Origin of the sequence: Pseudomonas sp. 2822-17 (genome assembly GCF_002742485.1) — a bacterium.
GTDB classification, from domain to species: domain Bacteria; phylum Pseudomonadota; class Gammaproteobacteria; order Pseudomonadales; family Pseudomonadaceae; genus Aquipseudomonas; species Aquipseudomonas cyclaminis.
In genome coordinates, this window is sequence record NZ_LJRZ01000247.1 from 173,015 (window position 1) to 286,504 (window position 113,490).

The window sequence follows — 113,490 nt, forward strand, 5'->3', positions numbered from 1 at the left end:
TGCACAAGTGCGGGTGGGGTTTGTTGTTCATTCCGACAAAGGCTGGGGCAACAGCTGTACGCCCAGGTACAGGGCAAGCATGCCATCCAGGGTCAGTGGGTCGACGCCGCTGAGTTCGGCGATGCGCTCCATGCGGTAGCGCAGACTGTTGCGGTGGATGCCCAACGCATCGGCGCAGGCCTGGCTTTGCCCATCGTGGTCGCACCAACTGCGCAGGGTGGCCAGCAGTTGGCCGTTGTTGTCCTTGGCCAGCACCTTGCGCAGGGGGTCGAGCAGTTCGTCGAGCGCGTCGTCGTTGCGATGGCGCCAGAGCATCACCGGCAAGCGATAACGGTTGAGGGTCAGCAACCGCGAATGCGGCAGAACATCGCGGCCGTAGGCCAGCAAGTCACCGACGCGCCGGTAGCAACGGCGCAACCCGGCCAGCCCCTCTGCCTGCCCGCCGACGGCCACCCGCAGGACATTCCAGCCTTGGCCTGCGAGTTTTTCGAGCAACCGTGGATTATCCACCTGCACCGCCGCAGGCCGGCACCATAACAGCGAGAACTGCGCCGAGCTGACGCACCAACTGTCCGGATAGCGCGACGTCAGCCAGGCACTCAACGCCTCCGCCGACTGGCCGTCACCCAGTTCGAACAGGTACGGCGTGCGCGCCAGTTGGGGCTTGAGTCCCAACTGTTGAGCTTCATCGACCAGACGCGGCGAGTCTCCGGTTTCGGCCAGAAGTAAGGCCAACAGATCATCGCAACGCTGGCGTCGCCATTGTTGCTCGGCTTGCTGATGACGGTGGCTGACCAGCATTTCAGCGGTCATGCGTACCAGTTCGGCGTAGGTGCGCAGCAGCTCAGGTTCGCCGGTGATGCCCAGCACACCGATCAAGCGCTGATCGTGCAGCAGCGGCAGGTTGATACCGGGTTGCACGCCCTTGAGGTGCTTGGCGGTCTGGCCGTCGATTTCCACCACGCGACCATTGGCCAGCACCAGTTGCGCGCCTTCGTGGCGAGTGTTGATCCGCTCGGACTCGCCACTGCCCAGAATCAGGCCCTGGCTGTCCATGACATTGACGTTGTAGGGCAAAATCGCCATGGTCCGATCGACGATGTCCTGCGCCAAGTCATGATCCAACTCGAACATGAGTCTAAATTCCTGAAAAAACATGATTGTTCATCGGCACAGCGCAAAGTATCCGTCACTGTGCGCGAGCACAAAGACAGCACCCCGCTCCGTGGCCGAGACTCGTTGGGCGATCAACGTTACCCTCGCATCGCGAAAAATCATAATAAAGAGAGAACGCCATGTCACAGAGCGCCGCTGCCACACTGGCCACCGATGACGATAAAAACGCCATCTACAAGCGCATTACCCTGCGCCTGATCCCCTTCATTTTCATCTGCTATCTGTTCAACTACCTCGACCGGGTCAACGTTGGCTTTGCCAAGTTGCAGATGCTTGATGCGCTGAAATTCAGTGAAACCGTGTACGGCCTGGGTGCCGGGATTTTCTTCATCGGCTACGTGCTGTGCGGCGTACCGAGCAATCTGGCGCTGACCAGGTTCGGTCCACGGCGCTGGATTGCGTTGATGATGATCGTGTGGGGCACCTTGTCCACGTGCCTGTTGTTTGTCACCACGCCGACGCATTTCTACACCCTGCGCCTGTTCACGGGCGCTGCCGAAGCCGGCTTCTTCCCTGGCGTGGTGCTTTACCTGTCGCAGTGGTTCCCGACCTTCCGCCGTGGCCGGATCATGGCGCTGTTCATGTCGGCGATCCCGGTGTCCGGCTTGCTCGGCAGCCCGTTCTCTGGCTGGATTCTCAACCACTTCGCCGCCGGCCAAGGCGGCTTGGCGGGCTGGCAGTGGATGTTCCTGCTGCAAGGCATCCCCACCGTGATTCTCGGCGCCCTCGCCTTCTTCCTGCTCAGTGACACGTTTGCCCACGCCAAGTGGCTCAAACCCCACGAGCGCGCAGTGCTGGAAGCCGATCAGGCGACGGACCTGGCCAACAAGCCGAAGACCACCACCGACTCCCTCGCCGAAGTGTTCAAGAACCCGGCGATCTGGGCGTTCGGCCTGATCTACTTCTGTATCCAGAGCGGTGTGTACGCGATCAACTTCTGGCTGCCGTCGATCATCAAGAACCTGGGGTTCAGCGATAACCTGGTGATCGGCTGGCTCAGTGCGATTCCGTATTTGCTGGCGGCGGTGTTTATGCTGCTGGTGGGCCGCTCTGCGGACTTGCGCAAGGAGCGTCGCTGGCACTTGGTGGTGCCGATGCTGATGGGTGCGATTGGCCTGCTGATTGCTGTGAATTTCGCCACCACGCCGGCGATTGCCATCCTTGGCTTGACCATCGCCACCATGGGCGCCCTCACCGGCCTGCCGATGTTCTGGCCAGTGCCGACGGCGATGCTCAGCGCGGGCGCGGCGGCGGGTGGCTTGGCGTTAATCAATTCCATGGGGCAGATGGCGGGGTTTCTCAGCCCGTATATCGTTGGCTTTGTGAAGGACGCTACAGGCTCGACCGATATTGCGCTGTACCTGCTGGCGGCGGTGATTGTGGCGGGTAGCTTTCTGGCTCTGCGGATGACACGCACCTTGAAGGCATAACGCTGCGCTTGTGGGAGGGGTCAAGCCCCTCCCACATTGAGTCCTCTGGGTTCTCGCGGTTTTTGTCTACAGCAATCCGCCGCCGTCGATGTCGATCACGCTGCCGGTCATATAGCCATTTTCCATGGCCAGTACATACCCCGCCGCCACCTCCTCGGCCTGCCCTACCCGCCCAACCGGCAACGCACCGCCCGCCTTGGCGAACATCGCCAACCGCTGCTCTTCAGCCAACCCGGCATACGCCGGTGTATCAATCACCCCAGGGCTGACCACGTTGACCCGACGCGGTGCCAACTCTTTGGCCAATTGCTTGCCCAGTGCCTCGGTCGCGGCATTGATGCCGACCTTGATAAATTGCCCCGGCACCCACTTACGCCCCAGTTGCCCCGAGGTCAGGCTGATGCTGCCGCGCTCGTCGAGAAACGGCAGCGCCAGTTGGATCGCGCGCAACGCGCCCCAGAGTTTCACGTTGAAATTATCCTGGGCCTCGTCCAGATCGGTGTCGATCAAGAGCTTGGCGCGCACCGAGGGGCCTGAGGTATAGACCAGATGGTCAAAGCGCCCGACGCCTTCGAACAGACGTTGCAGGGATGTCGCGTCCGTCACGTCGACCGGTTCGCTGCGCACGCCGTTGTCGCTGCCGGCGGACAAGCGCCGGCCCGCCAGCACCACGTGGGCGCCCCGCGCAACCGCCGCCTTGGCCACCGCCGCGCCAATGCCGCTGCTGCCGCCGATCACGATGACGGTTTTACCGCTGAGGGGAGAAGTCATGGGGAGATATCCTGGGTGAGAAAGTGAGCGTTCATCTTCCCAGCTTGGCAATCGACGAAAAATCCCGGTAAAACGACAAGATCTTTAAAGGATTTTTACAAATGAGCTCAATCCTCGACCTTGAAGTCTTTGTGCGCACCGCCGATACGGGCAGCCTGTCCGCGGCCGCACGCGGCCTGGGTTTGACGCCAGCGGCGGCCAGCATCGCCCTCAAACGCCTGGAAACCCGGCTGGGCATTCGCCTGCTGGCACGCTCCACCCGCAGCATGCGCCTGACCGAGGAAGGCAAGCGCTACCTCGACAGCGTGCGCGAAGCGTTGGCCGCACTGGCCGACGGTGAACAGGCGCTGAGGCAGCACAGCCAAGGGCTGACGGGATTACTGCAATTAGCCGCACCCTCGGATTTCGGGCGCAATGTGGTGCTGGGCTGGCTGGACGCATTCAAGGTGGAGCACCCGAACATCCGCCTGCAACTGCTGCTCAACGACAGCAATGCCGACCTGTTCCGCGACACCGTCGACATCGCCCTGCGCTTCGGCGTACCTCGCGATTCCAGCCTGGTGGCGCTGCCGGTGGTGCCCGATCACCAGCGTATTGCCTGCGCCAGCCCCGCGTATCTCGCGCGCCATGGCACCCCCACGACACCCACGCAATTGGCGCAACACAGCACGCTGCGGTACATGCGACAGGGGCGCGCCAACAGTACGTGGTTCTTTCGCCAGGGCAGCGAGCTGCAGGAAGTCGACGTGACCGGCGATTACCTGAGCGACGACGGTGAAATTGTGCGGCGCTGGGCCTTGGCTGGCCACGGCATCGCCTATAAAGCCAACCTGGATATCGCCCGGGATCTCAAGGCAGGTCGCCTGGTGCACCTGTTGCCGGATTGGCAAGGCGAACCCACCCCGTTCAACTTGATGTGCCCCCACCGTCTGCAAGTGTCGGAGCGGGTGAAAGTGCTGCATCGGTTTCTCCAAGTGCGTTGTCAGGCGTTGCTGAGCGAATGAAGAAACATGCCCAGGGCTTGTTCCAGAGCCTCTGAGTCTGGTATTGCATGGGCACCGTCTCACAGCCGCAAGGAGCTATGCATGATTTACCGCACATTGGGCCAGTCCGGTTTGAAGGTCAGCGCGTTGACCCTGGGCACCATGATGTTTGGCGAGCAGACCCCTACCGAGGACTCGCTGCGCATCATCGACAAGGCCTGGGACCAGGGCATCAACTTTATCGACACGGCGGACGTGTACACCGGCGGACGCTCCGAAGAACTGGTCGGCGAAGCCATTGCCCGGCATCGCCAGGATTGGGTGGTGGCGACCAAAGTCGGTTTCGGCCCGCCGGACGGCTTGCCTAACCGCAGTGGCTTGAGCCGCAAACGCATCTTCAATGCGCTCGACGCCAGCCTGACCCGACTCGACACCGATTACCTCGACATCTACTACTTGCACCGCGAAGACCACGACACCCCGTTGGACGTGACGATCTCTGCGATCGGCGACTTGATCCGCCAGGGCAAGGTCCGCTACTGGGGCTTATCCAACTATCGCGGCTGGCGCATTGCCGAGGTGATCCGCGTGGCCGAACGTCTGGGCGTCGACAAACCGGTGATCAGCCAGCCGCTGTACAACATCGTCAACCGGCAGGCCGAGGTCGAGCAGATCACCGCCGCTGCTGCCTATGGCCTGGGCGTAGTGCCGTACAGCCCGCTGGCACGCGGCGTGCTCAGCGGTAAATACGCGCCGGACGTCACGCCAGAACCGGGCAGCCGGGCGGCACGCCAGGACAAGCGCATCCTGGAAACCGAATGGCGCGTGGAGTCGCTGCGCATTGCCCAGCAGATTCAGCAATACACCCAAGGGCGTGGCGTGGGGATTGTGGAGTTTGCCATCGCCTGGGTACTGAACAACTCAGCGGTGAGTTCGGCGATTGTCGGGCCACGTACCGAGGCGCAGTGGGACGCCTACACCGGCGCACTGGACGTGAAAATCACCGCAGAGGATGAGGCTTTTATCGATTCGTTGGTGACACCGGGGCACTCGTCTACGCCAGGCTTCAACGATGTGAGCCACTTTGTCTCGGGGCGCATTGCCCGATCGTAGGTGGTGGATGGCCTCAGGAGTCAAGGCCGATTCCGTGGTGTGAGAAAATTTCCCAGCATTTGCCCCAAAACAGAGCAGCCGTTTCACGCCGTAAGCACCATAATGCACGCCTCTCTTGTACAAATCGGCTTTCGCGAGGACAGCGTGTCTAAAGGTGTTGTGTTATCGGTCTCGGCCTCGGTGTTGTTTGCCGTGATGTATTACTTCACATCATTGCTCACACCGTTGAGCGGCCTGGAGATTTTCGGCTGGCGCATGCTGCTGACCGTGCCGTGCATGACGGTGTTCATGCTCGTCAGCGGCGAATGGCGGCGCGTATTGGAATTGCTGCGGGTACTGGCGGCCAAGCCACGATTGATCGCGGGCGTCGTGCTGTCTTCGGCACTGCTGGGCGTTCAGCTGTGGTTGTTCATGTGGGCACCGCTGAACGGGCGCAGCCTGGATGTGTCGGTGGGTTACTTCCTGCTGCCACTGACCATGGTGCTGACCGGGCGCCTGGTCTGGGGTGAGCAGCTCTCCTACCTGCAAAAAATCGCGGTGTTTTTTGCCGGCCTCGGGGTGCTCAACGAGCTATACCAGGCCGGTGGTTTTTCCTGGGCGACGCTGGTGGTGATCATTGGTTACCCGCTGTACTTCATCGTACGCAAGTACCTCAAGACCGATAACCTGGGCGGGCTCTGGCTGGATATGGCGCTGATGCTGCCGGTGGCCTGGTGGTTCGTGCAAAGCGGCGAGCAGGGGTTTGCGGTGATGGATGTGCACCCGAAACTGTACGCATTGATCCCAATATTGGGCCTGATCAGCGCGTCGGCATTGGTGAGCTACATCATCGCCAGCCGCTTGCTGGCGTTCAGCCTGTTCGGGCTGCTCAGTTATGTCGAGCCGGTGCTGTTGCTGGTGGTGGCACTGCTGTTGGGTGAAGGGATCAAGCCGGGTGAATGGCTGACCTACATTCCGATCTGGATTGCAGTGATGGTGCTCGTGTTCGAAGGCTTCAAACATCTGGTGCGTCAGCGCCGCGCCTGATTCACAGGCGATAAAAAGCCCGGCCGGGGAAACCTCGGCCGGGCTTTTTTACGCTTAATCGGTGGTCAATACACCACGACGCACCTGGTCACGCTCGATGGACTCGAACAGCGCCTTGAAATTACCTTCGCCAAATCCATCATCACCTTTGCGCTGGATGAACTCGAAGAACACCGGGCCCATCAGGGTTTCCGAGAAGATCTGCAGCAGCAGGCGCTTGTCGCCTTCGATGGATGAGCCGTCGAGCAGGATCCCGCGTGCTTGCAACTGGTCCACCGGCTCGCCGTGGTTCGGCAGGCGACCTTCGAGCATTTCGTAGTAGGTGTCCGGCGGCGCGGTCATGAAGCGCATGCCGATCTTCTTCAACGCGTCCCAGGTCTTGACCAGGTCGTCGGTGAGGAATGCCACGTGCTGGATGCCTTCGCCGTTGAACTGCATCAGGAACTCTTCAATCTGACCGGCACCCTTGGACGATTCCTCGTTGAGCGGGATGCGGATCATACCGTCCGGTGCGCTCATGGCCTTGGAAGTCAGCCCGGTGTATTCGCCCTTGATATCGAAGTAGCGCGCCTCGCGGAAGTTGAACAACTTCTCGTAGAAGTTGGCCCAGTAGGCCATGCGCCCGCGATAGACGTTATGGGTCAGGTGGTCGATGACCTTGAGGCCTGCGCCTTGTGGATTGCGTTCCACACCTTCCAGGTAGACGAAATCGATGTCGTAGATCGAGCTGCCTTCACCAAAGCGGTCGATCAGGTACAACGGCGCGCCGCCAATGCCTTTGATTGCCGGCAGGTTCAGCTCCATCGGCCCGGTTTCAATGTGGATTGGCTGGGCGCCCAGCTCCAGTGCGCGGGTATAGGCTTGTTGCGAATCCTTGACCCGGAACGCCATGCCGCACACCGACGGGCCATGCTCCGCCGCGAAATACGAGGCGATGCTGTTGGGTTCGTTGTTGAGGATCAGGTTGATCTCGCCCTGGCGGTACAGGTGCACATTCTTGGAACGGTGGGTCGCGACTTTGCTGAAGCCCATGATCTCGAAGATCGGCTCCAGAGTGCCTGGGGTCGGCGATGCGAATTCGATAAATTCAAAGCCCATCAGGCCCATTGGGTTTTCGTATTGGTCGGCCATGTTCGGCGCCTCATTCTTGTGATTAACGAAGGTCAATTAGCAGCAAGGATGAGGCAGCAAGGTGGCGCACAGGAAAGGCCTCGCACGCTGCGGGCGAGGAAGTCACCAAAGATGAGGGGGGAGCCGAGTCGCTTCATGGTTACATCAGTCTCTGACGGCTGAGGCTTGCGTGAGCGCAAGTCCTTATTCTTGTATGCGTAAATCGATTCTACACAGCGTAACAGTGTTTGTCCGTAGTCTTCATCAAATCCCTATTGCCCCGACCCGTGCAAGGGGTTTGTTGCACAGGTAAATGCCGGACAGAATCACGGCGCCACCGATCAGCATGGGCAAGGTCAACTGCTCACCGAGCAATAGGGCGCCGCACAGCACGGCTGTCAGTGGGTTGAGGGCGATAAATACGCCGGAACGCGTCGGGCCGATCCGGCGGATGCCGTCGTAATAACCGATATAGGCCAGCGCCGAGCCGAGCACGCCCAGGTACAGCAGGCTCAACAACTGTGACAGCCCCAGGCTGGTGAGTGCTTCAACCGTGAAGCTTCCTGATACCGCGGTAGTCGCGGTCAACATCACCGTCCCCAGCAACACCGACCAGGTAACGGTCTGCAGCGGTCCCAGGCTTGCGTTCAGGCCACGGGAAGCCAATGAATATATGCCCCACGCCGCTACACATCCAAGGATCAGCAAGTCACCCCGCCAACTGTCGACGCCTGCCTGCATCAGCCCAGGGTTGCGACTGACAATCACAGCGGCCGCGCCTGCCAGGCACAACGCGATCCCAGCAACCTTGGTGCAACTCAGGTGCTCTTTGAACAGCAACCACGACGCGAGGCCAATCACCGCCGGATTCAAGGCCACGATCAACGACGCCCGTGACGCATTGATGTACTGCAGCCCATAAAAGAAACACAGGTTGTAGAAAAAAATTCCGAAGAAGCCCAGCACCGTCAATTGCGCAAATTGCCGTGGGCTCGGGCGAGCCAGGCGGACGCGCGCGAAGGCCATGAACAGCAGCAATGCCAGGCTCGCCAGGATAAACCGCAGGCTGGCGGCCAGCAGCGGATTGACCTGATCGGCCAGGTAACGCCCGGCGACAAAGGTGCCACCCCAGATCATGGTGACGGCGGCGAGTTTGCAATAGGTCAGGCGATCCGAAGTAGGGCTCATTGGGTGGGCTCAAGTGGCAGGCGATCTGGGGTATTCTTCTGCTAATGATCAATCATCGTAAAATGAGTGTTCGCTCATGACCCTGACCCAACTTGAAATCTTTTCGCTGGTAGCCGAGCTGCAAGGCTTCACCAGCGCCGCACACCGGCTGGGCATCAGCCAGTCGGCGGTGTCCCACGCCATCAAGGCCTTGGAGCAAGAGCTGGGCGTCGAGCTGTTACGGCGCCATCAAAGCCTGGTGGAACCGAGCGAGATCGGCCTGCAATTGCTCGGCCGCGCCCGCGCCATGCTGGGTCTGGCCAATACATTGCAACAGGAAGCTGCCGATGCCCGAGGCATGAAGCGCGGCACCCTGCGCATCGGCTCGTTCGGGCCCACGGCGTCGATTCGCCTGCTGCCCGGCATCCTCAGCCAGTTTCGTGCTGCCCATCCGGGGATTGAGGTTCATGTGGACGAAGGCCCCGACCGCCAGGTGCTGCAGTGGCTGGATGAGCGGCGGATCGATGTGGGCTTTGTGGTGCTGGAGCAGGAACGCTTTGACACCTTCGCGTTGTTCGAGGACCAGATGGTTGCGTTGCTGCCCGCCGAGCATCCATTGGCCGCACGCAACGCCCTGACCTTGCAGGACCTGTGCGACGATCCGTTCATTCTCACCGAAGCAGGCTCCTCGGAGCTGGTCTCCAGACTCTTCGGTGCGGCCCAATTACGGCCCAGGGTGCGCTATCGCTGCGCCCAACTGCTGAGCACCCTGGAAGCCGTCAGTCGCGGCGACGGGCTGAGCATCGTGGCCGAGGCATCGTTGCCGCAACGGGACGACCCGCGCTATGTAAAACGGCCGTTATCTCCCCGAGTACCGCGCCAGATTGGCCTGGCGGTGCTTGACCGTCGCCAGTCGTCACCCGCCGCCCTGGCGTTTATCGAGATTGCTCAACGCGCTGGCAAGACAAGCAATTGTCCACCGAGCCATCTATTATCGAAATAATACTGACCGGCCTGCCGGCGCACTTCCTACTCCGCAACAGGCTGCAGAACTCATGCCTCTCACCGTCAAAGGCCCGCGAAAGCCATTCGTCCGCTACTCGATCAGCGCCTTGTGTGGGCTCGCGCCGATCCTGCTCGGCGTGGTCATCCTGTATTGGCAAGCCGAACGCACCCTTGAGCAGAGCACGGCGCAAACGGCTGAAGAAGCCGTGCGCCAATTCGACCTGATGCTCGACAACACCGCCCTCGCCGCCCAGGCCTTGCTGCCGTTGGCCGGCCAGCCCTGTGACAACGGCGCGCAATTGGCCCTGCGTGAGCAGGTCACACGGCGGCCGTTTGTACGGGCCACGACGTTGTCCTGGCAGAAGAACATCTATTGCAGCTCACTGTTCGGCAGCGACTACGAATCCCCCGTGAACCCCGACGACTATGTGGAGGGTCGACTCTGGCTGATGAATGGCAACCCGGTGACGCCGGATACGGCTTTACTGGTGTACCGACTGGTCGACGGTGACCAAGGTGCGTTTGCGTCGGTTGACGGCTACCACCTGACTAACGCTTTGCGCCTGATCAGCCGCTATGCGCAGCTGGTCCTGCAAGTGGGGCCCAACTGGCTGGATGCCGAGGGCAAGGTTCATTCCTCTGCAGTCCCGCCATTTGCCGTGGCCCATCATCACCTGGCCTCCCAGCGCTATGGCTACAGTGTCGACGCCGGCATGCCGGACGGCGAGGTCTGGCGGTACATGCAGGTGCGTTATCGTGCGATTTTCAGCTTAGTGGTGTTCTTTGGCGTGTTGGCAGGCGTGCTCGCCCATTGGCTGCAAAAACGCGCTTCGGCGCCGACCCATGAACTGCGAAGAGCCTTGGGTGCCAATGAGTTCATCCCATACTTTCAGCCAGTGGTACGCGGCGACAGCCGCGAATGGGCCGGCTGTGAAGTGCTCATGCGCTGGCAGCACCCCAAGGAAGGTTTGGTGCGCCCCGATCTGTTTATCCCACTGGCCGAACATTCCGGCCTGATCGTGCCGATGACCCGCGCCCTGCTGCGCCAGACGGCGGCCCAGTTGGCGCCCCATGCGGCGCGGTTAAGCCCGGGTTTCCATATCGGCGTGAACATCACGGCGCGCCATTGCCTCGACCTCACACTGGTGGACGACTGCCGTGAGTTTCTCGCCGCCTTCGCACCGGGCCAGGTAACCCTGGTGCTGGAGCTGACCGAGCGCGAATTGATTGAGCCCACCGATATCACCCGCCGCCTGTTCGACGCCTTGCACCAACTGGGCGTGATGATTGCCATCGATGACTTCGGCACCGGCCACTCCAGCCTGGGTTACTTGCGCAACTTCAATGTGGACTACTTGAAAATCGACCAGAGTTTTGTCGCCATGATTGGCGCAGATGCACTGTCGAGGCATATCTTGGACAGCATCATAGAATTGTCCGGCAAACTGGATCTGGGCATCGTCGCAGAAGGCGTGGAAACGGCCGAACAATGCGAGTACTTGGCCGCTCATGGCGTAGATTTCCTACAGGGCTATCTGTTTGGCAAGCCATTACCCAGCGATGAATTCATTAAAAACCTGGCCAGCCATTGAATAGCCATGCACTAGCGGCGTTGAAATAATGTTAATAAGACAAAAGACATGATTTACTCGCGGCAGATTAACTACTACAATTTTTCTTGCCTGTGCAGAACTCGCAGGACGACGTCCTCTTTGAGTCGCCTTAACGCTATTGGCTAGTAGCTTTGTCTTCAGTTGATATCAGCCAACTACACTATTGGAGTACAGATTTTGTCCAGACTCGCCGAATTTCGCGCAGCAGAAAAAGCCCTTCAAGAGCAGCTTGCCCAGCTGGAATCCCTGAAGAACGATGCTGGCCTGAAGAAAGAAATCGAATTCGAAGAAAAACTTCAAGGGCTGATGAAAACCTACGGCAAGGGCCTGCGCGACATCATCCTGATCCTTGATCCAAACCCAGGGAAGGCCAGTGCTGCTGCCGCCAATGCACCAAAACAACGCCGTGCACGTGTGGTCAAGGTTTACCACAACCCGCACACCGGCGAACTGATCGAAACCAAGGGCGGCAACCACCGCGGCCTCAAGGCCTGGAAAGAACAGTATGGCGCCGCCACTGTAGATTCCTGGCTTCGCGGCTGATTACAGCGCACTAACAAAGAGCCCCGCATCAGCGGGGCTTTTTTATTCCAGGGTTCGAAACCGAACTTAAATAACATTTCATTTTGTTCAAATTCGACGTGCTAAACGCACTTAAAGTTTGAGGCTATCACGTACGGAACGGACTTCATCCTTGCTCGCTTCGTAAGCATCGGCTTGACCGGCGTATGAAAAAACATAGGCTTTATCGGTATCAACAGCCCCCACCAATGTTTGTGAAAGCAGGTGCCGTCCATTCTCGGTAATCACACAGGTAGTTTCCACCGCGTCAAGACGGCTCAATGTTGTCGGGTGCATTTTGCTGCAGACACTTTGGTAGCCGCTCTGGGCAAAATCCTTCTGAATGGACTTGCGCATTTCCAGCAACACGCCCTGAAGATTAACGTTATGGCCAGCCTCGGTCGGCGTGGCCGTCAACTCCATGACCATCAGTGTGTTGCCGTTTTCATCGTTCTTGATTGCACGCTGACGCGAAACCGGCTGCGGCGTTGGTGGCGTTTCACCGTCAGGCACCACCTCCTCGACTTGCCAGCCGCTGGGCCAGTGAATTTCCGGATCTGCCGCCAAGACGAAAGGACTGGCCAACAGCAACCACACAGCGCTCAACAGCGGTCTACGACATTCGATCATGCGAAAAACACCCAAGGTTCAAGGGCCAAAGTGTGAGCCTCGCTGCCCGCCGGTCGCAAGGCCCCCGTGACCTTTTTCATTTGGCGCCGCAGGCGGGCCTTGCGTATCATGGCTCGGCTGCACGGATGCCAGCCGCAAGCCAAGGGAACGCTCCTCTCAACGGGAGCCGCGTTTGCCCCATTTTTTTCTGGAGGGCCCATGAGCCTGCACGAACTGAGCACTTTCCCGGGCGTCACCGCCCAGCCAGACACCGCCACCACAAATTTTGTGTTCAACCACACCATGCTGCGGGTCAAGGACATCACCAAGTCCCTGGACTTCTACACCCGCGTGCTGGGTTTCTCGCTGGTTGAAAAACGTGACTTCCCCGAAGCCGAATTCAGCCTGTATTTCCTGGCCCTGGTGGACAAATCCCAGATCCCGGCCGACGCCGCTGCGCGCACCCAGTGGATGAAGTCGATCCCAGGCATCCTGGAACTGACCCACAACCACGGCACCGAAAACGATGCCGATTTTGCCTACCACAACGGCAACACTGACCCGCGTGGCTTTGGTCATATCTGCATCGCGGTGCCGGATATCGTCGCCGCGTGCGAACGTTTCGAAGCGCTGGGTTGCGACTTCCAGAAGCGCCTGACCGATGGCCGCATGAAAAGCCTGGCTTTCATCAAAGACCCGGATGCGTACTGGGTCGAGATTATCCAGCCCACGCCGCTATAACAAAAAAAACCCATGATCACTCATGGGGTTTTTCATGTGCGCCTGCTTATTTACGCGGGTGCGGAGGTGCGGATCAGGTGATCAAAAGCACTCAGGGAAGCCTTGGCGCCCTCGCCTACCGCAATCACGATCTGCTTGTACGGCACGGTGGTCACGTCACCGGCGGCAAACACGCCTGGCAGTGAAGTTTCACCACGGGCATCAACGATGATTTCGCCACGCGGGGTCAACTCGACGGTGCCTTTGAGCCAGTCGGTGTTGGGCAGCAAACCGATCTGTACAAAGATCCCTTCCAGGTCGATGGTCTTGAACTCGCCGCTGTCGCGATCCTTGTATGCCAAGCCGGTGACTTTCTGGCCATCGCCTTTGACTTCACTGGTCAACGCACTGGTGATGACGTCAACGTTTGGCAGGCTGTACAGCTTGCGTTGCAGCACCGCATCAGCACGCAGTTTGCTGTCGAATTCCAGCAAGGTGACGTGACTGACGATACCGGCCAGATCGATGGCCGCTTCCACGCCGGAGTTACCGCCACCGATCACTGCCACGCGCTTGCCCTTGAACAGCGGACCGTCGCAGTGCGGGCAGAAGCACACGCCCTTCGCCTTGTATTCCTGCTCGCCCGGCACACCCATTTCACGCCAGCGGGCGCCGGTGGCCAGGATCACGGTCTTGGACTTGAGCGTCGCACCGCTTTCAAAACGAATTTCGTGCAGATCACCGGGGTTCTTTGCCGGGACCAGGCTGCTGGCGCGCTGCAAATTCATGATATCCACGTCGTACTGACGCACATGGGCTTCCAGCGCACTGGCCAGTTTCGGCCCTTCGGTTTCCTGTACCGAGATGAAGTTCTCGATGGACATAGTGTCCAGCACCTGACCACCAAAACGCTCAGCGGCAACACCGGTGCGAATGCCTTTACGCGCTGCGTAAATGGCGGCTGCGGATCCGGCAGGGCCACCACCGACCACGAGTACATCAAAGGCATCTTTGGCGCTGATTTTTTCGGCGGCCTTTTCAATGCCGCTGGTGTCGAGCTTGGCGAGGATTTCTTCCAGGCCCATGCGGCCCTGGCCGAAGTTCACGCCATTCAAGTAGACGCTCGGCACCGCCATGACCTGGCGTTCATCGACTTCAGCCTGGAACAGCGCGCCGTCGATGGCGACGTGACGAATGTTCGGGTTGAGCACAGCCATCAAGTTCAGGGCCTGGACCACATCCGGGCAGTTCTGGCATGACAGTGAGAAGTAAGTCTCGAAGCTGAACTCGCCTTTAAGGGCGCGGATCTGTTCAATCACTTCGACACTGGCCTTCGACGGGTGGCCACCGACTTGCAGCAGGGCCAGCACCAGCGAAGTGAATTCATGGCCCATGGGGATACCGGCGAAACGCAGGCTGATATCGGCACCCGGGCGGTTGATGGAGAACGACGGCTTGCGCGCGTCATCACCATCGCTTTTCAGGGTAATCAGCGTGGTGAGGCTGGTAACGTCCTGCAAAAGGGCAAGCATTTCCTGGGATTTCGCGCCGTCATCGAGGGAGGCGACGATCTCGATCGGCTGGGTGACCCGTTCCAGGTATGACTTCAACTGAGCTTTAAGATTGGCGTCCAACATACGGGCGATTTCCTTTAATTCTGGGTATAAAAAAACGCCCGAGCGAATCTCGCCCGGGCGTTTTTGAGGGCGGTTGCAGCTTACTGGGTAGGTGCGGAGTCCCGCCCTTGATGCTTCACAGACTTAGATCTTGCCGACCAGGTCCAGGGACGGAGCCAGGGTAGCCTCGCCTTCTTTCCACTTGGCTGGGCACACTTCGCCTGGGTGGGCAGCGACGTACTGGGCTGCCTTGATTTTGCGCAGCAGCTCGGAAGCGTCACGGCCAACACCGCCGTCGTTCAGCTCAACGATCTTGATCTGACCTTCCGGGTTGATCACGAAAGTACCGCGATCCGCCAGGCCAGCTTCTTCGATCAGCACGTCGAAGTTACGGGAGATGGTCAGGGTTGGGTCGCCGATCATGGTGTATTGGATCTTGCCGATGGCTGGCGAGGTGTTGTGCCAGGCAGCGTGGGCAAAGTGGGTGTCGGTGGAAACGCTGTAGATTTCGACGCCCAGCTTCTGGAATTCGGCGTAGTTGTCAGCCAGGTCTTCCAGTTCGGTTGGGCAAACGAAGGTGAAGTCGGCTGGGTAGAAGAACACAACGGACCACTTGCCTTTCAGGTCAGCGTCAGACACATCTACGAAGTTGCCGTTTTTGTATGCGGTAGCTTTGAACGGTTTTACTTGGCTGTTGATGATAGGCATCGTTGACTCTCCGTCAGGGGTTAAGAAGTTGATGAGATGAATCCTACCCATTCTTTCTGGCGATGGCTCATTGGCAAACCTGATGCTGACGATTGGTTTTCCCTATCAGGTGACTGTATTAATAGAAGAAATCTTAAAGCAGCGGTTGAGTGGCCAAGGTCATGCCAAGAAAGGGCGTCGCTTCAACATAGCGCATGGCGGATTTCATGTCGCTCCAGCCGACGTAACTCATCAACGACTTCAAATCCCAGCCACTGCGATGGGCCCAGGTAGCAAAGCCTCGACGCAAGGAGTGGCTGGTGTACTGCTCGGCGGGGATGCCCGCCCGCTCCAGCGCCTGGCGCAATAACGGGATCACGCTGTTGGGGTGCAAGCCCTCCTCGCCCAGGTTGCCCCAACGGTCAATGCTGCGGAACACCGGGCCGCGCACCAGGGCCGATGCGCTGAGCCACTCGCTGTAGGCCTGCACCGGACACAGGCGCAACAGCGCCGGCGTGTGATAAGTCTTGCCAAGGTTGTCGCGGTCATTTTTGCTGCGCGCCAGATACAGACTGATGCCGGCTCCGGGCGTTGCCTGAACGTGTTCGATACTCAGTCGACACAACTCATCGCTGCGAAAGCCACGCCAGAAGCCGAGCAGGATTAACGCGATGTCGCGCTTGGCTCGCAGCAGGTGCGGTTGATCGCACGCGAGGGTCGCCTCCTGAGCTTCAGCTTCAAGCGAAGCGACCACCTGCTCCAGATGCTTGAGCTGCAACGGCTCGGCCTGCTTCTCCTGTGCCGGATGCACGGCGCGAATCCCCTTGAGCACTTTGCGCACCACCGGCGCCTTGGTCGGGTCGGGAAAGCCCTGGCTGGTGTGCCATTGCGCCAGCGCTGAGAGCCGCAGTTTCAGGGTGTTGATCGCAAGCACGCCCGCATGGGCCACCAGGTAGCGCGCCACGCTGTCGCTGGTGGCCGGCAGAAACCCGCCCCAGCTGACTTCGAAGTGCTCGATCGCGGCGCGGTAGCTGCGGCGCGTGTTATCGCGGGTGGCGGCGTTGAGATAACGATCCAGATCGCTCATAGGGTGCCTATTCGTACTGCTGAGGGGTGTTTCAGCGCGTCAAATGCGCATGACACGGGATAATACGCCAATATCCCATCTGTTAAATCATGATTTTTAACAAGATTATATTCGTGTTACAGTACGTAAATACATACCACGTACCACAGTACTAAATCGACGGAGACCCCATGGCTCGCGGCGGCATTAACAAAGCAGTAGTTCAAACGGCACGCCTGGCGATCCTTGCCCGCGGCGAAAACCCCAGCATCGACGCCGTGCGCATCGAAATGGGCAATACCGGCTCGAAAACCACGATCCACCGCTATCTGAAGGAGCTGGACGACAGCGAAACCCGCGTCACCATCACCGAAGCGCCCATTGACGACGAGCTGGGTGAACTGGTTTCGCGACTGGCGCAGCGCTTGAAAGAGAAGGCCCAAGAGCCGATTGATCTGGCCCAGGCGCGGTTTGAACAACAGAAGTCCGCCCTGCTCGCCCAGGTCGAAGCCCTTGAAGAGGCCCACGGCCAACTCACGCAGCAATTCGCTATCCAGGCGGCCGCGCTGGCAGAAGAAAGCGCCGCGCTGCAAACGGCCAGCACCAGTTTGCAGACCGAGCAGACCCGTAATGCCGGACTAAGCCAGGCGTGCAGTGATTACGAACTGAGGATCAACGACAAGGACGAACAGATTCGCTCCCTGGAAGAAAAGCACCTGCACGCCCGCGACGCGCTGGAGCATTACCGTAATGCGATCAAGGAGCAGCGCGAGCAGGAACAGCGTCGCCATGAAGGCCAACTGCAGCAGGTCCAGGCAGAACTGCGCCAAGCTCAGCAAAGCGCCATGGTGCGCCAGGATGAGATCACTCAACTGCATCGCGACAACGAGCGTTTACTGATCGAGCATCGGGTGACGGCGAAGGAATTGACGGCGCTGCAGGAACAAAACCGCAAGGACCAGGCCCAGCAACTGAAGCTGAGCGAACAGCTGATTCAAATCGACAACGAGCGCACCCTGCTTCAGGAGCGTCTGCGGGTGGCGGTGCTGGAGAGCCAATCACGCCAGAAAGCGTTGACCGAACACCAGAACACCAACAAAACCCTGGAACTGGACCTGATGAAGGCCCAGGCCAATATCGAGACATTGCGCCTGGCCGCCGCCGTTGCAGCGGCGCCAGAGGCAACGCCAGAGGACTGATCAGTCCGCCACAGGCGTGCGCATGGTGACGAACTCTTCCGCCGCCGTAGGGTGTACACCGATGGTTTCATCGAAGTGACGCTTGGTGGCGCCCGCCTTGAGCGCGATCGCGAGGCCCTGGACGATTTCACCCGCGTCCGGGCCGACCATATGGCAACCCAGCACCTTGTCGGTGTCGGCATCAACCACCAACTTCATCAGGGTTTTCTCCTGGCAATCTGTCAGGGTCAACTTCATCGGCCGGAAACGGCTTTCGAAGATCTGCACGTTATGGCCGCCCTTCTTCGCCTCTTCTTCCGTCAAGCCGACAGTGCCGATATTCGGCAAGCTGAATACCGCTGTCGGGATCATTGCGTAATCCACCGGGCGATACTGCTCAGGCTTGAACAGGCGACGCGCCACAGCCATGCCTTCGGCCAGCGCCACGGGCGTCAACTGCACGCGACCGATCACATCACCAATGGCCAGGATCGACGCTTCGCTGGTTTCGTAAAGGTCATTGACCTGCACAAAACCGCGCTCATCGAGCGTGACGCCGGTGTTTTCCAACCCCAGGTTATCCAGCATCGGGCGGCGGCCCGTGGCATAGAACACACAATCGGTTTCCAGCACACGACCGTCTTTCAGGGTGGCCTTGAGGCTGCCGTCGGCTTGTTTTTCAATACGTTCGATATCGGCGTTGAATTGCAGGTCCAGGCCGCGCTTGGTCAGTTCTTCCTGCAAGTGCTTGCGCACCGCACCGTCAAAACCGCGCAGGAACAGATCGCCGCGATACAGCAGCGAGGTCTGGGCGCCCAAGCCATGGAAAATGCCGGCGAACTCGACGGCGATATAACCGCCACCGACCACCAGTACACGCTTGGGCAGTTCTTTAAGGAAGAAGGCCTCATTGGAGCCAATAGCGTGTTCGCGCCCTGGAATCTCCGGAATCTGCGGCCAGCCGCCCGTAGCGATCAGAATATGCTTGGCAGTGAAACGCTCGCCATTGATTTCCACCTGATGCGGATCAACCAGGCGCGCATGCCCCTCATGCAGGGTCACGCCGCTGTTGACCAGCAAGTTACGGTAGATGCCATTGAGGCGATTGATCTCGCGATCTTTGTTGGCGATCAGCGTCGCCCAATCAAAATTCGCCTCCCCAAGGGACCAGCCAAAGCCACTGGCCTGCTCGAAATCTTCGGCAAAGTGCGCGCCGTACACCAACAGCTTTTTCGGCACGCACCCCACGTTAACGCAGGTGCCGCCCAGGTAGCGGCTTTCCGCCACCGCCACCTTGGCGCCAAAGCCCGCAGCAAAGCGCGCCGCACGAACACCGCCGGAACCGGCGCCAATTACATACAGATCAAAATCGTAGGCCATTTCACTCTCCTCGGCAGGACATCAGCATACCGACTTACATGGGACCGAAAAACGAAAAAGCCACCCGAAGGTGGCTTTTCAGCAGCGGCAAGCGTGAATCAGTAAGCCTTGCCAGTCTTGTAGAAGTGCTCGTAGCAGAAGTTGGTTGCTTCGATGTAGCCTTCGGCGCCACCGCAGTCAAAACGACGACCCTTGAACTTGTACGCGATCACGCAGCCGTCTTTGGCCTGCTTCAGCAGGGCGTCGGTGATCTGGATTTCGCCACCCTTGCCTGGCTCGGTTTCTTCGATCAGCTTGAAGATATCCGGAGTCAGGATGTAACGACCGATGATCGCCAGGTTCGACGGTGCATCTTCAGGCGCTGGTTTTTCAACCATGTCGCGTACGCGGATCAGGCCATCACCAATGTCGTCGCCGGCGATCACGCCGTACTTGTTGGTTTCTTGAGGGTCTACTTCTTGAACCGCAACGATGGTGCAACGGTATTTCTGGTACAGCTTGACCATCTGGGTCAATACGCCGTCGCCTTCCAGGTTCACACACAGGTCGTCCGCGAGGACCACGGCGAACGGTTCGTCACCGATCAGTGGGCGGCCGGTCAGGATGGCGTGGCCGAGGCCTTTCATCTGGGTCTGACGGGTGTAGGAGAAGGAGCACTCGTCCAGCAGCTTGCGGATACCGACCAGGTATTTTTCCTTGTCGGTGCCCTTGATTTGGTTTTCCAGCTCGTAGCTGATGTCGAAGTGGTCTTCCAGTGCGCGCTTACCACGACCGGTGACGATGGAGATTTCGTTCAGACCGGCATCCAATGCCTCTTCGACGCCGTACTGAATCAGTGGCTTGTTTACCACCGGCAGCATCTCTTTAGGCATGGCCTTGGTCGCTGGCAAGAAGCGAGTGCCGTAACCGGCTGCTGGGAACAAGCATTTCTTGATCATATAAGTCCTTACAAAGGGCTGTGCGTACGGAATTCGGCGCAGTCTAATCACGCCGCAGTCACCTTACAATGGGTCCTGCTGGCGTTGCGATGTCAACATAGAGAAAAAATGTCGGCGTAAGTTCCACTTATCTTACGAAGAACCTGTGCACCGACACGACAAAAAACAACCTTGCCCCTATGTTTAAAAGGGCTGAAACCCTTTTAGCACGCTTTTCGGCCAGGCACACTCACTTGGAATTACTTGCGCGGGGCCGCGACATTTGGCGCTATCATGGTGCCCTTGAACCAGACCACGAGATTGTTAATAGATGTCAGAACCCAAAGGCGTGAACGGCTACCTGATCACCAAGCGAGCAGACGGCTGGCACTTGATCAACTTCCACGGGGACAGCGTCGCGGGTGTTTTCGAGACCGAAAGCATGGCGATTGCCGTAGCCGAAGTGTTTGTGGATGAAGCGGGCCACGCGTCGAGCAAACGGCCGAAGACCAAGTAAGCCTGCAGGCACTGCGCAAAAAGCCCCGATTGACGGGGCTTTTTTGTGTTTGTCTGTACCTAGATGGCAGTTCGCTATAATCTGCCGAAAACGCCCCACGACAGTGTCAGCGCCCCTCCCACACCCTCGATGACGAACACTATGAACAAACTTCTGGCACTGACTGCGGTACTGGCACTTGCCGGCTGCACCACTACTTCTGATGTCTACCTCAAGAACGGCGAGCAGGGCTTGACCATCGACTGCTCAGGCGAAGCCAACTCCTGGGCCAGTTGCTACGAAAAAGCCGATGCCTCCTGCGCCGGCACCGGCTATCGCATCGTTGGCACAGAGGGCACTCCATCGCTGAAAGAAAGCGACAAGACCTTGGGCCAGGACGTCGGCAATTTCAAAAACCGTAGTGTGGTGGTGGTCTGCAAGTAACTACAGACTACAAGTGGATCTCGGCAAACTTGATGCCTAGCTCCCGAAGGATCTCGGTCAGTTCATCCAGCCGTGCGAAGGATTCAACCTCGTCCTGATCGTCGACCAGGAAAAAGCTGCGTCCGCCGCTTTTCTTGAAAAAGACGATCCACTCGCCCAGGTCGGCAGGATTCTGGATGATATGGGTCGCCGAGATTTGCCCCTCGGCATGCCGGGCTTTGACGTGTTCACGCTTCATATCTGGTTTTCCACAAGGGCATCAGCCGGAAATGCAATCTTCCCCGGCCTTTTTGACATCCCCCGGACGGATCGGCACGTTGGACATGCTCTCGTAGAGCTTGATGCTGCTTCCGCTGGAGCGCTCATCAATTTCGAAAATCGCCGAAGGATCGGCCGAGAACTTCTGCGGCACAATCACTTGTACACCACCGTCCTTATGCGGTTCGATTTGCGGCGGGCGGCGGGTAGCCGACAGTTTATGCACCACACACGCCGCGTATTCCTGGGGCTTTTTACCAGAAATGACCGCCAGCGTCGGTGGGGTCTGCTTGATATCTGCAACCGAAGCACACCCACCTATCGCCAAGGCCAGAACCAACACACTCCACTTCATACAAAATCTCCACTTAAAGATCCTACGACAGTCGGGATGGTAATTTTCTCCCGCCCACGTAGGATTTATCCCTGATAACTCGGTAAATAACTGTTTTAAATTGTCGACGCCGTTGAAGACGGGCCGATAATAAACGCGCTGGGGCTGATAAACTCCATCTTAACCTACGTATCGTTCTGATTTTTCAGAAAAAGCCCTTCTGGAGACACCTCATGAAATTCATTCACCAGCGCGAGCACCTCAATGAGGGAGATATCGTCGTCATCGAATGCTCGCAGACTTGCAATATCCGCCTGATGAGCGATGCGAATTTTCGCAGCTTTAAAAATGGCGGCCGCCACACTTACCATGGTGGCGCGTTTGACAAGTTTCCGGCCAAAATCACTGCCCCCAGCACCGGGTTCTGGAACATCACCCTGGATGTAGTGACCCGCCGCGCCATCAGCGTTACGCGCAAACCCGCGTTGTCCCACAAGATTCGCATCGTACGTCGTACCAGCACCAAGCTGAGCTGATCCGAACACGCCACAGGAAATCGCCGTGACCACCACCAAATACGTAATCAAATACAAGCTAAACGGTGAACGCCGCTTCGAGTTCGCCCAGTTGACGACCAACAGTGAGGAAGAGGCCCGCAAAGCCTTGGACAAAATCCATGATGCCGATGATGTGATCACCGACATCAACGTGAGCAAGGCGCTGTAAGCTCATGCCCGGCCCCACTGTCGACCTGTTCGCCGATGACGCCCTGCAACAACCTGCTCGGCGTGAGCAAATTGGTGAACAGTCCTACGTGTTAAGGGGCTTCGCCCTGCCCTGGATTGAGCGGCTTCTGCCAGAACTGCGGCGCGTGTTGGCTCAATCCCCGTTTCGGCAAATGGTCACCCCAGGCGGCTTCACGATGTCGGCGGCGTTGAGCAGTTGCGGCGCACTGGGCTGGACCACCGACACCCGTGGGTACCGCTACAGCCCACTGGACCCGCGCAGTCAGGAACCCTGGCCAGCATTGCCCGATGCGTTGCGCCAACTTGCCGTGCTGGCCGCTGCCGATGCCGGCTTTATCGACTTCGCCCCCGATGCCTGCCTGATCAACCGCTATGTACCGGGCGCCAAAATGTCCCTGCATCAAGACAAGAATGAACGCCAGTACAGCGCGCCCGTGGTCTCGGTTTCGCTCGGGTTGCCGGCGGTTTTCCTGTTCGGCGGTCACCAGCGCAGTGACAAAACCCAAAAGGTCTCGCTGTTCCATGGCGACGTGGCTGTCTGGGGCGGCGTTGATCGCCTGCGTTTCCATGGTGTGTTGCCGATCAAGGAGGGTGTGCACCCGGTCATGGGGCCACAACGCATCAACCTGACATTTCGTACCGCCGGCTAATTCGAGCGCAAGCTTCGGAGTGCCTGGCCGGTGAGGCGCGGCTAATCTGACCAGGATCCGTCAAGAGTGCCGAACATGACTACTGAACAAGATCCGCGCTGGGCGGCGATTCTCGCCCGCGATTCCAAAGCTGACACACTGTTCGTTTACGGTGTGAAAACCACCGGCGTGTATTGCCGTCCCAGCAGCGCTTCGCGCTTGCCGCGCCCGGAAAATATCGAGTTCTTCGACACGCCGGCGCAGGCCGAAGCCGCCGGTTATCGTCCCAGCAAACGTGCCGCCGGCGACCAGACACAACGCGCCGCGCAGGACGCCCAACGGGTGGCTGACGCCTGCCGGCATATCGAGCAGGCGGCTACCCCGCCCAGCCTCAACACCCTCGCCACACTCGCCGGGCTGAGCCCTTTCCATTTCCACCGGATCTTCAAAGCCGTCACCGGCCTGACGCCCAAAGGCTACGCAAGCGCCCATCGCTCGCAAAAAATGCGCGCCGGGCTCAAGGGTACGCAGACGGTGACGGATGCCCTGTACGACGCCGGCTTCAACTCCAACAGCCGTTTCTATGAGTCGGCCAACCAGTTGCTGGGGATGAAACCCACTGACTACAAGGCCGGTGGCACCAACAGCGCAATCCTGTTTGCCGTCGGCGAATGCTCTTTGGGGGCGATCCTGGTGGCCCAGAGCACGCGCGGCGTGTGCGCGATCCTGCTGGGGGATGAGCCGGAGCAACTGGTGCGTGACCTGCAGGATCAGTTTCCCAAGGCTGACCTGGTGGGCGCCGATCACGACTTCGAGCAATTGGTCGCCCATGTCGTGGGATTCATCGAGGCACCCGCTCTGGGGCTGGATTTGCCGCTGGACTTGCGCGGCACCGCGTTCCAGCAACGGGTCTGGCAGGCTTTGCGCGACATTCCGGTGGGCGACACCGCCAGCTATGGGCAGATTGCCGAGCGCATTGGCGCGCCCAAGTCGTTCCGGGCCGTCGCCCAGGCCTGCGGCGCCAACAGCCTGGCGGTGGCGATTCCCTGTCACCGTGTGGTGCGCAGCAATGGTGATTTGTCGGGCTATCGCTGGGGCGTTGAGCGCAAGCGGCAATTGCTTGACCGCGAACGCGACCACTAAACGCGCACGAAACCCCAGCGTCGTCCAGTGAATAAAACAGACTGGCCCGATGGCGGACGCCCTGCTAAAACAGCGAAAAGTCCGACGACCGCTGGAGACGCATCCCATGAGCACCTGGCCAGACACGCGCATTCTCGACCTATTGGGCATCGACCTGCCCATCATCCAAGCGCCTATGGCCGGCGCCACTTCCGCCGCTATGGTCATCGCGGCCTGCGAAGCTGGAGCACTCGGTTCGATGCCTGCTGCGACACTGAACATCGAACAACTGCGCGAGGCCCTTGCGACCATTCGCCAGGCCAGCACGCGCCCCATCAACGTCAACTTCTTCTGCCACCAACCGCCTGAAGTGGACGTAGCACGGGATCGCCGCTGGAAGGCTTTGCTGGAGCCTTACTACCACGAGCTGGGCGCAGACTTTGATGCACCCACCCCGGTCAGTGACCGCGCACCGTTCAATGACGCCGCCTGCCAGGTGGTGGAAGAATTCCGGCCCGAAGTCGTCAGCTTTCACTTCGGCCTGCCGGAAAAAACCTTACTGGATCGGGTAAAAGCCACTGGCGCCAAGGTGCTGTCGTCGGCCACCACCGTGGAAGAAGCCGTCTGGCTGGAACAGCACGGCTGCGACGCGATCATCGCCATGGGCAGTGAAGCTGGCGGTCATCGGGGCTTGTTCCTCAGCGACGACCTCAACACGCAGATCGGCCTGTTCGCCCTGCTACCCCAGATTGTCGACGCCGTGAACGTGCCAGTGATTGCCGCCGGAGGCATTGGCGATGCACGGGGTATTGTCGCGGCATTTGCCCTGGGCGCTAGCGCGGTACAGATTGGCACCGCGTATCTATTCACCCCTGAAGCTACGGTCAGCGCGTCCCATCACCATGCACTGCGCCATGCCCAGGCCAGCGAAACCGCGCTGACCAACCTGTTCACCGGCCGCCCGGCGCGGGGCATCGTCAACCGTGTGATGCGTGAACTGGGTGCAATCAACCCGACAGCTCCCGCGTTTCCGCGTGCTGGCGGTGCATTGATGCCGCTCAAGGCCAGGGACGAAGCCGGGTTCAGTAATCTCTGGTCGGGCCAGGCATTGCGCCTTGGCAAAGACGCAACCACCTATGACCTGACCCGCGAGCTGGCGGAACACGCGCTGGCCATACTCAAATAGTCCAGCCGTCTGGAGCAACTTTGCGCTGTACCGGCGATGGCTAACCGCTATATATTCCCATACATAGCGGTTAGCCCTTCTACCTATAACACGCCGTACATCTCCAAGGAGCTGCTCCATGATGATTCACGCCTCACGCCTGGCCGTGTTGGTCGCTGCGTTCGCTTTCGGCTCGGCCCAGGCCGATGAAGTGCAGGTGGCCGTCGCCGCCAACTTCACCGCACCGATCCAGGCGATTGCCGCCGATTTTGAAAAAGACACCGGTCACAAACTGGTCGCGGCCTACGGCGCCACGGGCCAGTTCTACACCCAGATCAAGAACGGCGCGCCGTTCGAAGTGTTCCTGAGCGCCGACGACACCACTCCGCAAAAACTCGAAAGCGAAGGTGATACCGTCAAAGGCTCGCGCTTCACCTACGCCGTGGGCACCCTCGCGCTGTGGTCGGCCAAAGAAGGCTATGTAGACGCCAAAGGCGACGTCTTGAAGAACAACGACTTCAAGCACCTGTCCATCGCCAACCCGAAAGCCGCGCCCTACGGCCTGGCCGCCACCCAAGTACTGGCGAAAGAAGGCCTGAGCGAGAAGGTCAAGGACAAGCTCGTCGAAGGCCAGAACATCACCCAGGCCTTCCAGTTTGTATCCACCGGCAACGCCGAGTTGGGTTTTGTCGCCTTGTCGCAGATCTATAAAGACGGCAAAGTCACCAGCGGTTCGGCGTGGATCGTTCCGGCGTCCATGCACGATCCGATCAAACAGGACGCGGTAATCCTGAACAAAGGCAAAGACAGCGCTGCTGCCAAAGCGCTGGTCGAGTACCTCAAAGGACCAAAAGCCGCTGCCGTTATCAAGTCCTACGGTTACGAGCTGGCCAAGTAAATGCCCCTATCGAGTGCCGATTTTTCCGCTATCTGGTTGACCATCAAGCTCGCGTCGCTGACCACCGTGATCCTGCTGGTCATCGGCACGCCGATTGCGTTGTGGCTGTCGCGCACCCAATCGTGGTGGCGCGGCCCGATTGGCGCCATTGTGGCCCTGCCGTTGGTGTTGCCTCCGACGGTGATCGGTTTCTACCTGCTGTTGACCATGGGGCCAAATGGCTACTTCGGCCAGTTCACCCAATGGCTGGGCCTGGGCACCCTCACCTTCAGCTTTGCCGGGCTGGTGATTGGTTCGGTGATCTATTCCATGCCGTTTGTGGTGCAGCCGTTGCAAAACGCGTTTTCCGCCATCGGCACTCGCCCACTGGAAGTGGCCGCGACCCTGCGCGCCAATCCCTGGGACACTTTTTTTACTGTGATCCTGCCCCTGGCGCGACCAGGCTTTATCACGGCCTCGATCCTCGGATTTGCCCACACCGTCGGTGAGTTCGGCGTGGTGCTGATGATCGGCGGCAATATCCCGGACAAGACCCGCGTGGTCTCGGTGCAGATCTACGACCATGTCGAAGCCATGGAATACGCCCAGGCCCATTGGCTGGCCGGCGCCATGGTGGTATTTGCGTTCCTCGTGTTGCTGGCGCTGTATTCCAGCCGTAAAACCAGGATGGGCTGGAGCTGATGTCGATGATTGATGTACGCCTGCAACTCCGTTATTCCGGGTTTGCGCTGGACGTGGACCTGCATCTGCCAGGCCGTGGCGTGACCGCGCTGTACGGGCATTCCGGCTCCGGCAAGACTACCTGCCTGCGCTGCATCGCCGGGCTTGAACGCGCCGAAAATGGTTTCATCCAGGTCAACGATGACGTGTGGCAAGACAGCCGCAGCGGGTTGTTCGTACCGCCCCATAAACGTGCGCTGGGTTACGTCTTCCAGGAGGCCAGCCTGTTCGCGCATTTGTCGGTGCGGGCCAACCTGGAGTTCGGCCTCAAGCGCATTCCCCGCCTACAGCGCCGGGTGGATATGGCCCAGGCCACGGCGCTATTGGGGATTGGTCACCTGTTGGAGCGCAACCCGCTGCACTTGTCCGGCGGTGAACGCCAGCGCATCGGCATCGCCCGTGCCTTGCTCACCAGCCCGAAACTGCTGTTGATGGATGAACCGCTGGCCGCCCTCGACAGCCAGCGCAAAAACGAAATCCTGCCGTACCTGGAACGCCTGCACGATGAGCTGGATATTCCGGTGCTGTACGTCAGCCACGCCCAGGATGAGGTCGCACGCCTGGCCGACCATATCGTCCTGCTCAGTGACGGCAAGGCCCTGGCCAGCGGACCGATTGGCGAAACCCTGGCGCGGCTCGACCTGCCGCTGGCACGGGGCGACGATGCCGGTGTGGTGATCAACGGCACGGTCACTGCCTACGACGCGCATTACCAGTTGCTGACCCTGCATCTGCCGGGCAGCGCCTTGTCCATGCGCGTGGCCCATGCACCGATGGCCGTGGGCCACGCGCTGCGGGTCAAGGTGCAGGCACGGGACGTGAGCCTCAGCCTGCAAGGGTCGGAACCGAGCAGCATCCTCAATCGCCTGCCGGTAACGGTGATCCAGGAAACGCCCGCAGACAACAGCGCCCATGTATTGGTGCGCCTGGAAGCCGAGGGCACGCCATTGCTGGCGCGCATCACGCGCTTCTCCCGCGACCAGTTGCAACTGCATCCGGGCCAGACGCTGTGGGCACAGATCAAGGCAGTCGCGGTGCTGGCGTAAGCATTTGGCACGACCGCACAGCGCTGCGGTCAATCAGACATACCGGCCTGATTTGTTGCCAAGGAACCCGCCATGCCCGACTCCGCGATCCCCGCCGACCTGCCCCGCGACCTGCATTATGTTGACGACACCCAACCCGGCATTCGCCGCAAGCGGGTGCGCGGCAAGTTCCAGTACTTCAATGCCAAGGGTGAGCGCCTTGACGACGACGAGGAAATCAAGCGTATCAACGCCCTCGCCGTCCCGCCCGCCTATACCGACGTGTGGATCTGCGCCGACCCGCGTGGCCATCTGCAAGCCACCGGGCGCGACGCCCGTGGACGCAAGCAGTATCGCTACCACCCGCGCTGGCGCGAAGTCCGTGACACCGACAAATACTCACGCCTGCAAGCGTTCGGTAGCGCACTGCCCAAGTTGCGCAAGCAGTTGGAGGCCCAACTGGCCGAGCCTGGCTTTACCCGTGAAAAAGTCCTGGCCACCGTGGTGATGCTGCTGGACGCTACCTTGATCCGCGTCGGCAATACCCAATACGCCCGCGACAACAAATCCTACGGTTTAACCACCCTGCGCAACCGCCATGTGGACATCAATGGCAGCGAGATACAGTTCCAGTTTCGCGGCAAAAGTGGCGTGGAGCATCAGGTCAGCGTCAAGGACCGGCGCCTGGCCAACGTGGTCAAGCGCTGCATGGAATTGCCCGGTCAGGACTTGTTCCAGTACCTGGACGCAGACGGCGAACGACACACCGTCAGTTCCCATGATGTAAACGCCTACTTGCACAGCCTCACCGGCGCCGATTTCACCGCCAAGGACTATCGCACCTGGGCCGGCACCGCCCTGGCGCTGGCGGTGTTGCGCGAGTTGGAATGGCAGCCGGAATCCGACGCCAAACGGCATGTGGTGGCGATGGTCAAGGACGTTGCCCGGCAGTTGGGGAATACACCGGCGGTGTGCCGAAAATGCTACATACACCCGGCGGTATTGGAGCATTTCAGCCTGGGCGAGCTGTCCAGATTGCCCAAGCCGCGGGTGCGCAAAGGGCTCAAGGCAGAGGAAGTCGCGCTGGCCATGTTCCTTGAACAGCTCGCCGAGGCGAGTTAGGCTTTACCTCCTTTCTGCCCCACGGGATGACCGCCGACGTGAACCACTAAGCCTTCCAGAATGTACCTGCAACGAGCCGCCTGGCGTGCTTGTTGGCCTGTTCGACATTGCTTTGGAGGTGCTGATGACTCACGTCAACCGGCTGCCCGCTTTGGTTTCCCTGCAACACCTGTACTTCCAGTTCGCCAATGGCGAAACCCTGCTGGAAGACCTCACCCTGTCCATCGACCCTACGCCCACCGGCATCGTGGGGCGCAATGGCTGTGGCAAAAGTATCCTCGCGAGGTTGATCGCCGGCGAGTTGTCACCCTCCTGCGGCACGCTGGATCGCCGGGCGAGCGTGGCGTTTGTGCCTCAGACCGTGGTGGTCGAGCCGGGCGATACGGTCGCCAGCCTCACAGGAACCGCTGACACCTTGGCGGCACTGGATCGTATGGCCAGAGGCACCGCCAGTGTGGATGACCTGGCGACGATCGATGAACGCTGGGACCTCGCGGACCGTTTGCGCAGCGCTTTGGATACAGCGGGATTGTCGCATCTGAGTGTCGACACGCCTGCCGAGCAACTCAGCGGCGGACAACTGGCCCGGGTTGCGATCATCGGTGCGCTGCTGTCTGCGCCGCAGTTGCTGGTGCTTGATGAGCCTAGCAACCACCTCGACAGCGCGGGCCGCACCTGGCTGCTGCGGGTTCTGGCTGATTGGCCTGGCGGCCTGGTGGTAGTAAGTCATGATCGACAGTTGCTCAACCGCATGGGGCGCATCATTGAGCTGTCGCCCCTTGGCGTGCGTGTGTATGGCGGCAATTACGACGCCTATCGCGTGCAGCGTGACGCCCAACAGCAGGCCTCTGTCGCCGCATTGGAGCACGCACGCCTGGAGCGCAGTCGCGAACGCAAGCGCCTGCAAAAGGACCACGACAGCCTGCAACGCAATGCTGCCCACTCTCGCAAACAGGCGCAAGCCGCCAACGTCGACCGTTTCACCAAGGCGCGCTGGAAAAGCGCCGCTACCCACATCGTCAGCACCGTGCGCAGCGCTCACCAGCACAGCAAGGAGCATCTGGACAGCCAGGTGCGCCTGGCCTACGAGCGGGTGCAGGATGAGTCGACGATTTTGTTGACGTTACCTGCGTCGGTCGTGCCCAGCGGGCGCACCGTCGCGACCTTAGTCGATGCTCAACTGCCGTGGCTGCCCGCGAGTTGCGTCAACCTCCACCTCACGGGCCCGGTACGTGTCGCCGTGCATGGGCCGAACGGTTGCGGCAAGTCCACGCTGCTCAAAGTCTTGGCTGGCCAACGGCAAGCGGTCGCAGGGGAATGCAGCGTGCATGTGCCCAGTGCCTATATCGATCAGCATCTCGGCTTGCTGGACAATCATCGCTCGATCATCGAGCAGCTCAACCTGCTGGGTACGCCGCTGACCGAAGCCGAGCTGCGCACGCGCTTGGCCTTGCTGCAACTGGACGCGCTGCGCGTGATCCAACCGGTCGCGCAACTCAGCGGCGGCGAACGCCTGAAAGCCGCCATGGCAATCGCCCTGTGGCGCCATGTGCCGGCGCAACTGTTGCTGCTCGACGAACCCAGCAATCACCTGGACCTGGAATCAGTGACGGCTTTCGAGCAGGCGCTGCAAGGGTTTGGCGGAGCGATGGTGGTGGTGTCCCATGATGCGGCGTTTGTGCAGGCGATCCGGCCGACCCACCGGTTGCGCTGGACGCCGGATGGCTGGCGACTGGACGCTGCCTGAGGTCATTGCGTGTGGGCGCAAAGCGTCCTACCGTAGTGGCCGGATAATCTCACCGAGGAACCCGGCCCTATGCTGCCTTCGTCCCGCAAGCCTTACGCCAATGCTGCACTCGCCCATCGACAGCGTTGGCGCGGCCGAGTCGGCTTGATGCTGGTGGCCAGTCTTTCGGTGTTGGCCGGTATGACTGATGCCATCGGCTTTATGGCCAGCGGCGATTTTGTTTCGTTTATGAGCGGCAACACCACGCGCCTGGCCGTGGCGATCAGCGCAGGCGATCTGGGGCTGACGGGGCGCTTGTTATTGCTGGTCGCCACCTTCGTGGTCGGCAACGCATTGGGCGTGGTGGTCAGTCGCTTTGGCCGGCGGCATACGCTGCCTTTGCTGTTATGTATCGCGGCTTTTTTGTGCGCCGGTGCGCTGTGGCCATCAGACGATACCTTACCCGCGCTGCTGGCGGCGATCATCGCAATGGGCATGCTCAATGCGGCCGTCGAAGAGGTCAACGGTTTGCCCGTGGGCCTTACCTATGTCACCGGGGCGCTGTCACGCTTTGGTCGTGGCCTGGGGCGCTGGATGCTGGGTGAAAGGCGTAACGGCTGGCGGGTGCAGTTGATCCCGTGGGGCGGCATGTTTGTGGGTGCAGTCATTGGCGCGTTGCTGGAGCAGCACATGGGCCTGAAGGCGTTGCTGGTCAGCAGTGGGTTGGCTGGGGTGTTGGGGCTGGTATCGCTGAAGATTCCGCGTCGCTGGCACTTGGGGTTTATGCCGCGATAAGGGCTAAAGATGCTCGCCCGACGGTATGGCCTCGACGTCCGTGTACCGGTAAAGAGCCATCACGCCGGGCAAGCGGTGGGAATAATAAGCCAATGTCCGGCGGCTGTCCCGCCGGGCGTTTCCTAAAAACACTAAGGCAACGGATTACAGACAAGTCGCCAGCGCGGCCAATCGACGTTTGGCGGGCATCGTGTCTTCGCCGGCGTAGTACTTGATGGACGATCCTGCACCGGCACTTTGCACATCGGCGAAGTAATCCCCGCCCCTGGTATAGACGGTGAAACCACCGGCGCCATTCGGCTCCTTGAAGCCACTGGCATCGACGCCGTAGACGCTTTCATCCTGCCAGCCAAATTGAATGCACTCGGCAACCACCACCGTGGCCTTGTCCGATGCCAGGGTCTTGTAGGGCGCTCCCGAGCGCGCTTCGTTCATCTTCGAACCTGCGCAGCCGGCCAGTGCTGCCACGACCAATGCGCCTATAACCACCTTGTGCATGCCATCGCCTCCTTGAAAAAAAACGCGACTGTAGCATTGCCGCGCAACTGACTGGCGCCTGGATGAATTTTGTTTCACGGTGACGCAGGCGAACGCCACCTATAGTGGCCTGGCTCATTTTTGAAGACTCCCTTCTGCCCGCCCTCCCGCGGGCTTTTTTTCGTCTGCGCGTCAGAGCCACCAACGGAACAGATAAAACAGCGCCATGCTCAGCACGACCGTGAGCAGCACATTGCGTGTCCAGAACATCAACGCGACCGCACTGATACCCGCCAGCAAATACGGGTTGGCCGGGCTGAGGTTGAGCTGGTGGTCGGCAAGAAAAATAATCGGCCCGCAAATCGCTGTCAGCATCCCCGGCACCGCAAACCCGAGAAACTCCCGCGCGCCACGGTTGAGGCGCACCGGCAGGCGAGGTTCGATGAACAGGTAGCGGTTGAGAAACACCACCAGGCCCATGGCCACAATCATCAGGTAAATCATGGCTGCCCTACTCCCAGTCGCTTGCAGATAAAGCCTGCGCTCATGCCCAGCACACCGGACACCACCACGGCCGACTCCCAGTGCAGGAAGCTCAGCCACACTGAACAGAGCAATGACACCGCTACGCAGACCACGGTCGGCACATCCCGCACCACGGGGGTGATCAAGGCAATGAAGGTCGCGGCAATGGAAAACTCCAGGCCCAGTTGATCGAGACCGGGAATGCTTTTGCCCAGCACAATGCCAGCCAGGGTGAACAGGTTCCAGATGATATAAAACGTCAGGCCGACGCCCAAGGCATACCAGCGATTGAAGGTCTGGCGGTCATAGTGGCTGACCAAGGCGAAGAACTCGTCGGTGAGCAGGAACCCCAGGCTCATGCGCCAGCGGCTATCCAGTGCCGACAACGTTGGACGCATATGCATGCCGTACAGCAAATGCTGGGACGTCAGCAGCAACGTGGTCAGCACGATGGAAATCAGGCTGGCACCGCTCTTGACCATGCCAATGGCCACCAGTTGTGCGGCACCGGCAAACACAATGGCGGAGAGGCCTTGGGCCTGCAGCGGGGTGAATTGTGCATCGATGGCCATGGAACCGGCCAACAACCCCCAGGGTGCACAGGCCAACGACAAGGGAATCACTGCAATTGCGCCGCGGGAAAACGCGTGGAGAGGCAAGGCATTGGGCATCTGAAACAGGCTCGTCGGCTGGGGGGCTCCAAGCATGCCTGCCGGTATCAAGATTGTCTTGAACGATATTGCGCACATCCGCTGTACGCGGAACTGCCCGTTGGGGGGCTATAGCGTCGGCATTGAAGACTGCATCACAGCAGGCGATAGACCAGCCTGTTGCGCGGTGGGTGTGGATGGCAGATGGGAAAACGCGATGGGAGGTAGCATGTCAATACCTATCGGGTTCAGGAATGTCCTCATCCGATTGGCGCTGTCACCGGCACTGGTTCCTATGAATAGTTAACCGAATATGGACGACTGCACTGGCCCATCACGCCAGTTTGACCGACACCCATTCGACCGAATCGCGCGCCTCACGCAGCTCGTGAGCATCCTGATTAAGCCGGTGAATGGTATTGAGCAGGCGCTGGCGTAGCACTTCATCGCCGAGTTTCTCGACGGCGCGCATCAGGTCGAACGCCGCGGTTTCGTTATTTTCCGCGACGGAATCCAAGGTCTTGCGCAGGTTACGAGTGGCACGGGGCACGCGGGGGCTTCCTTCTTCAGCAATGGGCGGGCACTTTAGGACATTCGTGTTTCATTTTAATTTCAATCACTTGTGGCTGAGTTGCCGGTGTTTGATCCAGGTCAATTTGAAACAAAGTTTGGCTGAAATATGGGGAAATACGTATATTCCCTAACCGCCATACAACTCCCCATGGTTGCAGACCACTACGGGCCAGCATCGCTGCTGAGCTGCCGGAGCGTTAATTCATGCTTGTCGCCGTTGCCATTTTCATCGTCACCATCATCCTGGTCATCTGGCAGCCCAAGGGCCTCGGCGTTGGCTGGAGCGCAACCCTCGGCGCGATCCTGGCCCTGGCCTGCGGCGCGGTCAGCCTGGGCGATATCCCGGTGGTGTGGCACATCATCTGGAACGCCACCGGTACGTTTGTCGCGCTGATCATCATCAGCCTGTTGCTGGATGAAGCCGGGTTCTTTGCCTGGACCGCCCTGCATGTGGCGCGCTGGGGCCGTGGGCGTGGTCGGCGGTTGTTTGCCTATATGGTGCTGCTCGGTGCGCTGGTATCGGCGCTGTTTGCCAACGACGGCGCGGCGCTGATCCTTACCCCCATTGTCATGTCGATGCTGCTGGCCCTGCGTTTTTCACCGGCGGCCACCCTGGCGTTTGTCATGGGCGCAGGGTTTATCGCCGATACGGCAAGCCTGCCGCTGGTGGTGTCGAACCTGGTGAATATCGTATCGGCGGACTACTTCAAGATCGGCTTCAACGAATACGCGGCAGTGATGGTGCCGGTCAACCTCGTCAGCGTCGCGGCCACCCTCGCCATATTGCTGTGGTTCTTCCGCCGCGACATCCCGCACACCTACGACCCCGCCGACCTTGCAGACCCCGCCAGCGCCATCCATGACCGCGCCACTTTCCGTGCCGGCTGGTGGGTGCTGGGGATCCTGTTGATCGGCTGCTTTGCACTGGAACCGCTGGGCATTCCGATCAGCGCGATTTCCGCAGTGTGCGCTGTGCTCCTGCTGGTGATCGCCGCCAAGGGCCACAAGATCTCCACGCGCAAAGTGCTGAAGGAAGCTCCGTGGCAGATCGTGATTTTCTCCCTGGGCATGTACCTGGTGGTCTACGGTTTGCGTAACGCTGGCCTCACCACCTACCTGGCGACCTGGCTTGATACTTTTGCCACTTACGGTGTCTGGGGCGCGGCCATGGGCACCGGGGTACTGACGGCCTTGCTGTCCTCGGCGATGAACAACCTCCCGACGGTCTTGATCGGCGCGCTGTCCATCGAGTCCAGCCATGCCGTGGGCGTGGTCAAGGACGCGATGATCTACGCCAACGTGATCGGCAGCGACCTGGGCCCGAAAATCACCCCCATCGGCAGCCTGGCCACCCTGCTATGGCTGCATATCCTTGCACGCAAAGGCATCACCATCACCTGGGGCTACTACTTCAAGGTCGGGATTGTGCTGACCTTGCCGGTGCTGCTGATCACCCTCGCCGCCCTCGCGTTGCGCCTGAGTGTCTGACGGAGAGACTGCAATGAAAGTCCTGTTCATGTGCACCGCCAACAGCTGCCGCAGCATCTTGTCCGAAGCAGTGTTCAACCACCTCGCACCGCAAGGTTTCGAGGCCATCAGCTCAGGCAGTTTTCCCAAGGGCGAGGTGCTGCCGCGCAGCCTGAGCACGCTGCAGGCAGCGGGCATCAGTACCGAAGGGTTGTACAGCAAGGGCAACGACGCCTTTGAAGGCAGCCCACCGGATTTGGTTATCACCGTCTGCGACAAGGCCGCCGGCGAAGCCTGCCCGGTGTATTTCGGGCCGGCGCTCAAGGCGCACTGGGGGTTAGAGGACCCGTCGGATGTCCACGGCGATGAAGCTTGCGTGGACGCAGCGTTCAAGGCCACGCTCACGATCATCGAACGTCGCTGCCAGGCGTTTTTCGCCCTGCCGTTTACCTGTCTCGATCCTGCCCGACTAAAGGTCGAGTTATCCCGTATCGCCGCGTTGTAACGGGAGAACGCAATGACTCACACGGGTCAATCAATAGTCGATCTGGCCCGTGCTGCCAGCGTATGCTCATGCCCACTTCCTGACTGAGCTTGCGCAATGAGCACGATGCAACACGCCTGGCTGGGCCACTACGAAGTCAGCAGCACCGTCTGCACCGGCCTGACCTTCGCCCGCCACAGCCATGACGAATGTGTGATCGGCGTAAACCTGGTCGGCGAGGAAAAAGTCTGGCTGGACCGCCGGGAGTTCGACGCCGGGCCGGGCAGCATTACCCTGTACAACCCTGGGCAGATTCAAGGCGGTGGTGCGGCGGATGGCGCACCGTGGCAGTTCGTCAGCCTTTATGTCACTGCGGATCAATTAGCAGCGGACCTGGGCCTGGCGCATCTGGAGTTTGATCGCTCGTTATGTGTTCAACCACTGCTCGCGCAACGCCTGGCAGCGGCGGTGAAAGGCGCGTTGTGCGCTGATGCGCTGGTCCGTGACCTGAATGAAGACGCCATGGTCGTGCTGCTCGGTGAGGTGGTTGCCATGAGTGGCGTACGCCTGCCCGGCAGTACGGCGACAGGTAAAGCCATGGTCCTGCGTGCCCAGGAGTTGCTGGCCGAGCACCTGCATCACTCGCTGCCCTTGGACCACCTCGGCGACGAGTTGGGGCTGTCCAAATTCCACCTGCTACGGGCCTTCCAAAAAGAGACCGGACTCAGCCCTCGCCAGTGGGCCATGCAACTGCGCACCCGTCGTGCGAAGGGGTTGTTGCGTAACGGCGCTGCCGCGTCGGACGTCGCCCAGGACCTGGGGTTCGCCGACCAGAGCCACCTCAATCGGCATTTTCGCGCGGCGTACGGCATGACTCCGGGTCGTTACCAGAGCGCAGTGAAACGCTGAGCAGCGCAATCTGGTTCAAGACAACCTTCGCCCCGCGCTTCACACTGCCCTCCTCATTGGAAGGATCGCGGGCATGCTGACAATCTTTTTCTACGCGCTGGTATTCGGTTTTGTGTTTTGCCTGTCCCCTGGCGCCGTGTTGGCGGAGACCTTGCGACGAGGCTTGCTGCACGGCTTTACCCCTGCGCTGATGGTGCAGATCGGCTCGCTGGCCGGTGATGCTGTCTGGGCCGTTATCGGCCTGACCGGCATTGCCCTGCTTATCCAGCATGACGCCGTGCGTGTGCCGCTGACCGTTGTCTGTGCGCTGTACCTGGCGTGGCTCGGCGTACGCAGCCTGATCGATGCGTGGCAGTTACCAGAAGCCGGCAACGCACCGGCCAGTTCCGGACAGAATGCCTTGGCGGTGGGCGCGGCGATTTCCCTGGCTAATCCGAAAAACATTGTTTACTGGGGCGCGCTGGGCAGTGCGTTGTCCGGCATCGTCGGCGCCACGCCCAGCCATGGGCAAACCCTGATGTTTTTTGCCGGCTTCATGCTGGCATCGGTGTTGTCCTGTTTTCTGATCGCAGCGCTGGTGAACCTGTTGCGCAAGAATGCTTCGCCCCTGTGGCAACGTATTAGTTATGGCACCTGCGGGTTGGTATTGATCTATCTGGCGATTCTCGCGGCACAAGGTATATGAAGTTATATATCGCGTAACTTCCAGCGCCTCTCGCCTGAATAAACTCTGAACACTGGGTAATTTAATTAATCATGCGTTGACATTTTGTAAGCGCCTGAGTAGATTGCCCCTGCCCGCAACTGGGGCCTTTTTTAAACCTCACAAAAGAAGCCAATGGACACAGTATCTAGTCGCTGTCCGAGCACCGCGTTTGCGGGCGTCGGGCGCCAAACCCAGAATATGACAGGACTCGCCTCCCCGGTCCGGTAAGCTGCGCTAGAGCTTGATGCTCCACCGTAACTGCCTCGCCGGATGCCCGTCCGGTCCCGAGGTGTGTTATGACCTTCCAACTCCTTGTTTTGCCTGATGTACGCACGCTAGCCGCAGCCCTGCGCGCCAAGCTGTGCCGGGCGCCCGCAGGCTTTGCCCCGGCCCGCCCGACCTTTGTTGCACCCTCCCCTCAAGTGTATCCAGCGCGCCCGCTGGCGCACTGGCGTATCTGCCCGCAAAGCGGCCAATTGGTGCAGCAGTGGGACCACGCCGACCCTCAAGACCCGCAGAGACCGAAGGTTTCCAGCCTGGAGCAAGCCAGCTTGATGCTCGTTCTGTATGTGAGCGCTCGCGCCGCCTGAGCTGGCTGGAAACAGCAACTTTCTTATTAATACCCTGGAGTTCTTTATGGACTTATCCAGTCGTAGCCCGCTGCGTGTTAGTTAACTAACACGCTGTTGGCGGGCACTGTAAAAGTGATGTGAATACTTTATTTAAACCGATCGCCAAGTTGGCGGCCCGGCATGCTGTTGCTCGCCTGTAATCAGGTAAGTACCGGTATGTTTTGTCGAGGGCTGGCGACAGGAGTACAAACCATGAGCGCCGTAAAAAACACGCCACTGAACAAGAAAAAAGGCATCGACGAAGGCACCAGACTGTCGATGCGTGCCGCCCGCGAAGCCCACAACGGCCTGCAAGCCACCCTCGCCAACGTCCGTGCCACCCAGGATGGCCTGACCGAACTGGACGCCTCTGCCCGCCTGCAACGGGAAGGCTATAACGAAGTTGCCCACGACAAGCCGCCCCATGCACTCATCCAGTTCCTGCACGCACTGAACAACCCGTTCATCTACGTACTACTGACCCTGGGCGCCATCAGCTTCTTTACCGATTGCTGGCTGCCGATGCAGGCAGGTGAAGACGCTGACCCGACCAAAGTCATCATTATCATGACCATGGTCCTGCTCAGCAGCCTGCTGCGCTTCTGGCAGGAGCACCGCTCGGCCAAATCCGCCGAGGCCTTGAAAGCCATGGTCCGCACCACCGCTACCGTGCTGCGCCGTGAGCAGGTGGGCAGCCAACCGACCCTGCGCGAAGTGCCGATGCGCGACCTGGTGGCCGGCGATATCGTGCAGCTTTCGGCCGGTGACATGATCCCCGCCGACATCCGCCTGATCGAATCCCGCGATCTGTTTATCAGCCAGGCCGTGCTCACCGGCGAAGCCTTGCCGGTGGAGAAGTACGACACCCTGGGCGACGTCACGCAAAAATCCGCCGGCCCGGTGAGCGCCGATCAAGGCAACCTGCTGGACCTGCCAAACATTTGTTTCATGGGCACCAACGTGGTCAGCGGCCGGGCCAGGGCCGTGGTGGTGGCCACCGGAGCGCGTACGTATTTCGGCTCCCTGGCCAAGGCGATTGTTGGCTCACGGGTGCAGACCGCGTTCGACCGTGGAGTGAACAGCGTCAGCTGGTTGTTGATCCGGTTCATGCTGGTGATGGTGCCGATCGTGTTCTTCCTCAACGGTTTCTCCAAAGGTGACTGGGGCGACGCCTTCCTGTTTGCCCTGGCGGTGGCCGTGGGCCTCACCCCGGAAATGCTGCCGATGATCGTCAGCGCCAACCTGGCCAAGGGCGCCACGGCCATGGCCAAGCGCAAAGTGGTGGTCAAGCGCTTGAATGCGATACAGAACTTCGGCTCCATGGATGTGTTGTGCACCGACAAGACCGGCACCCTGACCCAGGACAAAATCATCCTCGAACATCACGTCAACGCCTTTGGCCAACGCGATGATGCCGTGCTGTCCCTGGCCTGGCTCAACAGCTATCACCAGAGCGGCATGAAGAACCTGATGGACCAGGCAGTGGTGCAGTTTTCAGAGCAGAATCCGAAATTCCAGGTGCCGTTTGCCTACAGCAAGGTCGATGAATTGCCCTTCGACTTCGTCCGCCGTCGCCTGTCCATCGTGGTCAAGGACGCGGCCGACGACCATCTGCTGGTGTGCAAAGGCGCGGTGGAAGAGATGCTCGGCATTGCCACCCATGTGCTGGACGCCGGCGCCGCCGTGCCATTGGATGAACGCCGCCGCGAGGAACTGCTGGCGATTGCCAACGATTACAACGAAGACGGCTTTCGGGTGCTGGTGGTGGCGACTCGCACGATCCCCAAGGCGCTGGCACGCCAGCAGTACACCACCGGCGATGAACGCAACCTGGTGATCCAGGGGTTCCTGACCTTCCTCGATCCACCCAAGGAAACCGCCGGCCCGGCGATTGCTGCACTGCAACAGATCGGCGTAGCGGTCAAAGTGCTGACCGGCGACAACGCGGTGGTCACCAGCAAGATCTGCCGTCAGGTCGGCCTTGAGCCCGGCCGGCCGCTGCTGGGGGTGGAGATCGAATTGATGGACGACGCCAGCCTGGCACGTCACGTTGAAGAACGTACGGTGTTCGCCAAGCTCACGCCGCTACAGAAGTCCCGCGTGCTCAAGGCCCTGCAAGCCAACGGCCACACCGTGGGTTTTCTCGGTGACGGCATCAACGATGCCCCGGCCCTGCGCGATGCCGACGTCGGCATCTCGGTGGACAGCGGCACCGACATCGCCAAGGAATCGGCCGACATCATCCTGCTCGAAAAGAGCCTGATGGTGCTGGAAGAAGGCGTGCTCAAGGGCCGCGAAACCTTCGGCAATATCATGAAGTACCTGAACATGACCGCCAGCTCCAACTTCGGCAATGTGTTCTCGGTGCTGGTGGCCAGTGCCTTCATCCCCTTCATGCCGATGCTGGCAATCCACTTGCTGCTGCAAAACCTGATGTACGACATCTCCCAGTTGGCGTTGCCGTGGGACAAGATGGACAAGGAATACCTGGCTCAGCCACGCAAGTGGGATGCGAAAAACATCGGTCGTTTCATGCTGTGGATCGGGCCGACCTCGTCGATCTTCGACATCACCACCTTTGCGCTGATGTGGTACGTGTTCGCCGCCAACAGCGTCGAGATGCAGACTCTGTTCCAGTCCGGCTGGTTTATCGAAGGCCTGCTTTCGCAAACCCTCGTGGTGCATATGTTGCGCACCCGCAAGATCCCGTTCTTCCAGAGCACAGCCGCCTGGCCGGTGTTGATGATGACCTGCGTGGTGATCGTGCTGGGGATCTACGTGCCGTTCTCGCCTCTGGGTACCCTGGTGGGCTTGCAACCGCTGCCGCTGGCGTACTTCCCATGGCTGGTGGGCACCTTGGTCAGCTACTGCTGCGTGGCCCAACTGATGAAAACGATCTACATCCGCCGCTTCAAGCAGTGGTACTGATCACCCCTGCCGTTTAAACGGCGGCGGTCGCCGGGCCGCCGCCGTGCCTCACAAGGAACCGGACTATGCGCATCTTGATCTGTGCAGGTCGTCATTACGCCGACACCAAGAAGTCCCGCCACGTGCTGGACGCTTACCACCGCCTGCACCCGGTGCAGGTATTGATCCACGGCGGCAACCAGTTCCTCGGCAGTGACATCGAGGAATGGGCCCGGGAAATCGGGATCGACGTGGTGCGTTACCCGCCCAACTGGCAACGCCATGGCAAGCAGGCTGAACGCCAGCGCAATCACTTCATGCTGACCGACAGCCGCCCGGATGTGGTCATCGCCCTGCCGGGTGGTGAGGACACATCGGAGCTGGTCTGCCAGGCCAAAGCCAGCGGCATTTCGGTGCTGACTGTAGAAAGCTGAACTCAAGCGAGGTGCATCATGCACACCCCACACACTCCAAAACGCCCTGACGGGTTTGCCAAATACCGTGCGCGTCACGGCCGTAATGTGCGCCACAGCCTGCTGCTGTTGCCGCCGGCTAAACGCCGTGCATTGCGGCATAACTTAATGTTTATCGGCCTGACGCTGGGCTTTATTTTGCTCATCGCCGTGATATCCAAGGCCAATGCGGCTGGCGGCGCCTATGTGGTCGATGACGGTGCTATCAACGCGCCAGGCGAATGCAACGTAGACGCCTGGTACAGCGCTTATCGCCACGACGGCAGCAGCCACAGCGAAACACTGTCGCCGGCCTGTACGTTCAGTGCAATGCCTGCGGTGCAATGGGGCGCAGCACTGTCACGTGCCAGCGGCGAAAGCCAGCTCAGCCCGCAACTCAAGGCCCAGGTGCTGTCACGGGATGATCTTGGGCTGCAGCTGGCGATTGCCGGCGGCGCGCACTTTGCCCAGGACCGCAGGCATGCGTATGACGGCGCGGATTTCAACGTCCCCCTGACGTGGCAGCCGCTGGCGCCGCTGCGCCTGAATCTGAATGCCGGCTGGACCCATGCCTATAACGACGGCGATGAAAAACACCGCCTGACCTGGGGCACCGGTTTTGAGTATCAGCCGGTGCCGATGCTGACGCTGATCGCCGAGCGTTATGGTCAGGCCGGCGGCGACCAGGCATGGCAGGCTGGGCCACGCTTGCATCTCGGGACATACGTCGATGTGGACGTTGTGGTTGGGCGCAGCCTGATCGGCGAGCGTGAACAATGGTTGACGACCGGCGCTACGTTGCGGTTCTAGGCCTTGGCCTGGTGCTCCAGACGCAGCTGGCAATCAAGGCGCGCAACACTGCATGGCTGTGGGCCTCGGCTTCGGGGCCATCAAACTGGTCGACTGTCTGGAAGGACGCGTTGGCGTAGTATTGGCGTTCAACAACCATCGCCCGCCGCTGCCGGAACACCATGACCGCCGAGCGGGCGCGCAGCCAACCAGGGAACACCCGTGAACCGAATCGAGCAGATCGCACTGATGGCGACCTATAACCAGTGGATGAACCGCAAGGTCTATGAGGCCGCCGCCAAGCTTTCAGATGCGCAGTTACGCGCGGATCGCCAGGCTTTTTTCGGCTCGATCCTGGGCACACTCAACCACCTGGTGCTGGGTGATACGGTCTGGCTCAAGCGCTTCGCCCAACACCCTGCAGGCTCTACCGCGCTGGCCCCCTTGGCGGCCATTGCCATGCCTGTCGATCTCAAGCACCTGGCCTTCGCCGACCTGAGCGCACTGGCGGCGCGCCGCACCTGGCTGGACCAACTGATCATCGACTGGGCCAACCTGTTGCGCGAGCCCGACCTCGACCTACGCCTGCACTACCACAACATGCGTGGCGTTGCCGCCGACAAGCCGTTTGCCAGCCTGCTGCTGCACTTCTTCAACCATCAGACCCACCATCGGGGCCAGGCGACGACCCTGCTGACTCAAGCCGGGGTGGATGTCGGCGACACGGACCTGCTGGCATTGATCGATTGACGTCAACGGGCACTGAACACGGCGTAGGCCTGCATCAAACGCGGGAAGTCCTGGGGTTCAGGCAGTTGCGCAAAGCTTTCGACCGCAGGGGTCGTGGCCCACGGCAGTTTTTCGCTGGTCCAGGTTTCCATAAACGGCACATACCCGCTGGCGTTATCCAGCAAGGTCGCACGCACATTGACGAACTCATCAATGCCATGGGGGCGAGTAAACAGCCAGCTCATGCAATGTGGGCACATATAATGACGGTTCGCCCCGTGCAGGCCACCGGTCATCGGGCAGCCCTGGGTCACGGTGAAGGCGCTGGCCGGGAACAACGCACTGAGGGAGAACGCGCTGGAGGTCATTTTCTGACACCCCGTGCAATGGCAGGCCATGGTGATCACAGGCGCCTCACTCACACTGAAACGCACACGACTACAGCGGCAACTGCCTTCCTGGGGCAGAGTCTGGACACTCATCACTCATTCCTTTTTATGATTAGGGGAGTGGCAGGGTAGCGTCCAGGTTTGGGCTTGAACAGGTTGGCGCCATAAACGAACGTTTGCGGATACGGCGCGTCAACCGATGCATTGACGGGCGGCCAAGGTGGCATATCGCTACGGCTGTTTGGTATGAGTCTTGTTCCCAAGCCGTGGGAATCCTCTGAATTTTCTCTTAAAGCCTCCGTAGATCACTGATCTTTCGAGCTTTTTCACCCTGGCCCGCGCACAACAAAGCTGCTGTGCGGCCTTGCGCATACGCGCCTGGATCTATATATTCCCAACCCTGCTGCATCGCGCTACCGCCCGAATGGCGAAACTGGTAGACGCATGGGACTTAAAATCCCCCGCTCGTAAGGGCGTCCCGGTTCGATTCCGGGTTCGGGCACCAAGGATATCAAGGGCTTGCCGGGGAAACCTGGGCAGGCCCTTATCTTTTCTGTTCCGCAATTCCCTTCCCCCGGCGTCCTGCCGACGAACACCACTCCCAAACCTTTCACGTCTCGACTGCTCTATGTGCATATAGCGTTTGAGTTTTCCCACTCCGCCGCCCGGGCATGGCCCGGCAAGGAATGCCGTATGACTAATGAACACCTGATGGGCCGACCAATAGTGCGGTAGCTCAGACAGGCTTTAGGCTGCTTTCAGTCGTCGAGATCCGTGAGCTCGCACATTCGCTCTCCTACCATTCCGCGCAACCACGCCCCATGAAACTCAATATTTTCGAGAGAAGTACCGTCCCCTAGACGATACCCAAAAACCTTGCCCTTCGCTCCGCGATACGCGACGTGAAAATGTCCATCATGAGCAAACGAATTCATCACATAAGGGCAAATGTAGATGATTTCGCTAAACGGGACGCGTACTTCGATGGGGCTTCGACAACGGCGGGTTATGGTGAGGGTCAGCAGTTGCTGATTTCCGTCGAACGTGAAGGCCTGCACTTGAGGCTCAGAGACAACCCAAGCAAAGAACGCACCAATGAGCACTGCACTGGCCAGCATTAACAGAATGAAGGATGACGCTGTGAGGCCTTCACCATGGTTAGGCTGCACACCATGAATGACGTCCGGCCCTGTGAAAAGGAACGTCGCAAGACCGTAGCCCGGCAAAAGCAGAAGCAGCGCAAGAGAGAATCCAAAAACACCCATACCATTGCTTCCGATAATTGGTATTTCGGGGCCGTAATACCAAATAGGCGGGTGGGCAGTACTTACCTTGCCAGCATTTGTTGCTGTGGCGTTAGCTGGACTTTGATGATTCATTTGGCCGTCTCCAAGGATGACAGCGCAGACGTTACCACTACTGCTGGACAGTCTGGAAACGGATCACGGGCCCTTCTCGTCGCGCTCCGCACTTCGATTACTCGCGTCACCACGCAATAACCTTCCCCTTCAAAGTCATCCACATCATCAAGACAGCGCGACCCACTGCGCGCGGCGGAAGGTAGGTATGGATATTCATTTTCTGTCGCACGAGGAGGTTTGCACACTCACAGGCGCAAAAACGAAAACCGGCCAGGTGCAAGTGCTAAAGCGGAACGGGATTCGCCACCCCATCAAGCGCAGCGGTTGGCCTTGCGTTATCGCCAACGCCTTAACCCAGACTGAATTTTTTCAACCGGCGCTGTGTCGGCAACCACATGACCTTTGCGGCAATATCCTTAAGGTTCCCAATTTTGGGTCGATAGCCTGTCGAACGTATCAACCACAGTTGGAAAACAGGAATCCCGAATGCGCCTTAGAAACCTCAACGTAGCACCACGCGCCGCTCTGTTTTTCGCGCTAATTATTGCGTTGGTATTTGTGCTCGGCGCATTTGCAGTTGTGCAAATGGGCAAGCTGAGGGACTCCGAAAAAGATGTCGAACTCAACTGGATGGCTAGCATCCGACAAACGGCGTTGATGGATAAAGCGACACTTCGTCTGAGGCTCGAAACACAGCGAGGCCTTGCTGACCCTCAGTCTCTTCAAAAGAATATTGAAAGCTTCCCTGGCTACCGCAAAGCGTTCATCGATGCAGTGGCGAATTATGAGCCTCTGATCGCGAGTGATAAGGAGCGTTCGTTTTATACACCGGTAAAAAACAGCGCCGATGCCTATTCCAAACAACTGGATATTCTCGAACCGTTGATGAGAAAGGGGGACATAGCGGCCGCGGTCAGTCAGGTGAGTAACAACATCCGTCCCCTGACGAATACCATGGAGCAGCAGATCAAGGAGTTGACCACCTTTAACGATGAAGGTGCGGCGAGGGCTGGGCAAAACGCGACCGACTTCTATAACAATGGCTTTTGGCTTGTTGTCGGCCTTATAACGGGCGTGGTCATCTTGACGGTTGGATTGGCATTATTACTGACAAAAAGTATCACCTCTCCGATTAACGATGCCCTGTCTGTGGCAGAGCGTATCGCGGCCAGCGACCTCTCCAAGGAAGTTTTGGTCAGCGGGACGGATGAGGTCGGGCGACTGTTGAAGGCGCTCGCGCAGATGCAGACAAACCTGCGCACTACAATTATGCAGATTTCCGATTCATCCACCCAACTGGCCTCTGCGTCAGAAGAGATGACAGCCGTAACTGAGGAGTCGAGTCGGGGTCTTGTCGCCCAAAATGACGAGGTCAATCAGGCTGCCACAGCTGTCACAGAAATGAGCGCTGCTGTTGATGAAGTCGCTCGTAACGCGGAGTCAGCTTCAGAAGAGTCAAAGCGCACCCAAGGCTATACCGAGGTAGGTTTGGCCCGAGTGGCGCAGACATTGAGCTCCATTCAAAAGCTGAACGTTAACGTTGAAAACACAAGCGAACAAATTCAAGGTTTGTCAGATCGTGCACAGAGCATCACTAAAGTTGTCGAGGTGATTCGGGCGATTGCAGAACAAACCAACCTTTTGGCTTTGAACGCTGCTATCGAGGCAGCACGCGCAGGCGAGCAAGGCCGTGGGTTTGCGGTAGTTGCTGACGAAGTAAGGGCTTTGGCCCATCGCACCCAGATATCGACTCAAGAAATCGAGCAGATGATCGCTGCCATCCAGAACGACTCTGACCTGGCTGTAAAGGCGATGAACACGAGCAAGGACCTGGCGACCGAATCACTTGGCGTTGCTCAAGAGGCCAGCACCTCGCTGGATCAAATAGCCACGGCCATCGTTCAGATCAATGAGCGTAATCTCCTGATTGCCACGGCCTCTGAAGAGCAGTCGCATGTTGCTCGTGAGGTTGACCGCAATCTGGTCAGTATTCGCGAGCTGGCAACTCAGAGTGCTGCGGGTGCCAGCCAGACAGCCAGTGCGTGTGGCGAAATGTCCAAACTGGCGGTTAACCTGAATCATTTGGTTAACAAATTCGTGGTGTGAAAAAGGGCGATTACTGAAAATCCAAGACTCAAAAGCGCTCTAGGGATGGTCAGAAAATGATCTATCGACTATCCGGCCCCAGGACCAATCAGTGAGCTTTCGATCTGGACGCCCGGCATCATTTGCTGCAACCCTTCGATGAGTTTGTCACCCGCCTCCGTCAAGGCTTCAAGCGGCATCGCCGGCAGACTCTCCAGAATGAACCACATGCTCTTCGCGTCAGCACCGAGACGGGTCCTGACGCCTTGCCGCCAATTCCAGCGACGGCAGGTCACGCCTTTGTCATCGCGCCAGACAACCTCGCCGGCATCCGGATACTCGAAAGCAGGAGCACCCTCTTTCATCGTGTCAAAAGGCTCAGTGCCATCTGCGACTACGAGCCGTGGGGAGCCCACGTAGGCCTCAATGTTTTCCCCTCCAACCGGGATGGCGTACTCGATGCTGATTGCGTTGTAGAGATCGACGATGGGATCCAGACTAGGCAAGCTGCCGTCACGTAAAACTCGTTTACGCAGCGCTTCAGCTGAACAAGGCGTGCGTTGCGGCTTGGCCCCAAACTTTCGGTATGTCTCAGCCCATGCGGCCAAATGGGCTTCTCCCCAGCTTGGCCCACCTTCCTGCACGGCCTTGCAAGCACGGTCCAGCGCGACCTGAGCCACCTCAGGATGAGCCAGTGGCGCAGCTTCCACCACGATGCTCAGAGCCCTGAACTCCGGCACCAACTGGGCAACGGCTGGATCGATTAACGGCAGTACGGACAGCATCAAAAACCTCCAGGAACCTGAATGTCATTTCATGCTAGTCATTGACGACCAGCAAAGTCAATATAATGACCAATATCCTCTACTATAACGGATGATCCGGTTGACGGAGCTGCTGATAAAGGCCGAGAATCCCAGCACATTTTTTCCTCATGACCCTCATCAATGACCACCAATACCAGCCTGTCGACTACCCCTGGCGCTGATGCTCAAGCCGTCAGCCTGGCCGTTGCGCGCACTCTCAAACAGGCGCGCAAAGCGCAGAAGATCACGCTGGATGAGCTTTCCCGCCGCGCTGGCGTGAGCAAAGGAATGGTTGTCGAAATAGAGAAATGTACGGCGAACCCCAGTATCGGCATCCTGTGCAAAATCGCCGCCGCGTTGGGCCTGTCCGTTGCAGACATCGTCAATGTGACCGAAGCCCCATCCGCCCATATCATCAACAGTCAAGACATCCCCACGCTCTGGACTGGGGATCAGGGAGGAACGGCGCGCCTTCTGGCGGGAACCTCCGGCCCGAATATGATCGAGCTGTGGCGTTGGGAAATGCACCCAGGCGAGTCTTTCGCTTCACAGGGGCATCCTCAGGGCACGCTTGAACTGTTTCATGTGGAAAAAGGCACGCTGAAATGTGTGGTAGGGGAAACAGAATTGGTCATTCCTGCGGGGAGTTCGGCAGTCGCCAAAACCGACGTCCCCCATTCCTATTCCAACGCTGGCAGATCCAAGCTGGTATTCACTATGTCTGTGACGGAGATGCACCAGTAGGTACCGGAAGTCCCAGGCAGGTTCACCGAGGCGGGCCAACGTCAATCGTTGGTCGCCCCCCCTCCCCCCATGCCATGTAGTCACTTCAGTTAAGCCCTTAGCTCACTTCATTCAGCGCGGCGATCAGTTCGCTCTTACGCATAGTCGAACGCCCGGCTATTCGGTGTTTACGAGCTTGTTCCATAAGCTCGTTTTTGCTCATATCCTCTAATCGCTGATCAGTTCGCGGGGCACCCTGTCGCGTTGCTGCGGCTCGCCGGGCTGATGATTCTCGGGCTTTAGCCTTTTTTGCTTCGGAGGTCTTCTGCCCTGAGCCCCCCTTCCTTTCGCCGCCACCTGACTGTTTATTAACGGTTCCCCAAGCACGACTCGCGGCTTCATCTTTGGGAACCCCTTTAGCCTCGTAGCTATCTTCGATATGTTTTGCTTTCCGTTTTTGGTTATCGGTGTACTTATCTTTATTCCCGCGCGGCATGATCGCGTCCTCTCAGTTGCTGAGCACATTGCGTACATTTTTGGAGCATCCAAACCCAATATTTTTATTGTCGTAAAAGGGTTTTGGCCCAACGGTTCACAACGGCCGGGCCATCAATTATTGGCTACGCTCGTCGGCCTTTCCTTCCTGCATCTGTACAGAGGACTTGGTACCGCTGGAGTTGTCTTTGGTTGCATTATCGGCGCTGTCAAAGCATCCATGAAGCATGAATACACTGCAAAAGCCCAAGCACATACTCAACTTTTTCATGATCGTTTACCTATTGGCGAGTGAGTCAATACGGCGCGAAATCTCAAAACCGATCGTCGCACCGCGCTAAACCTATTTGATTAATCTGGCCGAGAGAGCAAATCGTATGTTCAAGAAATTCGAGCCATGTCTGACGAGCGGTACCTTCCAGAAAGGAACGTCGCGCAACGCCATTATCTTGCTAGCATTTACGCCGTGGCATTCTGATCTAGGCTTGTCGTGTTTACGCATTTAATCCGGTGAACCCATGGACACGCTTACCAAAGTTGAGATTGAAACAGCCCTTTGCGCTCGCCTTCCTAACTGCGCAGTCAACTGTGCGTTCAATCCCGACGGCAGCCTTTCGGTGACCGTAACGGCGCACGACGCTGATCAGTTCACCATCGCAAATATCAATCGCGCCCACTATCACGGGGAATCGGGAATCAATAGGCTCATACGGGAAATACTGGAAGAAATGGTCATGTCGAGACAGTCTTCCAGGCGTTCATCTGTAGGGTAATAAACAGGAATTCATATGCCGGCCCCTACTGAAGCTCTTTCCCCAATCAGCTTGAGAGAAGGCAAGAGGATGGAACCCACGACAATGACTACCACGACAGCCAGAATGGCCAAATCGTTTTCCTTGGCGGCAACCTTTACCCTGCTAAGCGCCTGCGCTGGCAATGATTCCCCCTCGAATGTGGGGGCGCCAGGTAAACCGACTACGCCATCAACCCGAACCCTGGAAGCCGGTGCAGCCCTGCTCCAATCTCGTCCGCCTGTTGATGCATTGAACGCCTATCTGGACGGTTTTCACTTCTATAACGGCCATCCCGATGTGCAGATGGAAGCGCATCACTACTGCGCGGTTCTCAACGAAGAAGTGATTCAATGCGTGATCTACGACGGCAATCGCAAGGATGCAAAGTTGATGGGCGTGGAATACATCATCAGCGAGCAGTTATTCAGCACACTGCCTGCCCCTGAAAAGGCGCTTTGGCACAGCCACGTGCACGAAGTGAAATCAGGACAATTGGTCGCGCCGGGAATCCCCGAAGTGGCCGAGCACGCCTTGATGGAAAAACTGGTACATACCTACGGTAAGACCTGGCATACCTGGCATACCGATCTCCACAAACGCCTGCCGCTGGGTGCGCCGCAATTAATGATGGGGTTTACCACCGATGGCCAGGCCGACCCTCGGATGGTCGCCGAGCGAGATCAGCGAATGGGTATCGACAGCACCGAAAAGAAGAAGACTCGCGTCGATATAGTTGCCCCGCCCATCGCACCCGGTGCGGACGCATGGCAACAGGGTACCGTTATCCAGATCACCGATCCGACTGTAACGGCCCATCAGCACTGAACGCGCCACTCAGCCATTTGGATTGAACGATCATCTGCCGGCCCTTCTCTATCGCAAGACCAGCGATAGGAGGATGTCATGATGATTGATTCAGCAACCGGAATGAGTCCTGGCATCCGGCTGGCTCACCCGCACCGCCCTGCAACGGCCTCCCATTCGGCGACTTCGTCGGGCTACCTGTTTAGGCCCGCCAGCGGTGAGCGCCGAGTTGAAGCCGCATAACTGAATCGGGGGCAGCCGCCCCGTCTAATTGAGGTAAATCAGCATGTCTTACGAGTTCCAAGGTATTGCCACTGTGATTACTGCTTCGCGCCATTTGGGGACACCCTCGGATGAACGCTTTAACAACGGCGTAAACATCCTAATGAGTAGCAGCGGAAAGCCGACGATTGCGCGTTTGGACTTCGACAAGCCACTGGATTGGCCGGGTAATTCGAACTTCGTCGCGGTCAATTTGCCCGATGGCTCCACCGTGAGTGGTGTCATCGTCGATATCGAGCGGCCCACGAATGCGCCCGGGTGGGTCACGTTTACAGTAGACGACTGAGGTCGTGATGAGCGCCCAGGCTCATCCATCGAGTTGTCGGACAATTTTTTGAATCTTATTTGACGTCAAATATCTGTAATTCATGAGCATAGGGAGGTCTCATGAAACAGAACAATCTATTTACCATCGAGTATCAGCTTCACGGTGAACCGAAGTCCTTCATCGTGCGCGCAGCGCAAATGAACAATGCCGAGGCTTGGCATTGGGCCAGTTGCGATGCAGGTGTCGCCGTCATACCCAGATTTGGCCAGCACACCCTCAAGCGAGTCTCTAAACCGATGGCGGAAAAATACGGCATTACCGATGTACGTTGGAGCGGCGCGACACAGGTTCAGTGGTCGGAGGGCCTTACATGATGAACAGCCAGGCACTTGGTTATACGGAAAAACAAGCACGGGAAGATGAGGTCGCGCGAAATAACGAGATGTTTTTCGAAGCCGATCGACTGGACGCGCAAGCGTATAAAATCATTGAGTGCTACAGCGGCGATGCGCAGACGTGGGCGCGCTTCATCGAAGCGAAGAAAGTCGCAGATGCGCAACGCACCGCCGCTTACCAAGAGTGGATGCGCATTCACCGCGCCAAGCGAAAGTAGCTGACAGCCCTGTCGAAAACAGGGCCGACGCCCGGCCAAGTATCACAGCCCCTGGCTGTGGTTACTTTTGCGAGGGCGGGCCGGAAGGGTAAGTTCAGATGGATTTTGAAAAAACCGGACAACCCTTCAGGTGCGGCAGAACCATTGGTCAGTCTGAATAAACCTTCTGAAGGTGGCTGCCTCAACCGCAAGGTAAGGTTTATAGGGTTAGCGATTCGAGGCATTCTTTTGCACGCAGGTTTTCCGCTATATTTCACTTTCGGTTCAGCCCTCGCCCTCGCTTAATTTTTCCCCTCCACGCTCTTCGCGTGCGCAGTTAACCAAGGTTGGTATTTATGAAGTCTGCCCCCCTGCGGTCCCCTAACGTTCCGCAACGCAAGGATCTGATCCCCAGTGACTTGGATTTTCCGGTGGTTGGGATTGGCGCGTCTGCGGGCGGGCTGCAAGCAGTAAAAACGTTTTTCGAGCATATGCCCAAAGATTGCGGCATGGCGTTCGTGGTGATTCTGCACCTGTCTCCTGATCATCAAAGCGTGGCGGACAAGATTATCCAGGAGTCGACCCGCTTACCGGTATCACAGGTCAACGACACGACGCCCATCGAAAAGAATCAGGTGTATGTCATCTCGCCGGCTCACCATTTGAAGATGAATGATGGCTATTTAGCGGTAACCCCATCAACCCGCGAGGGCGGCTCGCACATAGCCATCGACCTGTTTTTTCGCGACTTGGCAGATGCGCATAAAGAGCGGGCGTTTTGCGTGGTCCTTTCAGGGACCGGAGCGGACGGCGCGGTGGGCCTTTCTCGAATCAAGGAGCAAGGCGGGATCACCCTGGTACAGGCCCCGGAAGATGCTGAGTTCGATGGTATGCCGCGGGCTGCCATCGAAACGCAAATGGTCGATCTCGTGCTTCCCGTGGTGGAAATGCCCCAGAAGTTGCTGGAGCTGTGGCGCAATGCTCAATCGATCATCCTGCCCACCGCCAACGATCCCGAAATCAAAACCACCCCGCCCGCATCCGAACGCGATGCAGCCGTGGCCGAGCAGCTGTTGCTGGACATCCTGATTCAGCTACGCGCCAGTACCGGGCACGACTTCAAGCATTACAAGCGCGCCACAGTGTTGCGCCGTATTGAGCGACGCTTGCAAGTAACCGCCCAGCCGGACCTGGCGGCCTATTACAACTTCCTCCAGGGGCACCCAGACGAAACCAAGGCGCTACTCGGCGATATGCTGATCGGCGTGACCAACTTCTTCCGCGACCGCGAGGCCTTCGAAGCGCTTGAGCGTGACGTGGTACCTAACCTGGTGAAGTCACTCGAAGACAGCGTGCCGCACCGTGAAGAGGTGCGCATCTGGTCGGCCGGCTGTTCCACCGGCGAAGAAGCCTACAGCCTCGCGATGCTGGTGGCCGAGCAACTGGCGCTGGATGCCAGCGGCGCCAAGATGCAGGTATTTGCCACCGATATTGACGAGCGCGCAATCACCCACGGCCGCAACGGCGTGTATCCCGAGGCGATCATCACCGACGTACCGCCGCCGCGGTTGCGCCAGTATTTTGCTAAAGAGAAAAACCAGCACTATCGGGTGCGTAAAGAAATTCGCGAGAAGGTTTTGTTCGCTAAACACAGCCTGCTGGCCGACCCGCCGTTCTCCCAGATCGACCTGATCGTGTGCCGCAATCTGTTGATCTACCTGGACCGTGAAGTGCAGCGCGACATCCTGCAGATGTTCCACTTTGCGCTGCGCCCCGGTGGCTATTTGTTCCTTGGTTCCTCGGAGTCGGCCGACGGCTGCCTGGACCTGTTTGTGCCGGTCGACAAACGAAACCGCATTTTTCGGGTGCGTGCCGGCTCCTCCCCTATGCGCCGCGTCCCGACCATGCCGCGAGGCGGCTACTTGCGCCCAAGCACCGCGTCGATCGCGATTGAAAATAAGGCCCCCAACAAAGTTTCATTCGCGGATATTCATCTGCGGGCCCTGGAAAAAGCCGCACCGCCAAGCGTTATTGTCGACATCCACGCGCAGATCCTGCACATGAGCGAAGGTGCCGGGCGCTTCCTGCGTTATGTGGCGGGTGAGATAACGCATAACCTATTGGCACTGGTTCATCCCGACCTGCGCCTCGACATCCGCACCACACTCTTTCAGGTCCAGCAATCGAACATGCCTGTGACCTCCCGCAAGATCCGCGTTCAGCGCGAGCAGGCGCTCTTCATGGTGGACATTACCGCCCGCCCCTATCGCGATGACGCGACCGAAAGCGACTATGTGCTGGTGATCTTCCAGGAAAGCCCGATCGACCTCCAACAGGCCGACTCCACCGCCGTCAGCCATGCTGAAAACGCCATCATGGGCAACCTGGAGCAGGAGCTGCAACGCACCAAGCTGCACTTGCAGGACACCATCGAACAGTCGGAAGTCTCAAGCGAAGAACTCAAGGCCTCCAACGAAGAAATGCAGGCGGTCAACGAAGAATTGCGCTCGGCCACCGAAGAACTGGAAACCAGCAAGGAAGAGCTGCAGTCGATCAATGAAGAGCTGTTGACCGTCAACTATGAACTTAAAACCAAGGTAGAAGAGACGGACAAGGTCAATGACTACCTGACCAACCTGATCGCCTCCACCGACATCGCCACCGTATTCGTCGACCGCAATATGCGCATCCGGTGGTTCACACCCCGCGCCACCGATATTTTCAGCATGCTCCCTGTGGACACTGGACGCTCGTTGATGGATATCACCCACCGCCTGGATTACCCGCAAATCACCGAAGACGCTACGACGGTGTTTGAGTCGCTGAACATGATCGAGCGGGAAATCAGCGGTAAGGACAACCGCTGGTACATCGCGCGGTTGTTGCCCTATCGCTCCAGCGAGGATCACATCGACGGTACGGTGCTGACCTTCATCGATATCACCAAGCGGCGCCAGGCCGAAGAGGAACTGCGCCTGGGCGAAGAGCGCATGCGTCTGGTGGCCGAGAGTACCCATGACTTTGCAATCATCATCCTTGATGACCACGGCGCCATCACCGACTGGAACACGGGTGCAGAACTGATCTTCGGCTACACCAAGGACGAAGTGCTGGGCGCCTATTACGACTTGATTTTTTCACCGGAGGATCGCACCGCCGGCGCACCCGAGAGCGAGCTGCGCGCGGCCCGCGAACATGGTCGCGGTGAAGATGAGCGCTGGCATGTGCGCAAGGATGGCAGTCGGTTCTACTGCAGCGGTGAGGTCACGCAGTTAAAGAGCGACAGCTTGAAGGGCTACGTCAAGATCGCCCGCGACCTGACCGGCCACAAACGCACTCAGGATGAGCAGAGCCAGCGCCTGATGGAAACCCAGACGAAGAGCCATCTCAAGGACGAGTTTTTCGCGGTGATGTCGCACGAACTCAAACATCCACTGAACCTCATCCAACTGAACGCCGAGTTACTGCGTCGCTTGCCCGCTACCAAGGCGGCGGGCCCGGCGATCAAAGCCGTGAATACGATCTGCGAGGCCGTGTCCAGCCAGGCACGGATCATTGACGACCTGCTGGATGTCGCACGGGTGCGTACGGGCAAGCTCAAGCTGAAAAGACAACGGGTTGATCTGATTCGCACGCTGAGGGAGATCCATGGCGTAGTGCTCGCCGACGGGCATCGTCGTCAGGTGACGCTGCAAACGCCTTCGGATCATGGATCCCTGATCGTCGACGTCGACCCGACGCGCATTGAGCAAGTGATCTGGAACCTGGTCAACAACGCGCTGAAATTCACTCCGGAGGGCGGTCAGGTGCAGTTGGTGCTGAGCCGCTCGGAGGGGCGCGCCCAGTTGGACGTGATCGACAGTGGCATCGGCCTGGCAGATGACAGCCTGGAGAAGATCTTTGATCTGTTCGGGCAGGCAGAAAACCAGCATCAGACGCATCAACGCGAGGGCCTTGGCATAGGCTTGTCCTTGGTACGCCAACTGGTGGAGGCTCATGAAGGCTCGGTCAGTGTTCATTCCAGGGGGCTGGGTTTTGGTTGCACCTTCTCGGTATGGCTGCCGCTGTGCGAACAACAGGATCATCTGCCACTTTCTGACGCTGAACAGGACGAGGTTGAACGCCTCCATGGCGTCAAGGTGTTGCTGGTGGATGACTCTTGCGAGGTGCTTGAAGTGCTGAATCTGCTGCTGGAGATGGAGGGCGCTCAGGTTAACGCGTTCAATGACCCAAAGACCGCGCTGGAAACAGCCCGCGATGCACAGTACGACTTGATCATTTCGGACATTGGCATGCCGAAAATGAATGGCCATGAGCTGATGCGCAAGCTGCGCGCGATAGGTCATCTGCGCCAGGTTCCCGCGATCGCCCTCACCGGTTACGGGGCCGGCAGTGACCAGAAAAAAGCGGCTGAGTCGGGCTTCACCACCCATTTGAGCAAACCGGTCGCCCACGAATCGTTGATTGTTCTGATCGAAAAATTGTGTTGCTTACGTCGCTAGTTGGGATAAGAGGATTTTCCCGTTCCGCTCAAGGAGCGGGGCTTCCTCTGCAGCCAGCCGCTGTTTCCTGTCCAGCACCGCCCCACGATCAGTCTCTTTCATACCTGTATATTTGGCATACAGCCTCTAACATTCCGTGATGTAGGTTCGGTAGTCGACCCGTGCAAGAGCTTTCAATTAAAACTACTTTTGCACACTAAGCGAAGCGGCAGCCATTGCTATTAATTTAATATCACTCCCACCCCACTTGGAGTAAAAACTTATACGAAGCGGCGCGAACACCGCGCATCTGTACAAGTTTTCTTCAGCCAAAGACCGTTCATCGTCCTTTTTAAAAAATCCCGAAACATTTCGAAGGCCGCCCTTATCGGAAACTATGTCCGTTGCAATAAACGGGCGTAAGCGAAACCTCAATTACAGTTGGAGTAGCATTATGACGACCAGTAATAAAAACCCAGGTAACTTCGCCAACGATCACGAAAAAGCGTCCGAGGCGGGAAAGAAAGGCGGCCAGGCATCTGGCGGCAACTTTGCCAATGACCGTGAAAAGGCTTCGGAAGCTGGCCGTAAAGGTGGCCAGAATAGCCATGGCGGCGGCCGCAAGTAGTAACAGCGGTCACAAGGGGGCAGCCATGCTGCCCCTTCTCTTAATAGCAGAGGAGAACTAAGCATGGGGGCATCAGCAGACTATCAGCGAAGTATTTTACCTCACAAGCCGAGCACACAAGTGCGAACTGAACCGAGGGCAAGCCTACGCGCGAACACATTGCCGTGTTACGAACATCGGCGCGTCGTCGAACTGGCTGAAGCAACTGTCGATGCGTCGCAAGCACTACCGCTGTGCGAAAGGCATTTATAACCTGAGCGACCATCAGTATTTAACTACCTGTAGATCGAGTTGAAAGATATATCACCAACATAACGACGAGATGACTGAGATGACTACTAACGACAAGCAAAATCAAATGAGCGTCAACGAAGCCGGCAAGAAAGGTGGCGAGGCAACTTCGGCTTCACATGACAAAGAGTTCTATCAGGAGATCGGAAGCAAGGGTGGCCAGAACAGCGGCGGCAATTTCAAGAATGATCCCGAGCGCGCCGCCGACGCCGGTAGCAAAGGCGGTCAGAACAGTGGCGGCAACTTTGCCAACGACCGTGAGAAAGCCTCGGAAGCTGGCCGTAAAGGCGGCCAGAACAGCCATGGTGGCGGACGCAACAGTTGATGTGCTTGATGCAGGGGAGCCGTGCTCCCCTGCCCTGATGGACGGGAGACACCATGCCTTTACACGTCATTAACTTTACCGGGCCGGTCACCGCTTCTACCTGCAGCCAACTCATCGAAAAAGCCTCGTTGGCCGTTCAGCAAGAGGCTTCGGGCCTGGTAGTGAACATCGCCACGATGGGCGGCGAATGCAGCTACGGTTTTACCATGTACAACTTCCTGCTGGCGCTGCCGATCGCGGTGCACACCCACAACCTCGGCACCGTGGAGTCGATGGGCAATATCATCTTTCTGGCCGGTGAGCGCAGGACGGCGTGCAAGCACAGCAAGTTTCTGTTTCATCCGTTTCACTGGCATGTGCAAGGCGCCGTCGACCATTCGCGTATGTCCGAATACGCCATGAGCCTTGACTACGACTTGCAGTTGTATGCACGCATCGTCGAAGAGCGTACCCAGGATGCAAAGGAAAAACTCGAAACAGAAAAGTACCTGATCGCGGCGCCGCGCATTCTCGACCCGCAACAAGCCATGACAGCCGGCTTGATCCATGGGATCGAACTACCGGTCATCCAGGCAGAGTTTGTAAGCAGCTTCATTCACTCCTAGCGCTTTTAAACTGAAACCCCAATATTGGCGTTTTAACATCAATTAATCGCTTGTTTGAAACTCTTCCTTTTTTTTATTGAAATCGTTCAACTCATCATGGATTGTGAGTGAGCTTTTAATTCAGGGAGGAGTCGAACATGTCTGGTCTACACGCGAACGGCCAGTGCGCCCAATGTAAACAGCCCTTGGAGCCGACGACGGACGAACCCTCCTATCTGGTGTCCACAGCCGCCGAGATGCTCTGCCCGCAATGCAGGCAACAGTATCTGGCGGACTTGATGATGGACGCCCTTCAACGCAGCGCCCTCAAGTTATGCATGCTGCAGGAACGTCGAAAAAACAGTAAGGTTTGACTCAAACCAACACCACACTCAAATGAGTTCATTTGTTAAAAGTTGCATTCATTCAGGGGGCGGCGGTACATAGGGCTGTGCAATAAATGGAATACTGCCAGAAGGACGCCACCTGACATTCTCCAGGCCGTAGCGTTCTGCAAGGGGTCTGCTGACCCGCTTGATCTTTTCATGGCGTGACCGCGGAATTATACCGATCCCAGCATCGCAAGATGCCCAATGCCACGCTTCTGCATTATTCATAACCTCTGCTCTTATAATGAAAGATCTCGGCTTATGATGGTATTCGTACTCGATAATATATAAAGAATTTTTCATATGCCCTCCTTCTGATTTTTGTTATTGAAGCAGCGCGAAGGTTCAGATTTTTCCTCTTGATGTGTATTTTTAGTTGCGCCCACTTGCGGCCCTATCGGGATATGACCATTCGTCGGCACCTCAGAAAAAAAACAAAACCGTTTTCGCTTTAACGCTTCTTACTATTGAGCCTGTTCCCTCCAGGCTCTGGTAAAAACTCCTGTCTTGCCCGTACTCCGTACGGGCTTTTTTTCGAGCAGTACATAGGGCCGTAACGCTATTCGGCGAGCCGGTGACTAGTGCGCCGAACTTATATACGCAACGGCGGCTTATTTCGCTGCGTCTGAATGCGCTGCGGTGCGTAACTTGAACTTCACGGCGCCCCGTTAATCGTCCTCGTGCAGGTGCGCGTCGGCGCAAGGCAGCCGTCCCGATTCCCCGCCAACGATCCGTTCCGCCTGATCAATGCCGCGCTTGAGCGCGTCGTGCATGGTCCATTCGGCGCCCGGCAACTGCTTGGTGCGTTCGACCACGCATTGCCCCGTCGCGGTATAGACGCTGACCAACACTTCGATATCGGCGTCTTCGCGCTCCCGGGCTCTGACTTCGATATGGCAACCGTTTTCCACTTCCTGAGTAAAGCATTCCTCTTCCAATGCCTTTTCTGCCCATGCTTTATAGGTATTACCACGAATAAACATAACTATTCTCCCGGGCCGTTAGTGGGTTGACCCTCAAGTAAGACCTGAATGCACCAACAGGGATTCCGTATTTTTTACAAGGGAAATTGCATCATGCACCTATAAAACTCTACTGCCGTTTCGCTTGTTAAGCCGTTCGTCAGGCGAAGTAACAAATTGTTAAACCAACCCCGTGACGTCTATTCAAAATATTCGGCAGCGCGGTGAAACCGCCCACCGTAGAGCAGCAGCGAAAGCCAAAAGATTCGGGCAGTGGGTGCGTTTTATCCATTGATGGCGCTGTATTGCCTGGCGTCAGGCACTTGACTGCGCCAGGCACTAACAAACGCAGCGCCAGCGTTTCGCTTAAGTGATTTGCGAACACTGTCGCCGGAGTTTCGGCGCCGTCACAACGGACGTTTTCAATACAGGAGCAAGGCATGAAACGAGCGATTGGCTATTGCCTGGCATATCTCGCCAGCGTCTTCTTGTTAAGCGGCTGCAACTTAGTGGTGTTCAACCCCAAAGGGCAGATTGCAACCGATGAGCGCGACCTGATTATCCTCGCCACCGGCTTGATGCTGTTGGTTGTGGTGCCGGTGATCGTGCTGATGTTCGTATTCGCCTACCGCTACCGCGCCACCAATAAAAAGGCCCGTTACTCACCGCGCTGGGCCAGTTCCCACAAAATCGAAGCGGTGGTGTGGGGCGTGCCGCTGCTGATCATCATCGCCTTGGGCTGGGTGACGTGGAAAACCACCCACTCCCTCGACCCCTATCGCCCGCTCGACTCGGACACGCCACCGATCAACGTCCAGGTGGTGGCCACCGACTGGAAGTGGCTGTTCATCTACCCAGACCTGGGCATCGCCAGCGTCAACGAACTGGCCTTGCCAGTGCACACGCCGGTGAGTTTCACCATCACTTCCGATGCGGCCATGACGTCGTTCTTCATACCGGCGCTGGGTGGTCAGATTTACGCCATGGCAGGCATGCAGACCAAGTTGCACCTGATCGCCAACGAGACCGGCGAGTTCAAAGGGATCGCCGCCAACTACAACGGCCCCGGTTTTTCCGACATGCATTTCACCACGCTGTCATTAAGCACCACCGACTTCCAGGCCTGGGTGAACAAGGTCAAGGGCGCCTCCACAACCCTTGACCAAACGAGCTATGCGCACTTGGCCAAGCCCACCATCAAGCACCCGGTGACCTATTACTCGGCAGTGCAGGAGCGGCTGTTCCTGGACATCGTCGATAAATACGAAGGCATGAACAAGGCCAATAAAACCAGGCGAGCGCCATTGAGCGGCACTGGAGAGCGCGTCGATCAACGCACCCGTTTACTGGCCGAGGAGCAATAGCAATGTTCGGAAAACTCTCATGGGATGCGATTCCAACCACTGAACCGATTGTGATGTATACGCTGGCCTTCATCGGGCTGATCGGCGCGGCGATAGTGGGCACCATTACCTGGAAGCACAAATGGGGCTATTTGTGGCGCGAGTGGTTCACATCGGTGGACCACAAAAAGATCGGCTGTATGTACATCATCGTCGCGCTGGTGATGCTGCTCCGCGGTTTTTCCGACGCGATCATGATGCGCACCCAGCAAGCCATGGCCGCCAGTGGCGGGCCGGGTTATCTGCCGCCGGAACACTACGACCAGATCTTCACTGCCCATGGCGTGATCATGATTTTTTTCGTGGCCATGCCCTTCGTCGTCGGCCTGATGAACGTTGTGGTGCCGTTGCAGATCGGCGCACGCGACGTGGCCTACCCGTTTCTCAACGCGCTGAGCTTCTGGCTGTTCGTGGCCGGTGCCGCGCTGGTCAACGTCTCACTGGGGATCGGTGAGTTCGCACGAACCGGTTGGGTCGCCTATCCGCCGTTATCCGGGTTGGCCTACAGCCCCGGGGTCGGGGTGGACTACTACATCTGGTCATTGCAGATATCCGGCATCGGCACGTTACTGACCGGGCTGAATTTCTTCGTCACGATCTTGAAGATGCGTACCGAAGGCATGACGTTGTTCAAGATGCCGGTGTTCACCTGGAATGCGCTGTGCACCTCGGTGCTGATCCTGGCGTCGTTTCCAATTCTTACTGCCACCCTGCTGATGCTGTCCCTGGACCGTTACCTGGGCATGCATTTCTTCACCAACGAAGCCGGCGGCAACCCGATGATGTACGTCAACTTGATCTGGGCCTGGGGGCATCCGGAGGTGTACATCCTGATCCTGCCGGCGTTCGGGGTGTTTTCCGAGATTGCCGCGACCTTCAGCAGTAAGCGGCTGTTCGGTTACGTGTCGCTGGTATGGGCGACGATTGCGATTACCGTGTTGTCGTTCATCGTGTGGCTGCACCACTTTTTCACCATGGGCGCAGGGGGTAACGTCAACGCGTTCTTCGGCATCATGACCATGATTATCGCGGTGCCGACCGGGGTGAAAATCTTCACCTGGCTGTTCACCATGTACCGTGGCCGGGTGCGCTTCGAGACCCCCATGCTGTGGACCCTGGGCTTTATCGTGACCTTCAGCATCGGCGGGATGACCGGGGGATTGCTGGCAGTACCGGGCGCCGACTTTATGCTGCACAACAGCCTGTTCCTGATCGCGCATTTTCACAACGTGATCATCGGCGGCGCGGTGTTCGGCTACATGGCCGGCCTGACCTACTGGTTCCCCAAGGCCTTTGGCTTCCGCTTGAACGACAAGCTGGGCCGCATCGCCTTCTGGTGCTGGCTGATCGGCTTTTATTTCGCGTTCATGCCGTCGTACGTACTGGGCTTCATGGGCATGACCCGCCGACTCAACCACTTCGATAATCCGGAATGGCGGCCTTGGCTGCTGCTGGAACTGCTGGGCGTGGCAATCATCCTCTGCGGCGTGGCCGCCCAGGCACTGCAACTGTTCGTCAGCATCCGCAACCGCCACCAATACCGCGACCTCACTGGCGACCCGTGGGACGGGCGCACCCTGGAGTGGGCCACCGCCTCTCCGCCACCGCTGTACAACTTCGCCGAGCAACCCAAGGTCAATGACCTGGACGCTTATTGGGGCATGAAGGAGCGCGGCGTGAGCACCCTCAGCCACACCGACTACCGAAGCATCCACATGCCGCGCAACACCGCCTCGGGCCTGGTGATCAGCCTGTTCGCGCTGATCTGCAGCTTCGCCCTGGTCTGGCACATCTGGTGGCTGGCGGCGTTCGGGCTGGTGGCTTCGGTGGTCGCGTTCGTGGTGCGCAGCTACGACGAAGACACCGATTACTTCGTGCCCGCGCAAGAGGTGGCACGCATCGAAACGGCACGTCTCAAAGACCTGGCAGAGGCTTGATCCATGTCCAATATCGTGATTGAAAAAGACGTCGCTCATATTCAGGAACACGGACATGAAGACGCGGGTTCGCTGAGCGTCTTCGGGTTCTGGATCTACCTGATGACCGACTGCATCCTGTTCGCGAGCTTGTTCGCCGGCTATGCAGTGTTGCGCGACAGCGTGGCCGGCGGTCCTTCGAGCGTGGATATTTTCGAACTGCCCTATGTGCTCGCTGAAACCATGCTGCTGCTGTTGAGCAGCATCACCTACGGCTACGCGATGCTCGCGATGAACCGTGGCCAGCAAAGCCAGGTGCTGCGCTGGCTGGGACTCACGTTCGTGCTCGGCGCCGGCTTCATCGCCATGGAAATCAACGAGTTCCACCATCTGATCGCAGAAGGCTACGGACCCGACCGCAGCGCGTTTCTGACCGCGTTTTTCACCCTTGTCGGCACCCACGGCGCGCACGTGGTGACGGGGTTGATCTGGATGGCTGTGCTGATGGTGCAGATTCGCCAGAAAGGCCTGACCAACACCACCGCCACCCGGCTCAGTTGCCTGAGCCTGTTCTGGCACTTCCTGGACGTGGTGTGGATCTGCGTTTTTACCGTGGTCTATTTGTTGGGAGTGGTGTGACATGTACAAACAAAGTCAGATTCACAGCAGCGCCGGTACCAGCCATGGCAGTAGCCGTTCCTACTTGGTCGGGTTCCTGCTGTCGGTGCTGCTGACCCTGATCCCTTTCGCCTTGGTGATGTTCCCTTCGCTTCCGCGCACCATCACCGCCTGGCTGGTGGTGGCGCTGGGGGTTATCCAGATCGTGGTCCACCTCAAATTCTTCCTGCATCTGGATACGGCCGAGGAACAACGCTGGAACCTGATTGCACTGATTTTTTCGGCGGTCATCATTCTTTTGCTGGTAGGGCTCTCGCTATGGATCATGGGCAGTATTCACCACAACATGCTGGCGCACTGAGGCGTACACCCTGGCCTTCTGCGTCGGCACCCTGCTGCTGGGAGTGGTGGCCCAGATGGGCATACCGTATTTCGCCGTGATCAGCGCGTTGGGCGGTTACTGGCTGGCGCTGGCCAACAGCGGCGTGCGCCGGGTCGATCCAGCGCGCTGGGCGCGCTCGATCTTCGGCTTCTCGATTCTGTTGGTGATGGCCCTCAACCTGATGCTGGCGCTGTCCACGCTGTGTCGAGCAAGCTGCGAATCTTCCTGGGCAAATCAGCGGGCTGGTAGGGTTTGGCAATCAACTCGAACTCATGCACCTGTATATCCGCGCGCTCCAACGAGTCTTTCGCATAGCCCGTCGTAAGCAGCACCCTGGTGTGCGGATACAGGCGCGCTATCTCGCGCGCGAGCTCCGCGCCATTCATCTGGCCGGGCATGATCAAGTCACTGAACACCAGGTCATAGGTCGTGCCGGCGAGCCGGTCCAGCGCCTCGGCGGCAGTGTGCGCAATGTCGGTGCGATAACCGTAGTCAGACAGAACCTCCTGCGCGAGCTCGGCCACTTCGGGCCGGTCCTCCACGATCAAGATGCGCTCGTCGCCTTGAAGCGAGGTGGCCGCAGGCGTTTGCTCGACCCAGAGTTGGCTGTCGTTCGCCCGAAAATACAGGCATACCGTCGTGCCAACGCCTGGGTAGGAATGGATGCGCGCAGTACCGCCCGATTGCTTGACGAAGCCATACACCATCGACAACCCCAGCCCCGAGCCCTTGCCCTCTTCCTTGGTGGTGAAGAACGGCTGCATGATTTTCTCCTGGACGCTCTCATCGATGCCATTGCCGTTATCGCTGATCGAGAGGCCCACGTAGCGGCCTTCAGCCAGCCCGTCGCGTTGCGCATTGGCATCGCCCGGAACCTGAACGTTGCGCGTCTTGACCGTCACGGTCGGCGCGGCATGTCCTTCGAGCGCATCCTGGGCGTTGGATAACAAATGCTGCACGGCCAGCTCCGCCTGCGCAGGGTCAATACGGCAGTTCCACAGGTCTTCAGCCAGATCTACATGCAGCTGAACATCCTGCAGTGTCTGCGCCAGGAAATCGGTGCGGCTCAGCAAGGTGTTCAGGTTGATCACGCGACTGTCGAGCCGTTGCTTGCGCGAGAACGCGAGTAGTTGTTGGGTCAGGGTTTGAGCTTTTTCGGCGGCGGCCCTGGCGCGGCTGGCGCTGTTGAAGATGCGCTGCGGGTCGGTGCCGGGGCGCTTGGCGCTCTGCTGGATCAGTTCGAGATAACCGACCATCACCTGCAGCAGGTTATTGAAGTCATGGGCGATGCCGCCGGTCAGTTGCCCCAGGGCCTCCAGGTCCTGGACGCGGCGCACGCGCAGTTCAGCGTCGTGGCGCCGGCTCACGTCCAATTGGGAGGCGAAAAAGTACACCAGTTGGCCGCTTTCGTTGAACAACGGCGAAATGAACAGTTCATTCCAGAACGTCGAACCGTCCTTGCGGTAGTTGAGTACTTCCACACATACCTCATGGCGGCATGTCATCGCTTGCTGCACTTGCCGCAGCGCACGTTTATCGGTTTCAGGTCCTTGCAGGAGCCTGCAATTGCGCCCGATGACTTCATCCTGTTCATACCCCGTCAGCCTCAGGAACGCCTGATTGGCGAAGATGATCGGGTTGTCGGGTTGGGCCGGGTCGCAAACGATCATCGCGCTTTGGCTGGTTTCCATGGCCGCGAAAAACAGGTCTTTGCGGCTGGAAGAGAGCCGAGCCGGGTCGACACGGTCGACCACGGGCTTTTTCTTGCTTGCCAAGGTTCACCTCCAGTTACGTGGCGCGTGTTCCATGGACCGTGAAAACGTCGCACAGTGCCACCCTGCACTGAATTGGCGCCCGCCGCAGGCGGTCGGGCGCCGCCCAACGTCAAATCTCGCGTTTAGATTGCATTCCCGAGCCCAGGTCAGCACCGGAAACGGGATCGCTCGTCGCGTCCGAGGCGGTGCGGATCTTCATCGCGCTCAACGTCGCTTCGTCATCGGCATCCAGCTGCACAGTGGCCAAGCCATCACCACCATCGACCGCCGGTTGCGGGTTCTCCACGAACTCCCACCCTTCGCCCTGGTTCCACGGGCCACGCAGACTTTGCGCGCCTTGGGACATGTTGTAATAAACCTGCGTGAATTCCGGCATGCCCGGCAGCTTGCCTTGAGGGAAGTTCGGCTGGATCGAATGCAGCGCCTTTTCAAAAGACAGTTGATGCGCGATTTCCCGCGTCATCAAAAAGCCCAGCGCCTCTTTTACGCCCGGATCATCCGTGACGTTCATCAGTCGCTCGTAGACGATTTTGGCGCGGGCTTCGGCGGCGATATTGGAGCGCATGTCCGCGGTGGGCTCACCGATGGTGTCGATATAGGCCGCTGTCCAGGGCACGCCGGCAGAGTTGGTCAATGGCGCACCGGCACCGTACAGCAGGCTGGTGATGTGAGAGTCATTGCCGGCACCGTTGAGGGAACGATACAACTCGCCCTCCTCTTCCACGCCTTCGGCCAGGCGCCCCTTGGCGCCCTTGTTGAGCATCACGATGATGGACCCGACGATCTCCAGATGGCTGAGCTCTTCGGTGGCGATGTCCATCAGCAGATCCTTGCGGCCCGGATCGTCTTCAGCCAAGGCCTGGGTGAAGTAGCGGGACGCTGCCGCGAGCTCCCCTTGAGCGCCGCCAAACTGTTCCAGCAGCAGGTTGGCCAGACCTGGATTAGGCTCGGCGACACGGACTGTGTATTGAAGTCGCTTGTTATGTAGAAACATGAACAAATCTCCTCAGGCTTAAGAAGGGGCAGCGCCCGCCTGGAGCACTGCCTACCTTTTTGTGAGGCGCTTCCCTGTTCATAAATTTCAAAATAAACCGTTGCAGTGCGACCAGCGGTCGGGGGTTACGCATCAAGCGAAACCGCGACGCAGAGCACTTGTGGCTCACTTCCCGGCGTCCTCGTTCGGCTCAGGCGATGAAAGGCGCGACTGGCAAGCGAAGCGCAAAGTCATGTGGTGAGCCGAAACTTATGTTGAAGCGAGCATGCACGTTCCCGCGCCTGTAGCCTCATCAGTTTGAACAAGCTACTCGCTGGAAGGCTTTCAGCCTTTAGCAAGTGGCCAGGTACTCGCAAAGCGTCGCCGAACAAGCCCGAACTGCGCCGTCCACAATCAGCTCATAACCATGAGTGTTTTCGGTAGGTATTGCTATGCACCCCGCTCTGGCCGACGAGCCATTGCTTAATACGGCGCTCGCATCTGAAGCAAAATCGACGAGTAACGCGTATTGAGGGCTGTAACCACAGCGCTCTGCTGCAGCAGCTAAGGACGTCACGATGTCGCGTGTGTAATAGCCCTTTTCGTCGCCGGTATTGATGATTGGATCGACACTCAGCCTCGTTCCATACTCATCCATCACTGGCCCGACCTCTACAGCGATAGTGGTTTCACCTGGAAGAGTTGCGGATGCGAACATCGCCCCTGCATTGGATTCTTCTTCCGACGTCGTAAATACTAGATATACGTCGCATGCCAGCTCATCTCGACGATGGCTCAATTGATGGGCGGAATCGATCACGGCCGCCATGGGGGCACGGTCATCCAGAAAATGCGCAGCGATGGCGTCACCCACCCGAAACGGTTCACGCCAATGACGACTCAACACGACCCGCGTACCCGGACGTACGCCCTGAGTGCGCAAGACCGGCGGTGAAGATCGCGTAATCACATGAACGTCATTCCAGTGCACGTTTCCCGATAACACATCAGCGCCTTGGGGTGCATTCTGCGTTGCATGCATTGAGCCGAAAGATAAAACGCCTGGGATAATTTCGTTATCACCCAGAATATCAACCGGACACATACCGAAATTCACCGGGTTCGCGCCTCCCAGCGCAGTAACTCTCAATGTGCCGTCTTCATTGACGCTCTTAACCACCATCGCGATTTCATCCATGTGCGCCATGACCCTTACGGCTCTGCGCGATTCGGTAACCTCCCGCTTACCCTTGATAAGTCCTATGACGTTACCTGCGGCATCAACCCATGTTTCGTCGCAGAGAGGAGTAATGGTTTGCAAGCATATTTCGCGAACCTCATCTTCCTGCCCACCTGGCCCGCGAGCCATCAGGAGTTGAGTCAACAATTCGGAAAGTGTGTTTTGCGGGTTTGAGGCTCTGGAATTCGCTTCACGTTGTGCATCAGACATTTTCGGTCTCTCGCGCAGGCATTTGTAAATGGCAAGCGGCACCATTGCAGCGCCGCCTGATTTCAAATCACGGCTTTTACTTGGATTACAAATTCAAGAGGTGTTCCGGAAATTTTTCAGGGCGACGGATAAAAGGTTCAGAACTAACCCAGGGCTGTATCAAGAAACATCATGACTGCGAAACCCAGCATCAGGCCTAAGGTCGCTGGTGTCTCATGACCATTGCGATGTGTCTCGGGAATGACCTCATGGGACACTACAAAAATCATGGCGCCAGCTGCTAAGCCGAGAGCGATGGGATACCCCAAGGCAAAGCTACTGGAAATCCCTAAACCGACAATTGCCCCCAAGGGTTCCATCAGCCCCGAACCAACCGCAATCAGCGCGGCTCGAAGCGCAGAGATGCCTGTCACCCGTAATGCCAGGGCGACTGCCAACCCTTCCGGAATGTCCTGTATGGCAATCGCGGTTGTCAGCGGCAGCCCCACCTTCATATCGCCGTTGGCGAAGCTCACTCCAATAGCCATCCCTTCTGGCAGGTTATGCAGCGTGATTGCCAAGACGAACAACCAGACCCGATTGATACGCTGCGCGTCCGGCCCCCTGCGTCCGCTTTTCTCGTGTTCGTGAGGGACGAAACGATCAAGGCCAACCATCAGCGCTACGCCCAATCCCAATCCCGCAACAACAACGCATGCTGCGAGCAACTGGTTTGCGCAAAGGGCCTGAGCTGCTTCGATACCAGGGAGAATGAGCGAGAAGGAACTGGCGGCCAGCATCATGCCGGCGGCAAAGCCAAGCATGATGTCTTGCGTACGAGCGGTTATGTCACGCAATGCGACTGCTGCAATGGCTCCAAGTCCTGTCGCGGCGAACCCGGATAGCCCGCCCAGAAAAGCAAAGTGGAGATTCGCCTTGTTGGCACCGACAAACGATCCATAACCGCTGACCAAGAGGAAAACAGTGACACACAACAGCAACGCCCAAAAGGACAGTCCTCCCCACCCTGAGCGGGAAACGTGTGCCAACCAACCGCGCAAGTGCACTCCAAAAGATGAAGAGGGTTCCGTCATTCTTCCTCCGTAGCTTTAAGCGTCAGCCTTTACTATGCTCGGGCGAGGAAGGCCCCTCCTTGACGCCCCGTGGTCCGGCGACTCCCCAGACGACTAAACCCACTACCGGGAATATGATCAGACCAAGCGCCCACGCTGATTTTATCCCTACGGTTTTGTCGCTCCGAAACACGCTGACAATGGCCAATAGATCGACAAGCAGAATGAACACGGCGACAGCAATCGCAAAATAACTGGTGGCTTCAGACATGGTTTAGCCCTCCTTAGGGTGTTAACCCTTAGGCTCCGGGCAAATACGGACGTTCCAAGAAAATCACGGGTCTGCAGCTAGCACGGGTCTGCGTTTTAATTTTCTTTGGCAATGATGGAGATTTTTCCGTTGCGCTCAATTATCGCGAACTTGATCTCTTCCAGCCTCTCGATACCTTGGCTGGAGCGCGCAGCCTCCATTACATCGGCTTCGATTAATCGAGCGTGACGCAGGCGTCTGTGCAGGAGCTTGCCATTCTCGACGATGATCGTTGGCTCACCATCGATCAGCCTTGATACCCAGCCAGAACGCTGTTTAAGCAGCGATAGGCCAACGTCAATGGCGATCAGCGTCACGATGACGAGCACGCCGTTGGTGATGGAAAAATCATCGCCCAGCAGCGCTTGCTGGGTGGCTTCGCCGATCATCATCAGCAAGACGAAATCGAAGGTCGTCAGCTCTGCCAATGAGCGCCGCCCAGCAATCTTGAAGAGCACCATAAGGGCTAAATACATTGCTCCTGCACGCAAGACAGAGTCCATGGGTCACCTAAGGAAAAATGAATTGAACAAGCCTTACGCTTGAAGTGCCGGCTGAGATGATTTTGCTGCGCAAGAGACCGACCGCGTCGCCGCGTAAGGTGATGTACAGGGTTGCCTGCCCGTCAGCGTCAGTTTGCATCCAGAGTTTCATGCCCTGAGAAGAGCTGCGTGAGCGCAATGGTTCAGGTTGTAATGTTTCAATGCTGAAGCCCTCCAGCAACTGCCCAGCCAGCTCCAGTTCAACGGGTGAGTTTGGCCTTTCTGTCAGCGTGATTTTCATCGAGTTGGTGGAGCCGTTTCGATGAAACATCTCGTATTCGACCCTGACCTTCCCATCGTCGCTACGCACCTCTCTCGAACTGAGCAGTCCTCTGGAAAACACGCCCCCGAGCGCCATCACCAAAATCAGAACCAACACGTACCAGCCGACCCGCTCGAAACGCCAGACCTTCAATTGATAGGCCATGTCCTCACGAACGGGATGGTTTCGGCTTTTCAAGTCTGGATGATCGGTGTCTTCGCTCATCAGGCTTCACCTGTATCGCCGAGCTGCGCGCGGCGATGAAAATGAGGAAGCTGGCGCAAGGCGTATTCGGTGGCTTGCTCTTGAACCTGACAACGTCCGCCGAAGAACCGGTGTTCGTGACTGAAGAGATAGCACTTGTCATCGGACTGAAACGCCCAGGCAAAACAAATTGTGCCCGCAGGAATGCCGTCCACAGCGTCGGGGCCGAGTATCCCTGTAGTCGCGATGGCGGCATTTGCAGTGCTGTCTCGTAACGCCCCTCTGGCCATTTCCTCAGCGACTTCGACGCTCGTCAGGTTGAACGTCTCGATAGTCTGGGGGCTGACATGGAGCAATCGTTGCTTGGCCTGTGGCGAATAGACCACATAACCACATTCGATGAATTCGCCGCTGCCTTCCACTTCAGACAACAGCGAGACGATTCTGCCTGCGGTGCAGGACTCCGCCGTGGTCACTACCAAGGCGTGCTCACGCAAGTATTGGACGATCTCATCTGCGATGGGCATGTGCTGAACTCATCGGGGTATTGTTTGATCGACCACTATAGAAGCCGAACATTCCAACGATTTTCGACGAAAAGGATTTAGAGCGGCTGCGATTTACAGCCTGCTGGGGTCGGCCAAGCTCAACGACCTGAACCCGCAAGCCTATTTGACACGCGTGCTGGAGCGCATCGCCGTACGCCCGATCAGTCGGGTCAGTGCAGTTCGCACGCTTACTGCCTTGCAGCCTCTACAGCGACTCATCTGCCGTCTCCCGGGCACAACCTGTCATCACACTTCAGACTCAGGCACCCAGCGGCGGAACAGCACACTCGCGTTAACGCCGCCAAAACCGAACCCATTTGAGAGTGCGTTCGTGATCGCCATCTCCCGGGACTTGAGGCGCACCAAGTCAAGCCCTGCGGCCGCCTCATCGGCATGATTCAGGTTGAGCGTGGGAGGCACGACCTGATCACGAAGCGCCAGTACGGTAAAGATCGCCTCAATGCCTCCGGCCGCACCCAGAAGATGCCCGGTGGCAGACTTGGTCGAGCTGATTGCCACGCCAGAATCGCTCCCGAATACCGCGCGAATGGCGGCCAACTCGCCCTTGTCACCGACCTGGGTGGAGGTCGCGTGTGCGTTGATGTGCTGCACATCCAGAGGGCTGACAGCCGCCTGACGCAGTGCCTGCTCCATGGCGCGGCGTGCGCCGCTACCGTCCTCGGGACCTGCGGTCAGGTGATAGGCATCTGCACTGGTGCCATAACCCACCAGCTCGGCCAGTGGCTTGGCGCCACGCGCGAGGGCATGCTCCAGTGACTCGATCACCAGCAACCCCGCGCCTTCGGACATCACGAAGCCATCGCGATCCCGATCAAAAGGCCGTGAAGCCTGCTGCGGGTGCTCGGCAAAACCGGTGGATAGCGCACGCGCCGCTGCAAAACACCCCAGGGTCACACGGTCGATCGCCGCTTCGGTACCGCCGCACAGGGCGATATCCGCCTCACCACTTCTGATGATCCTGGCGGCATCGCCGATAGCCTGTACGCCGGCGGCGCAGGCCGTGACCGGGGCGCCGAGCGGCCCTTTGAAACCGTGCTGGATGGAAACGTGCCCCGCCGCCATGTTGGCGAGAAAAGACGGCGCGGTGAATGGCGATAATCTGCGCGGGCCACGTGTGTCGGTGGTCCGCACAGCATCGGCAATCACACCAAACCCGCCCACGCCAGATGCAATAATCGTCGCGGTCCTTTGCTGGTCTGCGCTTTCAGTCGGGTGCCAGCCTGCCAGCTCAAGCGCCTCATGCGCCGCCACAAGAGCAAACTCAATGAAGCGATCCATCTTCTTGCGGTCCTTGGCCGAAATGATGCGCTCAGGGTCATACCCCGCGATGGCATCTTCCGCCAGTGACGGCACCTGACCACCGACTGCAACACCGGTTCCCTCGGTAACCTCGCCCGGTAGCTGGCGGATGCCCGAACGTCCAGCCAACAAGCGCTTCCAGACCTCCTCAACCCCGCATCCCAGCGGCCCGACAATGCCGACGCCCGTGACCACGATTCGCTTTTGTCCGTTGAGATTATTCATTGAACCCTCTTCATTTATCAGTCGGAAGTGCTTGGGTGGGTTTCGCTGTATGCGTACCGCTCTCAGGCTCGGGACGGATCTTGAACCATATGGAATACATCGCAGGCAGGAATACCAGCGTCACAATGGTTCCGACAAACGTGCCTCCGATCAGGGTGTAGGCCAGCGTCCCCCAGAAGACGGAATGGGTCAGCGGGATGAACGCCAGGATTGCCGCCATCGCTGTCAGCAAGACCGGGCGAGCCCGCTGTACCGTGGCTTCGACCACCGCATGAAAAGGGTCCAGCCCTTCTTGTTCGTTGTGGTGGATTTGCCCGATCAGAATCAGCGTATTGCGCATCAGGATGCCCGAGAGCGCGATCAGACCGACCAGCGCGTTGATGCCGAAGGGTTGTTGAAACAGTAACAAGGTCGGCACTACACCCATCAACCCCAGCGGTGAGGTGAGGAACACCATGATCATCGCGGAGATGGAGCGAACCTGCAGAATGATGACCAGCAGCGTCATGGCAATCATGATCGGGAACAGCGGCAACATCGCCGTACCGGCCTTGCCCGACTCCTCGATTGCACCCGCTTGCTCGATCCGATAGCCGTCCGGCAGTTTGTCGATGATCGGCTGGAGTTCCTTCACAATCGCACTCGACACATCCGGCGGCTGCAGATCCTCGGCAATATCGCCGCGTACGGTAATGGTCGGTGTACGGTCACGACGGCGAAGGATCGGATCCTCCATACGTACATCGACCCCCCCTACCTGAGACAACGGAATCCGCTGACCCGCCGTGCCGACCAGGGTAAAGCCTTCGATTTTGGCGGGATCAAGGCGGATATCACCTGCCGCACGCCCGACCACCTGCACCGAACGAATGTTCTCGCGCACCGCCGTGATCGGTACGCCCGCCAGCAGGAACTGCAGTTGCTGTGCCACCGCGCTTGACGTCAACCCCACGGCCTGCAAACGATCCTGATCCAGCGTGAAATGCAAGGTCGGCGTCAGCGGGCCCCAGTCGGTGTTGACGGTTCTCATCATCGGACTGGCTTGCAATACATCCTGTACCTGGCTGGCAATCTCACGAAGCTTTACGGGGTCAGGCCCCATCACCCTGTAGGCAACCGGGAATGGCGAGTAGGGACCAAATACCAGTTGGGTGACCCGGACCCTCGCTTCTGGCGCAAGGCCTTCGGCAGCCGCCTCGCGCAGACGCAACTTGAGGGTTTCACGAGCCTCCTGGCTGTCGGTCAGTACCACAATTTTCGCAAATGACGGATCCGGCAGTTCCGGAGCCATTGCCAGATAGAAGCGCGGCGCACCTTGTCCGATATAGGCCGTGACGATTTTTGCCTCTTCCTGCTTTTGCAACCAGGCTTCTATCTTGGCGCTGGTGGCGCTGGTCTGCTCAATGGAGGTTCCATAGGGCATTTGCACTTCAATCAGAACCTCAGGACGGTCCGAGGTCGGGAAGAACTGCTTCTTGACCAGGCCCATGCCGAGGATCGACACCACAAACAAAACGATAACGGTGCCGGCCACCAGCCATTTGCGCGCAATGACCTGCGTCAACAGCCGGCGGAAGCGGTTGTAGTGACGGGTGTTGTAGATGGCGGCGTGGCCACCATCGACTGTCTTAATGTTCGGTAGCATCTTCACGCCCAGATACGGGGTGAAAACAACGGCCACCACCCAGGAGGCAATGAGGGCTATACCGACAATCCAGAACATGTTGCTGGTGTACTCACCGGCGGTCGATTGCGCGAAGCCATTGGGCATAAAGCCGATCGCCGTCACCAGGGTACCGGACAGCATCGGCGCCGCCGTATGGCTCCAGGCGTATGCGGACGCCTTGATGCGGTCGTAGCCCTCTTCCATTTTCACCACCATCATTTCGATAGCAATGATGGCGTCGTCCACCAGCAGGCCGAGTGCCAGAATCAATGAGCCGAGGGTAATCCGGTCAAAGTTCTTCCCCGTGGCCTCCATCACCACAAACACTACGGCCAGCGTCAACGGCACAGCGGCCGCCACCACAACGCCGACACGCCAGCCCATGCTGAGAAAGCACACCAGCATCACCACGAGCAGTGCGACAAAGAACTTGACCATGAACTCGCCGACGGCCGAATCGATATTCACCGCTTGATCGGTGACTTTGGTGAGCGCCATGCCCAGCGGCATGCCCTGGTTGATCTTGACGGTCTCCGCATCCAGCGCCTTGCCGAGGTCCAGCCCGTTCCAGCCATCGCGCATCACGATCCCCAGCAGCAACGCATCTTCACCGTTGTTACGCACGAGAAAGGTTTTGGGATCTTCGTAACCACGTTCAATCGTCGCCACATCAGAGAGCTTGAGCGTGCGTCCCTGGAGCGTAATAGGTGTGTCGCGAATTTTCTGCAGCTTATCGAAGGCGCCATCCAGGCGCAGGAAGACTTCAGGTCCTTGGGTTTCAATGGAACCTGCAGGCGTGAGCACATTTTGATTATTCAGCGCGGCAAAAATGTCCTGAGGCGATACGCCCAAGGTGGCCAGGCGATCATGGGAAAACGAGACAAAGATACGTTCGGGCTGCTCCCCGATAATATTGACCTTCTTCACACCCGGCACATGCAGCAGGCGCTGGCGCAACGACTCGGCATCGCGCACCAACAGGCGCTGTGGCTCGCCTTTGGCTTTCAGGGCAAACAGGGCGAATGTCACGTCCGAGAATTCATCGTTGACCATCGGCCCAATGACACCGACCGGCAGCTTTATCGCCTCATCATCGAGCTTTTTACGCGCCTGATAGAACTCCTCCTGCACCTGCGACGGCGGCGTGCTATCGAGCAATGACAGCATCGTGAACGCCAGGCCCGGGCGGGTATAGGTTTCCGAGCGGTCGTACCACTTCAGTTCCTGCAGGCGTTTTTCAAGCGGCTCTGCGACCTGATCCTGCATCTCCTGGGCAGTCGCCCCCGGCCACGCGGTGACCACCGTCAACTGTTTGACCGTAAAGGGAGGATCCTCCGCGCGCCCCAACTGGAAGAACGACAGGATGCCCGCAACAGCAATCAGGAAGATCAAAAATACCGTGATCGAGCGCTCGCGTACGGCGAGCGCCGAAAGGTTGAAACGACCCTCGCTCATGGATGAGTCCCCGCAACCTTGACGTCACCCTGTTGAGCCAGCCGCACCTCTTCGCCATCGCGCAGCAGGTGTGCACCCAAGGCTACAACCGGCTCGCCTTCCTTGAGATCGCCTGCGACGCGTGCTGCATCGTCGCTTAAACCCAGGACCTGCACAGGCCGCCAACTCACTTTCGCCGGTGTACCGGCGATGACCCACACCCCCGTCCCCTTGCCGGGGTCATAAACCGCCGCGATGGGTACTTGCAACACCGGCCGCTGCGCCGCGCCTTCGCCAATCCTGAGTGTGACGGTCGAACCAAGTGGCGCATTCGCCAGTGCGCCCTCCAGCACATATCGCGCCTCGAAGGTGCGAGTCATACGGTCCGCCGAGTCCGACAGCAGCCTGAGCCTTGCGGTAACCGCACCGGTGGTGTTGCCATAAAGTGTCGCTTGCGCGGAAGACCCGACTGCCGGGCGCACGGTCTCGGGCAGGTGCACGATAGCCTCGCGCTGCCCTGCTCTCGCGAGCCGAACCACCGGCTGCCCCGGGCTGACGACTTGCCCAGGCTCAGCGAGCGTCTCCACCACGACGCCGTCGGTATCCGCCACCAGCACCGCATAACCCGAAGCATTCCTTGCCACATCAGCCTGCGCTTGCGCGGCGCCCAGTTGTGCCTTGGCGGTATCCGCCGCCGCTTTGATCTGGTCATAGGCCGATGCAGAGACCGCACCTGCAGCGACCAGATCACGGTAACGCGCTTCGTCATCCGCAGTCTGCTTGGCTCGGGCCCTAGCGGCTGTGACCGACTCTTGCTGTGCCCGCGCCTGCAAACCCAAGTCAATCGGGTCGAGTCGCATGAGCGGCTGGCCACGCTTGACGGTCTGGCCGGTGTCAACCAAGCGCTCTAGGATCTTGCCTGAGACCCGAAAGCCCAAATCGCCCTGAGTGCGGGCAGCGACCACCCCAGTGAAAGAACGCGAGATATCAGAGGAAGCCTGAACCGCTGCCGACCTCACCAGCGGGGCTTGCGTGCGCGGATCTTGAGCGGTGGATGGCTCGCCACACGCCGTCAGGACGAGAGGCAACAAGCAAGCGGCAATAGGGGCAGGTCGAAGCCGGCGCATAGATTCCCTTGATTAAATAATAGGATGGAAATCATATTTTTAGACCTGTGACTATATTTGTCAACGGTCACAATTGCCATGCACCGATCTAAAAGCCTGGCAGTCGCGTTTATAGGTCAAACTGGTCGTTGAGCAATAGTGTCAATTGACAGATAGTGACCATAACGTAACATGGTCACATCCAACATTCGATTCAAGGAATCTCAATGCCCTCCCTTCACCCCCTCGCTCTTTTGGTGAGCGCCAGCCTGATAGCAGGTTGCGCGGTCGGTCCGGACTATCAGCGTCCTGACGCGCCGCTTTCCGGTGCATATATGGGCCAGGCCGCTGTTGAACAACGGCCTGGTGCGCCGCAGGCGAGTCTTGCCGCGTGGTGGGAAGGCTTTGGTGATCCACAGTTGGCCGACTTCGTCTCTAAAGCCCTTGCGCAGAACCTGGACCTGGCACAAGCGGCGGCGCGAGTCACACAAGCGCGCGCAGGACTGGGCGCCGCCAATGCCGCTTTACTGCCCTCGGGAAACATCAGTGGTCAGGCTGCGCGTTCCTATCAGTCAATCGAGACGCCACTGGGCCAGGTGTTGAATTCAACCCCTGGCTTTGATCGATACGGAAGTTCCTACGAGCTCAACCTTGATGCGAGCTGGGAGGTGGATGTGTTCGGCGGCCTGCGACGCGGGCGCGAGGCCGCACTGGCCGAGTACCAGGCCTTCGAGGCTGGCGCTGCCGCCACACGCCTGGCCATCGCTGCGCAGACGGCTGATATCTACATCACGGTACGTGGATTGCAGGCCCGGCTGGACATCGCAAACCGACAAGTCAAAACGCAGGAGCAATTGCTGGAAAAAGTCCAACTGCTCTATGGCAAAGGCCTCGCCGCCAGCTATGAGGTTCGCCAAACGGAAGGCGCGCTGTCGCAAGTCCAGGCGACAGTACCGGCTCTGCAAACTGGCTTGGATGCCGCCATGAACGCACTTGATGTGATCCTCGGCACACCTCCAGGCACGCATCGAACGCAATTGGCAAGTCAGGGCACGATTCCTCTGGCACCACAACTGAACGACACTGGAACACCCGCCGATTTGCTGCGCCGCCGGCCAGATCTGATTGTGGCTGAGCGCCGCCTCGCGGCCTCCAATGCACGCATCGGTGCGGCCGCCGCTGAGTACTACCCGAAGTTTTCACTGAGCGCATTGCTCGGCAGTGCCACGGCCGTATCCGGCGGCAACCTGTTTACCGGCGGTGCCAGCCAGTCGGCAGGCGTCTTGGGCCTGCGCTGGAGGCTCTTCGACTTCGGTCGCATAAACGCACAGATTGACCAGGCAAAGGGGCAGGAAGCCGAAGCACTGGCCGCATACCGCCAGTCTGTCTTGCGCGCCACTGAGGATGTCGAAAACGCCTTCTCCGCCCTGGTGAATCGGGAAGTTCAAGCCACAACTCTCACCGCAGGCGAGGACGCCCTGACACAGGCCCGCCAATCGTCGTTCACAGCCTATCAAAACGGCACAGTCAGCCTGATCGATGTGCTGCACGCCGACGAGATCCTGCTGCGCTCGTCCGATGCTCGCGCACAAGCTCGAACCGAATCGGCACGGGCGGCGGTCGCCGCCTTCAGAGCGCTCGGCGGTGGCTGGCAAGCGCCTGAGTCCCAGCGTGTGGCGACTCGATAAACTACGGGCCCTGCCGTACGGCAGGGCCGCGTGTGGAACAGCAGCCAATCAGAACCGATAACTGACAGAGGCTCCAAGACCGCTCGCGCTGTTTTTATACTTGGAACTGTATGCGCCCCTGGTCGCAGAGACGTGATTGATCTGAACACTCTCTTCCCACAGATAAGAGTAGGCAACATCAATTGTGAAGTTGTTTGCGGGGGTCCAGCCTGCGCCGACGCTGAACACTTTCCGGTCGCCCGTAGGAATGCGCGGCCCTCGATCGGTGTTATTGGTGGGCGACTGATCGACCGAGAAGCCGGAACGAAGCACCCACTGATCATTTAACTTGTACGCCGCGCCGATCGCGTGAGCCCACGTATCATGCCAGTTCTGTTCTTCGGTGACGGAACCCAGTTGAGCACTCAACAAAGGAGGCAACCCTTTGGTCTCGCTGGTCAATTCCTTGAAGCGACTCCACCGCGTCCAGGTACTCCCAGCGTATAGGGTCCAGTCATCATCCAGTTGATGAGTCAACGACATGTCCACGGACTCTGGAGTATCCACTTCCAGCGAAGCGTCATAGCTGCGACCACTCACCCCCAGCACGCTAAAGAGACCGTCAGTGACCTTGGTCTTGGCATCCAGGCGGTAGCTGACCTTGGAATGGTAAGTCATCCCCAGACGGGTGCGGTCTGTAGCCTGCACCAAGATACCGACGTTGAAACCCAGAGCCGTGTCATCCCCTGTACTTTTGAGTTTGCCGTCATTGCGGCCGGGGCTCAGCGGATTGGGCACCATCCCGGACAGCTCGCCGCTGATGCGGTTGATGGTAGGACCAAACCCGATCGATACTTTATCGTTAAAGGCATAGCTGACGGTGGGCTGAAACGTAAGGGTCGTGACTTCACTTTTGTTGGCATAGTAACGGCCGGCAAAATCGCTGCCGTAATCGGTCATCAGACCAAACGGCACATAGAACCCCACACCGAATGCCCAATGCTCATCAATAGGCTTCACGTAGTACCCCATCGGTACCGTGGTCACTGGCACCATGTCGCCGTCTTCCTGACCGCCGAATGTACTGCGCGTCTGGCTTATATCCGACTTCGCGAAAAGCGTCGCGCCACCCATGCTGACCTGCTCGCTTTTCAAGCGAGCCATACCCGCCGGATTACCGAAGACCGTGCTCGCATCTTCAGCCGAAGAAGAGCGACCGGCAAACCCGGAGCCCATCCCGCTGATGCTTTGTTCGTTGAGCGCAAAACCGCTCGCCAGCACGTTAGAAGAAGCAAGCACGACAGCCAGTCCAAGTGGACGTTTGAGCAAGTTTTTTTTCATTATTGGAACTCTTCATGGTCACCGAAAGAACCCGGCGGTCGCCGCGCAAGTAACAGAGAGGCGCTGAATCATAGCGATGCCGCCAAAGCTGGGGAGTCATGTTTAGTCATGTGACCATTTATGTCAATGGTCACAATCCAGGCAAAAGCGTGTACGCCGCTGCTCGATGCAATGGCTGAAACTGAAAAGGTATTTTTTCGACGTTCACATGAAGGCTGCGCAGCCTGGAATCACGGCATGAGGCTACGCAATATCAGGTTCGAGGTGAGCGTGGGTGCTGTCTCTACGAAGTCAAGATTGTATTGCAGCAGCAACGGGTTGACGAAAGGTCGCAGCGCAAAATGGATGGAATCTACCGTCTCATCCAATGGAGTCTTGCGTTCAAATTCGCCGCTTTCCCGCCCTTCACGCACGATATGCAAAACGAAACGTTTAATCTGTGCGTCGTAATGTTGTGTACTCGGCCAGCTTTCTGACGCCGCAAGAGCGGCAATGTCATAGAGCTTTCGATCGTTAAAGAATAGGCTCGCACCCGTGGAGATCAAGGTCCTGACCAAGCGTCGAAAGCGCTCCGTCGACGAAATATCATCGACACTGATGGCCTGTTCAACCGCCGCAACGATTTCCGCCAGGCAATTTGAGCAGATGGCTTCGCCGATCGCTTGTTTGGAATCGAAGAACTTGTAGATGTAAGCCTTGGAAAATCCAATGGCCTTGGCCAGGTCGGAAACCGTGGTTTTGCTGTAACCGTACTGGCTGAAATGTTCGTTGGCCGCCGCGACAATCTGATCTCGAATGTCATGATCGGCTGGGCCCCGAACGCCGGGCGAGAAAATGGATGGCTGGTTCATGCCTGTAGCTTACGGATCCAAGTCACAGTTGACAACTCGTGACCGATTTCCATTCAGGTCACAAGTCGGTCAGGCTGGGGATACCTTGCTACCGTATTGACTTGGGTCGGTCAGGATTCGGATCCGCCCTTATGCTGACTTCTCTTCAATGCATCATTCAACGTATCGCTGCCAGGCCAACGCTTATTTCCGGTGATGTCCCAACAAACATATCCGTGTCGCCACAAGCCCAGCCCAGCGCATTGACCGCCTGCTCCGCCACCCTGTCACTCGAACTGCTGGCGATTCTCCGGGGTAATCAGTTGGAACGGCACCCAGATAATCGGCGCCTCCAACCCTTCGCCACGCGCCAGATGAACAGCGGCCTCAACCGCGCCATTGGCCTGCCCCACGGCATCCTGGAACACACTGACTGCCATTTTTCCCTCCGCCATGAGCTTGAGCCCATCCGACGTGCCGTCGATGCCGCCGACCCAGTAATCCTTGGCCTGTTTGCCCGCCTTCTCCAGGCCCATGATCGCGCCGATCGCCATCTCATCGTTGTTGGCGGCGACAATCGAAAAGTCGACGCCTTGCTTCACCCAGTCCATGACCACCGTGGCGGCCTGGCTGCGCTCCCAGTTGGCGACTTTTTTCTGCACGATTTTCATGTCCGGGTACTTGGCGACGACTTTTTCGACGTCCTCCGTGCGCATCAGCGAGGACGCGTTGGCGGGGTCGCCGACCAAAATCACCACGTTGCCCTTGTAGCCGGCACGGCGCGCCAACTCTTCCATCTGCAACGTGCCTGACTCCAGTTCGTTGGAGCCGACAAACGCCGCACGGGCGGTGAGCTTTTCGGGCGATGGATTACGGTTGACGAACACCAGTGGAATATTCGCTTCACTCGCCAGGCGCATCATTTGTGGCGTGCTCTTGCCATCGACCACCGCCACGATAATCGCGTCGACTTTGGAGTGGATCAGGTTGCGGAACTGGCGCATCTGCAGCTCAGCATTGTCCTGCCCATTCTCCATAAAGATATCGATATCCATCGCCGCCGACTTTTGCTGCACGCCATTGCGCAGCAACGCCTGGAAATTATCGTCGTACTTGGCCATGGCCACGCCCACCAGCGGTGTGGCCGCCTGGGCCAGGCCCGTGGTTAAGAGCGCCGCCCCCAGGAAACATTTCAACCATGCGTTCATTTTCTTGCTCCTGAGGATCAAACGCTGAATTGATGAAGCAATTCACGCTGCACTTTGGCCATGCTCGACAGGCGCTGGCTGCTGCTGGCCGATTCTTCGGCACCTTGCGCGGTCTGCTGTGCTGAGTCATTGATCTGGATGACCATGCGACTGGTCTCCGCGACGGTGGCGCTCTGCTGCTCGGTGGCGGCGGCGATCTGAATATTCATGTCGCGAATCGTGCCCACCGCCGCGCTCATCGAGTGCAGCAGTTGCCCCGCACCGGAGGCAAGGGTCACGCATTGGCTCGATTGCACCTGACTTTCGTTCATCACCTGGACGACGGAGTGAATCGTTTCCTGCATCCGGCCGATCATGTCCTGGATTTCGCTGGTTGAGGACTGGGTGCGACTCGCCAGGGAGCGCACCTCGTCGGCAACCACGGCAAAACCTCGGCCCTGCTCGCCCGCACGCGCGGCTTCGATGGCGGCATTGAGCGCCAGCAGGTTGGTCTGTTCGGCGATGGTACGGATGGCAACCACGATGCCCTCGATAGTGTGGCCGTACTTCTGCAACTCGTCGGTGACCTCCGTGGCTTTGTTTACTTGCTCCGCCTGACGCCGGATATTGTCGATGGTCTCGGCCACACGCTCCTGCACCTCATCTGTGAGGTCACTGGTGTCATCCACCGCCTTGCGGGTGTCCTGGGCGCGCCGTGCAACCTCTTCCACGGTGCTTTCCATTTCAGTCATGGCCGAGGCCGCCGATTGCAGCCGGTCTTTTTGTTCATCGACCACACGGGTGGTCTGCTCACTGTTCAGGGCATTGTTGTCTGCCGTGGTCGCCAGGGCATCGGCGGAGCTGATCAACTCGCGGAAGGTTTTGCGCAGGGCAATGGTCAGCTCGTTCAGGTAACCGCCCAGCTCTCCAAACTCATCCTTGCGCGAGACGTCGAAACTGACGCGCATATCACCCGCCGTCAGTTGCTTGAGCACCTCGCGAAACGCGGCCAGCGGCCGGCGCAGGCTGAAAGCCACCCAGAGCCCGATCAGCACAGCGGCGAGCACCGCCAGTACACAAGCGATCAACAACAGGCTGCGGCTGGTGCCGATGGTGGCGTTGGCAGCGTCCCGGGCTTGATTGGCGACCTCAAGGGATTGGCTGCCAAACTCGCCAATCTTGCCAAGGGTCGATTGCAGTGCGGCTTCCACCGTATTGCGTTGCTGCATGACCTGGGCGCCCAGTTTTGCCTCTGCCTGGTAGGCATGGAATACACCGTCGGCTCCGGTCAGGTCCGTGAGCAGACGATTGACCATCACGGCAGCAATCCGTCCACCTCTCGGGTCCACGGCCAATAACGCCTGCAGGCGTGTGCTGATGACCTCGTCCTGCAGGTTCAGCACCCGTTGCAGGTTCTCGATGGCGGGCGTCGCGGCATGGGCAGCCAGCCCGTCATAGGATTTATTGACTTCCAACAGCAGCTTTTCAGCTGCCGCGACCTGTTGGTTGTCGCCGGCACCGCGTGCACGAGCAATCTCGTCACGCAAGAAACCCGTCAACTGCGAACCCTGGCCACTGCTGTAACCTTGCAGCACACGCGTCAGCGCGAGCTGCTGCACATGCTCACGATGCGAGGCCATCAGGGCTTGCGCCTGTTCGGTGTAGGCATTCACTAACTGACGCTGTTGAGCGAGACTGGCCTTCAGCTCGTCCCGGTCGACGACATACACCGCGGTGCTTTCGAGTAAACGATTGAACTGGTCAACGCTGTCAGTGAACGGTTGCTTGCCAGCGTCGATCTGTTTGAGATCGTTGCTGATCAGTATGGCCAGCAACGCCTGGTTCGCGCGCAGGATGTGCACGTACAACTCACTGGCGGCCCGACTCAACGGCGCCGATTGGCCCGTAATAATGCCCAGGCGCTCGCTGATGGAATGCGTGCTTTGATAGCTGATCCCGGCCATTGTCAGCAGCAACAGCACAAGCACGGCAAAGCCCCCGATCACCCTTTGTAAAATGGTCATGGCTACCCTCTTTAATTGTTATGGGTGAGGCTGTCTGAAGCATGGGCGTACATCGAGGGAGAAAGCTCGCAACGCTAAGTGTTTCATCGGCCGGGCAGCGGGAAACTTGAGGGTAAAGCACAGCACAGAGTCATGTGTCAGCCTTTAACGCAAGGCTGGCGCTCGACAACGCTCAGGACTTGAGGTTTTTAACACTGGCAAATGTCGCCTCGCCCCGTGCCTGATCCAATGCACTCATCGGCATGGGCACCGGCACGACGGGCAGGGTCGGTTTCGTACCTACACCCTGCTCGCTGGCCGTCACCAGCCGCTCGTCGCTGGGCGGCACGCCAAAATACTCGCGGTAGCATTTGGAGAAGTGAGGGGTGGACACAAAGCCACAGAGCACCGCCAGTTCGACGATGGAGATGGGGGTTTGCTTGAGCAACTGACGCGCGCGGATCAGCCGTAACCTGAGGTAGTAGCGCGACGGTGAGCAGTGCCGGTATTTCTGGAACATTCGCTCCAGCTGGCGGCGTGAAAGGTCCACATATGCCGCCAACTGATCCAGGTTGATCGGCTCTTCCAGGTTGGCCTCCATCAACGCGACGATTTCCTGCAGCTTCGGTTGCTGGGTGCCCAGCATGTGCTTGAGGGGCACGCGCTGATGGTCTTGCTGATTGCGCATACGCTCGTACACGAACATGTCGGAGATGGCCGCCGACAGCTCGTGCCCATGCTCACGGCCGATCAGGTGCAGCATCATGTCCATGGGCGCGGTGCCCCCGGAACTGGTGAGACGATCTCGATCGAGGGTGAACAGGCTGGCGCTGACGGTTACCCGTGGAAAGGCTTCCTGCATCGCTGCCAGCCATTCCCAATGCACGCTGCACTCAAAACCGTCGAGCAGCGCCGCCTGCGCCAGCACCCAGCTGCCGGTGCAGATGCCACCCAGTTGCCTGCAATAGCGCGCCTGGGTACGCAGCCACTTCACCAGTTCGCGGGTGACGGTGCTTTGGATACCCGTTCCGCCGCACACAAACACGATATCGGCCGAGGGTACGCTGGCTATGGAACCGTCGGGCGTGATCGGCATGCCATCGCTGGCCCACACGGGATTACCGTCGCAACTGGCGGTGTGCCAACGATAGAGTTCCTGACCCGAGAGTTGATTGGCCATGCGCAACGGTTCTACTGCAGACGCCAACGAGATCAAGGTGAACTGATCCAGCAGCACAAACACAACAGCGGTGACGGGCCGGACTTTCATGGGCGCGAGGCGACCGCTATCGGTTTCTGCACCCGCTCGGGTTGCCGCGCCGTGATCACGCCGGCCAGGGAAATCAGCAACGCCAGGCAGATGGTCGACGACACTTCAAGGCGATGTTCGGGGCTCAACAGCATCACCGCCAAGGCCGCGCAAATGAACACGATCACCACCCAGGTCAGCCACGGAAACAACCACATCTTGAACGTCAGTGCGATGTTTCGGCTTTGCAGGATCTTGCGCATGCGCAGTTGCGATACGGCAATCACCAGGTACACCAGCAACGCAATGGCCCCCGAGCTGGCCAGCAGAAACTGGAACAGGCCCGCCGGCATGAAGTAACTGAGCAAGGTCATACCTGCCCCAAGCACCGTACTGGCGATCACGGCGGCCCGTGGCACACTGGCCGCTGAGGTCTTTTTCATCAGCGTTGGCGCATCTCCACGCTTGCCCAGTGAATACAACATGCGCGAAGCAATGTAGATCGATGAGTTCATGCAACTGGCCACGGCGATCAGTACCACCACGTCCACCAGCAATTTGGCATGGGGTATGTTCATCAGCTCCAGCGCGCGCTGATAAGAGCCGACCGATGCCAACAGCGGGTCATTCCAGGGCACCACGGAAATCACCACAAAGATCGACAGCACGTAGAACACACCGATGCGCCACATCACCGAACGGGTCGCCCGGGCAATGTTCTGCGCCGGGTTACTGGACTCGGCGGCGGCAATGGTGACGGCTTCAGTGCCGATAAAACTGAACATGATGGTGATAAAGGCACCGACGACCGCAGACAGCCCGTTGGGCGCGAAACCGCCATGATCTTCCATCAGACGGCTCAAGCCGCTGGCTTCGCGCTCGGGTATCCAGCCCATCAACACCGCACCGCCCAGGCCGATAAACCCGATGATCGCGATGACCTTGGCCATGGCAAACCAGAACTCGAACTCGCCGTATTTGGAGACGCTGAACAAATTGGTGATCACCAGCAAAAAGATCGACAACAAGGCAAACAGCCAAGCGTCGATCTGCGGGAACCACTGATTGAGGATATGCCCGGCGGCCAGGGCTTCGATGGGAATCACCAGCACCCAGAACCACCAATACAGCCAGCCAATGGTAAACCCGGCCCAGCGGCCGATGGCTTGGTCGGCGTAGGTCGAGAAGGAGCCGGTGTCCGGATTGGCCACGGCCATTTCCCCCAGCATGCGCATGACCAGCACCACCAGCAGCCCGGAAAACAGATAGGCCAGCATCACCGCCGGCCCCGCTGCCGCAATCGCGTGGCCGGAGCCGACAAACAGCCCCGCCCCGATAATCCCGGCAATCGAGAGCATGGTCACATGGCGCGGCTTGAAGCCTTGCGCCAGTTGGCCGTTTGAATCCTTGGAAATCGGGCTATTCATCGTTGTTTTTATTCTCTGTGATCGACATTAAACGTACTGACTGGAGGGTCAGGCGATCATCATTTCTTAATGACGGGTCACAGTACGCGGCATGCCGACCGCAAAAATAGCCTCATTGCGTCATACAATCGCCTGATACCGACAATGACGTAGGGCTGTGGGGGCTGGACGCCACCCTTCAGTCCTGATTCAGCCCGACACGGTACAGAACGCCGCGGTCTTCATCCGTCAGCACATACAGGTAGCCATCCGGCCCCTGCCGCACGTCGCGAATGCGCGCCTTCAAACCGCCCAGCAAACGCTCCTCATGGATGACCTTGTCGCCGTCGAACTGCAACCGGATCAGTTCCTGGCTGGCCAGCGCGCCGATGAACACGTTGTGCTGCCACGCCTTGAAGCGGTCACTGTCATAAAACGCCATGCCACTGATGCCGGGTGACTTCTCCCACACATGGTGAGGCGCCACGGTGCCTTGCGCCGTCTTGCCCTTGGCCTCCGGGATCGCTGTCAGGGAGTAGTTGATGCCGTGGGTCGCCAGGGGCCAGCCGTAGTTTTTGCCCCGCTCGATGATGTTGATCTCGTCACCGCCTCGTGGCCCGTGCTCGTTTTCCCAGATCGTGCCGCTCCAGGGATTCAGCGCCAGGCCCTGCGGGTTGCGTTGGCCGTAGGACCAGATCTCGGGCCGTACGCCCGGCTGACCGACGAAGGGGTTGTCATCCGGCACGCGGCCATCGGGGTAGATCCGCACAACCTTGCCCTGCAGCTTGTCCAGGTCCTGGGCGGTGGGCCGGTCATTGTTTTCGCCCAGGGTCACGAACAAGTAGCCATTCTGGTCAAAGGCCAGGCGCGAGCCGAAGTGATTGCCGGTGGACAGCTTCGGCTCCTGGCGCAGGATGACTTTGAAATCGCTCAGGCCGCTGAGGTCCGCTGCCAACCGTCCACGGCCCACCACCGTGCCGGCCGTAGCGCCTTCGCCGCCGCCTTCGGCGTACGACAGGTAGACCGTGCGGTCCTCTTTGAAATCAGGCGAGAGCACCACATCGAGTAAACCGCCCTGCCCCTTGGCCCACACCTCAGGCACCCCGCTCAGAGGGGCCGAGAGCTCGCCGTCCGGGCTGACAACCCGCAGATGGCCTGGGCGTTCGGTCACCAGGAAACCTTGCTGGTCCGGCAGAAATGCCACGGCCCAGGGGTGGTCCAGGCCTTTGGCGACCGCCGTGACGCTGAGGCTGCCTTGCTCACTGGGAAATTGCTGCGAATCGGCGGCGTAAACCGTGGTCAGGGTCGTCGCGCACATAACGGCTAACAGGGTTTTGCGTATAAACATAAGACAAGTCCTTACCGGCGATTGCCGTTGGCATCAAATGTGGGGGCTTTGGTCTCGGTGGCCGGGCGACTGGGCGCGGCCTCGCGTTGGGGATAGCGGTTGCCGATGCCGCCGTTTTCCAGGGTCGGCGTGCGCGGGGTCGGCACGGTCTGGGTGCCGCGAATCGCCGGCGCATTGGGCTGGGTGCCCTGCATGCTGTTGGGGTTGGCCCGGTGGATGGGGCCGTTGTTAGTGCTGTTGCTGCCAGGCAAGTTCTGCGCCTGGGCGGTGGCTGCAAGTGCCAGGCCCAACGCCAGCGCTGCAAGTTGATGCACTCGGGTGATCATGACAAAGCCTCTCGGGGGCGAGGAGTACCTGCGTTCGATACCACGCTACGCCTGGGGTTCGGCTTTGGTAACTAAATACTTCCTCATCAGGTGTAACACGATCTGTCCGCGCATCTGTCCGGGGAAACTTTTTCCAGCGCCTGCGAGTCACCCGAACACAGTCTCTGATCAAGGAATCGCTCATATGCCACGGGCTATCTGGAAAGGCGCCATCAGCTTCGGTTTGGTTCATATCCCGGTGTCACTGGTCTCGGCCACGTCCGCCCAGGGCGTGGATTTCGACTGGTTGGACAAGCGCAGCATGGACCCGGTGGGCTACAAGCGCATCAACAAGACCACTGGCAAGGAAGTCACCAAAGAGCACATCGTCAAGGGCGTAGCGTTCGAGAAGGGTCGCTATGTGGTGCTCAGCGAAGAAGAGATTCGTGCGGCCCACCCCAAATCCACCCAGACCATCGACATCATCGCCTTTGTCGCCAGCGACCAGATCCCCTTGCAGAACATCGACACGCCTTACTTCCTCGCGCCGGACAAACGCGGTGGCAAGGTCTACGCATTGCTACGGGAAACCCTCAAGAAAACCCGCAAGGTCGCCCTGGCCAATGTGGTGCTGCACACCAAGCAGCATCTCGCGGCGCTGATGCCGCTGGACTCGGCTCTGGTGCTGGTGATGCTGCGCTGGCCCGCCGAGGTGCGCAGCCTGGATGAACTGGAACTGGGCAGCGACGTGACCAAGCCGTCCCTGGCCAAGGGTGAGCTGGACATGGCCAAGCGGCTGGTGGAAGACATGAGCGCCGACTGGCAGCCGGAGGACTACCGCGACAGCTTTCAGGAAAAAATCATGGCGCTGGTGGCGAAGAAGGCCAAGGCCGGCAAGATCGAAGACGTGGAATCCCAGGAGGGCAGCGAAGAGCGCAAGTCGGCCGACGTGATCGACCTGACCGAACTGCTCAAGCGCAGCCTGGCCGGTAAGCCGGCGGCGAAGAAAACCACCAAGAAAAAGGCCTCTTGAGCCCGCCAGCACGCGGAGAACCCCATGACAAAGCCCCTGAATGAATACAACCGCAAGCGTGATTTCAAGATCACCGCAGAACCTTCGGGCAAAGCGCCCACCGGCAAGCGCAAGGTGTCGGCGCTGTCATTCGTGATCCAGAAGCACGACGCGCGCAACCTGCACTATGACTTTCGCCTGGAACTCGACGGCGTGCTCAAAAGCTGGGCCGTGCCCAAGGGCCCCAGCCTCGACCCTCGCCAGAAACGCCTGGCGGTGCACGTCGAAGACCACCCACTGGGCTACGGCAGTTTCGAAGGCAGCATCCCGGCCGGTCAATATGGTGCTGGCGATGTGATTGTCTGGGACCGTGGAGTCTGGCAACCCCATGACGACCCACACAAGGCCTACGCCGCCGGCAAACTCAAGTTCACGCTGGTGGGCGAAAAACTCTCGGGAGATTGGGCACTGGTGCGCACCCGCTTGAAAGGCAGCGGGGACAAGGAACAATGGCTGCTGATCAAAGAGAACGACCAACAGGCCCGCCCCGCTGCCGACTACGACATCGTGCAGGCCGAGCCGGGAAGTGTGCTCAGCGATGCCTCCATCGCGCCCCCCAAGGCCAAGGCCTATGCGAAAACCAAGCAAAAAAAAGCCACTGCTGTGCCTGAGCAATTCACCCCGCAATTGGCAACCCTGGTAGACCGCGCACCCGACGGCGACTGGCAGTACGAAATCAAGTTTGATGGCTACCGCATGCTGGCGCGTATCCGCGACGGCGAGGTCCGGCTGTTTACCCGCAACGGCCATGACTGGACCGAGCGCCTGCCCCGCCAGGTCAAGGCCCTTCACGCTCTCAAGCTCAAGGACAGTTGGCTGGATGGCGAAGTGGTCAGCCTCAACCCTGAAGGGTTACCGGACTTCCAGGCCCTGCAAAATGCCTTTGACAGCGGCCGCAGCCTGGACCTTGTCTATTACTTGTTCGATGCGCCGTTTCTGGAGGGCCGCGATCAGCGCCAGGCGCCCGTGGAAGATCGACGGGCCGAACTCAAGGCCGCGCTGGCCGGTAGCAAAAGTAAACTGCTGCGGTTTTCCGAAGCCTTCACTGCCCATCATCAGGACATTTTGCAGAGTGCCTGCAACCTCGCCCTGGAAGGCGTGATCGGCAAACGCATGGGCAGCCCCTACACATCCACGCGCAGTGCCGACTGGATCAAGCTCAAATGCCGGTTGCGACAGGAGTTCGTGATCGTCGGGCATACCCGCCCCCAGGGTTCGCGCAGCGGTTTTGGCGCCTTGTTGCTGGCGGTGAATGACGACAGCGGGCTGAGGTACGCCGGGCGCGTGGGCACCGGTTTTGATCAGGCCTCGCTCGACACTATCTACGCGCAGCTCAAGGCGCGGGCCCGCACGACCTCCCCTTTGCACAAAGCCTTGACCAGTGCCCAGGCGCGAGGCGTGCAGTGGGTGGAACCGACGCTGGTCGGCGAAGTGCAGTTTGCCGAGTGGACCCGTGAAGGTGTGGTGCGCCATGCCGCCTTTATGGGCATGCGCAGCGATAAGCCGGCCGCGCAGATCGTGCACGAGCAGCCGCAGGTGGCAGAATCCGTGAAAGCCCCTCAAGCCAGGAGCGCTTTGAAGATCACCCATCCTGAGCGGGTGATCGACCCACACAGCGGCACGCAAAAGCAGCAATTGGCGCAGTTCTATGAAGGTATCAGCGAATGGATCCTGCCCTTCCTGCGCCATCGCCCGGTGTCTTTACTCAGGGCCCCGGAAGGCATCGAGGGCGAGCAGTTCTTCCAGAAACACTCAGAGCGCCTGGCGATTCCCCATATCAAGCAACTGGAAGCCGCGCTGGACCCCGGCCATGCGCGGCTGATGGAGATCGACAGCACCCAGGCCCTGGTCGGCGCCGTGCAAATGGGTAGCGTCGAATTCCATACCTGGGGCGCCACCTCGGACAAGATCGAGACCCCTGACCTGTTTGTACTCGACCTCGACCCGGACCCGGCGCTGCCCTGGAAAAGCATGCTGGAAGCGGCGCAACTGACCTTGTCGGTACTGGACGATCTGGGCCTTGAAGCATTCGTCAAAACCAGCGGCGGCAAAGGTCTGCACCTGATAGTGCCGCTGGCGCGTCGGGACGGTTGGGAAACGGTAAAAGCGTTCGCCAAGGCCATCGCCCAATTCATGACCCAGCAATTGCCCGAGCGCTTTACCGCCACGTCCGGGCCGAAAAACCGTGTCGGCAAGATCTTTATCGACTACCTGCGCAACGCACGGGGCGCGAGCACCGTTGCGGCGTATTCGGTACGGGCACGCCCAGGGCTGCCGGTGTCGGTGCCGGTCAGTCGCAAGGAATTGCCGCAATTGCGCGGCGCGCAGCAGTGGACGGTGGCTAATCTGCACCAACGCTTGCAGGGGCTGAAGGAAGACCCGTGGGCGGGTTATGCCCATCGGCAGAAGATCAGCAAGAAAATGTGGCACAAATTGGGCGCCCAGCCACCGCAGTGAAGGCGCCCGGAGCGAGCTTTAGATAAGCACAAAGATCAGCGCCAAGGCCGCGAAAATTGCCCATTTTTCCAGGTAATAACGCGTGCGGTTGCGTTTTTTTAGCGCTTTGCCGCGCAGGCGGATCTTGTACAGCTGCGTAAACGCGCGGTTAAGCCCGCCGGTCTTGTCGCCCGAGTCGTTGGGCGAACCCGCCGCCGCCATCACCGTGCGGCTGAACCAGCGATTGAATGCCGCCGCCCAGCGGTACTTCATCGGGCGCTCGACATCGCAGAACAGGATGAGGCGGTTCTGCTGCGTAACGTTTTCGGCGTAGTGGATAAAGGTCTCGTCGAACATCACCGGCTCACCGTCGCGCCAGTAATAGTTTTCCCCGTCCACGTTGATGTAGCAGCCCGGATCGTTCGGCGTATCCAGGCCCAGGTGATAACGGTAGGACCCGGCGTAGGGATCGCGATGGCGCACCAGTTTGGAGCCCGGCGGCAGCTCGGCGAACATCGCGGCCTTGATCGAACCGATGCTCTGCACCAACTCGGTGGTACGCGGGCATAGGTTCATTGCCGACGGGTGACTGTCGCCATACCACTTGAGGTAGAACCGCTTCCAGCCCGACTTGAAAAACGAGTTGAAGCCGACGTCATCGTACTGGTCGGAACGCTTGATCGCCCCTGCTCGCATCAGGTTCTGGCCCTCTTCACGAATCTCCTCCCAGTGCTCCTGCAAGGGGCTCAGGTCGGGGAAATCGCTGGTCGAAAGATACGGTCGGCCGGGCAGTTTGGAGCACAGATACAGAAAACAGTTGATGGGTGCCAGGAAGGTCGAATGATCACTCAGTTGGCGACCCAGTTTGTGTCGAACCCGGCCACGCAGGTGTACATACGCAATGGAGGCGACATAGAGGACAACAATGATCAGTTTCAAGGGGTTTCGTCACACGTCAGTAGAGAACAGGCTGCTCCTGCGTGCCCACGACGGACGAGGATGGATAGCAGCAACTGAAATCACAATTCACAGACAGGCACCAGGAGCGGCTTGATGACAAGCAGTTCCATGGCCACTGACAGTTATTTAGCCATATTCTGTAACTAAAAGTTAACCAAGAATTGTGAAAAGCTGTCTAAAGACAGTAGGACTGTTCCTACATGCGCTTCGCATAAGACAGGAAAAAAACCCAGCATCCTCCATGCCAGCCGGCAATTAACCCTTCAGCAAAAAGGAATTTGTATGTCAGCCATTTCAGACCCAGATGTTCAAGCGCTCCAAGGAGCCTGGGAACAAACCTCGCTGGAGGACAATGGCGTACTCAACCCCCCCGATGCGCACAGTGCTCCGGGGGCAATTACCCTAATCACCGGCGACCGTTTCGAAGTAAAGACCCTCTCTGGTGAGGTGTTGCTGGAGGGCCAGTTTTTCCTCGACGGCACTACCGTCCCCAAAAGCATCACCTGGGTGGACTCCATCGGAGAAGACGCCGGCAAACACCTGCCGGCCAGCTACCGCCTCGAAGGCGATACATTTGTGTTCATCGCGGCGGATGAAGGCATGCCCAGGCCAGTCTCATTCAAGACGGGTGCAGGCCAGACCATGCGCAGCTTCATACGGCGCGCCTGAACCGTAGGCCATCCGAAATTGCGACAGCGTTTTCACCACGCCTTCACTTTCAACGCAATAAGGTGAGGCCTACCTACTCCAGTGAATCCCTTGGCCCGCCTGTCTTCGCGGGCTTTTTTTTGCCTGGACACCACCGGGTCAGGCTGGCCGTTTGGTGGCGGTCAGGGTAAAGCACAGCGGCAATTGCGCCGGCTGGTGCTCGTACTGGTCGTAGAGTTCTTCGCGATTGGAGTGTGCATATTCCTGCAAGTGACTGATCTGCAAGTCGGCGCCAATCGCGGCGTTCACCAGGTCGCCCAAGGTGTGCACGTACCAGTACGACGTCGGCCCGGCTAACGCGCCCCGGCCTTCATAGACAATCGACTCTTGCAGCACAAACGGCTCGCGCTGAAAGTACGAGCTGGCCGGCAACAACGGGTTTTGCGCCCTGGGGTCGAACACTTCGAGAAACGGATGGGTTTCATACATCACCAGCGTCCCGCCGGGCTTCAGCGTGCTGGCGGCATGGCGCATGAACAGCGCCACATCCGGCATCCAGCCGAGCACGCCGATGGTGACCAGCGCGATGTCGAAGCGCTCATGCAAACGCTGCGGCAAGTGGTGGATATCGCTTTCGATAAATTCAGGCGCATGGGGCGACACCTCGGCAAGCTCACGCGCCTGCTGGAGAAACGCCGCGGATTGGTCCACCCCCACCACCGAGCGTGCGTTCAGGGCGAACAGCGACAAGCTTTCACGACCGTTGTTGCAGCCCAGTTGCACCACGTCCTTGCCGGCGACACCGATGTCTTGCAGCACCCCGGTAATGGTGGGGTCCAGGCAGGAAAAACCCGCATTGCCGACACGCTTGAGCATCGCGTGCCAGGTGTCGGTGGTTTTATGCAGGCTGGCAGATTGATCCCAAGCGTCCTTGTTACAGGCAATTGCCTGTTGAGCTGAGGGCATGTCCATTGCGTCTCCAGATAAGTCATACGGCGGGGCACAAAAAATACGGCAGATGCCCGCAGATTAAAACCCCGGGCAACCGGCGAAACTTAACGCACGCCTTGCAGGTCACTAACGCAGTGCGTGTTCAGCCCTTGAACACCGCCTCAGCGAAGCCTTCATCGTGGCCAACCACTCCGACCTGCGTAATGCCCTGTCTTTGGACAGCCTGAACTTCTTCCTGGCGGATGTGCGGGACGGCCTCGGCCCGTACCTGGCTATCTACCTGCTGGCCGTGCACAAGTGGGACCCGGCCAGCATCGGCGTGGTCATGACCCTGGCAGGTATCGCCGCGCTGCTGACCCAGGGCCCGGCCGGTGCACTGATTGACCGCACCCGCAGCAAGCGCGCCGTGGTTGCCCTCGCCGCCATCCTGGTGACTGCCAGTTGCCTGGTGCTCCCCTTCGTCAGCGCGTTCAGCCTGGTGGCCTTGACCCAGGCCGCCAGCGCCGTCGCTGCGTCCGTGTTTGCCCCGGCAATCTCCGCGATTTCGCTGGGGATCACCGGCCCGCGCGCCTTTACCCGCCGCACCGGGCGCAATGAAACCTTCAACCACGCCGGCAACGCCGTGGCCGCACTGCTGGCCGGTGGCTTGGCTTACCTGTATGGACCGGTCGTGGTGTTCTACCTGATGGCGTTTATGGCGGTGGCCAGTATCGTCGCGGTCAGTTGCGTGTCCGCCAAGGCCATCGACCACGAGGTCGCCCGCGGTTTCGATCCGGCCCATGCCACCGACCACGAACATCCCTCGGGCGTGAAAGTATTGCTGGCCAACCGCCCGCTGCTGCTGTTCGCCATTTGCTGCGCCCTCTTCCACCTGGCCAACGCCGCCATGTTGCCGCTGGTCAGCCAGAAGCTGTCCCAAATCAACCTGCAGATGGCCACCCCGCTGACTTCAGCCTGCATCGTCGCCGCACAATTGGTGATGGTGCCGATCGCCTGGCTGGTAGGCGTCAAGGCTGACGTGTGGGGGCGCAAGCCGCTGCTGATGTTCGGCTTCATGATTCTGCCGCTGCGTGGCGTGCTCTACACCCTGTCCAGCGACCCCTATTGGCTAGTGGCCGTGCAAATGCTCGACGGCATCGGCGCGGGGATCTTCGGCGCGCTGTTCCCGGTGATCGTCAAAGACCTGACCCAAGGCACCGGCCGTTTCAACGTGAGCCTGGGCGCGCTGTCCACGGTGTTTGGCTTGGGCGCGGCATTGAGCAACAGCCTGGCGGGGTTCGTGGTGCAACAGGCGGGTTACAACGCGGCCTTCCTGACCCTGGCCGGCGTTGCGGGTGTCGCGTTGGCGCTGTTGTGGGTGGCGATGCCGGAGACGTTGGCGAAGCCGCACTTTGCGACTCATGCACCGGCTGCATGATGGATACAGAAAACCCGGCGCCTGGCCGGGTTCCTTACTCTACGCATTGTTCAGTTGTCGGGATGCTCGCTTGCGACCGAATCGGCAGCATCGACATCGGACATGTCCTCATCCAGCGGTGCATCATCGTCCGGCGGTAGCGGGATATGGTCCTCATCATTTCTCGGGTCGTGCCCTGTCTCATTATCTGTGCCGCGCGTTACGGCCTGCTGTGAAAGATTGCCTGGGGCGTTCTCATTGATGTCCATGCTGGCTCTCCGTTCTTAGGCTCGGGGTATCCGCGCTTAATGATGTGAGGCGGCAGGCCGGTGCAAGTGCCGGGCATTAGACGAATGGCGAAAAATACCGCCAGGCATCCGACCTGCACGAGGAGTGGAGCCCGACTTTACAAGGCTCTGAACAGCCGTCGTTCTCTGCCATACAACTGTCGCCTCACATATGCGACAATGCGCGCCAAATTCCAACACACATCCCCATTTTTTGCTCAGCGACCGGGTTTCGCGCCTTGATGTCGCTGTTGATGCATGCCTGACGGCGCCTGCTGCCACGCTCGCAACCCATTGATAGGTAAAGTAATTGATCTCCACAGCTAACATCACCATGCAGTTCGGCGCCAAGCCGCTCTTTGAGAACGTCTCGGTCAAGTTCGGCGCCGGCAACCGGTATGGTTTGATCGGTGCCAACGGTTGCGGCAAGTCGACCTTCATGAAAATCCTCGGCGGCGATCTCGACCCGTCGGGCGGCCAGGTCATGCTGGAGCCGAATGTACGCCTGGGTAAACTGCGCCAGGACCAGTTCGCCTACGAAGAATTCACCGTGCTCGACACCGTGATCATGGGCCACGAGGAGCTGTGGAAGGTCAAGGCCGAGCGCGACCGTATCTACTCGCTGCCGGAAATGAGCGAAGACGACGGCATGGCCGTGGCCGAGCTGGAAACCGAGTTCGCCGAGATGGACGGCTACACCGCTGAGTCCCGTGCCGGCGAGCTGCTGCTGGGCCTGGGCATTCCCCTGGAACAGCACTTCGGCCCGATGAGCGAAGTGTCCCCAGGCTGGAAGCTGCGCGTATTGCTGGCCCAGGCGTTGTTCTCCGATCCTGAAGTGCTGTTGCTCGACGAACCGACCAACCACTTGGACATCAACACCATCCGCTGGCTGGAAAACATCCTGACCCAGCGTAACAGCCTGATGATCATCATCTCTCACGACCGTCACTTCCTGAACAGCGTGTGCACCCACATGGCTGACCTGGACTACGGCGAGCTGCGCCTGTTCCCGGGCAACTACGACGAGTACATGACCGTGGCGACCCAGTCCCGCGAGCAGCTGCTGTCGGACAACGCCAAGAAGAAGGCGCAGATCTCCGAGCTGCAATCCTTCGTCAGCCGCTTCTCGGCCAACGCCTCGAAAGCCAAGCAGGCGACTTCCCGTGCCAAGGCGATCGACAAGATCCAGCTGGCCGAGGTCAAGCCTTCGAGCCGTGTGAGCCCGTTCATCCGTTTCGATCAGAACAAGAAACTGCACCGCCAGGCTGTCATGGTCGAAAAAATGGCCAAGGGTTTCGACGGCAAGCCGCTGTTCAAGGACTTCAGCTTCCAGGTTGAAGCCGGCGAGCGCGTGGCGATCATCGGCCCGAACGGTATCGGCAAGACCACCCTGTTGCGCACCCTGGTCAACGAGTTGACCCCGGACGCAGGCAGCATCAAGTGGACCGACGCGGCAGAACTGGGCTACTACGCCCAGGATCACGCGCACGACTTCGAAGACGACGTGACGCTGTTCGACTGGATGGGCCAGTGGACTCAGGGCGAGCAGATGATTCGCGGAACGCTGGGCCGCATGCTGTTCTCCAACGACGAGATCCTCAAGTCGGTCAAGGTCATCTCCGGTGGTGAGCAAGGTCGCATGCTGTTCGGCAAGCTGATCCTGCAAAAGCCGAACGTGCTGATCATGGACGAACCGACCAACCACTTGGACATGGAATCCATCGAGGCGCTGAACCTGGCGCTGGAAAACTACCCGGGCACGCTGATCTTTGTCAGCCACGACCGCGAGTTCGTATCGTCCCTGGCTACCCGCATCATCGAGTTGAGCGCCGACGGCGTGATCGACTTCAGCGGCACCTATGATGACTACCTGCGCAGCCAAGGCGTGGTGTTTTAAGAGCGGTGACTAGCGTTTAGCCGCAAGCGGCGAGTAAAAGCCCCATCCACTGTGATGGGGCTTTTTGCATCTGGTGGAATATGGGAATTAATAGATAGGCTGCTTCCTTTTCCCCCACGCCCTTGCCATGATGCCCTCACCGCCCGCCCGCGAACGAGTGCCCATGTCAACCGCCGCCCCCTCCTCTCTGTCGATCACCTTGCAGATCGTCTCCATCGTCTTCTACACCTTTATCGCCTTTATCTGCATCGGCCTGCCGATTGCGGTCATCCCCGGCTACGTGCACGAACAATTGGGTTTCAGCGCCGTGGTGGCTGGGATTACCATCGGTTCGCAGTATCTGGCGACCCTGCTCAGCCGCCCCATGGCTGGGCGGATGTCAGACAACGTCGGCACCAAACGTGCGATTGTGCTGGGGCTGGCGGGTATTTTGGTCAGCGGTGTACTGACATTTTTCGCGACGCTGCTGGAAAGTACACCCAGCTTGAGCCTGGGCATTCTGATCGTCGCAAGGCTGTTGCTGGGCGTGGCCCAAGGCCTGATCGGCGTGGGTACCATCAGTTGGTGCATGGGCCAGGTTGGCGCAGAGCACACGGCGCGGTCGATTTCATGGAACGGCATTGCGTCCTACGGCGCCATCGCCATCGGTGCACCGCTGGGCGTGGTGATGGTGGCCGAGTATGGCTACAACAGCCTCGGGATTGCCCTGACCGTGCTCGCGGCACTTGGTCTGATGCTGATCCGCAACAAGCCCTCGGTGCCGGTGGTGCGCGGCGAACGCCTGCCATTCTGGGCAGTGTTTGGGCGTATTGCGCCATTTGGGGCCAGTTTGTGCCTGTCTTCGATTGGCTACGGCACGCTGACCACCTTTATTACCCTCTACTACCTCAATCGTGGCTGGGAAGGCGCGGCATACTGCCTCTCGGTGTTTGGCGTGTGCTTTATCCTGTCGCGCCTGGTGTTTATCTCGGCGATCAGCCGCTTTGGCGGGTTCAACGCCGCCATCGCGTGCATGGTTATCGAAACCCTAGGCCTCACCTTATTGTGGCTGGCGCCGTCCACCGGCGTCGCGTTGATCGGCGCTGGACTGACGGGTTTTGGCTTGTCGCTGGTGTATCCGGCGCTGGGTGTAGAAGCCATCAAACAAGTGCCCAATAGCAGCCGTGGCGCTGGTTTGAGTGCGTATGCAGTGTTCTTTGACCTGGCGCTGGCGATTGCCGGGCCGTTGATGGGCTTTGTGGCGCTGAACTTGGGATATGGCTGGATCTTCTTCTGCGCGGCGCTGCTTTCGGTCACGGCACTGGGCGTGACCTTGCTGCTGAAGCGCAAGGCTTACTGATCGGCGGTCTGTAAGCCCGCGCGAGAAGGCTCACTGAGGGCGTGAGCGAAAAAGCGCCCGGCCTCTGAGATCAAGTCGCGGTGGATGCCTTCGCGGTCGACACCGTCAGCGTCGGTGCAGATGGCCGGCATGGCGGCCAGTTGATCGCTGTCGCACGGCGCCATGAACACGAAGTGCCCTGCGCCGGCCAGCAGCTTGAAATTCGGCGGCTCAGGCAATTTGCGCGCGAGGGCTTCGGCGTTCTTGTCCACGGCCACCAGCTTGTCACCGTCGCCGCTGTAGAGCAGCACCGGCACATGCACATCGGCCAAGGTGTGACGGCCAAACATCAGGCTCAATGGCGCCATCAGCATCAACGCATGGATACGCGGGTCGGATTGCGGCTGCAAGTCGTCACGGTCCACCACCAACTCGCCTTTGGTAGTGCAGGCGTCGCGGTCTTCCGGGCGTTCCTGGCAATAGCGGCGCAGGCGGTCGAAATCAGGCTTGGCGCCAGCGAGGATCAACGCGGTTTCACCCCCGGCGGAGTAGCCGATCACGCCCACCTGGTCAATATCCACAAACGGCGACAGCATCGGGTCCGCCAGGGTCGCGGTGATCGCTTCGGAAATCTGGATCGGCCGCCCATACAGATTGCTCAGCGTGCCCAGGCGGCTGTGGTCCTTGTAGTTGTCGCCGGGATGCAGCACCGCCACCACCACAAAACCTTTACGCGCCAAGGACGTGGCCAGGTCATGCAGGGCCAGCGGCGTGCCGGTGTTGCCGTGGGACAGCATCAGCATCGGGAAACGGCCAATGGCAACCCTGGAATCTTCGGTGGCGGCGACGTGATAGGCGCCCAACTGCGTGGTGTGCTCAAGGCCGGTAGATGGGTAGAACGCCACGGCTTTCATGGGCTGCAGGTCGAGCGGATCAAGAAACGTCATGCGATGAAAGCCGACACTCCAATGGGGGTGCGGCGCGGGCGCGGCGTGCACTGAAATCAGGCCGCCGAGCAGGGAAAGAACCAGAACAGCACAAAGACGCATCATGGGGATGTCCACCTTTGCTGCGTGAGAACCGACATGTCGAATGAAAAGTCCAGGGTATTGAACCCATGCTTGCACAACCTGGGCCACATCAAAGGAGACAGCGGGTAAACGAAAAAACTCCGTAGTCCGGTCGCGTTCAGGCGAACAGAATACAGAGTTTAGGCGCTCGGTTTCAGATTGAAACCGAGAGAAGGCGTTATTTACACAAGCCTTACGCGGCAGCGAACAATTGCTCTTGGATCAGTACGTTAGCGTCACTCAGGGACTTGCTGCGAACTTCATCACCGTAAGCCAGGCCTTCGGCCCGCACGATTTCGATGTTGGTGATGCCGAGGAAGCCGAACAGCAGTTTCAGATAGCCTTCATGGGCCGCGCCCGAGGCTTGACCGGCATGCAAGCCGCCAGCGGTGGATACGATGATCACTTTCTTGTTACCGCACAGGCCTTCCGGACCCGCTTCGGTGTAACGAAATGTCTGGCCAGCGACCGCGATACGGTCGATCCAGGCTTTCAGTTGGGTCGGGATGGTGAAGTTGTACATCGGCGCACCGACCACAATGGCTTCAGCAGCGAGGAATTCAGCCAGGGACGAAGCGCTCAGTTCAGCTTCGTGCTTTTGCGCAGCGTCACGCAGATCGGCGGCGGTGCCCAACGCGCCCAGGGTGGCGCCGGAGAAGTGGTTGATCGCGTCGCTGGCCAGGTCACGGTAAGTCACTTCCACACTCGGCTCAGCCGCTTGCCAGGCCTTCACTACGCCGGCGCTGAGCTGACGGGAAGCGGAGTTGTCGCCGAGGATGCTGGAATCGATATGCAACAGTTTCATGATGGATCTCCGAGGTGGGATCGACTAGGGCGATCAGATGGTGGTGATGCTACGCATGAAACCAATACTCGATAAGCCGCCTGCAATGCGATAGTTTGTCCCACTGACAGGACAATAGGCGCGCCATGCAAGACCTCAACGATCTCTACTATTTTGCCAAAGTCGTCGAAGCCGGCGGTTTCGCTGCCGCTGGTCGGCTGCTTGGCATTCCCAAATCACGCTTGTCGAGGCGGATTGCCGAGCTGGAGGAACGCCTGGGCGCGCGCCTGCTGCAACGCACCACGCGCCAGCTGACCCTCACCGCCGTCGGCGAGCGCTACCTGCGTCACTGCCAGGCAATGCTGCTGGAAGCCGAGATGGCCGACGAGGCCGTGGCCAGCATGTCCAGCGAACCCCGTGGCCGGTTGCGGGTGACGTGCCCGGTGGGGTTGGCAAACAACATCATGCCGGATGTGGTCGCTGGATTTCTCGCAGCGCACCCTCAGGTTCAGCTGGAAATGACCCTGGTCAACCGCCGCGTCGATCTGGTGGCCGAAGGCATCGACGTCGCGCTGCGCGTGCGCGAGCTGGGCGATGAAGACCCGTTGCTCGTCACCAAACGCCTGCGCCCGGCCCAGACCGCTCTGGTTGCCAGCCCGAACTTCTTGCATGGCCGCCAGATCAGCAGCCTCGATGACCTCAAGCAGTTGCCGATACTCGGCGCGCTGGAGGCGGACCGCATGGTGCACCAACGTATTCTCGATCCCCAGGGCACGCCCCATGACCTGATCATGGAGGCGCGCCTGGGCGTTGATGACTTCAACGTGCGCAAGGCCAGCGCCATCATGGGCCTGGGCTTCACCGTGCTGCCGATGATGTATTGCGAGGAAGAATTGGCCAACGGCCAGTTGGTGCAGCTGCTGCCGGAATGGTCACTGCCGGGCGGCTGGTTACAGGCCGTGTACCCGCACCGGCGCGGCGTGCTGCCGGCCATTCGTGCCTGGATCGATTACCTGGAAGAAGGCTTTAAAAGCTGCGGAGACCGTCTGCTATGAAAATGACCGAAGCACAAGTCGCCACCTTCTGCCTGAGCCTGCCGGGTGCGCGGGAAGACTATAAATGGGGCGGTGTGCGGGTGTTCTCGATTGCCGGCAACAAGATGTTCGCCCTGCAAAACCTGCGCGGTGATTCGCTGGCGTTCAAGGTCGACAAGGAGCTGTTCCTGGGCCACGTCGACCGTCCCGGCATCCACCCGGCGCCGTATCTGGCGCGTGCGCAGTGGATCATCATGAACACACCCTACCCGCTGGGCGCCGAGGAACTGCGTGGCTTGTTGCAGCGTTCCCACCAACTGGTGGTGAGCAAATTGCCCAAGCGCACGCAGATCGGCTTGTGGCTAGAGGACGGACAGTAACGTGCCGCCGAGGAACAGCTGGTCCAACCAGAACACCTGGTGCAGCAGAACAATCGCCCAGAACAGCACTTGGAAAGACACCTTGCGTGTCTTGTGCCGGAACACCTGCTGGGCAATCAACGCCCCCGGCCAACCGCCCGCCAGCTCCACGGCGTGGAGGATGTTTTCCGGGGTGCGCCAACTGTCGATCTGCGCTTTGCGTTTGTCACTCCAGTACAGGAAAAACGCGATCACGCTGACCACGCCATAGGCCGCCAGCGGGACCACGGTTTCGCCGCGTTGCCACACCAGCACCGACCCCAACAGCGGCGCCGCGCACAACAGCACAAAGAGCGCCGCCTTCAAGCGTGGGTGCTGGATGCTCATGCCTTGGCCGCCGCCCAGTCGATCCAACCGAACTGCCAGGTCGCCAGGATCAGCAGGCCAAAACCGATGCGGTACCAGGCAAACGCCGCGTAGCTATGGCTGGCGATGAACTTGAGCAGGCCCTTGACCGCGATCATCGCGAAAATAAACGAGGTGATAAACCCGATGGCAAACACCGGCAGGTCCGCCGGCTGGAACAGCTCGCGGTACTTGTAGCCCGAGTACAGCGCCGCGCCGACCATGGTCGGCATGGCCAGGAAAAACGAGAACTCGGTGGCCGTCTTGCGTGACAGGCCGAACAGCAGGCCGCCGATGATGGTAGCGCCGGAGCGCGAGGTACCGGGGATCATGGCCAGGCACTGGGCAAAGCCGACCTTGAGGGCATCTTTCCAGGTGATGTCATCGACCGTTTCAGCATGCACGGTATGTTCGCGCCGCTCAGCCCACAACATGATCACGCCACCCACCACCAAGGCGGAAGCCACCGTAATCGGGTTGAACAGGTAATGCTTGATCGCGTTCGCGAAAATCACCCCCAGCACCACGGCCGGTAGCACGGCGATGATCAGGTTCACGGTGAAACGCTGGGCATTGCGCTGAGTCGGCAAACCGACGACCACGTCCAGGATCTTGCGGCGAAACTCCCAGACGACGGCCAGAATGGCACCCAACTGGATAATGATATTGAATGCTTCGAAGCGCTCACCACCGAAGCCAATCAAGTCGGCGACGATGATCTGGTGGCCGGTACTCGAGATCGGCAGAAACTCTGTAAGCCCCTCCACTACACCAAGAATCAATGCCTGAATGGCGGTCCAAAAATCCATGCTTCCCCCAAAGGTCATGCGCCGTGGCATGCCTTACTAGTCTTTTTTAATGGTTCACTGACGACGCGCGCGCTGAAGGCCCAATGTTGATGATGGTCAACACCGGCCCGCAAAAATGCTGTGAAAATCAGGCAGTACTCAGGTTTTCCGATTACAGGCCGAAAGCCTATCAGACAAGGCGTAAAAGTCGATGCGACGCCCACAATTATAAAAAGCCCGGAGTGCCAGGACGATGAACAGTTTGCGCAATATGTCGATTAGCCGACGCCTCTGGCTGATCCTGATAGTCGCCGTGCTGATGCTGCTGACCTTGGGTTTACTGATGCTCAAGCAGATCCACGACGACCTTTACCAAGCCAAGCGCCAACAGACCCAACATGTAGTCCAGACCGCCAGTGGCATCCTGACGTTTTATCACGGCCTGGAAACCACCGGCGTCATGACCCGCGACGCGGCCCAGAAACAAGCCCTGAGCGCGGTGCGCGGGTTGCGTTACAACCACGACGACTATTTCTGGATCAACGACCTCACGCCCGTGATGATCATGCACCCGGCCAACCCCAAGCTCGATGGCCAGAACCTCTCGGCCATCCGCGATCCCGATGGGTTTGCAGTGTTCAACGAGTTCGTGAACCTGGCAAAAGCCAAGGGTGCCGGCATCGTCAACTATCGCTGGCCCAAGCCCGGCGCACAGGCGCCCGTGGCGAAGACTTCCTATATCCAGTTGTTCGAACCCTGGGGCTGGATTATCGGCTCCGGCGTGTATATAGACGACGTACAGGCCGAGTTCACCGCCCAGGTCTGGAAAGCCTCAGTGGTCGGTCTGGTCATTGCGCTGGTGATGGGCCTGCTGGTGTCGCTGATTGCGCGCAGCATCGTGCGGCCGTTGCAGGCGGCGGTGCATGCCATGGGCAATATCGCCAGCGGCGAAAGCGACCTGACCCGCAGCCTCGACACCCACGGCCGTGACGAAGTCACCCAACTGTCCCAGCACTTCAACAGCTTCACCGCCAAGCTGCGCCAGGTGGTGAGCCAGTTGCAGGTGTGCGCCAACGCCTTGGGCCAGTCCTCTACCGAGCTGGGCAACAACGCCAGCCAGGCCCATGACCGCAGCCAGCAGCAGTCGCAACAGATGGAACTGGTGGCCACCGCCATCAACGAAGTCACCTACGGCGTGCAGGACGTGGCCAAGAACGCTGAACACGCCGCCAGCGAAATGCGCGACGCCCAGGCCCAAGCGCAACAAGGCCAGGTCAATATCGACGGTAGCCTGCAACAGATCGACCAGCTCTCCAGCACCATCAGCCAGGCCGTGGAAGTGATCCGCACGCTGTCCAGCGAAAGCACACAGATCGGTGGCGTGCTGGAAGTGATCCGCTCCATCGCTGACCAGACCAACCTGCTGGCCCTGAACGCCGCCATCGAAGCCGCTCGCGCCGGGGAGCAAGGCCGGGGGTTTGCGGTGGTAGCCGACGAAGTTCGCCTGCTCGCCCAACGCACGCAGAAGTCCACCGCCGAAATCCAGGCGATGATCGAGCGCCTGCAAGGGCACTCGGAAGCGGCGGTCAAGGTGATCAGCGACAGCCACAGCGCTTCGCAACTGACCATCGAGCAAGCGGGCCAGGCCGGTGCCAGCCTGACCGCCATCGGCCAGGCCCTGCACAACCTCAACGGCCTGAACGCCTCAATCGCCAGTGCCACCCTGCAACAGGCCCATGTGGTGGAAGACATCAACCAGAACGTCACCCAGGCGGCGGGGTTGTCCCATAGCACGGCGTTGGCGGCGGAGCAGTCCAGCGTGGCCAGCGTGCATTTGCGCGGTTTGAGCGAGCAACTCGACGGCCTCTTGCGCCAGTTCAAGGTCTGACACTGCTCCAAAGGTGGGAGGAGGCCTGTCCCCTCCCACCTTTGCCCTCCTGTGTTTTGAAGATTGCTGGCCTGTGGTTACAATCACCGCCCTCTCCCACTCCCCCAAGGAATCGCCATGTCCGGGCTTGAACTGTTCGCCGCCGCCCTGGGGGTGATCGCTGTCTGGCTCACGGTCAAGCAAAACCCCTGGTGTTGGCCCATCGGCCTGGTGATGGTGTTGCTGTACACCTGGGTGTTCTACGACGTGAAACTCTATTCCGACATGCTGCTGCAAGTGGTCTACGCCGCGCTGCAAGTCTATGGCTGGTGGCAGTGGACCCGCGCCGGCGAGGTCAAGCAGGGCCGCCAGGTCACGAGCCTGGGCGTGCCGGCCATCATGACCAGCCTGGCGATCGGCGCGGTGGGCAGCCTGCTGCTCGGCGCCGCCATGGCCCACTGGACCGACGCCGCGCAACCCTGGCTCGACGCCGCCCTCACCGGCTTCAGCCTGGTGGCGCAAATGTGGATGGCGCAGAAACGCGTGCAATGCTGGCCGCTGTGGATTGCCGTGGATGTCATCTTCGTCGGGCTGTTCCTCTATAAAGGCCTGTACCTCACCGCCGGTCTCTATGCGCTATTCACCGTGATAGCTGTACAAGGCTGGCGCGAATGGCGCGCCGATCCGGCGTTGCGCACATGAAGGTCGTGGTGTTGGCGGGGCCCGAATCCAGCGGTAAGAGCTGGTTGGCTGCCGAGTTGAACAAACACTTCGGCGGGTTGATGGTCGGAGAATATGTACGCCATTTCATCGACCTCCATCAGCGCGATACCACCCTGGCGGACATCCCGGCCATCGCCCACGGCCAACTGGCCTGGGAAGATGCCGCCCGCAAACAGCAACCCAACCTGCTGATTCTCGACACCCACCTGCTCACCAACACGCTGTGGAGCAAGACCCTGTTCGGCGACTACCCGGCGTGGCTCGACGATGAGCTGCTGGCCCGTCATTACGACCTGCACCTGCTGCTCTCGCCGGAAGATGTGGAGTGGACAGCTGATGGCCAACGCTGCCAGCCGGAGCTGGAAGATCGCCGCGCGTTTTTCCAGCAAAGCCTGGACTGGATGCAGCAGCATCAGCAGGCAGGGGTGGTGATTCGAGGGGATTGGGAGGCGCGCCGCGCTGCGGCGTTTGCGGCAGTGGAACACCTGCTTGAACCTTAACACTGCCCCCTCCCACATTTTTAACCGCGTCAGGCTTCAGTAGCCCAGGGACAGGCCCGTGTTACGACGCGGGTCATTCGCCCCGTAGAAACGATTATTCCCCACCGGCTTGCCGCCCAATGCAGGCGCGCCCACCAGGATCGCCGCCAAATGGTTGGCATCCTGCGGCCCGGCAAACTTGTGGCCCCAGCTTTCCAGGAGCTTCTGGGTGTCCGGGCTGACCGCGAAGGTCTCAAGGTTGGTGGTGTCCGGCATCCACTGCTGGTGGAAACGCGGTGCGTCCACGGCTTCCTGGATGTTCATCTTGTAGTCGATCACGTTCAAGATGGTCAGCAAGGTCGCAGTGATAATGCGGCTGCCACCCGGCGTACCCACCACCATCACGGCCTTGCCATCCTTGGTCACGATGGTCGGGCTCATCGACGACAGCGGCGCTTTGCCTGGGGCGATGGCGTTGGCTTCACCCTGCACCAGCCCGTACATGTTCGGCACGCCGACCTTGACGGTGAAGTCGTCCATTTCATCGTTGAGGATCACACCGGTCTTGCTTGCCATCACGCCCGCGCCGAACCAGCCATTGAGGGTGTAGGTGACGGAGACCGCATTGCCCCACTTGTCGACGATGGAGTAATGGGTCGTGTTGTTGCCTTCATGGGGCGAAACGCCCGGTTTGATCGCCTGGGAATCCCCGGCCTTTTGCGGTTCGATGGCTGCGCGCAGTTTGGCGGCGTAGTTTTTATCCAGCAGATGCTCGATCGGGTTCTTCACGAAGTCCGGGTCGCCGAGGTAGCTGTTGCGATCCACATAGGCGTGGCGCATGGCTTCGATCTGGTAGTGCAGGCCCTGGGCCGAGTGATAGCCCAGGTCGGCCATCGGGTAGCCTTCGAGGATATTCATGATCTGGCAGATCACTACACCGCCCGAGCTCGGCGGCGGCGCGGAAACGACGTGGTAGCCACGGTAGTCGCACTCGATGGGCGCCAGTTCGCGGGTCTTGTACTTGTCGAGATCAGCCTGGGTGATGATGCCCTTACCTGCCTGGCTGGAGTCCACCAGGGCCTTGGCGACCCAGCCTTTATAGAAACCATCTGTGCCTTTGGCAGAGATTTCCTTGAGGGTTTTGGCCAGGTCTTTCTGCACCAGTTTCTGCCCGACCTGCATCGGTTGGCCGTTGTGCAGGAAGATGCTGCGCAGGTCCTGGTCTTTTTCAAACTCGCCGGTGGCGGTGTGCAGCAGGTCGATATCGCCTTGTTCCAGGGCGAAGCCGTTTTCTGCCAACTTGATCGCCGGGGCAATCACCTGGGCACGCTTGAGGGTGCCGTACTTGCTCAGCGCCAGCTCCATGCCGGACACGGTGCCGGGCACGCCGACAGCCAGGTGGCCCTTGGCGCTCAGGCCGTCGATGACGTTGCCGTCCTTGTCCAGGTACATGTTGGCGGTGGCTGCCAGCGGAGCTTTTTCGCGGAAGTCGAGGAAGGTCTTGCGCCCGTCCGCCAGTTGCACGGTCATGAAACCGCCGCCGCCCAGGTTACCCGCCGCCGGATACACCACCGCCAGCGCGTAGCCCACGGCCACGGCCGCATCCACTGCATTACCGCCGGCCTTGAGTACATCCACGCCGACATGCGTTGCCAAATGCTGGGCCGTCACCACCATGCCATTTTCACCGGCCACCGGGGCCTGGGAAGCGGCCTGTACACCACTGACCGTCAACACCAGGGCAGTGGCAATCAAGGTACGGCTGAAGGGTTGGTATTTCATCCATGGCTACTCTAGTTGTTGAGATGCACCAAAATAGCCCGCTGGAGATTTAATCCCCAGCGCGATGGCGTTTTTATTACAGAACTTGTCGGTCATGGAACGGAGCCGAAAAAGCCGCTGCGATATTTCGCGCCCAACAGGCCGAACAACTGACAGGAACTTACACACTCCGCACGCCACTCAGCGAAACCCGCCTGAAGTCAGTATTGGTCAACGCGAGAAGCCCGACATGAAAAACGTCAACACACTCAACACAAAGATTGCACCACTCACCAGCGCAACACACCTGAACTTACCTGCCACTGAACCGATAGTTTCAAACGTGCTGAAAACACTGGCAGTCAAAATGCACGCCGATCTTGGCGGCACAAGCGCTCATTTCAGCCCGCCTCAATCGAGCGCGGCGGCATCTGCCGAACAACGTGTCCTGAGTGTCTTGGAACAACGCCCGTCGGTGAACCAGCCCAACCTTGCCGATCAGATCCTCTACCTGATGCATGCATCGAGCAGCCCCCTGGAGGACGCAGGAATGGCCCAGGCAGTCGCTCATTTACTGGATCAGCCCAGCCACCAAGATGTACGAAAAACCTATGCCCAACTGATCAGCGACAGCCTGCAAGGTGCGGCGACAGTAGCGTATGACGCCGCACACGTGTTGTCACGCAACCGGCGCGCTCTAGCCCCAGACCGAGCGCAACCCACGTCCACCGAGACCAATTCCTCTCCCCGCACAATAGTGACCCAAGGCGACAGTGAACTGGCCTTGCTGTCGGCCAACGCAATGCTCGAACGCTATATCGCCATCGAGGAAAAACGCGCGCTCCCAGCGCCAGAAACCGTGTCCAATATCCCACCCTTCTCAACCTTCGGCCTGGCATGGTCGAAGCTTTCGGCATTGCTCACCGGCGACCCCTTCAAAACCTTTGCAGCCAGTAAAGGGATTGACGTCACCACCGTACGGATTTCCTTGCCATCGGGCACATTGAACTGCCTCAGCAATGGCAAGCCCGCGGTCTTTACGTTGACCGACAGGTCCGGCTGGTACGCAGTTGCTCCGCGAGTGCTGACGGCGGCAAAACAACTGACGCCACTCAAAGTCGCGACGATAGACTTTCCTGGCGTTAACAGAGCCTCTCTCGAACTCATCAGCCGCTTCTACCACGCCGGCTTCGACGAAAGCTCAAGCTCTCCACGCTTCTTTATCAACTTTCTGAATGAATACCGGACGTTTCATTCGCTCCTTCCGGGCCGCGTTCCAGATAGTTTCAACTACAGAAAACAGGCCGAGGCAATACGCACTGTCGGAGCAATGACCCCAGAGGAAATCACCGCCCTTACCGCGTCGCGCCCCTCGGATGTTTCGCAGCAACTCAAACGCGGCGACAGTGCCTTGGCAAGACTTTGCAGTCAGGCTCTGATCAACAACGTCGATGGGCTTAACAGCGACCCATATAAAATTTTTTATTTGATGATTCATGACATCCCTGAAGACTCAACCTTCTCAAAGGCCCAAGAGCATTTTAGACACACGTTGAACACCGAGCCTTTTGCGCGATTTGCGGTAGACCAGTCCATCAACCTGAATAGCATCTCGATTGATCCCATCAGTGGCGATCTGCATTGCACGATTAATGGGGATGAAAAGGTTTTTAAATCAAACGACGCATCAGGCTGGAAGCTGGCTTCACCCCAGGTCCTGGAAGCCGTCAGGACGTTGGCCGCCGGACTGGACAGACACTGGAGTTACCCGCAACCCAAACGGGCCTGCCTGTTTGACGTAATGGCTTTCTACGGCGAAAGCCCGGTTGTGGGCTCAACATTGGCCACTTTCAATCAATGTGCCCGAATCAATCGCAATAATACGTTCAGCGCTCTTGTGGACGGCGCAGCCGACCCTCGCGGCGACTATCGTCGAGCGCGTGAAAGGCAACAATCCGTCCTGAAATCGCTCACCCCTGAGCCTCAACCACCTGCCGCACAAAACATCGACGAGCAACGCTTGGTCGAGGCTTACGCCACAGAGCTTCTCAAGACAGTGGATGGCAGCGATGCCGCCTGGGTTCGTGCGCCTGAGGGCTCGACGCTGGGCAAATGGCTGGAAATGTATCGCGGCCTCCTCGACCACCCGCTGGTAGCAGACTGGATGCGCGAGCAAAAAATCGACCCAGCGCTCATCGAACTCACGCCGTCTACGGGTGAGTTACTGGTCCGCGACGACAGTTCAGTGAGGGTCTTTTCATTGAACGATGATTCCGACTGGAAAGAGATTGCCCCTGTCCTCTTGAGCGTTGCCAACGTTATTGCCCCCGTCCCCGATCAAAGCCTGCGCATCGCCCCGGGCAATGGTTTCATCGCCACGCCGCTTGAGGTGGTCGCCAACTTTTACGGGGAGCAGGCGCCTACCACAGCGGCCGACATTCGTACCAGGGTCAATCAGTTGCGGCACAAAGGCAGCTTTGATCCGCCTGCGCCAAACGACGCGCTGCGGCCCGCCAGGGCAAGAACGGCGGAGGCGCTGGACAATCTGCACCGCCAGGCACACGTTTACAGCAGCGCCATCAAGCGCTCGAGACGAGACAAGACCGACTACAAAAACCTGATGACAACCGTCGCACGCGACTTGCCGAACTTGCGCGCAGAAGCAAAAAAATGGGCCGAGGCCCTGGTTCTCAAACTCACCGGCAAAACGGTCGATGCCGATACGATCTACCTCAACCGATTCCAGGGTTCCCAGAGTGCGAACACCGTCACCGGCTGGGAACATATGAACGAAGAGCCGACTTCTTCGCTGCGCCTGCCTGACGCTTTGTTACACAACTTCTCGGAGGACGACTGGGTCCCCGGCAACCTCGATTCCGAAGCCGGCCTGTATACAGACGGCCCGGGCAAAAGTAAAAACGGCGGGTATGGCACTCATAACGAACTTGCGCTGTCACCTTCGCAACTGATGCATGAAAGCTGGAAAACCGACTTTCAAAACCAGATCTCCCAAAAACTCGACAATTTTTGGACAGAGCACGCTGATGACTATCGGGCGGCGGTCAAAGGCCAGTTTATTTTCAAGGCGCGAGAGCAATTGAAGGCCGCTGAACAAGCCACACCGGCCGAACGGGCAGCGCTACCGGCGGAACAACGCTTTACTCGCCAGGACTATGAACTGGTCATGAAAGCTGCCGCCAATGTGCCATTGGATGTACATCAACAACTGTCCCTTGAACAGATAAGGACCCTCAGCCCGGTAAAACATGTCGTACGCGTACATGCCTTCGACATCAACGGCCTCATGTCCAACGACATCCTGCGTTTCACCGAGCTGGATGATGGCCAATACCGCTACCTCAAAGGGCGCCGGGACGGCCGTCAGATACTGTATATACCTGGAAACAACCCGGATTTTTTACGCTTTGACTCTTTAGAGAGCATGGATAACTGGATCGCTGATCATGCCAAAAACCCTGACAAACGCAAGGCCCTGGCGTCCCATTTCACCCTGTCAGATCGTCAGGAAAGAGCGTCCACTCCCGTGTTGAAAACGATGCTGGAGCAGTTTCTTCCGTTGTATGGGCTGCTTGCGCCTAAAGATCGTTCGAAAGAAGGCATCGACTCCTTGCTCGATAGGCTCTCAACGGGCTCCGCAGACAACCTGGAAGGTAACCATATCGATCAGGGCAACTTCGTGATCCACGAGGACGTTTTCAGCACAGTGACGAAAGCCACCAGCCAGCGCATGCGTGCTGATGCGGACACCACCATCAAATCCAACAGTGAAGTCACCCGCGATACCTGGCTCAACGATCTGTCTGTTGCCGCCGAGTTACTGGCCAAACTGGCTCCGATTGCCGCTCCAGTCGCCGCAGCTGCCGTTGTTACCAGCCTCGCGGAGGCTGTAATTGGGGCGGAAAAGTCCGACACGGGCGATACCGAAGCCGAACGAAGCGACGGCTCAAGCAAAATGCTTGATGGTGTGCTCAACGCGCTGTTCTCCTGCAACGCCGCAGAAGTCCCCGAAGATCCCTTTGTGCGGCCGACCTCCAGGCCGCTCGCACGCCCCGCGGCCCGCGAAGCAACCGGCGTGCTGGTGAACAACGGCGTATCCAGGGAGATCATCACCGAGGCTCACCTGCCCGTGCAACGCGAGCGTTTTTCCGACGGTACCACGGCCCTCGTGCTTGAACGACCGATGCCGCCCGATGCGTACACCGTGGCTCGCTCCGACGGGTTCGATCTGGTTGCGGGTGAAAAAGTCTATCGCTACGAATCCAGCGAGCCGGATCGGTTGACCGATCTCGCTACCACGGCGCGCCCTGGCAGCCTGGACCGTTTCGAAGAATTCTGTCCGGCCCCCATGTCCTTCTCTGGAAGAATGCGACGAGACACAAGTAGTCTGTGTTTCGTCAAATCCTTGGCTGACTTAACCGAAGATAAAGCAAAAGAACTGCAATCTCTGGAACATACACGCCTGTACCCAGCCGCGCGAAAATCACTGTTTAACAGTAAGCGGTTCGTGGTTGCCGAAAGACGCTTGAATGAAGTGGTCGAGACCGAGGTGGGCAGTAAACTGGTGCCAGTTCAGGGCAAACCCTTCATCGAATACAAGTCGATCGTCACCGGCACTATCACCAAGGATGCCCGATTCGGCATGGTTGACAGGACCGAAAGTGAATTCCTGCGTGACCATACCTATGTCGTAAAGCTGGGAAATATCAGCAGCGTCTGTAAAGACTCGCGCGAACTCAGAGGCATCGTCGTCACCAGTCCAGTAGCGGGTGACACGGCTCAATACCTGGTGATCGAGGCAGACACTGCGCAATTCTATACAGCAAAAATAACCCCAGGTCAGACCGGGGAGGTGCGCTTCATCAAATGTGACCTTAACGACTTCAATACTGAGCTGGGCAAGAAATACCGCGCCGAACTCTACGCACGCCAAGGCTCTGCCGCCCTGCCGATCGACGCCGATTTTGTCGCATTGCCCCCCCTCGATAAGGCTCTCGCCGACTTGAAAAAGTCAGGCTACACAGACCCGCAGATCAATGAGCTGAAAACCGAGCTGGCAAAAATGAGCAGCAGCCAGAAGCGTGAGGTCGTGTACGAACTACAGGCAAGAGGGGCTATTGAGAAACAGGTCATCGCACTGAAAACCGCGAAGGTTCGACCGCTGACCAAACCCCGCAACTTCAACACACTGTCGGTTTCGCAAAAAAATGAATTTTTTGCGACCCGGGCAAAAGAGGCAGTAACCCAGCAGTTCAAGGCCACGGGGCTTGGCCCAGGCAATCTGGTGCGCTCCGCCGATGACGTGGCACGAGCAAGGGCTGCGCATCAGACCCGGCAATGGATGCGACGTACCCACCCATCCGGAGCGCCGGAGCGTGCGACGATGGCGCTCAAGAGCGGCGTTGGAAACTGCGGCGAGATGAGCCTGTTGGCCAAAGACACGATCAACAGCAGCGGCGGCAGAGCCTATGAATGGAGGGCTGGGAATGAGCATGCATTTACCGTGGTGGGCGGCCCCGCAGAGCTGCCCGGTGCGACGGTGGACTTTTCCGGCCCCGAATGGGGTGAC

The 113,490-nt window shown here is 58.9% G+C and carries 109 protein-coding genes, 1 tRNA gene and 3 pseudogenes (1 of these 113 running past the window's edge); 63 read left to right on the plus strand and 50 right to left on the minus strand.

Annotated elements, in window-relative coordinates; genetic code table 11:
• Positions 1 to 27 precede the first annotated feature (27 nt).
• Complete coding sequence (locus AOA60_RS02495) at positions 28 to 1,134, minus strand: sugar diacid recognition domain-containing protein (protein ID WP_099583022.1); 1,107 nt, start codon at positions 1,132 to 1,134, stop codon at positions 28 to 30.
• Positions 1,135 to 1,295: 161 nt separating this feature from the next.
• On the opposite strand from AOA60_RS02495, the gene AOA60_RS02500 reads away from it, so the two are divergent.
• Positions 1,296 to 2,606 (plus strand): MFS transporter, encoded by a 1,311-nt coding sequence (locus tag AOA60_RS02500; RefSeq protein ID WP_099583023.1) that lies wholly within the window; start codon positions 1,296 to 1,298, stop codon positions 2,604 to 2,606.
• Positions 2,607 to 2,672: 66 nt separating this feature from the next.
• Here the strand turns inward: AOA60_RS02500 and AOA60_RS02505 are convergent, their stop codons facing one another.
• Complete coding sequence (locus AOA60_RS02505; protein WP_099583024.1) at positions 2,673 to 3,377, minus strand: SDR family oxidoreductase; 705 nt, start codon at positions 3,375 to 3,377, stop codon at positions 2,673 to 2,675.
• Positions 3,378 to 3,478: 101 nt separating this feature from the next.
• Between AOA60_RS02505 and AOA60_RS02510 the strand changes: the two genes are divergently transcribed.
• From AOA60_RS02510 to rarD, 3 genes are all read left to right on the plus strand, one after another.
• A complete protein-coding gene (locus AOA60_RS02510) occupies positions 3,479 to 4,381 on the plus strand; it encodes a LysR family transcriptional regulator (RefSeq protein ID WP_099583025.1) in 903 nt (300 codons plus the stop codon).
• Between the two features lie 81 nt (positions 4,382 to 4,462).
• The gene (locus AOA60_RS02515; RefSeq protein ID WP_099583026.1) at positions 4,463 to 5,473 is read left to right on the plus strand and encodes an aldo/keto reductase; all 1,011 of its coding nucleotides are present in this window, start codon (positions 4,463 to 4,465) and stop codon (positions 5,471 to 5,473) included.
• Between the two features lie 144 nt (positions 5,474 to 5,617).
• A complete protein-coding gene (gene rarD / locus AOA60_RS02520; protein WP_099583167.1) occupies positions 5,618 to 6,499 on the plus strand; it encodes an EamA family transporter RarD in 882 nt (293 codons plus the stop codon).
• A gap of 54 nt (positions 6,500 to 6,553) precedes the next feature.
• Here the strand turns inward: rarD and hppD are convergent, their stop codons facing one another.
• A complete protein-coding gene (hppD, locus tag AOA60_RS02525; protein ID WP_099583027.1) occupies positions 6,554 to 7,630 on the minus strand; it encodes a 4-hydroxyphenylpyruvate dioxygenase in 1,077 nt (358 codons plus the stop codon).
• 243 nt (positions 7,631 to 7,873) lie between these two features.
• Positions 7,874 to 8,797 (minus strand): DMT family transporter, encoded by a 924-nt coding sequence (locus tag AOA60_RS02530; protein WP_099583028.1) that lies wholly within the window; start codon positions 8,795 to 8,797, stop codon positions 7,874 to 7,876.
• A 76-nt stretch (positions 8,798 to 8,873) separates the two neighbouring features.
• Between AOA60_RS02530 and AOA60_RS02535 the strand changes: the two genes are divergently transcribed.
• The 3 genes from AOA60_RS02535 (at position 8,874) to AOA60_RS02545 (ending at position 11,937) form a co-directional block, all read left to right on the plus strand.
• Positions 8,874 to 9,779 (plus strand): LysR family transcriptional regulator, encoded by a 906-nt coding sequence (locus AOA60_RS02535; protein WP_099583029.1) that lies wholly within the window; start codon positions 8,874 to 8,876, stop codon positions 9,777 to 9,779.
• 52 nt (positions 9,780 to 9,831) lie between these two features.
• The gene (locus AOA60_RS02540) at positions 9,832 to 11,373 is read left to right on the plus strand and encodes an EAL domain-containing protein (RefSeq protein WP_099583030.1); all 1,542 of its coding nucleotides are present in this window, start codon (positions 9,832 to 9,834) and stop codon (positions 11,371 to 11,373) included.
• Positions 11,374 to 11,571: 198 nt separating this feature from the next.
• Entirely contained in the window at positions 11,572 to 11,937 is a 366-nt protein-coding gene (locus AOA60_RS02545; RefSeq protein WP_032885697.1) for a histone-like nucleoid-structuring protein, MvaT/MvaU family, read from the plus strand.
• A 111-nt stretch (positions 11,938 to 12,048) separates the two neighbouring features.
• Here AOA60_RS02545 and AOA60_RS02550 read toward each other — a convergent pair whose 3' ends face one another.
• Positions 12,049 to 12,585, minus strand: a complete 537-nt coding sequence (locus AOA60_RS02550; RefSeq protein WP_099583031.1) for a DUF4946 domain-containing protein — start codon at positions 12,583 to 12,585, stop codon at positions 12,049 to 12,051.
• Positions 12,586 to 12,783: 198 nt separating this feature from the next.
• Here AOA60_RS02550 and gloA point away from each other — a divergent pair, with 198 nt between their 5' ends.
• Positions 12,784 to 13,305, plus strand: coding sequence for a lactoylglutathione lyase (gene gloA / locus AOA60_RS02555; RefSeq protein WP_099583032.1), 522 nt, complete (start codon positions 12,784 to 12,786; stop codon positions 13,303 to 13,305).
• Positions 13,306 to 13,355: 50 nt separating this feature from the next.
• Here gloA and ahpF read toward each other — a convergent pair whose 3' ends face one another.
• The 3 genes from ahpF to AOA60_RS02570 form a co-directional block, all read right to left on the minus strand.
• Entirely contained in the window at positions 13,356 to 14,921 is a 1,566-nt protein-coding gene (ahpF, locus tag AOA60_RS02560; protein ID WP_099583033.1) for an alkyl hydroperoxide reductase subunit F, read from the minus strand.
• A gap of 123 nt (positions 14,922 to 15,044) precedes the next feature.
• Complete coding sequence (gene ahpC, locus AOA60_RS02565; protein WP_010210361.1) at positions 15,045 to 15,608, minus strand: alkyl hydroperoxide reductase subunit C; 564 nt, start codon at positions 15,606 to 15,608, stop codon at positions 15,045 to 15,047.
• A 133-nt stretch (positions 15,609 to 15,741) separates the two neighbouring features.
• Complete coding sequence (locus AOA60_RS02570) at positions 15,742 to 16,674, minus strand: site-specific integrase (RefSeq protein ID WP_099583034.1); 933 nt, start codon at positions 16,672 to 16,674, stop codon at positions 15,742 to 15,744.
• Positions 16,675 to 16,844: 170 nt separating this feature from the next.
• Here AOA60_RS02570 and AOA60_RS02575 point away from each other — a divergent pair, with 170 nt between their 5' ends.
• The gene (locus tag AOA60_RS02575; protein WP_099583035.1) at positions 16,845 to 17,852 is read left to right on the plus strand and encodes a DNA-binding protein; all 1,008 of its coding nucleotides are present in this window, start codon (positions 16,845 to 16,847) and stop codon (positions 17,850 to 17,852) included.
• Here AOA60_RS02575 and gorA read toward each other — a convergent pair whose 3' ends face one another.
• The gene (gorA, locus tag AOA60_RS02580) at positions 17,853 to 19,211 is read right to left on the minus strand and encodes a glutathione-disulfide reductase (RefSeq protein ID WP_099583036.1); all 1,359 of its coding nucleotides are present in this window, start codon (positions 19,209 to 19,211) and stop codon (positions 17,853 to 17,855) included.
• 98 nt (positions 19,212 to 19,309) lie between these two features.
• Positions 19,310 to 20,149, minus strand: a complete 840-nt coding sequence (gene galU, locus AOA60_RS02585) for a UTP--glucose-1-phosphate uridylyltransferase GalU (RefSeq protein WP_003212579.1) — start codon at positions 20,147 to 20,149, stop codon at positions 19,310 to 19,312.
• Between the two features lie 310 nt (positions 20,150 to 20,459).
• Between galU and AOA60_RS02590 the strand changes: the two genes are divergently transcribed.
• The gene (locus tag AOA60_RS02590) at positions 20,460 to 20,645 is read left to right on the plus strand and encodes a hypothetical protein (RefSeq protein WP_003191311.1); all 186 of its coding nucleotides are present in this window, start codon (positions 20,460 to 20,462) and stop codon (positions 20,643 to 20,645) included.
• A 141-nt stretch (positions 20,646 to 20,786) separates the two neighbouring features.
• Positions 20,787 to 21,068: a hypothetical protein gene (locus tag AOA60_RS02595; protein WP_032885705.1), complete on the plus strand. Its 282-nt coding sequence runs from the start codon at positions 20,787 to 20,789 to the stop codon at positions 21,066 to 21,068.
• Between the two features lie 7 nt (positions 21,069 to 21,075).
• Here AOA60_RS02595 and AOA60_RS02600 read toward each other — a convergent pair whose 3' ends face one another.
• Together AOA60_RS02600 and AOA60_RS02605 are read right to left on the minus strand one after the other, a co-directional pair.
• Complete coding sequence (locus AOA60_RS02600) at positions 21,076 to 21,306, minus strand: hypothetical protein (protein ID WP_099583037.1); 231 nt, start codon at positions 21,304 to 21,306, stop codon at positions 21,076 to 21,078.
• 21 nt (positions 21,307 to 21,327) lie between these two features.
• Positions 21,328 to 21,681, minus strand: a complete 354-nt coding sequence (locus AOA60_RS02605; RefSeq protein ID WP_099583038.1) for a hypothetical protein — start codon at positions 21,679 to 21,681, stop codon at positions 21,328 to 21,330.
• A gap of 212 nt (positions 21,682 to 21,893) precedes the next feature.
• On the opposite strand from AOA60_RS02605, the gene AOA60_RS02610 reads away from it, so the two are divergent.
• The 11 genes from AOA60_RS02610 (at position 21,894) to AOA60_RS02660 (ending at position 31,608) form a co-directional block, all read left to right on the plus strand.
• Positions 21,894 to 22,196 (plus strand): DUF1883 domain-containing protein, encoded by a 303-nt coding sequence (locus tag AOA60_RS02610; protein ID WP_003173824.1) that lies wholly within the window; start codon positions 21,894 to 21,896, stop codon positions 22,194 to 22,196.
• A 25-nt stretch (positions 22,197 to 22,221) separates the two neighbouring features.
• A complete protein-coding gene (locus tag AOA60_RS33000; protein ID WP_099583039.1) occupies positions 22,222 to 22,386 on the plus strand; it encodes a hypothetical protein in 165 nt (54 codons plus the stop codon).
• 4 nt (positions 22,387 to 22,390) lie between these two features.
• Entirely contained in the window at positions 22,391 to 23,056 is a 666-nt protein-coding gene (gene alkB / locus AOA60_RS02620) for a DNA oxidative demethylase AlkB (protein ID WP_099583040.1), read from the plus strand.
• A 75-nt stretch (positions 23,057 to 23,131) separates the two neighbouring features.
• On the plus strand, positions 23,132 to 24,178 hold the full coding sequence (ada, locus tag AOA60_RS02625; protein WP_099583041.1) for a bifunctional DNA-binding transcriptional regulator/O6-methylguanine-DNA methyltransferase Ada: 1,047 nt from the start codon (positions 23,132 to 23,134) through the stop codon (positions 24,176 to 24,178).
• Between the two features lie 106 nt (positions 24,179 to 24,284).
• A complete protein-coding gene (locus AOA60_RS02630) occupies positions 24,285 to 25,343 on the plus strand; it encodes a nitronate monooxygenase family protein (protein WP_099583042.1) in 1,059 nt (352 codons plus the stop codon).
• Positions 25,344 to 25,461: 118 nt separating this feature from the next.
• On the plus strand, positions 25,462 to 26,220 hold the full coding sequence (gene modA, locus AOA60_RS02635; RefSeq protein ID WP_099583043.1) for a molybdate ABC transporter substrate-binding protein: 759 nt from the start codon (positions 25,462 to 25,464) through the stop codon (positions 26,218 to 26,220).
• Positions 26,221 to 26,901, plus strand: a complete 681-nt coding sequence (gene modB, locus AOA60_RS02640; RefSeq protein ID WP_099583044.1) for a molybdate ABC transporter permease subunit — start codon at positions 26,221 to 26,223, stop codon at positions 26,899 to 26,901.
• A 5-nt stretch (positions 26,902 to 26,906) separates the two neighbouring features.
• Positions 26,907 to 27,986, plus strand: a complete 1,080-nt coding sequence (modC, locus tag AOA60_RS02645) for a molybdenum ABC transporter ATP-binding protein (protein ID WP_099583168.1) — start codon at positions 26,907 to 26,909, stop codon at positions 27,984 to 27,986.
• Between the two features lie 72 nt (positions 27,987 to 28,058).
• Positions 28,059 to 29,087: a DNA topoisomerase IB gene (locus AOA60_RS02650; protein ID WP_099583045.1), complete on the plus strand. Its 1,029-nt coding sequence runs from the start codon at positions 28,059 to 28,061 to the stop codon at positions 29,085 to 29,087.
• Positions 29,088 to 29,211: 124 nt separating this feature from the next.
• Positions 29,212 to 30,834, plus strand: coding sequence for an ABC-F family ATP-binding cassette domain-containing protein (locus tag AOA60_RS02655; protein WP_099583169.1), 1,623 nt, complete (start codon positions 29,212 to 29,214; stop codon positions 30,832 to 30,834).
• A 69-nt stretch (positions 30,835 to 30,903) separates the two neighbouring features.
• Positions 30,904 to 31,608, plus strand: a complete 705-nt coding sequence (locus AOA60_RS02660) for a YoaK family protein (RefSeq protein ID WP_099583046.1) — start codon at positions 30,904 to 30,906, stop codon at positions 31,606 to 31,608.
• 144 nt (positions 31,609 to 31,752) lie between these two features.
• Here AOA60_RS02660 and AOA60_RS02665 read toward each other — a convergent pair whose 3' ends face one another.
• The 4 genes from AOA60_RS02665 to AOA60_RS02680 form a co-directional block, all read right to left on the minus strand.
• Positions 31,753 to 32,106: a hypothetical protein gene (locus AOA60_RS02665; RefSeq protein WP_099583047.1), complete on the minus strand. Its 354-nt coding sequence runs from the start codon at positions 32,104 to 32,106 to the stop codon at positions 31,753 to 31,755.
• A gap of 171 nt (positions 32,107 to 32,277) precedes the next feature.
• The gene (locus AOA60_RS02670; RefSeq protein WP_099583048.1) at positions 32,278 to 32,589 is read right to left on the minus strand and encodes an AzlD domain-containing protein; all 312 of its coding nucleotides are present in this window, start codon (positions 32,587 to 32,589) and stop codon (positions 32,278 to 32,280) included.
• Positions 32,586 to 33,281, minus strand: coding sequence for an AzlC family ABC transporter permease (locus tag AOA60_RS02675; RefSeq protein ID WP_099583050.1), 696 nt, complete (start codon positions 33,279 to 33,281; stop codon positions 32,586 to 32,588). The genes AOA60_RS02670 and AOA60_RS02675 overlap by 4 nt, the downstream gene beginning before the upstream one ends.
• A gap of 313 nt (positions 33,282 to 33,594) precedes the next feature.
• The gene (locus AOA60_RS02680; protein ID WP_099583051.1) at positions 33,595 to 33,810 is read right to left on the minus strand and encodes a hypothetical protein; all 216 of its coding nucleotides are present in this window, start codon (positions 33,808 to 33,810) and stop codon (positions 33,595 to 33,597) included.
• Between the two features lie 227 nt (positions 33,811 to 34,037).
• Here AOA60_RS02680 and AOA60_RS02685 point away from each other — a divergent pair, with 227 nt between their 5' ends.
• From AOA60_RS02685 to AOA60_RS02720, 8 genes are all read left to right on the plus strand, one after another.
• Positions 34,038 to 35,321: an arsenic transporter gene (locus AOA60_RS02685; protein WP_099583053.1), complete on the plus strand. Its 1,284-nt coding sequence runs from the start codon at positions 34,038 to 34,040 to the stop codon at positions 35,319 to 35,321.
• A gap of 13 nt (positions 35,322 to 35,334) precedes the next feature.
• A complete protein-coding gene (locus AOA60_RS02690; RefSeq protein WP_099583055.1) occupies positions 35,335 to 35,805 on the plus strand; it encodes an arsenate reductase ArsC in 471 nt (156 codons plus the stop codon).
• Between the two features lie 96 nt (positions 35,806 to 35,901).
• A complete protein-coding gene (locus tag AOA60_RS02695; protein WP_099583056.1) occupies positions 35,902 to 36,693 on the plus strand; it encodes an AraC family transcriptional regulator in 792 nt (263 codons plus the stop codon).
• 73 nt (positions 36,694 to 36,766) lie between these two features.
• Positions 36,767 to 37,378 carry a LysE family transporter gene (locus AOA60_RS02700; protein WP_099583058.1) on the plus strand — a complete coding sequence of 204 codons (612 nt, stop codon included), beginning with the start codon at positions 36,767 to 36,769 and terminating at the stop codon, positions 37,376 to 37,378.
• 317 nt (positions 37,379 to 37,695) lie between these two features.
• A complete protein-coding gene (locus AOA60_RS02705; protein ID WP_099583060.1) occupies positions 37,696 to 37,989 on the plus strand; it encodes a hypothetical protein in 294 nt (97 codons plus the stop codon).
• A gap of 234 nt (positions 37,990 to 38,223) precedes the next feature.
• Entirely contained in the window at positions 38,224 to 40,938 is a 2,715-nt protein-coding gene (gene mgtA / locus AOA60_RS02710) for a magnesium-translocating P-type ATPase (RefSeq protein WP_099583062.1), read from the plus strand.
• 65 nt (positions 40,939 to 41,003) lie between these two features.
• Positions 41,004 to 41,351 (plus strand): DUF2493 domain-containing protein, encoded by a 348-nt coding sequence (locus AOA60_RS02715; protein WP_099583063.1) that lies wholly within the window; start codon positions 41,004 to 41,006, stop codon positions 41,349 to 41,351.
• A gap of 18 nt (positions 41,352 to 41,369) precedes the next feature.
• Positions 41,370 to 42,179: a hypothetical protein gene (locus AOA60_RS02720; RefSeq protein WP_099583065.1), complete on the plus strand. Its 810-nt coding sequence runs from the start codon at positions 41,370 to 41,372 to the stop codon at positions 42,177 to 42,179.
• Positions 42,180 to 42,204: 25 nt separating this feature from the next.
• Here AOA60_RS02720 and AOA60_RS33795 read toward each other — a convergent pair.
• Positions 42,205 to 42,285, minus strand: a pseudogene (locus AOA60_RS33795) (DUF533 domain-containing protein); the annotation flags it as partial.
• A gap of 95 nt (positions 42,286 to 42,380) precedes the next feature.
• On the opposite strand from AOA60_RS33795, the gene AOA60_RS02730 reads away from it, so the two are divergent.
• Positions 42,381 to 42,908, plus strand: a complete 528-nt coding sequence (locus AOA60_RS02730) for a DinB family protein (RefSeq protein WP_099583068.1) — start codon at positions 42,381 to 42,383, stop codon at positions 42,906 to 42,908.
• 2 nt (positions 42,909 to 42,910) lie between these two features.
• Here AOA60_RS02730 and AOA60_RS02735 read toward each other — a convergent pair whose 3' ends face one another.
• Positions 42,911 to 43,369 carry a GFA family protein gene (locus tag AOA60_RS02735; protein WP_099583070.1) on the minus strand — a complete coding sequence of 153 codons (459 nt, stop codon included), beginning with the start codon at positions 43,367 to 43,369 and terminating at the stop codon, positions 42,911 to 42,913.
• A gap of 325 nt (positions 43,370 to 43,694) precedes the next feature.
• Between AOA60_RS02735 and AOA60_RS02740 the strand changes: the two genes are divergently transcribed.
• A tRNA-Leu gene (locus tag AOA60_RS02740) sits at positions 43,695 to 43,781 on the plus strand.
• A 253-nt stretch (positions 43,782 to 44,034) separates the two neighbouring features.
• On the opposite strand, the gene AOA60_RS02745 is transcribed toward AOA60_RS02740, so the two are convergent.
• Positions 44,035 to 44,541: a hypothetical protein gene (locus AOA60_RS02745; RefSeq protein WP_099583071.1), complete on the minus strand. Its 507-nt coding sequence runs from the start codon at positions 44,539 to 44,541 to the stop codon at positions 44,035 to 44,037.
• A gap of 301 nt (positions 44,542 to 44,842) precedes the next feature.
• Between AOA60_RS02745 and AOA60_RS02750 the strand changes: the two are divergent.
• Together AOA60_RS02750 and AOA60_RS02755 are read left to right on the plus strand one after the other, a co-directional pair.
• Positions 44,843 to 44,992, plus strand: a pseudogene (locus AOA60_RS02750) (DUF4224 domain-containing protein); the annotation flags it as partial.
• Between the two features lie 131 nt (positions 44,993 to 45,123).
• On the plus strand, positions 45,124 to 46,743 hold the full coding sequence (locus tag AOA60_RS02755) for a methyl-accepting chemotaxis protein (protein WP_099583072.1): 1,620 nt from the start codon (positions 45,124 to 45,126) through the stop codon (positions 46,741 to 46,743).
• Between the two features lie 68 nt (positions 46,744 to 46,811).
• On the opposite strand, the gene AOA60_RS02760 is transcribed toward AOA60_RS02755, so the two are convergent.
• The gene (locus AOA60_RS02760; protein ID WP_099583074.1) at positions 46,812 to 47,507 is read right to left on the minus strand and encodes a B3/4 domain-containing protein; all 696 of its coding nucleotides are present in this window, start codon (positions 47,505 to 47,507) and stop codon (positions 46,812 to 46,814) included.
• Positions 47,508 to 47,669: 162 nt separating this feature from the next.
• On the opposite strand from AOA60_RS02760, the gene AOA60_RS02765 reads away from it, so the two are divergent.
• A complete protein-coding gene (locus tag AOA60_RS02765) occupies positions 47,670 to 48,272 on the plus strand; it encodes a helix-turn-helix domain-containing protein (RefSeq protein WP_099583076.1) in 603 nt (200 codons plus the stop codon).
• A 97-nt stretch (positions 48,273 to 48,369) separates the two neighbouring features.
• Here the strand turns inward: AOA60_RS02765 and AOA60_RS02770 are convergent, their stop codons facing one another.
• A complete protein-coding gene (locus AOA60_RS02770; RefSeq protein ID WP_099583078.1) occupies positions 48,370 to 48,747 on the minus strand; it encodes a Rho termination factor N-terminal domain-containing protein in 378 nt (125 codons plus the stop codon).
• Positions 48,748 to 49,264: 517 nt separating this feature from the next.
• On the opposite strand from AOA60_RS02770, the gene AOA60_RS33800 reads away from it, so the two are divergent.
• The 10 genes from AOA60_RS33800 (at position 49,265) to AOA60_RS02820 (ending at position 58,169) form a co-directional block, all read left to right on the plus strand.
• Complete coding sequence (locus tag AOA60_RS33800; RefSeq protein ID WP_099583081.1) at positions 49,265 to 49,519, plus strand: hypothetical protein; 255 nt, start codon at positions 49,265 to 49,267, stop codon at positions 49,517 to 49,519.
• A gap of 84 nt (positions 49,520 to 49,603) precedes the next feature.
• A complete protein-coding gene (locus AOA60_RS02780) occupies positions 49,604 to 50,365 on the plus strand; it encodes an OBAP family protein (RefSeq protein ID WP_099583083.1) in 762 nt (253 codons plus the stop codon).
• 265 nt (positions 50,366 to 50,630) lie between these two features.
• Positions 50,631 to 50,912: a hypothetical protein gene (locus tag AOA60_RS02785; RefSeq protein ID WP_099583084.1), complete on the plus strand. Its 282-nt coding sequence runs from the start codon at positions 50,631 to 50,633 to the stop codon at positions 50,910 to 50,912.
• Between the two features lie 101 nt (positions 50,913 to 51,013).
• Positions 51,014 to 51,268: a DUF6555 family protein gene (locus AOA60_RS02790; RefSeq protein WP_099583086.1), complete on the plus strand. Its 255-nt coding sequence runs from the start codon at positions 51,014 to 51,016 to the stop codon at positions 51,266 to 51,268.
• Positions 51,268 to 51,507 carry a hypothetical protein gene (locus AOA60_RS02795; protein ID WP_099583170.1) on the plus strand — a complete coding sequence of 80 codons (240 nt, stop codon included), beginning with the start codon at positions 51,268 to 51,270 and terminating at the stop codon, positions 51,505 to 51,507. The genes AOA60_RS02790 and AOA60_RS02795 overlap by 1 nt, the downstream gene beginning before the upstream one ends.
• 335 nt (positions 51,508 to 51,842) lie before the next feature.
• Positions 51,843 to 55,988 carry a CheR family methyltransferase gene (locus tag AOA60_RS02800; RefSeq protein ID WP_099583087.1) on the plus strand — a complete coding sequence of 1,382 codons (4,146 nt, stop codon included), beginning with the start codon at positions 51,843 to 51,845 and terminating at the stop codon, positions 55,986 to 55,988.
• Positions 55,989 to 56,421: 433 nt separating this feature from the next.
• Positions 56,422 to 56,595 carry a general stress protein gene (locus AOA60_RS02805; protein WP_027616405.1) on the plus strand — a complete coding sequence of 58 codons (174 nt, stop codon included), beginning with the start codon at positions 56,422 to 56,424 and terminating at the stop codon, positions 56,593 to 56,595.
• A gap of 331 nt (positions 56,596 to 56,926) precedes the next feature.
• Positions 56,927 to 57,211 (plus strand): general stress protein, encoded by a 285-nt coding sequence (locus AOA60_RS02810; RefSeq protein WP_099583089.1) that lies wholly within the window; start codon positions 56,927 to 56,929, stop codon positions 57,209 to 57,211.
• A 53-nt stretch (positions 57,212 to 57,264) separates the two neighbouring features.
• Positions 57,265 to 57,816, plus strand: a complete 552-nt coding sequence (locus tag AOA60_RS02815) for an ATP-dependent Clp protease proteolytic subunit (RefSeq protein WP_099583091.1) — start codon at positions 57,265 to 57,267, stop codon at positions 57,814 to 57,816.
• Positions 57,817 to 57,953: 137 nt separating this feature from the next.
• Positions 57,954 to 58,169: a hypothetical protein gene (locus tag AOA60_RS02820; RefSeq protein ID WP_099583093.1), complete on the plus strand. Its 216-nt coding sequence runs from the start codon at positions 57,954 to 57,956 to the stop codon at positions 58,167 to 58,169.
• Between the two features lie 48 nt (positions 58,170 to 58,217).
• Here AOA60_RS02820 and AOA60_RS02825 read toward each other — a convergent pair whose 3' ends face one another.
• On the minus strand, positions 58,218 to 58,487 hold the full coding sequence (locus AOA60_RS02825; protein ID WP_099583095.1) for a DUF6555 family protein: 270 nt from the start codon (positions 58,485 to 58,487) through the stop codon (positions 58,218 to 58,220).
• A 365-nt stretch (positions 58,488 to 58,852) separates the two neighbouring features.
• Positions 58,853 to 59,167 carry a hypothetical protein gene (locus tag AOA60_RS02830; protein ID WP_099583096.1) on the minus strand — a complete coding sequence of 105 codons (315 nt, stop codon included), beginning with the start codon at positions 59,165 to 59,167 and terminating at the stop codon, positions 58,853 to 58,855.
• A 419-nt stretch (positions 59,168 to 59,586) separates the two neighbouring features.
• Here AOA60_RS02830 and cyoA point away from each other — a divergent pair, with 419 nt between their 5' ends.
• The 4 genes from cyoA to cyoD are packed head-to-tail and all read left to right on the plus strand — an operon-like array spanning position 59,587 to position 63,444.
• On the plus strand, positions 59,587 to 60,510 hold the full coding sequence (cyoA, locus tag AOA60_RS02835) for a ubiquinol oxidase subunit II (RefSeq protein WP_099583098.1): 924 nt from the start codon (positions 59,587 to 59,589) through the stop codon (positions 60,508 to 60,510).
• A gap of 2 nt (positions 60,511 to 60,512) precedes the next feature.
• Positions 60,513 to 62,486: a cytochrome o ubiquinol oxidase subunit I gene (cyoB, locus tag AOA60_RS02840; RefSeq protein WP_099583099.1), complete on the plus strand. Its 1,974-nt coding sequence runs from the start codon at positions 60,513 to 60,515 to the stop codon at positions 62,484 to 62,486.
• 3 nt (positions 62,487 to 62,489) lie between these two features.
• Positions 62,490 to 63,104, plus strand: a complete 615-nt coding sequence (locus AOA60_RS02845) for a cytochrome o ubiquinol oxidase subunit III (RefSeq protein WP_099583101.1) — start codon at positions 62,490 to 62,492, stop codon at positions 63,102 to 63,104.
• Position 63,105: 1 nt separating this feature from the next.
• Complete coding sequence (gene cyoD, locus AOA60_RS02850) at positions 63,106 to 63,444, plus strand: cytochrome o ubiquinol oxidase subunit IV (protein ID WP_099583102.1); 339 nt, start codon at positions 63,106 to 63,108, stop codon at positions 63,442 to 63,444.
• 194 nt (positions 63,445 to 63,638) lie between these two features.
• On the opposite strand, the gene AOA60_RS02855 is transcribed toward cyoD, so the two are convergent.
• The 8 genes from AOA60_RS02855 to AOA60_RS02890 form a co-directional block, all read right to left on the minus strand.
• Positions 63,639 to 65,240, minus strand: a complete 1,602-nt coding sequence (locus tag AOA60_RS02855; protein ID WP_178075311.1) for a histidine kinase famiy protein — start codon at positions 65,238 to 65,240, stop codon at positions 63,639 to 63,641.
• A 109-nt stretch (positions 65,241 to 65,349) separates the two neighbouring features.
• Positions 65,350 to 66,234, minus strand: a complete 885-nt coding sequence (locus AOA60_RS02860; protein ID WP_099583103.1) for a manganese catalase family protein — start codon at positions 66,232 to 66,234, stop codon at positions 65,350 to 65,352.
• A gap of 331 nt (positions 66,235 to 66,565) precedes the next feature.
• Complete coding sequence (locus AOA60_RS02865) at positions 66,566 to 67,582, minus strand: M42 family peptidase (protein WP_256592796.1); 1,017 nt, start codon at positions 67,580 to 67,582, stop codon at positions 66,566 to 66,568.
• A gap of 224 nt (positions 67,583 to 67,806) precedes the next feature.
• Positions 67,807 to 68,736 carry a ZIP family metal transporter gene (locus AOA60_RS02870; RefSeq protein WP_099583104.1) on the minus strand — a complete coding sequence of 310 codons (930 nt, stop codon included), beginning with the start codon at positions 68,734 to 68,736 and terminating at the stop codon, positions 67,807 to 67,809.
• Between the two features lie 22 nt (positions 68,737 to 68,758).
• Positions 68,759 to 68,986, minus strand: a complete 228-nt coding sequence (locus AOA60_RS02875; protein ID WP_099583105.1) for a PLD nuclease N-terminal domain-containing protein — start codon at positions 68,984 to 68,986, stop codon at positions 68,759 to 68,761.
• A gap of 95 nt (positions 68,987 to 69,081) precedes the next feature.
• Positions 69,082 to 69,528, minus strand: a complete 447-nt coding sequence (locus tag AOA60_RS02880; RefSeq protein WP_054070289.1) for a DUF421 domain-containing protein — start codon at positions 69,526 to 69,528, stop codon at positions 69,082 to 69,084.
• Between the two features lie 7 nt (positions 69,529 to 69,535).
• Positions 69,536 to 70,054 carry a hypothetical protein gene (locus AOA60_RS02885; protein ID WP_099583106.1) on the minus strand — a complete coding sequence of 173 codons (519 nt, stop codon included), beginning with the start codon at positions 70,052 to 70,054 and terminating at the stop codon, positions 69,536 to 69,538.
• Positions 70,054 to 70,560: a CinA family protein gene (locus tag AOA60_RS02890; RefSeq protein WP_099583107.1), complete on the minus strand. Its 507-nt coding sequence runs from the start codon at positions 70,558 to 70,560 to the stop codon at positions 70,054 to 70,056. The genes AOA60_RS02885 and AOA60_RS02890 overlap by 1 nt, the downstream gene beginning before the upstream one ends.
• 73 nt (positions 70,561 to 70,633) lie before the next feature.
• Here AOA60_RS02890 and AOA60_RS02895 point away from each other — a divergent pair.
• Positions 70,634 to 70,753 (plus strand): annotated as a pseudogene (locus tag AOA60_RS02895) (transposase domain-containing protein); the annotation flags it as partial.
• A gap of 74 nt (positions 70,754 to 70,827) precedes the next feature.
• Here the strand turns inward: AOA60_RS02895 and fabF are convergent.
• The 3 genes from fabF to AOA60_RS02910 are packed head-to-tail and all read right to left on the minus strand — an operon-like array spanning position 70,828 to position 76,353.
• Positions 70,828 to 72,126 carry a beta-ketoacyl-ACP synthase II gene (gene fabF / locus AOA60_RS02900; RefSeq protein WP_099583108.1) on the minus strand — a complete coding sequence of 433 codons (1,299 nt, stop codon included), beginning with the start codon at positions 72,124 to 72,126 and terminating at the stop codon, positions 70,828 to 70,830.
• A 10-nt stretch (positions 72,127 to 72,136) separates the two neighbouring features.
• Positions 72,137 to 75,247 carry an efflux RND transporter permease subunit gene (locus AOA60_RS02905; RefSeq protein WP_099583109.1) on the minus strand — a complete coding sequence of 1,037 codons (3,111 nt, stop codon included), beginning with the start codon at positions 75,245 to 75,247 and terminating at the stop codon, positions 72,137 to 72,139.
• Complete coding sequence (locus AOA60_RS02910) at positions 75,244 to 76,353, minus strand: efflux RND transporter periplasmic adaptor subunit (protein WP_099583110.1); 1,110 nt, start codon at positions 76,351 to 76,353, stop codon at positions 75,244 to 75,246. The genes AOA60_RS02905 and AOA60_RS02910 overlap by 4 nt, the downstream gene beginning before the upstream one ends.
• Positions 76,354 to 76,559: 206 nt before the next feature.
• Here AOA60_RS02910 and AOA60_RS02915 point away from each other — a divergent pair, with 206 nt between their 5' ends.
• Positions 76,560 to 78,020 carry an efflux transporter outer membrane subunit gene (locus AOA60_RS02915; RefSeq protein ID WP_099583111.1) on the plus strand — a complete coding sequence of 487 codons (1,461 nt, stop codon included), beginning with the start codon at positions 76,560 to 76,562 and terminating at the stop codon, positions 78,018 to 78,020.
• Positions 78,021 to 78,068: 48 nt separating this feature from the next.
• Here AOA60_RS02915 and AOA60_RS02920 read toward each other — a convergent pair whose 3' ends face one another.
• The 8 genes from AOA60_RS02920 to AOA60_RS02955 form a co-directional block, all read right to left on the minus strand.
• The gene (locus AOA60_RS02920; protein ID WP_099583112.1) at positions 78,069 to 79,340 is read right to left on the minus strand and encodes an OmpP1/FadL family transporter; all 1,272 of its coding nucleotides are present in this window, start codon (positions 79,338 to 79,340) and stop codon (positions 78,069 to 78,071) included.
• Between the two features lie 230 nt (positions 79,341 to 79,570).
• Positions 79,571 to 80,191 carry a TetR/AcrR family transcriptional regulator gene (locus tag AOA60_RS02925; RefSeq protein ID WP_099583113.1) on the minus strand — a complete coding sequence of 207 codons (621 nt, stop codon included), beginning with the start codon at positions 80,189 to 80,191 and terminating at the stop codon, positions 79,571 to 79,573.
• Positions 80,192 to 80,457: 266 nt separating this feature from the next.
• Positions 80,458 to 81,378 (minus strand): substrate-binding domain-containing protein, encoded by a 921-nt coding sequence (locus AOA60_RS02930; RefSeq protein ID WP_099583114.1) that lies wholly within the window; start codon positions 81,376 to 81,378, stop codon positions 80,458 to 80,460.
• Between the two features lie 17 nt (positions 81,379 to 81,395).
• Entirely contained in the window at positions 81,396 to 83,381 is a 1,986-nt protein-coding gene (locus AOA60_RS02935; protein ID WP_099583115.1) for a methyl-accepting chemotaxis protein, read from the minus strand.
• A 172-nt stretch (positions 83,382 to 83,553) separates the two neighbouring features.
• The gene (locus tag AOA60_RS02940) at positions 83,554 to 84,630 is read right to left on the minus strand and encodes a GlxA family transcriptional regulator (protein WP_099583116.1); all 1,077 of its coding nucleotides are present in this window, start codon (positions 84,628 to 84,630) and stop codon (positions 83,554 to 83,556) included.
• Positions 84,627 to 86,036 carry a GABA permease gene (gene gabP / locus AOA60_RS02945; protein ID WP_099583117.1) on the minus strand — a complete coding sequence of 470 codons (1,410 nt, stop codon included), beginning with the start codon at positions 86,034 to 86,036 and terminating at the stop codon, positions 84,627 to 84,629. The genes AOA60_RS02940 and gabP overlap by 4 nt, the downstream gene beginning before the upstream one ends.
• 178 nt (positions 86,037 to 86,214) lie before the next feature.
• A complete protein-coding gene (locus AOA60_RS02950) occupies positions 86,215 to 87,363 on the minus strand; it encodes a PQQ-dependent sugar dehydrogenase (RefSeq protein ID WP_099583118.1) in 1,149 nt (382 codons plus the stop codon).
• 11 nt (positions 87,364 to 87,374) lie between these two features.
• Positions 87,375 to 87,689 (minus strand): hypothetical protein, encoded by a 315-nt coding sequence (locus AOA60_RS02955; RefSeq protein ID WP_099583119.1) that lies wholly within the window; start codon positions 87,687 to 87,689, stop codon positions 87,375 to 87,377.
• A 184-nt stretch (positions 87,690 to 87,873) separates the two neighbouring features.
• Between AOA60_RS02955 and AOA60_RS02960 the strand changes: the two genes are divergently transcribed.
• Both AOA60_RS02960 and ligD read left to right on the plus strand, forming a co-directional pair.
• On the plus strand, positions 87,874 to 88,701 hold the full coding sequence (locus AOA60_RS02960) for a Ku protein (RefSeq protein ID WP_099583120.1): 828 nt from the start codon (positions 87,874 to 87,876) through the stop codon (positions 88,699 to 88,701).
• A gap of 24 nt (positions 88,702 to 88,725) precedes the next feature.
• Positions 88,726 to 91,197: a DNA ligase D gene (gene ligD / locus AOA60_RS02965; protein WP_099583121.1), complete on the plus strand. Its 2,472-nt coding sequence runs from the start codon at positions 88,726 to 88,728 to the stop codon at positions 91,195 to 91,197.
• 18 nt (positions 91,198 to 91,215) lie between these two features.
• Here the strand turns inward: ligD and lpxO are convergent, their stop codons facing one another.
• Positions 91,216 to 92,115 (minus strand): lipid A hydroxylase LpxO, encoded by a 900-nt coding sequence (lpxO, locus tag AOA60_RS02970; RefSeq protein ID WP_099583122.1) that lies wholly within the window; start codon positions 92,113 to 92,115, stop codon positions 91,216 to 91,218.
• Positions 92,116 to 92,418: 303 nt separating this feature from the next.
• Between lpxO and AOA60_RS02975 the strand changes: the two genes are divergently transcribed.
• Complete coding sequence (locus AOA60_RS02975) at positions 92,419 to 92,805, plus strand: TIGR03067 domain-containing protein (protein WP_099583123.1); 387 nt, start codon at positions 92,419 to 92,421, stop codon at positions 92,803 to 92,805.
• A 138-nt stretch (positions 92,806 to 92,943) separates the two neighbouring features.
• Here the strand turns inward: AOA60_RS02975 and AOA60_RS02980 are convergent, their stop codons facing one another.
• On the minus strand, positions 92,944 to 93,756 hold the full coding sequence (locus AOA60_RS02980) for a bifunctional 2-polyprenyl-6-hydroxyphenol methylase/3-demethylubiquinol 3-O-methyltransferase UbiG (protein WP_099583124.1): 813 nt from the start codon (positions 93,754 to 93,756) through the stop codon (positions 92,944 to 92,946).
• Between the two features lie 157 nt (positions 93,757 to 93,913).
• Here AOA60_RS02980 and AOA60_RS02985 point away from each other — a divergent pair, with 157 nt between their 5' ends.
• Entirely contained in the window at positions 93,914 to 95,152 is a 1,239-nt protein-coding gene (locus AOA60_RS02985; RefSeq protein ID WP_099583125.1) for an MFS transporter, read from the plus strand.
• A 50-nt stretch (positions 95,153 to 95,202) separates the two neighbouring features.
• Here AOA60_RS02985 and AOA60_RS02990 read toward each other — a convergent pair whose 3' ends face one another.
• On the minus strand, positions 95,203 to 95,400 hold the full coding sequence (locus AOA60_RS02990; protein ID WP_099583126.1) for a hypothetical protein: 198 nt from the start codon (positions 95,398 to 95,400) through the stop codon (positions 95,203 to 95,205).
• Positions 95,401 to 95,728: 328 nt separating this feature from the next.
• On the opposite strand from AOA60_RS02990, the gene AOA60_RS02995 reads away from it, so the two are divergent.
• Both AOA60_RS02995 and AOA60_RS03000 read left to right on the plus strand, forming a co-directional pair.
• On the plus strand, positions 95,729 to 97,315 hold the full coding sequence (locus AOA60_RS02995) for an ABC-F family ATPase (RefSeq protein ID WP_081797888.1): 1,587 nt from the start codon (positions 95,729 to 95,731) through the stop codon (positions 97,313 to 97,315).
• A 163-nt stretch (positions 97,316 to 97,478) separates the two neighbouring features.
• Positions 97,479 to 98,654: an MFS transporter gene (locus tag AOA60_RS03000; RefSeq protein ID WP_099583127.1), complete on the plus strand. Its 1,176-nt coding sequence runs from the start codon at positions 97,479 to 97,481 to the stop codon at positions 98,652 to 98,654.
• Here AOA60_RS03000 and AOA60_RS03005 read toward each other — a convergent pair.
• Both AOA60_RS03005 and AOA60_RS03010 read right to left on the minus strand, forming a co-directional pair.
• Positions 98,648 to 99,685, minus strand: a complete 1,038-nt coding sequence (locus AOA60_RS03005; protein ID WP_099583128.1) for a dienelactone hydrolase — start codon at positions 99,683 to 99,685, stop codon at positions 98,648 to 98,650. The genes AOA60_RS03000 and AOA60_RS03005 overlap by 7 nt on opposite strands.
• Before the next feature lie 211 nt (positions 99,686 to 99,896).
• Positions 99,897 to 100,508, minus strand: a complete 612-nt coding sequence (locus AOA60_RS03010) for an FMN-dependent NADH-azoreductase (RefSeq protein WP_099583129.1) — start codon at positions 100,506 to 100,508, stop codon at positions 99,897 to 99,899.
• Between the two features lie 125 nt (positions 100,509 to 100,633).
• Between AOA60_RS03010 and AOA60_RS03015 the strand changes: the two genes are divergently transcribed.
• Entirely contained in the window at positions 100,634 to 101,542 is a 909-nt protein-coding gene (locus tag AOA60_RS03015; protein ID WP_099583130.1) for a LysR substrate-binding domain-containing protein, read from the plus strand.
• On the plus strand, positions 101,539 to 101,901 hold the full coding sequence (locus tag AOA60_RS03020; protein ID WP_099583131.1) for an MmcQ/YjbR family DNA-binding protein: 363 nt from the start codon (positions 101,539 to 101,541) through the stop codon (positions 101,899 to 101,901). The genes AOA60_RS03015 and AOA60_RS03020 overlap by 4 nt, the downstream gene beginning before the upstream one ends.
• Here the strand turns inward: AOA60_RS03020 and AOA60_RS03025 are convergent.
• Positions 101,884 to 102,267, minus strand: coding sequence for a DUF1294 domain-containing protein (locus AOA60_RS03025; RefSeq protein ID WP_099583132.1), 384 nt, complete (start codon positions 102,265 to 102,267; stop codon positions 101,884 to 101,886). The genes AOA60_RS03020 and AOA60_RS03025 overlap by 18 nt on opposite strands.
• The gene (locus AOA60_RS03030; protein ID WP_099583133.1) at positions 102,264 to 103,094 is read right to left on the minus strand and encodes an undecaprenyl-diphosphate phosphatase; all 831 of its coding nucleotides are present in this window, start codon (positions 103,092 to 103,094) and stop codon (positions 102,264 to 102,266) included. Before AOA60_RS03030 ends, AOA60_RS03025 begins: the two co-directional genes overlap by 4 nt.
• A 232-nt stretch (positions 103,095 to 103,326) precedes the next feature.
• Between AOA60_RS03030 and AOA60_RS03035 the strand changes: the two genes are divergently transcribed.
• The 3 genes from AOA60_RS03035 to AOA60_RS03045 all read left to right on the plus strand — a co-directional run bounded on the left by AOA60_RS03035 (position 103,327) and on the right by AOA60_RS03045 (position 106,163).
• On the plus strand, positions 103,327 to 104,961 hold the full coding sequence (locus tag AOA60_RS03035) for a methyl-accepting chemotaxis protein (protein WP_099583134.1): 1,635 nt from the start codon (positions 103,327 to 103,329) through the stop codon (positions 104,959 to 104,961).
• Between the two features lie 117 nt (positions 104,962 to 105,078).
• A complete protein-coding gene (pnuC, locus tag AOA60_RS03040) occupies positions 105,079 to 105,642 on the plus strand; it encodes a nicotinamide riboside transporter PnuC (protein ID WP_032891136.1) in 564 nt (187 codons plus the stop codon).
• Positions 105,639 to 106,163: an AAA family ATPase gene (locus AOA60_RS03045; RefSeq protein WP_099583135.1), complete on the plus strand. Its 525-nt coding sequence runs from the start codon at positions 105,639 to 105,641 to the stop codon at positions 106,161 to 106,163. The genes pnuC and AOA60_RS03045 overlap by 4 nt, the downstream gene beginning before the upstream one ends.
• Before the next feature lie 36 nt (positions 106,164 to 106,199).
• Here the strand turns inward: AOA60_RS03045 and ggt are convergent, their stop codons facing one another.
• A complete protein-coding gene (gene ggt / locus AOA60_RS03050; protein ID WP_099583136.1) occupies positions 106,200 to 107,924 on the minus strand; it encodes a gamma-glutamyltransferase in 1,725 nt (574 codons plus the stop codon).
• A gap of 229 nt (positions 107,925 to 108,153) precedes the next feature.
• Here ggt and AOA60_RS03055 point away from each other — a divergent pair, with 229 nt between their 5' ends.
• Positions 108,154 to 113,490, plus strand: partial view of a DUF6543 domain-containing protein gene (locus tag AOA60_RS03055; RefSeq protein ID WP_099583137.1) — the 5' portion only. Its footprint extends 744 nt past the window's final position; the window shows 5,337 of its 6,081 coding nt (coding positions 1-5,337); it begins with the start codon at positions 108,154 to 108,156; its stop codon lies beyond the right edge, outside the window.

Coding starts and splice junctions, on each gene's coding strand:
- modC (WP_099583168.1), top strand. CDS start 26,907: ATGATTGATGTACGCCTGCAACTCCGTTATTCCGGGTTTGCGCTGGAC.
- AOA60_RS02675 (WP_099583050.1), bottom strand. CDS start 33,281: ATGCCCAATGCCTTGCCTCTCCACGCGTTTTCCCGCGGCGCAATTGCA.
- AOA60_RS02880 (WP_054070289.1), bottom strand. CDS start 69,528: ATGGACTCTGTCTTGCGTGCAGGAGCAATGTATTTAGCCCTTATGGTG.
- AOA60_RS02600 (WP_099583037.1), bottom strand. CDS start 21,306: ATGAAGCGTGAACACGTCAAAGCCCGGCATGCCGAGGGGCAAATCTCG.
- AOA60_RS02955 (WP_099583119.1), bottom strand. CDS start 87,689: ATGATCACCCGAGTGCATCAACTTGCAGCGCTGGCGTTGGGCCTGGCA.
- AOA60_RS02605 (WP_099583038.1), bottom strand. CDS start 21,681: ATGAAGTGGAGTGTGTTGGTTCTGGCCTTGGCGATAGGTGGGTGTGCT.
- AOA60_RS02590 (WP_003191311.1), top strand. CDS start 20,460: ATGTCAGAACCCAAAGGCGTGAACGGCTACCTGATCACCAAGCGAGCA.
- AOA60_RS02825 (WP_099583095.1), bottom strand. CDS start 58,487: ATGAAAAATTCTTTATATATTATCGAGTACGAATACCATCATAAGCCG.
- ahpC (WP_010210361.1), bottom strand. CDS start 15,608: ATGCCTATCATCAACAGCCAAGTAAAACCGTTCAAAGCTACCGCATAC.
- AOA60_RS02765 (WP_099583076.1), top strand. CDS start 47,670: ATGACCACCAATACCAGCCTGTCGACTACCCCTGGCGCTGATGCTCAA.
- AOA60_RS02870 (WP_099583104.1), bottom strand. CDS start 68,736: ATGACGGAACCCTCTTCATCTTTTGGAGTGCACTTGCGCGGTTGGTTG.
- AOA60_RS02715 (WP_099583063.1), top strand. CDS start 41,004: ATGCGCATCTTGATCTGTGCAGGTCGTCATTACGCCGACACCAAGAAG.
- AOA60_RS02805 (WP_027616405.1), top strand. CDS start 56,422: ATGACGACCAGTAATAAAAACCCAGGTAACTTCGCCAACGATCACGAA.
- AOA60_RS02540 (WP_099583030.1), top strand. CDS start 9,832: ATGCCTCTCACCGTCAAAGGCCCGCGAAAGCCATTCGTCCGCTACTCG.
- AOA60_RS02690 (WP_099583055.1), top strand. CDS start 35,335: ATGAAAGTCCTGTTCATGTGCACCGCCAACAGCTGCCGCAGCATCTTG.
- AOA60_RS03045 (WP_099583135.1), top strand. CDS start 105,639: ATGAAGGTCGTGGTGTTGGCGGGGCCCGAATCCAGCGGTAAGAGCTGG.
- AOA60_RS02940 (WP_099583116.1), bottom strand. CDS start 84,630: ATGAAAGTCCGGCCCGTCACCGCTGTTGTGTTTGTGCTGCTGGATCAG.
- AOA60_RS02800 (WP_099583087.1), top strand. CDS start 51,843: ATGAAGTCTGCCCCCCTGCGGTCCCCTAACGTTCCGCAACGCAAGGAT.
- AOA60_RS03015 (WP_099583130.1), top strand. CDS start 100,634: ATGCAAGACCTCAACGATCTCTACTATTTTGCCAAAGTCGTCGAAGCC.
- AOA60_RS02920 (WP_099583112.1), bottom strand. CDS start 79,340: ATGAAAAAAAACTTGCTCAAACGTCCACTTGGACTGGCTGTCGTGCTT.
- gorA (WP_099583036.1), bottom strand. CDS start 19,211: ATGGCCTACGATTTTGATCTGTATGTAATTGGCGCCGGTTCCGGCGGT.
- AOA60_RS02865 (WP_256592796.1), bottom strand. CDS start 67,582: ATGGCTCGCGGGCCAGGTGGGCAGGAAGATGAGGTTCGCGAAATATGC.
- AOA60_RS02570 (WP_099583034.1), bottom strand. CDS start 16,674: ATGAGCGATCTGGATCGTTATCTCAACGCCGCCACCCGCGATAACACG.
- AOA60_RS02695 (WP_099583056.1), top strand. CDS start 35,902: ATGAGCACGATGCAACACGCCTGGCTGGGCCACTACGAAGTCAGCAGC.
- AOA60_RS02610 (WP_003173824.1), top strand. CDS start 21,894: ATGAAATTCATTCACCAGCGCGAGCACCTCAATGAGGGAGATATCGTC.
- AOA60_RS02890 (WP_099583107.1), bottom strand. CDS start 70,560: ATGCCCATCGCAGATGAGATCGTCCAATACTTGCGTGAGCACGCCTTG.
- ligD (WP_099583121.1), top strand. CDS start 88,726: ATGACAAAGCCCCTGAATGAATACAACCGCAAGCGTGATTTCAAGATC.
- gloA (WP_099583032.1), top strand. CDS start 12,784: ATGAGCCTGCACGAACTGAGCACTTTCCCGGGCGTCACCGCCCAGCCA.
- AOA60_RS02735 (WP_099583070.1), bottom strand. CDS start 43,369: ATGAGTGTCCAGACTCTGCCCCAGGAAGGCAGTTGCCGCTGTAGTCGT.
- AOA60_RS02655 (WP_099583169.1), top strand. CDS start 29,212: ATGACTCACGTCAACCGGCTGCCCGCTTTGGTTTCCCTGCAACACCTG.
- alkB (WP_099583040.1), top strand. CDS start 22,391: ATGCCCGGCCCCACTGTCGACCTGTTCGCCGATGACGCCCTGCAACAA.
- AOA60_RS02905 (WP_099583109.1), bottom strand. CDS start 75,247: ATGAGCGAGGGTCGTTTCAACCTTTCGGCGCTCGCCGTACGCGAGCGC.
- AOA60_RS02665 (WP_099583047.1), bottom strand. CDS start 32,106: ATGCACAAGGTGGTTATAGGCGCATTGGTCGTGGCAGCACTGGCCGGC.
- cyoB (WP_099583099.1), top strand. CDS start 60,513: ATGTTCGGAAAACTCTCATGGGATGCGATTCCAACCACTGAACCGATT.
- AOA60_RS02795 (WP_099583170.1), top strand. CDS start 51,268: ATGAACAGCCAGGCACTTGGTTATACGGAAAAACAAGCACGGGAAGAT.
- AOA60_RS02885 (WP_099583106.1), bottom strand. CDS start 70,054: ATGAGCGAAGACACCGATCATCCAGACTTGAAAAGCCGAAACCATCCC.
- AOA60_RS02700 (WP_099583058.1), top strand. CDS start 36,767: ATGCTGACAATCTTTTTCTACGCGCTGGTATTCGGTTTTGTGTTTTGC.
- AOA60_RS02535 (WP_099583029.1), top strand. CDS start 8,874: ATGACCCTGACCCAACTTGAAATCTTTTCGCTGGTAGCCGAGCTGCAA.
- AOA60_RS02755 (WP_099583072.1), top strand. CDS start 45,124: ATGCGCCTTAGAAACCTCAACGTAGCACCACGCGCCGCTCTGTTTTTC.
- AOA60_RS02660 (WP_099583046.1), top strand. CDS start 30,904: ATGCTGCCTTCGTCCCGCAAGCCTTACGCCAATGCTGCACTCGCCCAT.
- fabF (WP_099583108.1), bottom strand. CDS start 72,126: ATGAATAATCTCAACGGACAAAAGCGAATCGTGGTCACGGGCGTCGGC.
- AOA60_RS02815 (WP_099583091.1), top strand. CDS start 57,265: ATGCCTTTACACGTCATTAACTTTACCGGGCCGGTCACCGCTTCTACC.
- AOA60_RS02670 (WP_099583048.1), bottom strand. CDS start 32,589: ATGATTTACCTGATGATTGTGGCCATGGGCCTGGTGGTGTTTCTCAAC.
- AOA60_RS03010 (WP_099583129.1), bottom strand. CDS start 100,508: ATGAAACTGTTGCATATCGATTCCAGCATCCTCGGCGACAACTCCGCT.
- AOA60_RS02500 (WP_099583023.1), top strand. CDS start 1,296: ATGTCACAGAGCGCCGCTGCCACACTGGCCACCGATGACGATAAAAAC.
- AOA60_RS02530 (WP_099583028.1), bottom strand. CDS start 8,797: ATGAGCCCTACTTCGGATCGCCTGACCTATTGCAAACTCGCCGCCGTC.
- AOA60_RS02515 (WP_099583026.1), top strand. CDS start 4,463: ATGATTTACCGCACATTGGGCCAGTCCGGTTTGAAGGTCAGCGCGTTG.
- AOA60_RS02950 (WP_099583118.1), bottom strand. CDS start 87,363: ATGTTTATACGCAAAACCCTGTTAGCCGTTATGTGCGCGACGACCCTG.
- modB (WP_099583044.1), top strand. CDS start 26,221: ATGCCCCTATCGAGTGCCGATTTTTCCGCTATCTGGTTGACCATCAAG.
- AOA60_RS02705 (WP_099583060.1), top strand. CDS start 37,696: ATGACCTTCCAACTCCTTGTTTTGCCTGATGTACGCACGCTAGCCGCA.
- AOA60_RS02760 (WP_099583074.1), bottom strand. CDS start 47,507: ATGCTGTCCGTACTGCCGTTAATCGATCCAGCCGTTGCCCAGTTGGTG.
- AOA60_RS02935 (WP_099583115.1), bottom strand. CDS start 83,381: ATGACCATTTTACAAAGGGTGATCGGGGGCTTTGCCGTGCTTGTGCTG.
- AOA60_RS02925 (WP_099583113.1), bottom strand. CDS start 80,191: ATGAACCAGCCATCCATTTTCTCGCCCGGCGTTCGGGGCCCAGCCGAT.
- AOA60_RS03020 (WP_099583131.1), top strand. CDS start 101,539: ATGAAAATGACCGAAGCACAAGTCGCCACCTTCTGCCTGAGCCTGCCG.
- AOA60_RS03005 (WP_099583128.1), bottom strand. CDS start 99,685: ATGATGCGTCTTTGTGCTGTTCTGGTTCTTTCCCTGCTCGGCGGCCTG.
- ada (WP_099583041.1), top strand. CDS start 23,132: ATGACTACTGAACAAGATCCGCGCTGGGCGGCGATTCTCGCCCGCGAT.
- AOA60_RS02495 (WP_099583022.1), bottom strand. CDS start 1,134: ATGTTCGAGTTGGATCATGACTTGGCGCAGGACATCGTCGATCGGACC.
- AOA60_RS03025 (WP_099583132.1), bottom strand. CDS start 102,267: ATGAGCATCCAGCACCCACGCTTGAAGGCGGCGCTCTTTGTGCTGTTG.
- AOA60_RS02575 (WP_099583035.1), top strand. CDS start 16,845: ATGGCTCGCGGCGGCATTAACAAAGCAGTAGTTCAAACGGCACGCCTG.
- hppD (WP_099583027.1), bottom strand. CDS start 7,630: ATGGCCGACCAATACGAAAACCCAATGGGCCTGATGGGCTTTGAATTT.
- AOA60_RS33800 (WP_099583081.1), top strand. CDS start 49,265: ATGGACACGCTTACCAAAGTTGAGATTGAAACAGCCCTTTGCGCTCGC.
- AOA60_RS02720 (WP_099583065.1), top strand. CDS start 41,370: ATGCACACCCCACACACTCCAAAACGCCCTGACGGGTTTGCCAAATAC.
- AOA60_RS03000 (WP_099583127.1), top strand. CDS start 97,479: ATGTCAACCGCCGCCCCCTCCTCTCTGTCGATCACCTTGCAGATCGTC.
- AOA60_RS02505 (WP_099583024.1), bottom strand. CDS start 3,377: ATGACTTCTCCCCTCAGCGGTAAAACCGTCATCGTGATCGGCGGCAGC.
- AOA60_RS02685 (WP_099583053.1), top strand. CDS start 34,038: ATGCTTGTCGCCGTTGCCATTTTCATCGTCACCATCATCCTGGTCATC.
- AOA60_RS02910 (WP_099583110.1), bottom strand. CDS start 76,353: ATGCGCCGGCTTCGACCTGCCCCTATTGCCGCTTGCTTGTTGCCTCTC.
- AOA60_RS02550 (WP_099583031.1), bottom strand. CDS start 12,585: ATGATCGAATGTCGTAGACCGCTGTTGAGCGCTGTGTGGTTGCTGTTG.
- mgtA (WP_099583062.1), top strand. CDS start 38,224: ATGAGCGCCGTAAAAAACACGCCACTGAACAAGAAAAAAGGCATCGAC.
- AOA60_RS02915 (WP_099583111.1), top strand. CDS start 76,560: ATGCCCTCCCTTCACCCCCTCGCTCTTTTGGTGAGCGCCAGCCTGATA.
- AOA60_RS02975 (WP_099583123.1), top strand. CDS start 92,419: ATGTCAGCCATTTCAGACCCAGATGTTCAAGCGCTCCAAGGAGCCTGG.
- AOA60_RS02785 (WP_099583084.1), top strand. CDS start 50,631: ATGTCTTACGAGTTCCAAGGTATTGCCACTGTGATTACTGCTTCGCGC.
- AOA60_RS02510 (WP_099583025.1), top strand. CDS start 3,479: ATGAGCTCAATCCTCGACCTTGAAGTCTTTGTGCGCACCGCCGATACG.
- modA (WP_099583043.1), top strand. CDS start 25,462: ATGATGATTCACGCCTCACGCCTGGCCGTGTTGGTCGCTGCGTTCGCT.
- AOA60_RS02745 (WP_099583071.1), bottom strand. CDS start 44,541: ATGGGTGTTTTTGGATTCTCTCTTGCGCTGCTTCTGCTTTTGCCGGGC.
- AOA60_RS02960 (WP_099583120.1), top strand. CDS start 87,874: ATGCCACGGGCTATCTGGAAAGGCGCCATCAGCTTCGGTTTGGTTCAT.
- AOA60_RS02980 (WP_099583124.1), bottom strand. CDS start 93,756: ATGGACATGCCCTCAGCTCAACAGGCAATTGCCTGTAACAAGGACGCT.
- AOA60_RS02860 (WP_099583103.1), bottom strand. CDS start 66,234: ATGTTTCTACATAACAAGCGACTTCAATACACAGTCCGTGTCGCCGAG.
- AOA60_RS02820 (WP_099583093.1), top strand. CDS start 57,954: ATGTCTGGTCTACACGCGAACGGCCAGTGCGCCCAATGTAAACAGCCC.
- AOA60_RS02595 (WP_032885705.1), top strand. CDS start 20,787: ATGAACAAACTTCTGGCACTGACTGCGGTACTGGCACTTGCCGGCTGC.
- galU (WP_003212579.1), bottom strand. CDS start 20,149: ATGATCAAGAAATGCTTGTTCCCAGCAGCCGGTTACGGCACTCGCTTC.
- AOA60_RS02810 (WP_099583089.1), top strand. CDS start 56,927: ATGACTACTAACGACAAGCAAAATCAAATGAGCGTCAACGAAGCCGGC.
- AOA60_RS02780 (WP_099583083.1), top strand. CDS start 49,604: ATGACTACCACGACAGCCAGAATGGCCAAATCGTTTTCCTTGGCGGCA.
- AOA60_RS02845 (WP_099583101.1), top strand. CDS start 62,490: ATGTCCAATATCGTGATTGAAAAAGACGTCGCTCATATTCAGGAACAC.
- pnuC (WP_032891136.1), top strand. CDS start 105,079: ATGTCCGGGCTTGAACTGTTCGCCGCCGCCCTGGGGGTGATCGCTGTC.
- AOA60_RS02770 (WP_099583078.1), bottom strand. CDS start 48,747: ATGCCGCGCGGGAATAAAGATAAGTACACCGATAACCAAAAACGGAAA.
- ggt (WP_099583136.1), bottom strand. CDS start 107,924: ATGAAATACCAACCCTTCAGCCGTACCTTGATTGCCACTGCCCTGGTG.
- cyoD (WP_099583102.1), top strand. CDS start 63,106: ATGTACAAACAAAGTCAGATTCACAGCAGCGCCGGTACCAGCCATGGC.
- AOA60_RS02930 (WP_099583114.1), bottom strand. CDS start 81,378: ATGAACGCATGGTTGAAATGTTTCCTGGGGGCGGCGCTCTTAACCACG.
- AOA60_RS02830 (WP_099583096.1), bottom strand. CDS start 59,167: ATGTTTATTCGTGGTAATACCTATAAAGCATGGGCAGAAAAGGCATTG.
- AOA60_RS02630 (WP_099583042.1), top strand. CDS start 24,285: ATGAGCACCTGGCCAGACACGCGCATTCTCGACCTATTGGGCATCGAC.
- AOA60_RS03035 (WP_099583134.1), top strand. CDS start 103,327: ATGAACAGTTTGCGCAATATGTCGATTAGCCGACGCCTCTGGCTGATC.
- AOA60_RS02990 (WP_099583126.1), bottom strand. CDS start 95,400: ATGGACATCAATGAGAACGCCCCAGGCAATCTTTCACAGCAGGCCGTA.
- ahpF (WP_099583033.1), bottom strand. CDS start 14,921: ATGTTGGACGCCAATCTTAAAGCTCAGTTGAAGTCATACCTGGAACGG.
- AOA60_RS02650 (WP_099583045.1), top strand. CDS start 28,059: ATGCCCGACTCCGCGATCCCCGCCGACCTGCCCCGCGACCTGCATTAT.
- AOA60_RS02790 (WP_099583086.1), top strand. CDS start 51,014: ATGAAACAGAACAATCTATTTACCATCGAGTATCAGCTTCACGGTGAA.
- AOA60_RS02875 (WP_099583105.1), bottom strand. CDS start 68,986: ATGTCTGAAGCCACCAGTTATTTTGCGATTGCTGTCGCCGTGTTCATT.
- cyoA (WP_099583098.1), top strand. CDS start 59,587: ATGAAACGAGCGATTGGCTATTGCCTGGCATATCTCGCCAGCGTCTTC.
- gabP (WP_099583117.1), bottom strand. CDS start 86,036: ATGAATAGCCCGATTTCCAAGGATTCAAACGGCCAACTGGCGCAAGGC.
- AOA60_RS03030 (WP_099583133.1), bottom strand. CDS start 103,094: ATGGATTTTTGGACCGCCATTCAGGCATTGATTCTTGGTGTAGTGGAG.